The organism is Streptomyces sp. NPDC050549 (assembly GCF_040655035.1).
Classification (GTDB): Bacteria; Actinomycetota; Actinomycetes; order Streptomycetales; family Streptomycetaceae; genus Streptomyces.
This window is the reverse complement of the sequence record NZ_JBFAJD010000003.1, coordinates 170,875-286,217: the sequence shown is the minus strand read 5'-3', so window position 1 is coordinate 286,217 and position 115,343 is coordinate 170,875. Positions and strand designations below refer to the sequence as shown.

General features: G+C 70.2%; 101 protein-coding genes, 1 tRNA gene and 2 pseudogenes (2 of these 104 only partly in view). 54 read left to right on the top strand and 50 right to left on the bottom strand.

What is annotated here, in order from left to right:
• The 4 genes from AB0I51_RS07390 to AB0I51_RS07375 form a co-directional block, all read right to left on the bottom strand.
• On the bottom strand, positions 1-829 hold the 5' portion of the coding sequence (locus tag AB0I51_RS07390; protein WP_362972350.1) for an L-idonate 5-dehydrogenase. It extends 212 nt beyond the left edge of the window; the window shows 829 of its 1,041 coding nt (coding positions 1-829); it begins with the start codon at positions 827-829; its stop codon lies beyond the left edge, outside the window.
• 17 nt (positions 830-846) lie between these two features.
• Positions 847-1,605: an SDR family oxidoreductase gene (locus AB0I51_RS07385; protein WP_362972348.1), complete on the bottom strand. Its 759-nt coding sequence runs from the start codon at positions 1,603-1,605 to the stop codon at positions 847-849.
• 10 nt (positions 1,606-1,615) lie between these two features.
• Positions 1,616-3,013, bottom strand: a complete 1,398-nt coding sequence (locus tag AB0I51_RS07380) for a gluconate:H+ symporter (RefSeq protein ID WP_362972347.1) — start codon at positions 3,011-3,013, stop codon at positions 1,616-1,618.
• A gap of 73 nt (positions 3,014-3,086) precedes the next feature.
• Positions 3,087-3,605 carry a gluconokinase gene (locus AB0I51_RS07375; RefSeq protein ID WP_362972345.1) on the bottom strand — a complete coding sequence of 173 codons (519 nt, stop codon included), beginning with the start codon at positions 3,603-3,605 and terminating at the stop codon, positions 3,087-3,089.
• Between the two features lie 130 nt (positions 3,606-3,735).
• Here AB0I51_RS07375 and AB0I51_RS07370 point away from each other — a divergent pair, with 130 nt between their 5' ends.
• On the top strand, positions 3,736-4,437 hold the full coding sequence (locus tag AB0I51_RS07370) for a FadR/GntR family transcriptional regulator (RefSeq protein ID WP_362972343.1): 702 nt from the start codon (positions 3,736-3,738) through the stop codon (positions 4,435-4,437).
• Between the two features lie 5 nt (positions 4,438-4,442).
• On the opposite strand, the gene AB0I51_RS07365 is transcribed toward AB0I51_RS07370, so the two are convergent.
• The 4 genes from AB0I51_RS07365 to AB0I51_RS07350 form a co-directional block, all read right to left on the bottom strand.
• Positions 4,443-4,823: a YchJ family metal-binding protein gene (locus AB0I51_RS07365; protein ID WP_362972341.1), complete on the bottom strand. Its 381-nt coding sequence runs from the start codon at positions 4,821-4,823 to the stop codon at positions 4,443-4,445.
• A 19-nt stretch (positions 4,824-4,842) separates the two neighbouring features.
• Positions 4,843-5,571 carry a hypothetical protein gene (locus AB0I51_RS07360; RefSeq protein ID WP_362972339.1) on the bottom strand — a complete coding sequence of 243 codons (729 nt, stop codon included), beginning with the start codon at positions 5,569-5,571 and terminating at the stop codon, positions 4,843-4,845.
• A 64-nt stretch (positions 5,572-5,635) separates the two neighbouring features.
• Positions 5,636-6,979 (bottom strand): M1 family metallopeptidase, encoded by a 1,344-nt coding sequence (locus tag AB0I51_RS07355; RefSeq protein ID WP_362972337.1) that lies wholly within the window; start codon positions 6,977-6,979, stop codon positions 5,636-5,638.
• Between the two features lie 80 nt (positions 6,980-7,059).
• Complete coding sequence (locus tag AB0I51_RS07350; protein ID WP_362972335.1) at positions 7,060-10,926, bottom strand: Pls/PosA family non-ribosomal peptide synthetase; 3,867 nt, start codon at positions 10,924-10,926, stop codon at positions 7,060-7,062.
• A 494-nt stretch (positions 10,927-11,420) separates the two neighbouring features.
• Here AB0I51_RS07350 and AB0I51_RS07345 point away from each other — a divergent pair, with 494 nt between their 5' ends.
• The gene (locus AB0I51_RS07345) at positions 11,421-12,668 is read left to right on the top strand and encodes an MFS transporter (RefSeq protein ID WP_362972333.1); all 1,248 of its coding nucleotides are present in this window, start codon (positions 11,421-11,423) and stop codon (positions 12,666-12,668) included.
• On the top strand, positions 12,665-13,498 hold the full coding sequence (locus tag AB0I51_RS07340; RefSeq protein WP_362972331.1) for a methyltransferase domain-containing protein: 834 nt from the start codon (positions 12,665-12,667) through the stop codon (positions 13,496-13,498). The genes AB0I51_RS07345 and AB0I51_RS07340 overlap by 4 nt, the downstream gene beginning before the upstream one ends.
• 78 nt (positions 13,499-13,576) lie before the next feature.
• On the opposite strand, the gene AB0I51_RS07335 is transcribed toward AB0I51_RS07340, so the two are convergent.
• Positions 13,577-13,661: transfer RNA gene (locus AB0I51_RS07335), tRNA-Leu, on the bottom strand.
• A 200-nt stretch (positions 13,662-13,861) separates the two neighbouring features.
• Here AB0I51_RS07335 and AB0I51_RS07330 point away from each other — a divergent pair.
• The 3 genes from AB0I51_RS07330 (at position 13,862) to AB0I51_RS07320 (ending at position 16,736) form a co-directional block, all read left to right on the top strand.
• Positions 13,862-15,187 carry a M20/M25/M40 family metallo-hydrolase gene (locus AB0I51_RS07330; protein WP_362972329.1) on the top strand — a complete coding sequence of 442 codons (1,326 nt, stop codon included), beginning with the start codon at positions 13,862-13,864 and terminating at the stop codon, positions 15,185-15,187.
• 160 nt (positions 15,188-15,347) lie between these two features.
• Complete coding sequence (gene chpH / locus AB0I51_RS07325) at positions 15,348-15,581, top strand: chaplin ChpH (protein WP_019066065.1); 234 nt, start codon at positions 15,348-15,350, stop codon at positions 15,579-15,581.
• Positions 15,582-15,761: 180 nt separating this feature from the next.
• Positions 15,762-16,736 (top strand): chaplin, encoded by a 975-nt coding sequence (locus tag AB0I51_RS07320; RefSeq protein ID WP_362972327.1) that lies wholly within the window; start codon positions 15,762-15,764, stop codon positions 16,734-16,736.
• 89 nt (positions 16,737-16,825) lie between these two features.
• Here AB0I51_RS07320 and AB0I51_RS07315 read toward each other — a convergent pair whose 3' ends face one another.
• Entirely contained in the window at positions 16,826-17,014 is a 189-nt protein-coding gene (locus AB0I51_RS07315) for a DUF5703 family protein (protein ID WP_005485166.1), read from the bottom strand.
• A gap of 47 nt (positions 17,015-17,061) precedes the next feature.
• Here AB0I51_RS07315 and AB0I51_RS07310 point away from each other — a divergent pair, with 47 nt between their 5' ends.
• Complete coding sequence (locus AB0I51_RS07310) at positions 17,062-17,799, top strand: hypothetical protein (RefSeq protein ID WP_362972326.1); 738 nt, start codon at positions 17,062-17,064, stop codon at positions 17,797-17,799.
• A gap of 105 nt (positions 17,800-17,904) precedes the next feature.
• Here the strand turns inward: AB0I51_RS07310 and AB0I51_RS07305 are convergent, their stop codons facing one another.
• Positions 17,905-20,112, bottom strand: coding sequence for a helix-hairpin-helix domain-containing protein (locus AB0I51_RS07305; protein ID WP_362972529.1), 2,208 nt, complete (start codon positions 20,110-20,112; stop codon positions 17,905-17,907).
• Positions 20,113-20,165: 53 nt separating this feature from the next.
• Complete coding sequence (locus tag AB0I51_RS07300) at positions 20,166-21,149, bottom strand: aldo/keto reductase (RefSeq protein WP_362972324.1); 984 nt, start codon at positions 21,147-21,149, stop codon at positions 20,166-20,168.
• 186 nt (positions 21,150-21,335) lie between these two features.
• Between AB0I51_RS07300 and AB0I51_RS07295 the strand changes: the two genes are divergently transcribed.
• Positions 21,336-22,391 (top strand): LLM class F420-dependent oxidoreductase, encoded by a 1,056-nt coding sequence (locus tag AB0I51_RS07295; RefSeq protein WP_362972322.1) that lies wholly within the window; start codon positions 21,336-21,338, stop codon positions 22,389-22,391.
• Between the two features lie 236 nt (positions 22,392-22,627).
• Entirely contained in the window at positions 22,628-23,416 is a 789-nt protein-coding gene (locus AB0I51_RS07290; protein ID WP_362972320.1) for a ferritin-like domain-containing protein, read from the top strand.
• A gap of 3 nt (positions 23,417-23,419) precedes the next feature.
• Here the strand turns inward: AB0I51_RS07290 and corA are convergent, their stop codons facing one another.
• On the bottom strand, positions 23,420-24,418 hold the full coding sequence (corA, locus tag AB0I51_RS07285; RefSeq protein WP_362972318.1) for a magnesium/cobalt transporter CorA: 999 nt from the start codon (positions 24,416-24,418) through the stop codon (positions 23,420-23,422).
• 119 nt (positions 24,419-24,537) lie between these two features.
• Between corA and AB0I51_RS07280 the strand changes: the two genes are divergently transcribed.
• From AB0I51_RS07280 to mshC, 4 genes are all read left to right on the top strand, one after another.
• A complete protein-coding gene (locus AB0I51_RS07280) occupies positions 24,538-25,224 on the top strand; it encodes a histidine phosphatase family protein (RefSeq protein ID WP_362972316.1) in 687 nt (228 codons plus the stop codon).
• A 75-nt stretch (positions 25,225-25,299) separates the two neighbouring features.
• On the top strand, positions 25,300-25,890 hold the full coding sequence (locus AB0I51_RS07275) for a DUF3090 domain-containing protein (protein ID WP_019066074.1): 591 nt from the start codon (positions 25,300-25,302) through the stop codon (positions 25,888-25,890).
• Positions 25,854-26,672: an SCO1664 family protein gene (locus AB0I51_RS07270; protein ID WP_362972315.1), complete on the top strand. Its 819-nt coding sequence runs from the start codon at positions 25,854-25,856 to the stop codon at positions 26,670-26,672. The genes AB0I51_RS07275 and AB0I51_RS07270 overlap by 37 nt, the downstream gene beginning before the upstream one ends.
• Positions 26,673-26,789: 117 nt before the next feature.
• Complete coding sequence (mshC, locus tag AB0I51_RS07265) at positions 26,790-28,019, top strand: cysteine--1-D-myo-inosityl 2-amino-2-deoxy-alpha-D-glucopyranoside ligase (RefSeq protein WP_362972313.1); 1,230 nt, start codon at positions 26,790-26,792, stop codon at positions 28,017-28,019.
• 65 nt (positions 28,020-28,084) lie between these two features.
• On the opposite strand, the gene AB0I51_RS07260 is transcribed toward mshC, so the two are convergent.
• The 10 genes from AB0I51_RS07260 to AB0I51_RS07215 form a co-directional block, all read right to left on the bottom strand.
• Complete coding sequence (locus AB0I51_RS07260) at positions 28,085-28,657, bottom strand: hypothetical protein (RefSeq protein WP_362972311.1); 573 nt, start codon at positions 28,655-28,657, stop codon at positions 28,085-28,087.
• A gap of 34 nt (positions 28,658-28,691) precedes the next feature.
• Positions 28,692-30,413, bottom strand: coding sequence for a S8 family peptidase (locus AB0I51_RS07255; protein WP_362972309.1), 1,722 nt, complete (start codon positions 30,411-30,413; stop codon positions 28,692-28,694).
• A 180-nt stretch (positions 30,414-30,593) separates the two neighbouring features.
• The gene (locus AB0I51_RS07250) at positions 30,594-31,607 is read right to left on the bottom strand and encodes a PAC2 family protein (RefSeq protein ID WP_362972307.1); all 1,014 of its coding nucleotides are present in this window, start codon (positions 31,605-31,607) and stop codon (positions 30,594-30,596) included.
• Positions 31,608-31,815: 208 nt separating this feature from the next.
• Positions 31,816-32,487 carry a FadR/GntR family transcriptional regulator gene (locus AB0I51_RS07245; RefSeq protein ID WP_019066078.1) on the bottom strand — a complete coding sequence of 224 codons (672 nt, stop codon included), beginning with the start codon at positions 32,485-32,487 and terminating at the stop codon, positions 31,816-31,818.
• Between the two features lie 85 nt (positions 32,488-32,572).
• Complete coding sequence (locus AB0I51_RS07240) at positions 32,573-33,868, bottom strand: amidohydrolase (RefSeq protein ID WP_362972305.1); 1,296 nt, start codon at positions 33,866-33,868, stop codon at positions 32,573-32,575.
• The gene (locus tag AB0I51_RS07235) at positions 33,865-34,617 is read right to left on the bottom strand and encodes a nucleoside phosphorylase (protein WP_362972303.1); all 753 of its coding nucleotides are present in this window, start codon (positions 34,615-34,617) and stop codon (positions 33,865-33,867) included. Before AB0I51_RS07235 ends, AB0I51_RS07240 begins: the two co-directional genes overlap by 4 nt.
• The gene (locus AB0I51_RS07230; RefSeq protein WP_362972301.1) at positions 34,614-35,486 is read right to left on the bottom strand and encodes an ABC transporter permease; all 873 of its coding nucleotides are present in this window, start codon (positions 35,484-35,486) and stop codon (positions 34,614-34,616) included. Before AB0I51_RS07230 ends, AB0I51_RS07235 begins: the two co-directional genes overlap by 4 nt.
• A complete protein-coding gene (locus AB0I51_RS07225; RefSeq protein WP_362972299.1) occupies positions 35,486-36,538 on the bottom strand; it encodes an ABC transporter permease in 1,053 nt (350 codons plus the stop codon). Before AB0I51_RS07225 ends, AB0I51_RS07230 begins: the two co-directional genes overlap by 1 nt.
• A gap of 1 nt (position 36,539) precedes the next feature.
• Entirely contained in the window at positions 36,540-38,063 is a 1,524-nt protein-coding gene (locus AB0I51_RS07220; RefSeq protein WP_362972297.1) for an ABC transporter ATP-binding protein, read from the bottom strand.
• Positions 38,044-39,096, bottom strand: coding sequence for a BMP family ABC transporter substrate-binding protein (locus AB0I51_RS07215; protein WP_362972295.1), 1,053 nt, complete (start codon positions 39,094-39,096; stop codon positions 38,044-38,046). The genes AB0I51_RS07220 and AB0I51_RS07215 overlap by 20 nt, the downstream gene beginning before the upstream one ends.
• Positions 39,097-39,406: 310 nt before the next feature.
• Between AB0I51_RS07215 and mtnA the strand changes: the two genes are divergently transcribed.
• Positions 39,407-40,438, top strand: a complete 1,032-nt coding sequence (gene mtnA / locus AB0I51_RS07210; protein ID WP_362972293.1) for an S-methyl-5-thioribose-1-phosphate isomerase — start codon at positions 39,407-39,409, stop codon at positions 40,436-40,438.
• A gap of 54 nt (positions 40,439-40,492) precedes the next feature.
• Here the strand turns inward: mtnA and AB0I51_RS07205 are convergent, their stop codons facing one another.
• Positions 40,493-41,479, bottom strand: coding sequence for an alpha/beta hydrolase (locus AB0I51_RS07205; RefSeq protein ID WP_362972291.1), 987 nt, complete (start codon positions 41,477-41,479; stop codon positions 40,493-40,495).
• A 141-nt stretch (positions 41,480-41,620) separates the two neighbouring features.
• Between AB0I51_RS07205 and AB0I51_RS07200 the strand changes: the two genes are divergently transcribed.
• Positions 41,621-42,223, top strand: a complete 603-nt coding sequence (locus AB0I51_RS07200) for an XRE family transcriptional regulator (protein WP_362972289.1) — start codon at positions 41,621-41,623, stop codon at positions 42,221-42,223.
• Between the two features lie 81 nt (positions 42,224-42,304).
• Here the strand turns inward: AB0I51_RS07200 and mtnB are convergent, their stop codons facing one another.
• Genes mtnB through AB0I51_RS07185 form a run of 3 tightly spaced genes read right to left on the bottom strand, consistent with a single transcriptional unit; the run spans position 42,305 to position 44,231 of the window.
• Positions 42,305-42,913: a methylthioribulose 1-phosphate dehydratase gene (gene mtnB, locus AB0I51_RS07195; protein WP_362972287.1), complete on the bottom strand. Its 609-nt coding sequence runs from the start codon at positions 42,911-42,913 to the stop codon at positions 42,305-42,307.
• Complete coding sequence (gene mtnC / locus AB0I51_RS07190; RefSeq protein WP_362972285.1) at positions 42,910-43,635, bottom strand: acireductone synthase; 726 nt, start codon at positions 43,633-43,635, stop codon at positions 42,910-42,912. The genes mtnB and mtnC overlap by 4 nt, the downstream gene beginning before the upstream one ends.
• Positions 43,632-44,231 carry a cupin domain-containing protein gene (locus AB0I51_RS07185; RefSeq protein ID WP_093624766.1) on the bottom strand — a complete coding sequence of 200 codons (600 nt, stop codon included), beginning with the start codon at positions 44,229-44,231 and terminating at the stop codon, positions 43,632-43,634. The genes mtnC and AB0I51_RS07185 overlap by 4 nt, the downstream gene beginning before the upstream one ends.
• A 439-nt stretch (positions 44,232-44,670) precedes the next feature.
• On the opposite strand from AB0I51_RS07185, the gene AB0I51_RS07180 reads away from it, so the two are divergent.
• Genes AB0I51_RS07180 through mtnK form a run of 4 tightly spaced genes read left to right on the top strand, consistent with a single transcriptional unit; the run spans position 44,671 to position 49,539 of the window.
• On the top strand, positions 44,671-45,768 hold the full coding sequence (locus tag AB0I51_RS07180; RefSeq protein WP_362972283.1) for a substrate-binding domain-containing protein: 1,098 nt from the start codon (positions 44,671-44,673) through the stop codon (positions 45,766-45,768).
• Positions 45,755-47,284: a sugar ABC transporter ATP-binding protein gene (locus AB0I51_RS07175; protein ID WP_362972281.1), complete on the top strand. Its 1,530-nt coding sequence runs from the start codon at positions 45,755-45,757 to the stop codon at positions 47,282-47,284. Before AB0I51_RS07180 ends, AB0I51_RS07175 begins: the two co-directional genes overlap by 14 nt.
• 25 nt (positions 47,285-47,309) lie before the next feature.
• Positions 47,310-48,356 carry an ABC transporter permease gene (locus AB0I51_RS07170; RefSeq protein WP_362972279.1) on the top strand — a complete coding sequence of 349 codons (1,047 nt, stop codon included), beginning with the start codon at positions 47,310-47,312 and terminating at the stop codon, positions 48,354-48,356.
• A 22-nt stretch (positions 48,357-48,378) separates the two neighbouring features.
• On the top strand, positions 48,379-49,539 hold the full coding sequence (mtnK, locus tag AB0I51_RS07165; protein ID WP_362972277.1) for an S-methyl-5-thioribose kinase: 1,161 nt from the start codon (positions 48,379-48,381) through the stop codon (positions 49,537-49,539).
• Here mtnK and AB0I51_RS07160 read toward each other — a convergent pair.
• The 8 genes from AB0I51_RS07160 to AB0I51_RS07125 form a co-directional block, all read right to left on the bottom strand.
• Complete coding sequence (locus AB0I51_RS07160) at positions 49,510-50,076, bottom strand: hypothetical protein (RefSeq protein WP_362972275.1); 567 nt, start codon at positions 50,074-50,076, stop codon at positions 49,510-49,512. The genes mtnK and AB0I51_RS07160 overlap by 30 nt on opposite strands.
• On the bottom strand, positions 50,025-50,999 hold the full coding sequence (locus AB0I51_RS07155) for a hypothetical protein (RefSeq protein ID WP_362972273.1): 975 nt from the start codon (positions 50,997-50,999) through the stop codon (positions 50,025-50,027). The genes AB0I51_RS07160 and AB0I51_RS07155 overlap by 52 nt, the downstream gene beginning before the upstream one ends.
• Positions 50,996-51,982 carry a hypothetical protein gene (locus AB0I51_RS07150; RefSeq protein ID WP_362972271.1) on the bottom strand — a complete coding sequence of 329 codons (987 nt, stop codon included), beginning with the start codon at positions 51,980-51,982 and terminating at the stop codon, positions 50,996-50,998. The genes AB0I51_RS07155 and AB0I51_RS07150 overlap by 4 nt, the downstream gene beginning before the upstream one ends.
• Positions 51,973-52,527 (bottom strand): hypothetical protein, encoded by a 555-nt coding sequence (locus AB0I51_RS07145; protein WP_362972269.1) that lies wholly within the window; start codon positions 52,525-52,527, stop codon positions 51,973-51,975. Before AB0I51_RS07145 ends, AB0I51_RS07150 begins: the two co-directional genes overlap by 10 nt.
• A 268-nt stretch (positions 52,528-52,795) precedes the next feature.
• Positions 52,796-54,412: a glycerol-3-phosphate dehydrogenase/oxidase gene (locus AB0I51_RS07140; RefSeq protein WP_362972267.1), complete on the bottom strand. Its 1,617-nt coding sequence runs from the start codon at positions 54,410-54,412 to the stop codon at positions 52,796-52,798.
• 9 nt (positions 54,413-54,421) lie between these two features.
• Positions 54,422-55,960 (bottom strand): glycerol kinase GlpK, encoded by a 1,539-nt coding sequence (gene glpK, locus AB0I51_RS07135; protein WP_362972265.1) that lies wholly within the window; start codon positions 55,958-55,960, stop codon positions 54,422-54,424.
• A gap of 71 nt (positions 55,961-56,031) precedes the next feature.
• Entirely contained in the window at positions 56,032-56,811 is a 780-nt protein-coding gene (locus AB0I51_RS07130) for an MIP/aquaporin family protein (RefSeq protein ID WP_362972263.1), read from the bottom strand.
• A gap of 379 nt (positions 56,812-57,190) precedes the next feature.
• Entirely contained in the window at positions 57,191-57,964 is a 774-nt protein-coding gene (locus tag AB0I51_RS07125) for an IclR family transcriptional regulator (RefSeq protein WP_362972261.1), read from the bottom strand.
• Positions 57,965-58,270: 306 nt separating this feature from the next.
• Between AB0I51_RS07125 and metH the strand changes: the two genes are divergently transcribed.
• The 3 genes from metH (at position 58,271) to AB0I51_RS07110 (ending at position 64,596) form a co-directional block, all read left to right on the top strand.
• Complete coding sequence (gene metH / locus AB0I51_RS07120) at positions 58,271-61,786, top strand: methionine synthase (protein ID WP_362972259.1); 3,516 nt, start codon at positions 58,271-58,273, stop codon at positions 61,784-61,786.
• A gap of 98 nt (positions 61,787-61,884) precedes the next feature.
• Entirely contained in the window at positions 61,885-62,583 is a 699-nt protein-coding gene (locus AB0I51_RS07115) for an HAD family phosphatase (protein WP_362972257.1), read from the top strand.
• Positions 62,584-62,997: 414 nt separating this feature from the next.
• Positions 62,998-64,596 carry an ABC transporter substrate-binding protein gene (locus AB0I51_RS07110; protein WP_362972255.1) on the top strand — a complete coding sequence of 533 codons (1,599 nt, stop codon included), beginning with the start codon at positions 62,998-63,000 and terminating at the stop codon, positions 64,594-64,596.
• A 227-nt stretch (positions 64,597-64,823) separates the two neighbouring features.
• Here AB0I51_RS07110 and AB0I51_RS07105 read toward each other — a convergent pair whose 3' ends face one another.
• Together AB0I51_RS07105 and AB0I51_RS07100 are read right to left on the bottom strand one after the other, a co-directional pair.
• The gene (locus tag AB0I51_RS07105) at positions 64,824-65,495 is read right to left on the bottom strand and encodes a response regulator transcription factor (protein WP_019066105.1); all 672 of its coding nucleotides are present in this window, start codon (positions 65,493-65,495) and stop codon (positions 64,824-64,826) included.
• A gap of 313 nt (positions 65,496-65,808) precedes the next feature.
• On the bottom strand, positions 65,809-66,789 hold the full coding sequence (locus AB0I51_RS07100) for a PD-(D/E)XK nuclease family protein (RefSeq protein ID WP_362972253.1): 981 nt from the start codon (positions 66,787-66,789) through the stop codon (positions 65,809-65,811).
• Positions 66,790-66,964: 175 nt separating this feature from the next.
• Here AB0I51_RS07100 and AB0I51_RS07095 point away from each other — a divergent pair, with 175 nt between their 5' ends.
• The 3 genes from AB0I51_RS07095 (at position 66,965) to AB0I51_RS07085 (ending at position 70,759) form a co-directional block, all read left to right on the top strand.
• Positions 66,965-68,989: a site-2 protease family protein gene (locus tag AB0I51_RS07095; RefSeq protein ID WP_362972251.1), complete on the top strand. Its 2,025-nt coding sequence runs from the start codon at positions 66,965-66,967 to the stop codon at positions 68,987-68,989.
• Positions 68,990-69,039: 50 nt separating this feature from the next.
• Complete coding sequence (locus AB0I51_RS07090; protein WP_201049782.1) at positions 69,040-69,942, top strand: tRNA (adenine-N1)-methyltransferase; 903 nt, start codon at positions 69,040-69,042, stop codon at positions 69,940-69,942.
• 238 nt (positions 69,943-70,180) lie between these two features.
• Positions 70,181-70,759, top strand: coding sequence for a hypothetical protein (locus AB0I51_RS07085; RefSeq protein ID WP_362972249.1), 579 nt, complete (start codon positions 70,181-70,183; stop codon positions 70,757-70,759).
• A 19-nt stretch (positions 70,760-70,778) separates the two neighbouring features.
• On the opposite strand, the gene AB0I51_RS07080 is transcribed toward AB0I51_RS07085, so the two are convergent.
• Positions 70,779-71,084: a ferredoxin gene (locus AB0I51_RS07080; protein ID WP_043682010.1), complete on the bottom strand. Its 306-nt coding sequence runs from the start codon at positions 71,082-71,084 to the stop codon at positions 70,779-70,781.
• Positions 71,085-71,470: 386 nt separating this feature from the next.
• On the opposite strand from AB0I51_RS07080, the gene arc reads away from it, so the two are divergent.
• From arc to prcA, 6 genes and pseudogenes are all read left to right on the top strand, one after another.
• On the top strand, positions 71,471-73,237 hold the full coding sequence (arc, locus tag AB0I51_RS07075; RefSeq protein WP_362972247.1) for a proteasome ATPase: 1,767 nt from the start codon (positions 71,471-71,473) through the stop codon (positions 73,235-73,237).
• Between the two features lie 246 nt (positions 73,238-73,483).
• Positions 73,484-74,995, top strand: coding sequence for a depupylase/deamidase Dop (gene dop / locus AB0I51_RS07070; protein WP_078532319.1), 1,512 nt, complete (start codon positions 73,484-73,486; stop codon positions 74,993-74,995).
• A gap of 155 nt (positions 74,996-75,150) precedes the next feature.
• The gene (locus AB0I51_RS07065; RefSeq protein ID WP_019066113.1) at positions 75,151-75,369 is read left to right on the top strand and encodes a ubiquitin-like protein Pup; all 219 of its coding nucleotides are present in this window, start codon (positions 75,151-75,153) and stop codon (positions 75,367-75,369) included.
• A 172-nt stretch (positions 75,370-75,541) separates the two neighbouring features.
• A pseudogene (locus AB0I51_RS07060) lies at positions 75,542-75,733 on the top strand (endonuclease domain-containing protein); the annotation flags it as partial.
• Entirely contained in the window at positions 75,685-76,530 is an 846-nt protein-coding gene (gene prcB / locus AB0I51_RS07055) for a proteasome subunit beta (RefSeq protein WP_362972244.1), read from the top strand. The pseudogene AB0I51_RS07060 and the gene prcB, both read left to right, overlap by 49 nt.
• A 69-nt stretch (positions 76,531-76,599) precedes the next feature.
• Positions 76,600-77,352, top strand: coding sequence for a proteasome subunit alpha (gene prcA, locus AB0I51_RS07050; RefSeq protein ID WP_019066115.1), 753 nt, complete (start codon positions 76,600-76,602; stop codon positions 77,350-77,352).
• Between the two features lie 76 nt (positions 77,353-77,428).
• On the opposite strand, the gene AB0I51_RS07045 is transcribed toward prcA, so the two are convergent.
• Positions 77,429-78,445 (bottom strand): LacI family DNA-binding transcriptional regulator, encoded by a 1,017-nt coding sequence (locus tag AB0I51_RS07045; protein WP_362972242.1) that lies wholly within the window; start codon positions 78,443-78,445, stop codon positions 77,429-77,431.
• Between the two features lie 104 nt (positions 78,446-78,549).
• Between AB0I51_RS07045 and AB0I51_RS07040 the strand changes: the two genes are divergently transcribed.
• The 11 genes from AB0I51_RS07040 to AB0I51_RS06990 all read left to right on the top strand — a co-directional run bounded on the left by AB0I51_RS07040 (position 78,550) and on the right by AB0I51_RS06990 (position 89,973).
• Positions 78,550-79,803, top strand: a complete 1,254-nt coding sequence (locus tag AB0I51_RS07040) for an MFS transporter (protein WP_362972240.1) — start codon at positions 78,550-78,552, stop codon at positions 79,801-79,803.
• A 9-nt stretch (positions 79,804-79,812) separates the two neighbouring features.
• Positions 79,813-81,174, top strand: a complete 1,362-nt coding sequence (pafA, locus tag AB0I51_RS07035) for a Pup--protein ligase (RefSeq protein WP_362972238.1) — start codon at positions 79,813-79,815, stop codon at positions 81,172-81,174.
• 141 nt (positions 81,175-81,315) lie between these two features.
• Positions 81,316-82,329, top strand: coding sequence for an FKBP-type peptidyl-prolyl cis-trans isomerase (locus AB0I51_RS07030; protein ID WP_362972236.1), 1,014 nt, complete (start codon positions 81,316-81,318; stop codon positions 82,327-82,329).
• A 93-nt stretch (positions 82,330-82,422) separates the two neighbouring features.
• Positions 82,423-82,794 carry an FKBP-type peptidyl-prolyl cis-trans isomerase gene (locus tag AB0I51_RS07025; RefSeq protein ID WP_362972234.1) on the top strand — a complete coding sequence of 124 codons (372 nt, stop codon included), beginning with the start codon at positions 82,423-82,425 and terminating at the stop codon, positions 82,792-82,794.
• 130 nt (positions 82,795-82,924) lie between these two features.
• Positions 82,925-83,902, top strand: a complete 978-nt coding sequence (locus AB0I51_RS07020) for a WYL domain-containing protein (RefSeq protein WP_362972232.1) — start codon at positions 82,925-82,927, stop codon at positions 83,900-83,902.
• A gap of 19 nt (positions 83,903-83,921) precedes the next feature.
• Positions 83,922-84,947 (top strand): WYL domain-containing protein, encoded by a 1,026-nt coding sequence (locus tag AB0I51_RS07015; RefSeq protein ID WP_362972230.1) that lies wholly within the window; start codon positions 83,922-83,924, stop codon positions 84,945-84,947.
• Positions 84,948-84,994: 47 nt separating this feature from the next.
• On the top strand, positions 84,995-85,255 hold the full coding sequence (locus AB0I51_RS07010; protein WP_317884110.1) for a hypothetical protein: 261 nt from the start codon (positions 84,995-84,997) through the stop codon (positions 85,253-85,255).
• 19 nt (positions 85,256-85,274) lie between these two features.
• Complete coding sequence (locus AB0I51_RS07005) at positions 85,275-85,469, top strand: hypothetical protein (protein ID WP_362972228.1); 195 nt, start codon at positions 85,275-85,277, stop codon at positions 85,467-85,469.
• A gap of 260 nt (positions 85,470-85,729) precedes the next feature.
• Complete coding sequence (gene tatA, locus AB0I51_RS07000; protein WP_200715025.1) at positions 85,730-86,011, top strand: Sec-independent protein translocase subunit TatA; 282 nt, start codon at positions 85,730-85,732, stop codon at positions 86,009-86,011.
• Between the two features lie 48 nt (positions 86,012-86,059).
• On the top strand, positions 86,060-87,022 hold the full coding sequence (gene tatC / locus AB0I51_RS06995; RefSeq protein WP_362972225.1) for a twin-arginine translocase subunit TatC: 963 nt from the start codon (positions 86,060-86,062) through the stop codon (positions 87,020-87,022).
• Positions 87,023-87,108: 86 nt separating this feature from the next.
• Positions 87,109-89,973, top strand: a complete 2,865-nt coding sequence (locus AB0I51_RS06990) for a DEAD/DEAH box helicase (RefSeq protein WP_362972223.1) — start codon at positions 87,109-87,111, stop codon at positions 89,971-89,973.
• Between the two features lie 71 nt (positions 89,974-90,044).
• Here AB0I51_RS06990 and atzF read toward each other — a convergent pair whose 3' ends face one another.
• Genes atzF through AB0I51_RS06970 form a run of 4 tightly spaced genes read right to left on the bottom strand, consistent with a single transcriptional unit; the run spans position 90,045 to position 96,662 of the window.
• Positions 90,045-91,697, bottom strand: a complete 1,653-nt coding sequence (atzF, locus tag AB0I51_RS06985) for an allophanate hydrolase (RefSeq protein WP_362972221.1) — start codon at positions 91,695-91,697, stop codon at positions 90,045-90,047.
• 20 nt (positions 91,698-91,717) lie between these two features.
• Complete coding sequence (locus tag AB0I51_RS06980; protein WP_362972219.1) at positions 91,718-95,227, bottom strand: 5-oxoprolinase/urea amidolyase family protein; 3,510 nt, start codon at positions 95,225-95,227, stop codon at positions 91,718-91,720.
• Entirely contained in the window at positions 95,224-95,841 is a 618-nt protein-coding gene (locus AB0I51_RS06975; protein ID WP_362972217.1) for an urea amidolyase associated protein UAAP2, read from the bottom strand. Before AB0I51_RS06975 ends, AB0I51_RS06980 begins: the two co-directional genes overlap by 4 nt.
• Positions 95,838-96,662 (bottom strand): urea amidolyase associated protein UAAP1, encoded by an 825-nt coding sequence (locus AB0I51_RS06970; RefSeq protein ID WP_362972215.1) that lies wholly within the window; start codon positions 96,660-96,662, stop codon positions 95,838-95,840. Before AB0I51_RS06970 ends, AB0I51_RS06975 begins: the two co-directional genes overlap by 4 nt.
• A 174-nt stretch (positions 96,663-96,836) precedes the next feature.
• Here AB0I51_RS06970 and AB0I51_RS06965 point away from each other — a divergent pair, with 174 nt between their 5' ends.
• From AB0I51_RS06965 to AB0I51_RS06940, 6 genes are all read left to right on the top strand, one after another.
• Positions 96,837-97,472 carry a TetR/AcrR family transcriptional regulator gene (locus tag AB0I51_RS06965; protein ID WP_362972213.1) on the top strand — a complete coding sequence of 212 codons (636 nt, stop codon included), beginning with the start codon at positions 96,837-96,839 and terminating at the stop codon, positions 97,470-97,472.
• A 306-nt stretch (positions 97,473-97,778) separates the two neighbouring features.
• On the top strand, positions 97,779-99,368 hold the full coding sequence (locus AB0I51_RS06960) for an ATP-binding protein (RefSeq protein ID WP_362972211.1): 1,590 nt from the start codon (positions 97,779-97,781) through the stop codon (positions 99,366-99,368).
• On the top strand, positions 99,365-99,772 hold the full coding sequence (locus AB0I51_RS06955; RefSeq protein WP_019066134.1) for a roadblock/LC7 domain-containing protein: 408 nt from the start codon (positions 99,365-99,367) through the stop codon (positions 99,770-99,772). The genes AB0I51_RS06960 and AB0I51_RS06955 overlap by 4 nt, the downstream gene beginning before the upstream one ends.
• On the top strand, positions 99,769-100,167 hold the full coding sequence (locus AB0I51_RS06950) for a DUF742 domain-containing protein (RefSeq protein ID WP_362972209.1): 399 nt from the start codon (positions 99,769-99,771) through the stop codon (positions 100,165-100,167). Before AB0I51_RS06955 ends, AB0I51_RS06950 begins: the two co-directional genes overlap by 4 nt.
• Positions 100,148-100,771 carry an ATP/GTP-binding protein gene (locus tag AB0I51_RS06945; RefSeq protein WP_362972207.1) on the top strand — a complete coding sequence of 208 codons (624 nt, stop codon included), beginning with the start codon at positions 100,148-100,150 and terminating at the stop codon, positions 100,769-100,771. The genes AB0I51_RS06950 and AB0I51_RS06945 overlap by 20 nt, the downstream gene beginning before the upstream one ends.
• Positions 100,772-100,824: 53 nt before the next feature.
• Positions 100,825-102,303, top strand: coding sequence for a cytochrome P450 (locus AB0I51_RS06940; protein WP_362972205.1), 1,479 nt, complete (start codon positions 100,825-100,827; stop codon positions 102,301-102,303).
• A 17-nt stretch (positions 102,304-102,320) separates the two neighbouring features.
• On the opposite strand, the gene AB0I51_RS06935 is transcribed toward AB0I51_RS06940, so the two are convergent.
• Entirely contained in the window at positions 102,321-103,262 is a 942-nt protein-coding gene (locus AB0I51_RS06935; RefSeq protein ID WP_362972203.1) for an RluA family pseudouridine synthase, read from the bottom strand.
• 151 nt (positions 103,263-103,413) lie between these two features.
• Between AB0I51_RS06935 and AB0I51_RS06930 the strand changes: the two are divergent.
• A pseudogene (locus AB0I51_RS06930) lies at positions 103,414-104,161 on the top strand (transposase).
• On the opposite strand, the gene AB0I51_RS06925 reads toward AB0I51_RS06930, so the two are convergent.
• The 3 genes from AB0I51_RS06925 to AB0I51_RS06915 form a co-directional block, all read right to left on the bottom strand.
• Positions 104,143-104,595, bottom strand: a complete 453-nt coding sequence (locus AB0I51_RS06925) for a DUF5959 family protein (protein ID WP_362972201.1) — start codon at positions 104,593-104,595, stop codon at positions 104,143-104,145. The pseudogene AB0I51_RS06930 and the gene AB0I51_RS06925 sit on opposite strands and share 19 nt — an antisense overlap.
• Before the next feature lie 102 nt (positions 104,596-104,697).
• Positions 104,698-105,813: a terpene synthase gene (locus AB0I51_RS06920; RefSeq protein WP_362972199.1), complete on the bottom strand. Its 1,116-nt coding sequence runs from the start codon at positions 105,811-105,813 to the stop codon at positions 104,698-104,700.
• 365 nt (positions 105,814-106,178) lie between these two features.
• Entirely contained in the window at positions 106,179-107,711 is a 1,533-nt protein-coding gene (locus AB0I51_RS06915; RefSeq protein ID WP_362972197.1) for an amino acid permease, read from the bottom strand.
• Positions 107,712-107,945: 234 nt separating this feature from the next.
• Between AB0I51_RS06915 and AB0I51_RS06910 the strand changes: the two genes are divergently transcribed.
• The 3 genes from AB0I51_RS06910 to AB0I51_RS06900 all read left to right on the top strand — a co-directional run bounded on the left by AB0I51_RS06910 (position 107,946) and on the right by AB0I51_RS06900 (position 110,544).
• Positions 107,946-108,566: a PadR family transcriptional regulator gene (locus AB0I51_RS06910; protein ID WP_362972195.1), complete on the top strand. Its 621-nt coding sequence runs from the start codon at positions 107,946-107,948 to the stop codon at positions 108,564-108,566.
• A gap of 182 nt (positions 108,567-108,748) precedes the next feature.
• Positions 108,749-109,771: an ATP-binding cassette domain-containing protein gene (locus tag AB0I51_RS06905; RefSeq protein ID WP_362972194.1), complete on the top strand. Its 1,023-nt coding sequence runs from the start codon at positions 108,749-108,751 to the stop codon at positions 109,769-109,771.
• Positions 109,768-110,544: an ABC transporter permease gene (locus AB0I51_RS06900; protein ID WP_362972192.1), complete on the top strand. Its 777-nt coding sequence runs from the start codon at positions 109,768-109,770 to the stop codon at positions 110,542-110,544. The genes AB0I51_RS06905 and AB0I51_RS06900 overlap by 4 nt, the downstream gene beginning before the upstream one ends.
• A gap of 72 nt (positions 110,545-110,616) precedes the next feature.
• Here the strand turns inward: AB0I51_RS06900 and AB0I51_RS06895 are convergent, their stop codons facing one another.
• The 3 genes from AB0I51_RS06895 to AB0I51_RS06885 form a co-directional block, all read right to left on the bottom strand.
• The gene (locus tag AB0I51_RS06895) at positions 110,617-111,471 is read right to left on the bottom strand and encodes a siderophore-interacting protein (RefSeq protein ID WP_362972190.1); all 855 of its coding nucleotides are present in this window, start codon (positions 111,469-111,471) and stop codon (positions 110,617-110,619) included.
• 89 nt (positions 111,472-111,560) lie between these two features.
• On the bottom strand, positions 111,561-112,490 hold the full coding sequence (locus AB0I51_RS06890) for a 5'-3' exonuclease (protein ID WP_362972527.1): 930 nt from the start codon (positions 112,488-112,490) through the stop codon (positions 111,561-111,563).
• A 21-nt stretch (positions 112,491-112,511) separates the two neighbouring features.
• Positions 112,512-112,886 (bottom strand): hypothetical protein, encoded by a 375-nt coding sequence (locus tag AB0I51_RS06885; protein WP_362972188.1) that lies wholly within the window; start codon positions 112,884-112,886, stop codon positions 112,512-112,514.
• 113 nt (positions 112,887-112,999) lie between these two features.
• On the opposite strand from AB0I51_RS06885, the gene AB0I51_RS06880 reads away from it, so the two are divergent.
• Together AB0I51_RS06880 and AB0I51_RS06875 are read left to right on the top strand one after the other, a co-directional pair.
• On the top strand, positions 113,000-114,058 hold the full coding sequence (locus tag AB0I51_RS06880) for a glycine betaine/L-proline ABC transporter ATP-binding protein (protein ID WP_362972186.1): 1,059 nt from the start codon (positions 113,000-113,002) through the stop codon (positions 114,056-114,058).
• A protein-coding gene (locus AB0I51_RS06875; protein WP_362972184.1) for an ABC transporter permease/substrate binding protein crosses the window boundary here: on the top strand, positions 114,051-115,343 show its 5' portion. 531 nt of this gene lie beyond the right edge of the window; the window shows 1,293 of its 1,824 coding nt (coding positions 1-1,293); it begins with the start codon at positions 114,051-114,053; the stop codon falls past the right edge of the window. Before AB0I51_RS06880 ends, AB0I51_RS06875 begins: the two co-directional genes overlap by 8 nt.

The window sequence follows — 115,343 nt, the reverse complement described above, 5'->3', positions numbered from 1 at the left end:
CCACCAGGTTCCCCGCGAAGGGACTCTGCCCCGGGGGCAGCATCCCGAGCTGTACGACCACCCCGCCCCGTCGCACCAGCCGCAGACAGGTGTCGAGCCCGGCCGCCACCCCGGACGCCTCGATGGCCACGTCGACCTCCGACGGCCACCCGGAGTCGTCCGGATCATCGGCCCGTACGACGGTGTCGGCACCGGCCGCGGTGGCGTAACTCAGCGCCGCCGGGAGCAGATCGGTGACCGTGACGTGTGCTGCGCCGACCGCCTTCGCCGCCGCGACGACCAGGCAGCCGATCGGGCCCGCGCCGGTGACCAGCACCTGGCGTCCGGTCACGTCCCCGGCCCGGCGTACGGCGTGCAAGGCCACGGAGAGCGGTTCGGCGAGGGCGGCCCGGCGCAGTTCCAGGCCCTCGGGGACCGCCCTCAACTGGTCGGCGGGGACGGTGACTTGGGCGGCGAATCCGCCCTGCACGTGCGGGAAGCGGGCCGCGCTGCCCAGATATGCGGTGTCCCGGCAGACGTTCCGCCGACCGTCCGCGCACTCTGGGCAGACCCCGCACGGAGTGGCCGGGTGCACGGCAACCGCCGTACCGGGGGCGGGACCTGAGCCTCCGGTGCCGTAGGACAGGACCGTGCCGACCACCTCGTGGCCGAGCAGCATCGGTTCCTTGAGGCGGAAGTCGCCGACGCCGCCGTGGCGCCAGTAGTGGAGGTCGGAGCCGCAGACGCCGCCGTAGCGGACGGCGACCAGGGCCTGGCCCGGGCCGGGCTCGGGGACCGTCAACTCCTCGACCCGCAGGTCGCCCTGACCGTGAATCACACAACCCAGCATGTCTGGACTCCCGTTCTCTACAGCACGCTCGTCATGCCGCCGTCGACGTACAGCACCTGTCCGCTCACGAAGTCCGCGGCGGGCGACGCCAGGAACAGCACTCCGCCGACCAGGTCCCGTGTGCTGCCCCAGCGACCGGCCGGGGTCCGCTTCCGTACCCAGGCGCTGAACTCCTCGTCCTGGACGAGGGGTTGGGTCAGTTCCGTCTCGATGTAGCCGGGACCGAGGCCGTTGACCTGGACGCCGGAGGGGCCCCAGTCCGCGCACATGCCCTTGGTGAGCATCTTCAGGGCGCCCTTGGTGGCCGCGTAGGGCGCGATGCCGGGGCGGACCACCTCGCTCTGCAGCGAGCAGATGTTGATGATTTTTCCGTGGCCGCGTTCCGTCATCCGCCGGGCCGTCTCACGGCCGACCAGGAACGCGCTGGTGAGGTTGGTGTCGATGATGCGGTGCCAGTCGGAGTCCGTGAACTCCAGGAGCGGGGCCCGCAGTTGCATACCGGCGTTGTTCACCAGGATGTCCAGCGGACCGACCCGCTCCTCGACGTCCGCTATCCCGGCGGCCACTGACGGACCGTCGGTCACGTCGAAGGCGGCCGTGTGGACGTCGCCGGAGAGTTCGGCGGCGGCCTTGGTGAGCCGTTCGCCGTCCCGTCCGTTCAGGACGACCGTGCAGCCGGCCTCCAACAGGCCCTGCGCGAGGGCGAGTCCGATGCCCCGGCTGGAACCGGTGACCAGGGCCGTACGGCCACTGATGTCGAAGAGAGGATGACTCATTCCCGTACCCCTAGATGATCAGCGAGAGGAGGAGGACCAGTCCGCCGGCGACCACCGAGATGATCGTCTCCATGACGGACCAGGTCTTGAGGGTCTGGCCGACGCTCAGGCCGAAGTACTCCTTCACCAGCCAGAATCCGGCGTCGTTGACATGGCTGAAGAAGAGCGAGCCCGCGCCGATCGCGAGCACAAGCAGTGCGGTGTGGGTCGACGACATGTCGGCGGCCAGTGGGGCGACCAGCCCGGCCGCCGAGATGGTGGCCACCGTCGCCGAGCCGGTCGCCAGCCGGATCGCGACCGCGATCAGCCAGGCCAGCAGCAGCGCCGGTATCGACCAGTCCTTGGAGATGTCCAGGATCATCTGGCCGACGCCGGAGTCGATCAGCGTCTGCTTGAAGCCGCCGCCCGCGCCGACGATGAGCAGGATGCCCGCGATGGGCATCAGCCCCTTCTCGACGGTCGAGGACAGCCGCTCCTTGGTGAAGCCCGCCGGGCGCCCCAGCGTGAACATGCCCACGATGACGGCCGCGAGGAGCGCGATCAGCGGCGAGCCGATGACGTCGAACACGCGCTGCGTGGTGTGTTCGGGGTCGTCGACGATGATGTCGACCAGCGCCTTGGAGAGCATCAGGACGACCGGCAGCAGGATCGTGGCGAGGGTCGCGCCGAAGCCGGGACGGTTCTCCAGGTCCTCGGAGGGGCGGGCGGGAATCATCCGCTCGGGGGCCTGGACGTCGACCCAGCGGGCGGCGACCTTCGAGAACAGCGGGCCCGCGATGATCACGGTCGGGATGGCGACCAGCACGCCGAGCGCGAGGGTCAGCCCGAGGTTGGCCTTGACGGCGTCGACGGCGACCAGCGGACCGGGGTGCGGCGGAATGAGCCCGTGCATGACGGACAGTCCCGCGAGCGCCGGGATACCGATCCGCATGAGCGAGTAGTTGCCGCGCTTGGCGACCATCAGCACGACCGGGATCAGCAGCACGATGCCGACCTCGAAGAACAGCGGCAGCCCGATCACGGAGGCGATCAGGACCATCGCCCACGGCATCGAGCGGGGGCTCGCCTTCGCGAGGATCGTGTCGACGATCTGGTCGGCGCCGCCCGAGTCGGCGAGCAGCTTGCCGAGGATCGCGCCCAGCGCGATCAGCACACCCACACCGGCGACGGTCGAACCGAGCCCGGTGGTGAAGCTGGTGATCGCCTTGTCCAGCGGTGCCCCGGCGAACGCGCCCAGCGCGAGCGAGCCGATGGTCAGCGCCAGAAAGGCGTGCATCTTGAACTTGGTGATGAGCAGGACGATGACGGCGATGCCCGCCAGAACGGCGATGCCCAGCTGTGCGTGGCCGGCCGAGGTGATGGGCTCGACGGGGTCCGCTGCCAGCATCTCGACGCTGAGTCTGGTCACGGTGGATTCCTTGCGGATACGGGGGAGGGACAGGGGGAGGAACTGGTGGGGGAGGAACAGGGGGGTGCAGGTGTCAGACGGTCGGCTCGGGGACCTGCTCCAGCGCGGCCATGGCCCGCTCGGCGATCTGCTCAGGGCTGCCCGTGACGTCCACGGCGACCCCCGCCTCGTCGGCCTCCAGCGGCTGGAGCGTGGCGAACTGCGAGTCGAGCAGCGCGGTCGGCATGAAGTGCCCGTGCCGGTGCGCCATCCGGTCCTCGATGAGTGCGCGGTCGCCGGTGAGATGCACGAAGACGACCCCGGGGGCCGCGGCCCGCAGCCGGTCGCGGTAGGACCGCTTCAGCGCCGAGCTGCTGACGACCCCGCCGAGCCCCGCGCGGCCGTGCGCCCAGGAGCCGATGGCATCCAGCCAGGGCCACCGGTCCTCGTCCGTCAGCGGGTGCCCGGCCGACATCTTGGCGATGTTGGCCTGCGGGTGGAAGTCGTCGCCCTCGGCGTACGGCACACCGAGCCGGGCCGCGAGCAGGGGACCGATGGTGGTCTTCCCGGTGCCCGCTACGCCCATCACCACGACGACATGGGGGGTACGCATCGCTGCCTCACTGTCTCCGTCGACACCTGATGTCGATCCCACTGAAACCGATTAGGTACGACGAATTCAAGAGTCTGTGACATATAAGTCTGACTTTTTGGTTCGGTGACGCGCCCCGTACGCTGAGTGCATGACCACTCCGGGCCGCGGGCTGCACGGCCGCGTACTCGACTCCCTCGGCCCCGCCATCACCGCGGGCGAGTACCCGCCGGGCAGCGTCCTGCGTACGGACGAGCTCGCCAAGGACTTCGAGGTGTCCCGCTCCGTGATGCGCGAGGCGGTCCGCGTCCTCGAATCCATGCACCTGGTCGAGTCCCGCCGCCGAGTGGGCGTCACCGTCCGCCCCAGGGCCGAGTGGAATGTCTACGACCCACAGGTCATCCGCTGGCGCCTGGCCGGCGCCGACCGCCCGCAGCAACTGCGCTCGCTCACGGTGCTGCGCTCGGCGGTCGAACCGATCGCGGCGGGCCTGGCGGCCAAGTTCGCCACTGCGGAGCAGTGCGCGGAACTCACCGAGTGCGCGATCGGCATGGTGGCCAACTCACGCGGTCACAAACTGGAGGCCTACCTCGTCCACGACGTCGCCTTCCACCGGGTGATCCTCGCCGCCTCGGGCAACGAGATGTTCGCCCGCCTCGGCGACGTCGTCACCGAGGTCCTCGCCGGCCGCACCCACCACGAGGTCATGTTCGAGGACCCCGACCCGGCCGCAGTCACCCTCCATGTCCAGGTCGCGGAGGCGGTCCGCGAGGGCGACGCGGTCCGCGCGGAGACCCTCACCCGCGAGATCACGATCGGCGCACTCCAGGAACTGGACATCCTGGCCCCGTAGTTGACCTACTCCAGGAACTCCCCGTCGACGTACACCCACGCTCCGTCGACCCGCTCGAACCGGCTCCGCTCATGGATCGCACCACCCCGGTACGAGGCCCGGAACGTCACGGTCCCCGCGGAGTGGAACGCCGACCCGCCGCTCGTGTCGAGGACCTCCAGCCCGGTCCACCGCATCCCCGGGTCAAGATCGAGCGGTGCGACAGGACGCGTCCTCGGATGCCAACTGCGCAGCAGATACGGCGCGTCCAACCGCACGAAGGCGCTGTAGCGCGAGCGCATCAACGCCTCGGCGGTGGGGGCGGCGGCGGTGCCCGAGTGGTAGCGGCCGCAGCAGTTGTCGTAGGGGGCGGGGAGGCCGCAGGGGCAGGGGGTGGGTCGGGGCATGGGGACCATTGTGCCGGGGCTACGTTCGCGGGCGCTCGGGGGTGACACGGAGCGGCAGCCGGACGTAGTCGTCCTCGGACAGCCTCACCTCCTTGTCGCGGGTGAGTGCCGCGCAGGCCAGGAGAGGCAGCGGCTCGCCGTCAGGAGGAGCACTGTCCGCGTTTGCGGGTGCCGCACCGACGAACTGTACGAGGAGGGCGCCGGTGACCCGGGTCCCGATCTGTTTCACGAAGTTCGCCGGGAGCGTCCACTCGACTCCCTGGTACAGGTTCCCGCCGGGACTGCGGTGCACTCTCTTGACGTACCACTCCTCGTCCCGCATCTGGGGCGCGCTGCGCGCCCTCATGTGGGCTGCGGCGGACGTGATCGCGTTGAGTTCGGGAAAGCCGACCAGGTCGGCCGTGAGATTGCCGGCGGCCTCCAGAACAGGGCCGGCCGCCCGGATGTCTCTGGCCAGTGTGGCCCGCCACGCCCGCTCGTCCTCCACCGGCGGCAGGTGATACACGATGGCCTGGACGTCCTTCACCCGCCAATCGCCCATGGCCGGGAACAGCAGCGCGACCTTCACGTCGGGAGCGTCCCGCGTGTACCCGAGCGTCCAGACGTAGAGATACCCCGTGAAGGGGGCCGCCTTCTCCGGTCCCGTTGCGAAGATCCGCTCCAGCGGAATGGACTGCGGCTCGGTCTCTCCGTAGACCTCCAGCCACTCACCGGTCTCCGCGAGTCCTCGGCCCCATGCGGCTCCCATGACCTCACCCCCGTGAAGTCACTTGATACTCCGTCAGTTCCCCACCCGCAACGGAGCCGACAACTCAGACCGCGATCCCCGTCTCAGCCGAAGGCATCGGCGGCAGCCGCGTCCCGTACACCCACGCGTCGAAGAGCTGGTCCAACGGCTCCGAGCTGAACCGGGACGCATGCGAAGTGAACGTCGCTGTCGTCACCGTGCCGTTGCGGTGGACGCTCGCCCAACTCCGCAGCATGCGGAAGAACGCGATGTCGCCCAGGGCGCAGCGCACCGCGTGGACGGTGACGCCGCCGCGTTCGTAGAGGCGGTCGTCGAACATGGACTTGCGGCCGGGGTCGGCGAGGCGCAGGTCCTGGGGGAGTGTGGAGAGCAACCGGTGTGCGGCGACGGCGTGTTGGTGGGCGGTACGGCCGCCGGAGCGCTCGGACCACAGCCATTCCGCGTACTTGGCGAGGCCCTCGTTCAGCCAGATGTGCCGCCAGTCGGCGATGGAGACGCTGTTGCCGAACCACTGGTGCGCCAGCTCGTGCGCGACCAGGCGCTCCGAACCCCGGGCCCCGTCTACGTGGTTGGCGCCGAACAGCGACAACCCCTGTGCCTCGACGGGGACATCGAGCTCTTCCTCCGTCACCACTACCGCGTACTCGTCGAAGGGGTACGGGCCGAACAGCTCCTGGAACTGCTCCATCATCGCGGGCTGCCGCGCGAAGTCCCTTGAGAACGCCGGGAGCAGGTCCGACGGGATGTGCCCGTGCTGCGGCACTCCGCCCAGACCCGGGTCGCCCAGCAGCACGGTCTGGTACTTGCCGATCGACAGGCCGACGAGGTAGCTCGACGTCGGTGCCGACTGCTCGTACACCCAGGTCGTCGTAGAAGCCTTCGTCGTTCGCGTCAGGAGCCTGCCGCCCGCCACCACCGCGTACGCCGACGGCGTCGTGATCGAGATCTGGTACGACGCCTTGTCCGCGGGGCGGTCGTTGCACGGGTACCAGGACGGTGCCCCGATCGGCTGGCTCGCCACCAGCGCGCCGTCCGTCAGCTCCTCCCAGCCGAGGCCGCCCCAGGGGCTGGCGACCGGCTTGGGGTTGCCCGACCAGTGCACCTCGACGGTGAACGCGGCACCGGCCCGCAGCGGCTTCGCGGGCCGGATGCGCAGCCGGCCGCCGCGGTGCGTGTAGTGCGGCTGGCGGCCGTCCACCCGGATCCGGCCGATCTTGAAGTCGCCCAGGTTCAGCTGGAATTCGGGCAGCGGAGCACGGCCCGCTATGGCGTTGATACGCGCCGTGCCGGAGAGACGGTTCGGGCCGGGGCGGTAGTCCAGCGCCAGCTCATAGCGGTGCACCCGGTAGCGGGCATCGCCGTTTGCCGGGAAGTACGGGTCCGGACCTGCCGCCTGCTGAACGGTCACTGCTGCGTCTGCTCCCTGCGCTGTGCTCGTATCTCGTACCCGTGCACCGCCCTCCGAAGCCGACTCCGCGCGACCTGTGTTCAGGGGCGCCATGACTCGATCGGATTGCCCAGCCAGCGGGTGTCGTCCGGGACGGACTCCGCCGCCATCACGAGCGATGCGGGCCCCAGAGTGGTTCGGGCCCCGACCACGCTGCCGGGCAGGACGATTCCGCCAGGACCCAGCGTCGCGCCCTCACGGAGGACCACAGTATCCGTCCGCAAGATCCGGTCGTGGAAGAGGTGGGTCTGGAGCACACAGCCGCGGTTCACCGTCGAGGCGTCCTCCAGGGTCACCAGGTCGGTCTCCGGCAGCCAGTAGCTCTCCACCCAGACGCCCTTGCCGATGTGTGCGCCGAGCCCGCGCAGCCAGGCCGTCAGCACCGGAGTACCGGGCACGGAACCGGCCAGCCACGGCACCGCGACGACCTCGACGAAGGTGTCCGCCAACTCGTTGCGCCACACGTAACCGCTCCACAGCGGGTGCTCGGCCCCGTGGTGCCGCCCCACGAGCAGCCACTTCGCCACGATCGAGACCAGCCCGGCGAGCGCGCCCACGGCCAGCAGCACGAGGCCCGCCAGCAGCGGCGCCCACACCCCCAGCGCGCACAGCGCGGCCACCGTCAGCAGGGCGAGCGCCGCCGAGCAGAACACCGGCACGATCCGGCACAGCTCGACGAGCCCGCGCGCCCACAGCAGCCGGGCCGGCGGGTCGTACGTGCGGCTCTGGTCGCCGCCGCTGGTGCTGCGCGGCAGCTTCACCGGCGGCAGCCCCAGATACGACGTGCCCTTCTTCGCCTTCTTCGGCGTCGCCGACAGCACCCCGACGAGCCCGCCGTCCGGCACGCTCCGCCCGGGCGCGGTCATCCCGGAGTTCCCGAGGAACGCCCGCCGCCCGATCTCGGCCCGCCCGATGTGCACCCAGCCGCCACCTAGCTCGTACGGCGCGGTCAACGTGTCGTCGGCCAGGAAGGCGCCCTCACCGACGGTCGTCAGGCTGGGCAGCGCGAGCACGGTCGACACCTCGGCGCCCCGCCCGATCCGCATCCCGAGCAGCCGCAACCACACCGGCGTGACGAGCCCGGCGTAGAGCGGGAACAGGGTCTCGCGGGAGAGGTCCATCAGCTGCGTGACCGTCCAGGCCTGCCAGCCGATCCGGCTGTGCGTGGGGTGCGTGCCCTCGCGCAGCCCGAGGCTCAGCAGCCGTACACCGATCAGGATCAGCAGCGCGTACGTCAGCCCGAAGGCGAGCGTCGCCGGGACCAGGGCCAGGGACGCGCCCCGCAGGGCCTCGCCGAGACCGTCGCCCGGCGCCACGAACAGGCTGGTCACCAGCAGCGCGACGGCTCCGGCGACCACCGGGAGCATGGTGAGCGCGAAGCCCGTCACGCCGTACATCAAGCGCCAGTACGTGCCCCGCTGCGGGCGCTCCTTGGGCCAGTTGCGCTTGGCCTTGCCGAGCTTGACGGCGGGTGCGCCCGCCCAGCGCTGGCCGGTCGGGATGGTGCCGGTGACGGCCGAGCCCGGCGCCACCTCGGCCCGCTTGCCCACCCGGGCGCCGGGAAAGAGCATGCTGCGCGTGCCGACGACGGCGTGCGCGCCGACCTTGACCGGGCCGATCTCCAGCCGGTCGCCGTCCAGCCAGTAGCCGGACAGGTCCACCTCGGACTCGACCGCGGCACCGCGGCCCAGCTTGAGCATGCCGGTGACCGGCGGGAGCGAGTGCAGGTCGACGTCCGGGCCGACCTTGGCGCCCAGGGCGCGCGCGTACCGCTCCAGCCACGAGCCCGTCAGCGAGGTCGCCCCGCTGAACTCGGCCAGCCGCTCCGCCGCCCACAGCCGCAGGTGGACGCCGCCACCACGGTCGTAGCGTCCCGGCTTCACGCCACGGAGCAGCAGCCGCGCACCGCCCGTCGCGATCGCGAGCCGGCCGGGCGGGCTGAAGAGCAGCAGGGCGCCGGCGGCGACCAGCCACCACGAGGCGGTGGGCAGCCAGGCGTAGCCGTCGAGTACGTTGCCGAGGGCGGCCAGGGCTACTGTCCAGCGCAGGCCGGCCAGGGTGAACAGGGGGACCAGCGCGAGGAGTTGGATCACCTTGGCGCGGGTCGGCACCGGCGCGATCACGCGTGCCGTGCCGTCGCCCTGCGCCGAGCCCTCCAGGTGTCGGGCCAACTTGCGGAGCGTGGGCTGCTGATAGATGTCGAGCACGGCAGCGCTCGGGTAGCGGGTGCGCAGCCGCGTCGTCAGCTGGGCGGCGGCCAGGCTGCCGCCGCCGATCGCGAAGAAGTCGTCGGCCGCACTGCTCACGGGGATGCCGAGCACCTCGGCCCACTGCTCGGCGAGCCAGGCCTCCGTGCCGTAGAGCTGCTCCTTGGCGCCACCGGTCTCCAGGCCTTCGAGGGGCCACGGGAGCGCGTTGCGGTCGACCTTGCCGGAGGTGCGGGTCGGGAGGTCCTCGACCGGGGCGATCAACGGGACGAGGGCGGCGGGCAGTTCGGCCCGCAGCTTCTCGACGGCGGAGGGCTGGTCCCAGCCCTCCTGGGTGACGACATAGCCGACGAGAAGTTGGTTGCCGCTGCGGGCAGTTCGTACGGCGGCTGCCGCGCCCGCGACTCCGGGCAGTGCCTGGAGGGCCGCGTCGACCTCGCCCAACTCGATCCGGCGCCCGCCGAGTTTGATCTGCTCGTCGGCACGGCCGAGGAAGATCAGGCCCTCGGGCTCGGCCTTGACCAGGTCGCCGCTGCGGTAGGCCCGTTCCCAGCCGAGCGAGTCGAGGGGCGCGTACTTCTCCGCGTCCTTCTCGGGGTCGAGGTAACGGGCGAGACCGACCCCGCCGATCACCAACTGGCCGCTGCCGCCCATCGGTACGGGCACGCCCGCCTCGTCGACGACGGCCAACTCCCAGCCGTTCAGGGGCAGTCCGATGCGGATCGGCTCGTCGCCGGTCATCAGGGAGGCGCAGGCCACGACGGTCGCCTCGGTCGGCCCGTAGGTGTTCCAGACCTCACGGCCCTCGGTGACCAGGCGCTGCACCAGCTCGGGCGGGCAGGCCTCACCGCCGAAGATCAGGAGGCGTACGTCGTTCAGCGCCTCGGGCTCCCAGAGGGAGGCCAGGGTCGGCACGGTCGAGACGACGCTGATGTCCTGGTCCACCAGCCAGGGTCCGAGGTCGGCGCCGCTGCGGACCTGGGAGCGCGGCACGGGCACCAGGCAGGCGCCGTAGCGCCAGGCGAGCCACATCTCCTCGCAGGACGCGTCGAAGGCGACGGACAGGCCCGCCATGACCCTGTCACCCGGACCGATGGGGTCCTCGGTGAGGAACAGTGCCGCCTCGGCGTCCACGAAGGCCGCCGCGCTGCGGTGGGTGACGGCGACGCCCTTGGGCTTGCCGGTGGAGCCGGAGGTGAAGATGATCCAAGCGTCCTGCTCGGTGCCGGGCCGGGCGGCCGGGGCGTCACTGTGGCCGAGCACGGTCAACGCGTGCTCGGCGCCGATCACGGCCCGCACGTCGGCCTCGCCGAACACCAGCTCGGCCCGCTCGTCCGGGTCCTCGGCGTCGACGGGGACGTAGGCGGCGCCGGCCGCGAGGACGGCGAGGATCGCGATGTAGAGGTCGTTGGTCCCGGACGGGACGCGCACGCCGACCCGGTCACCGAGGCCGACACCGGCCGCGGCCAGGGTGCGGCGCAGGGTCTCGACCTCGACGGCCAGCGCACGGTAGGTGAGGCGGACGGTGCCGTCGTCCAGGGCGAGCTCGTCGGGATACGACCGCACCGACGCGTCGAAGATGTCGACGAGCGTGCGGGGCGAGGCGGCGGGTGCCGCGGAGAAACGTGCCGTATCGCCGAACTGGGTGCGGATCTCTTCGTCGAGCAGGCCGAGAGCACTGCTCTCGTGTATCGCTGCCATCGGTCCTCGCGTCTCAAGCCCGGTAACTTCCGGGGCGCCGGCGGGCCCGCAGGTATGCCTGGGGTTGTCCAGCTCCAGCTCCGTTCCGTAACAAGCCGGAAATTTTAGTACGACGCTAGGCTCCGGGGCCGCCGACGGCCACTCGGGGGAGCCGAACGGGGGCGCTCCGTGAGCATCCGGCAACGCTCTGACCTGGTGATCTTCTGATCCAGGGAGACATCCCCCACAAAACAGGCGAGGGCTTCCCGTCGCTTCGGAGGGATCAGGCCGAAGACCTCCGGCGGGGCGGCGTGCCGACGTATGTCGTCGACCGGACAGTCCCGCAATGAGATTCGGCCAACTCTCCTGTTAACCCTCTGCGTTCGCACATGAGCCGATGAAGTCGGGGCTTGTCACACGGGACGGCCATGAGGCTAAATGGCGAATGAATCGACTCCGGTCGCGGGTCGCCGCCTTGCACCGGGTGTCTCGCAACGGGGAAGGGGATTCGTCTGGTGGCAGCCGACCGGCCGGTGGGCTATCGGATGCTGTGGGCGGTGACGGAATACCGTGCGGTGTTCGTCGCGAGTGCGCTGTCCTGGACCGGGGACTATCTGTGCAAGGCCGCAGTCACCCTGCTGGTCTACGAGCGGACCAGTTCGGCGCTGGCCTCCGGCGCCGCTTTCGCCATCGGGTACCTGCCCTGGCTGATCGCGGGCCCAGTGCTCGCCGCGGTCGCGGAACGGTACCCCGCACGCACGATGATGATCTCCTGCGATCTGATCCGCGCGGTACTCATCGGACTGGTCGCGATTCCGGGCATGCCGATCCCGGCCCTCTTCGTGCTGCTGCTGGCCGGCGGGCTGGCGTCGCCGCCGTTCGAGGCTGCCCGCTCCGCCCAGCTCCCGCAGATCCTGACCGGCGACCGGTACCCGCTGGCCCTGGCCCTCAACAACTCCGTTCTGCACGCCGCGCAGGTCGCCGGGTACGCGCTCGGCGGAGTGATCGCCGGATACAGCCCACAGGTTGCGCTGGCGCTGAACGCCCTCACGTTCGTCGGTTCGGCGCTGCTTCTGCGCCTGTACGTCCGCAAACGCCCGGCGGCGCTGACGGCCGACCGGCGCACCGGCCTGTGGCGCGAGACGGGTCAGGGATACACGGTGGTGTTCGGCGACCCGCTGCTGCGCGCGATCGCGATCATCGCCTTCGGTGTGGTCACCTTCGTGATCGTCCCGGAGGGCCTGGCCGCGGCCTGGGCGTCCGAGCTCGGCGGCGGCGGCCGGACCCAGGGCCTGATCATGGCCGCCAACCCGCTCGGCGTCGCCATCGGCGGCCTGGTCCTGAACCGTCTGCTCTCGCCCCGGGTCCGGACCCTGCTGATACGCCCGCTGGCCGTCCTGGCACCGCTGGTTCTGGTTCCCGCGCTGCTCGACCCGCCACTGGTCGTGGTGGTGGTCGTGGTCACCGTTTCCGGGATAGCCATGGCGCTGCTGCTCCCCGCCGCCCAGACCCTGTTCAAGCAGGGACTCGCCAACGAATACCGGGCCCGGGCCTTCGGCGTGATGAACGGCGGCGTGCAGCTCGCCCAGGGAGCGGCGATCCTGATCACGGGCGCGCTCAGCGAGCGCCTGCCCACCGCGACCGTCATCGGTGCCTGGTGCGCCGCGGGGACGGTGCTGATGCTGCTGGCCGTGTTCCGGCCGCTCACCGACCCCGCCGGAGCGGTCGCCGTACCACCCGTACTGACGGAGGAGACCCGATGAACACCCCCGCCGTCACGGCCGGCCTCCGCGGTGAATCCGGCCAATCCCTGGACGCCCAGGACCCCGGAGACCGCCAGGGCCCCCGGACCGGTGACGCGATCGGTGACCTGCTGCTCGCCGCCCACCGGGCCGCCGCCGACCCGGATACGGCCCCGGTCCTGCAGATCATCGAACGCGACGACGGCTTCGTGAAATCGGCTTCCCTCACCTCCTGGCTCGCACCGGTCGACCAGTGGCCCGACGAGGACCGCCAAGCGCTGGACCTGGTCAAGGGCCACCGGGTCCTGGACGTCGGCGCCGGTGGCGGACGCGCCGCTCGCGTCCTCATGGAACGCGGCCATGACGTCACCGCGCTGGACGTCTCGGCCGGCGCGCTGGAGGTGTGCCGGCGGCAGGGCGTGCGGTCCCTCGTCCACGGCACGGTCGACGAACACGCCGGTTCCGGGGCGCGCTACGACAGCTTCCTGCTGCTGGGCGCCAACCTGGGCCTCCTGGAAAGCCGTGAGCGGGCGCCCCGGTTCCTGCGCGCCCTGGCCGCGATGGCAGCACCCGGGGCCGTCGTCATCGGCCAGGGCCACAACATGACCGACTCCGGGGACCCGCAACAGCTGTCCTACAACCGGCGGAACCTGCGCGCGGGCCGCATCGCCGGTCAGCGCACCCTGCGGATCCGCTACCGCGACGTGACCACCCCCTGGTTCGACTACCTGTGCCTGGCCCCCCGAGAACTCGCCGAGCTGGCCGCCGGAACCGGCTGGCAGCTCACCGACACCGCCCCGTCCGACAAGGCGACGGACTACATCGCCACCCTCACGCGGGCCCCCGACTGAACGTCGTACCGCGACAGTTCTTGGACGCGAGATGCTGAAACGCAGGAGACCCCACACAAAGTGTGGGGTCTCAGCCGGTGTCCGAGGGGGGACTTGAACCCCCACGCCCGATAAAGGGCACTAGCACCTCAAGCTAGCGCGTCTGCCATTCCGCCACCCGGACAAGGTGTCTGTCGCGCGTGGTTTCCCCCGCGACGACGAAGGAAACATTACCAGGCTTCCAGGGGTGGCCGATCACCCCCTGTTCCCGCCCGCCTCCCGCGTGAACGGCGTGTGACGGCCGCGGACCGCCCTTGGGGCGCGGGCCGGGGAGAGAGAGGATGAGGGACAGGACCACCAGCAGTGACAGTGGGAGGAAGCAGCGTGAGCGACACGGGCACGGCCAAGGGCGTCACCGGCGAGGACGAGGTCGTGGACCTCTGCCGCGAGCTGATCCGGTTCGACACCAGCAACTACGGCGACCACTCGGGCCCGGGTGAGCGCAAGGCGGCCGAGTACGTCGCCGAGCAGCTCGCCGAGGTGGGCCTGGAACCCCAGATCTTCGAGTCGCACCCGGGACGCGCCTCCACGGTCGCCCGGATCGAGGGCACGGATCCGTCCCGGCCCGCGCTCCTCATCCACGGCCACCTGGACGTCGTACCGGCGAACGCGGCGGACTGGACCCACCACCCCTTCTCCGGCGAGGTCGCCGACGGGTGCGTCTGGGGGCGCGGCGCAGTCGACATGAAGGACATGGACGCGATGACCCTGGCGGTCGTCCGCGACCGGCTGCGCAGCGGGCGCCGGCCCCCGCGCGACATCGTGGTCGCCTTCCTCGCGGACGAGGAGGCGGGCGGTACGTACGGGGCGCGGCATCTCGTCGACAACCACCCCGAGCTGTTCGAGGGCGTCACCGAGGGCATCAGCGAGGTCGGCGGGTTCTCGTTCACGGTGAGCGAGGAGCGGCGGCTCTATCTGATCCAGACGGCCGAGAAGGGCATGCACTGGCTGAAGCTGACCGTCGCCGGTACGGCAGGGCACGGCTCGATGATCCACCGGGACAACGCGATCACCGAGCTGTCCGAGGCCGTCGCCCGGGTCGGCCGGCACAAGTTCCCGGTGCGGGTCACCAAGACGACCCGGGCCTTCCTGGACGAACTCGGCGACGCGCTCGGCACCCCGCTCGATCCCGAGGACATGGAGTCGACCCTCAAGCGGCTCGGCGGCATCGCCAAGCTCATCGGCGCGACCCTCAGCAACACCGCCAACCCGACCCAGCTGAACGCCGGTTACAAGGTCAACGTCATCCCCGGCGAGGCCACCGCGAACATCGACGGGCGCTTCCTGCCCGGGTACGAGGAGGAGTTCCTCGCCGACCTCGACCGCATCCTCGGCCCGAAGGTGAAGCGCGAGGACGTCCACTCCGACAAGGCGCTGGAGACCTCCTTCGACGGCGCGCTGGTCGAGGCCATGCAGTCCTCGCTGCTCGCCGAGGACCCGACCGCGAAGGCCGTCCCGTACATGCTCTCCGGCGGAACGGACGCCAAGTCCTTCGACGACCTCGGCATCCGCGGCTTCGGCTTCGCCCCGCTCAAGCTGCCGCCCGAGCTGGACTTCGCGGGCATGTTCCACGGTGTGGACGAGCGGGTGCCGGTGGAGGGGCTGAAGTTCGGGGTGCGGGTGCTGGACCGGTTCATCGACGCGTCGTGAGACGCCGGGTGACACCGGTTGACGCCTGAATTCGACCGCGCGTGCGGGAGGCGACTGGGACGAGTGAATGTGCTCATAAGCTCGTAGCTCCATTACTCCCTCCTCGTTACAGGTGATGCGATCGGCAACACGAGATCGCTTTTGCCAACAAGGAGGAATAATGATCAAGAAGGTCGTCGCCGCTGCGGCTGCCACCGGTGGCCTGGTTCTCGCGGGTGCGGGCCTGGCCGTCGCCGACTCGGGCGCTCAGGGTGCCGCCGTGCACTCCCCGGGTGTCGTTTCCGGCAACGTCATCCAGGTTCCCGTGCACGTCCCGGTGAACGTGTGCGGCAACACGATCTCGGTGATCGGTCTGCTGAACCCCGCCTTCGGCAACACCTGCATCAACAAGTGACGTCGCCCCACTGAGGGGTGACCACGTCCTCGGCTCCGGAGCGCGCGCCATGCGCTCCGGAGCCGACGGTCTTTGCGCGAGAAATCGAGCGAGGAATCGATCGGTGAATCGAGCGGGAAATCGTTCGAGAAGTCGCGCGAGGAATTTCAGTCAGGAATGAAGGCAGGGGGGAATTCAGCAATGCGACAGGTCACTCGAAAGAGCTTGATGACCATGGCGGCCGCGACCGGGGTGATCGCCGCCGCGGGCGGTGTCGCCCACGCCGACTCGGGCGCGAGCGGCTCCGCCTCGGGCTCGCCCGGCGTACTGTCCGGCAACACCGTGCAGGCACCGGTGCATGTGCCGGTCAACGTCTGCGGCAACACAGTGAACGTGGTCGGGATCCTCAACCCGGCGGTCGGCAACAAGTGCGCCAACCAGGGCGGCGGCAGCGGGCACGGCCAGGGGGGTTCGGGGGGTTACGGCAATTCCGGAGGCTACGGCGACTCGGGCGGACACGGGGGCTCCGGCGGACACGGCGCGCACGGCGGCTCAGGGGGCTCGTACGCCGGGGGACACACCTCCGGCTCGCCCGGCGTCGGCTCGGGCAACCACGTCCAGGTACCGATCGACGTGCCGGTGAACGTGTGCGGCAACAGCGTCGACGTGATCGGCATCGGCAACGCCGCCACCGGCAACGACTGCGCCAACGGCGGCGGTTGGCACGACGGCGGCCACCATCACGGGACGCCTCCGGGCGGCGGCGGTCACCATGGTGGTGGGGGCGAGCACGGCGGCGGTGGCCATCACGGGGGTGGCGGTCACCACGGCGGCGGTCACCACGGCACGCCTCCGGGCGGTGGCCACGGGACGACCCCGCCGGGGACGCCGGGCCACCCGGGCACTCCGGGCCACCCCGGAACCCCCGCTCACCCGGGCACCCCCGCTCACCCCGGTTCGCCGGGCGGCATCTCGCCGGTCACCGGCGGTCACACGCCGACCGGCGCCGCGCAGGTCACCCAGCCCGGTACTGCGCAGTCCGCCGTCCGGTCCCAGGGCGGCCCCCAGCTCGCGCACACCGGCAGCGAGCTCCCGCTGGGCCTCGCGCTCCCGGTCGGAGCGGGCGCGCTGCTCGCGGGCGCGGTGCTCTACCGCAAGGCGAAGGCCATGGCGTAACGCCTGGGATCGAGCGCCCGGGAACATGTGATCTGCGCAACGGAGGGGCCCCGCACAGCCGGGGCCCGCTCCGTCCCGCCCGACTCAGCTCACCACGTGGCACGCACCTGGCGGATGATCCGCCGGCGCAGCCGCACCCTGCGGCTGCCGTCGCGCAGCAGGCTCAGTCGGTCCAATTCCCAGTGTCCGTACTCGGCGTGGTCCGTCAGCAGACGTGTGGCGTCCTTGCGGGAGACCCCGCGCGGTACGTACACGTCGACAAATTCGTATTCCGGCATCGCATCTATTGTGCGGGCAGAGCCCCGGTACGGATAGCGTCTGCACTATGTCTGATGCTGCGCAGCCCACCGCTGCCGAGGTACGCGCCGCCGCCGAGGCGGTCAAGACCGCGCTCGACCGCCACCTGGCCGCGGTCGAAGGCCGGTCGGGGGAGGACGACCCGGCCGTCTACGAGGCGTTCAACCAGCTCGCCGCGGCCGCCGAGGTCTACGACGAGCTGCTCTACGACCGTTATGACGAGGTCACGCCTTTCGAGATCCCCGGTACCGACGACTCCCTGCCGCCGTACACCGGCCCCGAGGAGCCGAACGCGGTGAGCGTGCTGATCCGTCGCGACTACGCCGTGGCGGAGCCGCAGCGGCTGCTCGCCCAGGCGCAGCGGGTCGAGGCGGCGGTCGGCGACGGCACCGGGACGGAGGCCTCCGGCACGATCCACGGCGCGCTCGGCATTCTCTTCGACGAGTTCGAGGCCGACGAGATTGCCTCCCGGCCCAAGGAGTTCGGCCTCGAAGAGGGGGACTCCACGCTCTGGGTGACCGCCTCCGACGAAGCGGCCGAACCCGGCGCCTGGCTGGAGGCCCCCTTCGAGGGTGTCGATCCGCAGCGGGTGGTGTGCCGCTTCGACGTCAGCGCGGTCTTCGACGACGAGATCAACGACGAGTTGGACGACATCGACGAGGTGGACGAGGCCGAGGAGGAGGAGATCGAGGACGAACTCGATCCCGACCTCGACGCGGATCTGGACGAGGACGAGGACCTGGAGGCGCTCGAAGCGGACCGCTGAGCCGCGCCTCGCCGACTGTGACGAACGACGACGGCGACGACGGCGGTCGCGGAGGAAGCCCCTCCGTGACCGCCGCCGTCGCCGTTCGTCGTTGTGCCGTCCGGTTCAGCCCCCCACCGGGACCTGCGGTCGCAGCAGCACCGGCAACCGGGTCGTGCGCGGCTTGGCCGGGACCTCGGCGACGGCCCGGGGCAGCGCCTGATCGGCACCGTGCACCACGGAGAGATGACGGTCCGCCCGGCTGAACGCCGTGTAGACCCAGGGGCGGCTGAGGGCCTGCGCCGCGTCCCCGGGCAGCACCACGACCACCGCGGGCCACCGCGCCCCGACCGCCTGATGCGCGGTCAGCGCCCACCCGTGCCGCACGGACTGCTCCACCCGCTCCTTCGGTACGACGACGGGCTCGCCCGCGCACGACAGGTGCAGCCCCTCGGCATCGGCCTTCACCACCTGGCCGACGACCGTACGGCCCGGGGTGGGGGAGTACGCGACCCGGTCACCGGGGTCGAAGCCGCCGAAACGGCCGGGGCCGGGGTTGAGCCGCTCCTTCAGCGCCACGTTGAGGGCACGGGTACCGGCCGCGCCGCCGTGGCCCGGTGTGATCACCGCGGTCTGCTCGGCGGGGACGCCGATCACGCGCGGCACCGAGTCGGCGACGAGCTGCACGGTCCGGTGCACGGCCTCGCCGGCGTCCCGCACCGGCACGATCACGACCTCCTTGCCGGGGGCCTCCACCTGGTTCAGCTCGCCGATGCCGATGCCGGAGACCAGCTCGCCCACGGGACCGAGGTCGGGGCGGCGCGAGACGACGTGGGGGCAGGCCCGCGCCGCGAGCAGATCGGCGAAGACCCGTCCGGGGCCCGCCGACCACAGCACCGCCGGGTCCCCGGCCAGCACCAGCCGGGCGCCGTCCGGCAGCGACTCGGTGAGCAGGGCGGCCGTCTCGACGTCCAGTTGAGGCGCGTCGAGTACGACGAGGAGATCCAGGTCCAGGGCGCCGTCCGTGTCCCGCCCGGGCCCTTCGGCACCGGCCAACAGCCCGGCGACAGTCGCCACTCGGGGTCCCTCGCCGGTCCCGTTGTCCGCCGCCTCCGCGGACCGCGTCAGCAGCGCGGTGAACCGGTCCCGGCCCACCGGGCTGTACGCGGCGGCCCAGGCGCGCAGGCCGAAGGCCGCCGCCGCGTGCAGCAGCGCGGCCGGCTCTTCGAGGGAGGCCTCCCCGCCGGTGTGCAGCACCAGGCCGTGTCCCGCCACCGCGCGGATCAGCTCGCCGGTGGACCCCTTGGCGGCACCGGCCCGCTCCCAGTCCGCCGCCGAACCGTCCTCCTTCGGGACCGAGTTGATCAGCTTGGCCAGTCCGTCCGCGAGGCTCTCCTCGGCGAGCGCATACCGCTCCAGGCCGATCAGCACCCGGACCGGACGCTCCGCGCCCTCTTCCGCTTCCGCCTCGTCGTCCGTGCGCTGCACCGGGACCGCGGGCTCGTCCAACGCGTCCTGGAACACCAGCACTTCGCCCTCCGCGATGGCGCTCTGCGTCGCCGCGTCCGGGTCGGGCACGCCCTGCTTGGCCAGCGCGGCCGTCAACGCCGAGGCCTCCAGGGCCGTATGCCCGGCCAGGGCCGCCTGCTCCAGGAGCCAGCCGATGACGGACCGGCCCCGCCGCTCGTCGTCCGGCGCGCACTCGGCGCCGAGCAGCGCCCGCGCGAACCCGTCGGCCTGCTCGGGCCGCACCCCCGGGACGCGCAGCAACTGCCACGGATCCTCGCGGAGTTGGTCGTCCGCGCCCTCGCCGAGCGCCGCCACGACCTGTGCCGCGAGCGTCTCGGGCGCGCCGCCCTCGACCAGCACCCGGCGTACGGAGGCGACGGTTTCGCCGGCCGGGGCGCCGGGCTCGGCCGCGACGGGCTGCGGCCGCCGCACGGCTTCGGGGGCGGCGGAGCGGCGCGGGGTGGGCTCCGGCCCGGTGAACGCGGTGGCCACGGGCTTCTCACCGCTCTCCACGGCCCGGACGGCCGCGAGCAGATCGGCGGCCGTGCCGCTCAGCTTGGTCCCGGCCGCGATGGGCCCGGCCTTCTCCGCCTTCCGCCGCTCGATACGCTCCCGCTCCAGCCGCTGCGCGAGCAACTCGGCGGCGGCCTCGGAGAGTTCGGGAGCGGCGGCGGCCTCGGTGGTGGCCTCACCGGCGGCTTCCGTGCTCTCGGCGCCGTCCGCGGTCGTGGCCTCGCCCGTGTTCTCCGAGGCCGCGGTTTCCCCGGTGTCCCCGGCGTCCTCCACCGCATCCGTGCCCGGTTCCTCGGCCGCGTCGTCCGGCAGGCCGGGCTCGACGGGCTCCGTGGTGTCCGGGGCCGTGGTCTCCGGGTCCGTGCTCACAGAGTGCTCCAGTCGTGATCGGGATAGCGGTGCAGAGGCGCTGACACATCGTCGAGCGCTCGGCAGATCTCGTCAGGAAGACTAAGCGCCTCCACTGACAATGCGGCCGTGAGCTGCTGCGCGTTGCGCGCGCCGACGATCGGGGCGGCCACCCCGGGCCGGTCGCGGACCCAGGCCAGCGCGACCTGGAGGGGTGTCACGGCGAGTCCGTCCGCGGCCGTCGTCACGGCGTCGACGATGCGGCTCGCCGTGTCGTCGAGGTAGGGCGCGACGAAGAGCCCCATGTGCTCCGAGGCGCCGCGCGAGTCGGCCGGTGTGCCGTGCCGGTACTTCCCGGTGAGCACTCCGCGTCCGAGCGGCGAGGAGGGCAGCAGCCCGATGCCCAGGTCGAGCGCGGCCGGCAGCACCTCGCGCTCCACGCCCCGCTGCAGCAGCGAGTACTCCAGCTGGGTGCTCGCCAGCCGCGTCCGCGAGCCCGGCGCCGCCAGCTGCCAGGTCGCCGCCTTGGCCAGCTGCCAGCCGCAGTAGTTGGAGACACCCGCATAGCGCGCCCGCCCGCTGCTGACCGCGAGGTCGAGGGCCTGGAGGGTCTCCTCCAGCGGCGTGAACGGGTCGAAGGCGTGGACGTGCCACAGGTCGACGTAGTCCGTGCCGAGGCGGGCCAGCGAGGCGTCCAGCGCGGCGAGCAGATGGCCGCGCGAGCCGTCGAAGCGGCGGTCGGGGTCGGGCACGCTCCCCGCCTTCGTCGAGATGACCAGGTCCCGGCGCGGCACGAGCCCCTCTATGAGCTGTCCGAGCAGATACTCGGCCTCCCCGTCGCCGTACACGTCCGCCGTGTCGACGAGGGTGCCGCCGGCCTCCCAGAACGCCTTCAAGAGGTCCGCGGCGTCATGCTCGTCGGTGTCGCGGCCCCACGTGAGGGTGCCGAGTCCGATCCGGGACACACGAAGGCCGGTACGGCCGAGATGCCTCTGCTCCATGAACGCCGAGATTACTGGCCTGAACCTGGCCTGTGGTTGCCTGTGGACAACCGATTCGCACGATGATCCACAGTGGGTCGCACGGCACGCTCCGTGACCACTCACCGGCACCCGTCCTGTCCGCCCGCACCACCTCGCGCTAGGGTCGGCACAACAGCGACGTTACTGATGGGTAAGGGGTCTGCCATGCAGCTCGGGATCAACCTCGGCTACTGGGGTGCCGGAATGGACGGCGACAATCTGGCCGTGGCCCAGGAGGCCGACAGGCTCGGCTACTCGGTGTGCTGGGCCGCCGAGGCCTACGGCTCCGACGCGGCCACGGTGCTCACCTGGGTCGCCGCGCAGACCGAGCGCATCGACGTCGGCTCGGCCATCTTCCAGATCCCGGCCCGTCAGCCCGCCATGACCGCCATGACCGCCGCGACTCTCGACTCCCTCTCCGGGGGCCGCTTCCGCCTCGGCCTCGGCGTCTCGGGCCCGCAGGTCTCCGAGGGCTGGTACGGAGTCAAGTTCGACAAGCCGCTGGCACGCACGCGTGAGTACGTCGAGATCGTACGGAAGGCGATGACGCGCGAGCGGCTGTCGTACGACGGCGAGCACTGGACGCTGCCGCTGCCGGGCGGCCCGGGCAAGCCCCTGAAGCTGACCGTGCACCCGGAGCGCGAGCACATCCCGCTGTACATCGCGGCGATCGGCCCGAAGAACCTGGAGCAGACCGGCGAGATCGCCGACGGTGCGCTGCTGATCTTCCCGTCCGCCGAGCACCTGGAGGACACCGCCGTCCGTCATCTGCGGGCCGGGCGTGAGAAGGCGGGCAAGACCCTCGAAGGCTTCGACATCGTGCCGACGGTCCCGCTCGCCCTCGGCGAGGACAAGGACGTCGAGAAGCTCGCCGACACCTTCCGCCCGTACACGGCGCTGTACGTCGGCGGCATGGGCAGCCGGCAGCAGAACTTCTACAACAAGCAGGCCCGGCGCATGGGCTTCGAGGAGGCGGCGACCGAGATCCAGGACAAGTACCTGGCCGGCGACAAGGACGGCGCCGCCGCCGCCATCCCGCACGACCTGATCGACAAGACGACGCTCCTGGGCTCCGTGGACCGCATCGCGGACCGGATGAAGGAGTACGCGGCGGCCGGTGTCACCACCCTGACGCTCGCCCCCGCGGGCTGGACGCTGGAGGAGCGGATCGCCGCGCTCCGCGCCGGAACCGAGGCACTGGAGCGCGCGGGACTCGCGTGACGCGACTGCGCCGTACGGAAGGTTTCTACGGCCGTGGTGGGGGCTCGGGGGGTCTTCCCCGCCACGGCCGTCACGGGGAACAACGCGCGGCAGCCCGTGCGGTTACGCCCCCGTCGGGACATCTGTCGTCCTCCTTTTGGCGGAGTTGTCCGACACAGCTGTTGCAGCACCTCTGCCGCCGCATTTGACTCGTTCTTTGCGGAATGCGGCGGAATCCTGCATGGAGGTGCCTTCAGATGCTTTCGGCCAAGAGTCTGTTCCAGGAGATCCTCGACGACGACGAGTCCTTCCGGCTGTTCTGCTCCATCGCGGCCAGCGGCGAGTCCCAGGGCGGCTGGGAGAACGGGCGCATCGCCGCGCTCGTCCCGGCGACCGAGCGCGACCTCGCCCCCAAGATCGGCCGGCACGGCGCCGACGAGGACAAGCACGGGCGCATTTTCAACGCCCTCATGAAGAAGCGCGGCCTCGAACCCGTCCCGGTGCCGGACGACACCGACTACACGATGCTCCTGGAGCGGCACGGCATCGGTCTCGCGCACGAGAAGCTCAAGGGCGAGACGCCGCTCACCGTCCAGGACATCGTCACCTACCTCGCGCACAGCCGCGTCACCGAACAGCGCGCCTCCGAGCAGATGGACCTGCTGCGCAGGCACTTCGCCGACCACCCCGACCTCGGCCGCGCGGTGCGGATGATCTCGAACGACGAGGACAACCATCTCGCCTACTGCCACGAGGAGCTGCTGCGCTTCGCGCGCGCGGGACACGGCCGCGTGATCCAGCGGACGCTGCGCGCGTGCGCGCTCGCCGAGATCCGGATCTACCGGGACGTCAGCCTCGCCGTGATGGCCCACATGGGACGCGTCCTCGGCTGGCCGCGGGCCAAGTCGGCGGCGCTCGCCGCGGGCATCCACGCCGTGTACGCCTACGAACGGTTCGGCGGATGGCGGCGGATGGTGTCCCTGAGGATGCCGGAACGACGTGACGCCCTCGGCGGACCGGCCACCGCGGCACCCGAATTCGCGTGAGGGCTACAGCCAGCCGCGCCGCTTGAACGTCCGGTACAACAGCACCTCCAGGGCGACCATCAGCAGGATCACCGCCGGGTACCCCCACAGCCAGTGCAGCTCCGGCATGTGGTCGAAGTTCATGCCGTAGACGCCCGCGATCATCGTGGGCACCGCGGCCATGGCCGCCCACCCGGAGATCTTCCGCATGTCGTCGTTCTGCCGGACACCGGTCTGCGCGAGATGCGCCGCCAGGACGTCCGAGACCAGCCGGTCCAGGCCCTCCACGGACTCGTTGACCTTCATCAGGTGGTCGTTCACGTCCCGGAAGAACGGTCGCGACTTGTCGTTCACGAACGGCACCCGGTCCCCGGCGAGGCCGACGCCCGCGAGCCGGGCCAGCGGCTGTGCGAGCGGTCCCGTGGCCCGGCGGAACTCCAGGATCTGCCGTTTGAAGGCGTAGATCCGCGACGCCGTGGTCCGCGAGCCGCCGCCGGTCGGCGAGAACACCGCCGCCTCCAGTTCCTCCAGGTCGGTCTGCAACTCGCCCGCCACGTCCACGTAGTGGTCCACCACGGCGTCGGCGATCGAGTACAGCACTGCCGTGGGACCGTGCCGCAGCACCTCCGGCTCCTCCTCAAGACGGTGCCGTACGGCCGCCAGAGGGGCCTCCTCGCCGTGCCGGACTGTCACCACGAAGGAGTCGCCCACGAAGACCATGACCTCGCCGGAGGTGACCACGTCGTCGTCCGCCTCGTAGCCCACCGGCTTGAGGACCACGAACAGCGAGTCGTCGTAGACCTCCAGCTTGGGCCGCTGATGCGCGTTCAGGGCGTCCTCGACGGCCAGCGGATGCAGTCCGAACTCCTGGGTGACCTTGTCGAACTCGTCCTCCGTCGGCTCGTAGAGACCGATCCAGACGAACGCGTCGCCCACCCGACGGCAGTGGTCCAGGCCGTCGGAGAAATCGCCGGGCCCCTCAGTCCGGCGTCCGTCGCGGTAGATGGCGTAGTCGACGATCACGGTGCGTATTCTCCCGCCGTCCGGCCGAAACCGCACGTCGACAGTTTCGCCTCCGGGTCGCCCGAGCCGGTGTCGAGGGGCCGACCTTCGGCGGGTGGCGTGCGCCTACCCTTGGCGGCATGCCTACGTTGATCCTTGTCCGGCACGGACGTTCGACCGCCAACACCGGGGGAGTGCTCGCCGGCTGGACGCCCGGTGTCGCCCTCGACGAGCGGGGCAACGCCCAGGCCGCCGCGCTCCCCGGGCGGCTTGCCGCGCTGCCGATCGCCGAGGTGGTCACCAGCCCGCTGCAACGCTGCCAGGAGACGCTCAAGCCCCTTCTGGACGCCCGCCCCGAGCTGCGCGCGCACACTGACGAGCGGATCGGGGAGTGCCACTACGGCGACTGGTCCGGCCGCAAGCTCGCCGAGCTCAAGGACGAGCCCCTGATGGAGGTCGTCCAGGCGCACCCCTCGGCCGCCGCGTTCCCCGGCGGCGAGTCGATGCGCTCGATGCAGACCCGCGCGGCCGAGGCCGTACGCGAGTGGAACGCGCGCGTGGAGCGCGATCACGGCGCCGACGCCGTGTACCTCATGTGCTCGCACGGCGACATCATCAAGTCTCTTGTCGCGGACGCACTCGGACTTCATCTCGACCTCTTCCAGCGGATCTCCGTAGAACCGTGTTCCATCACTGCGATCCGTTACACCCGTCTGAGGCCATTTCTCGTACGGCTCGGGGACACCGGGGATCTCGCCTCCCTGGCGCCGCGCGAGGAACCGCCGGGCGACGAGGCCACGGTCGGGGGCGGCGCGGGCGCACCGTGATCGTCGGCCGCAGTAGGGTGAAGCGGTCGCAGTAGCGCCGCACTTGTCAGCAGTCGATTCCAATGGAGACAGGACGTGTCCCGTCAGGTGTTCCTCTACGACCCGCCGGACCGCTTCGTAGCCGGTACGGTCGGTCTGCCCGGGCGCCGTACGTTCTTCCTCCAGGCCGCCGCCGGCCCTCGGGTGACCAGCGTGGCTCTGGAGAAGACGCAGGTCGCCGCGCTCGCCGAGCGCATGGACGAGCTATTGGACGAGGTCGTACGTCGCAGCGGCGGCAGCGCGGCCGTCCCCGCCGTCACCCCCACAGAGATCTCCGACACCCGCCCCCTGGAGACCCCCGTCGAGGAGGAGTTCCGCGTCGGGACCATGGCGCTCGCCTGGGACGGCGAGGAACAGCGCATGATCGTCGAGGCGCAGGCCCTCGTGGAGCTCGACGCGGAGTCCGAGGAGGACCTCGCCGAGGCCGAGGAGCGGCTGCTCCAGGACGAGGAGAACGGACCCCCGATGCTGCGGGTCCGGCTCACCGGAGCCCAGGCCCGCGCCTTCGCCAAGCGGGCCCTCGACGTCGTCAACGCCGGCCGTCCGCCCTGCCCGCTGTGCAGCCTCCCGCTCGACCCGGAAGGACACGTATGTCCGCGCCAGAACGGATACCGCCGCGGAGCGTGACCACGGCCGAGCTGCTCGCCAAGGGTGAGCTGAAGGTACGCGGACGCATCCGCGAGGCGTCGAACGCGGTGCTGTTCTGCTCCGTGACGTACGAGGGCCGTGAGGCGTCCTGCGTCTACAAACCCGTCGCCGGGGAGCGGCCCCTGTGGGACTTCCCGGACGGCAACCTGGCCCAGCGCGAGGTCGCCGCGTACGAGGTGTCCGAGGCGACCGGCTGGGATCTCGTCCCTACGACCGTGCTGCGCGACGGGCCGTACGGCGAGGGCATGTGCCAGCTGTGGATCGAGGCGGCGGCCGAGTCGGAGCTGCTGGCCTTGGTCGACGCCGAGGAGCCCGAAGCGGGCTGGAAGGCCATCGGGTTCGCCGAGGTCGGTGAAGGGAAAACCGCCCTCCTGGTGCACGCCGACGACGAGCGGCTGCGCCGGCTCGCCGTCCTCGACGCCGTGATCAACAACGCCGACCGCAAGGGCGGCCATCTGCTGCCCGCCGACGAGGGGCGTCTTTACGGCATCGACCACGGTGTCACCTTCAACGCCGAGAACAAGCTGCGCACCCTCCTGTGGGGCTGGGCGGGCGAGTCCCTCACTCCGGAGTCGATCGAGGTCCTCCAGGGGCTCAGAGAGGCGCTCAGTGACGGTGCCGGGCTCGCCGGGAAGCTCGCCGAGCTGATCACCGCCGTCGAACTCGACGCCACGCGCGCGCGGGTCGACGCGCTGCTCGCGGCCGGAAAGCATCCCGAGCCGAGCGGGGAGTGGCCGGCCATTCCGTGGCCGCCGGTCTGACAGCTCGGTGTCCGCAGGCCGGGAAGCACGGGGGCACGGAACGGGCAAGAGCGCCTTACCGGCCATCCGGCCTGGTCCGGTTCGTATGCGAAACATCCGTCCGGTTACGCTCATGACATGTATGCCTGGCCCGCTTCTGAGGTCCCCGCCCTGCCCGGCAAGGGCCGCGACCTCCGGATCCACGACACCGCGACCGGCGGTCTGGTCACCCCGGACACCGGTCCCGTCGCCCGTATCTATGTGTGCGGCATCACGCCGTACGACGCCACCCACATGGGGCACGCGGCGACCTACAACGCGTTCGACCTCGTGCAGCGCGTGTGGCTCGACACCAAGCGCCAGGTTCACTACGTCCAGAACGTGACCGACGTCGACGACCCGCTCCTGGAGCGCGCCGAGCGCGACGGCGTCGACTGGGTGGCGCTCGCCGAGAAGGAGACGGCGCTCTTCCGCGAGGACATGACCGCCCTGCGCATGCTGCCCCCGGAGCACTACATCGGCGCGGTCGAGTCGATACCCGGCATCGTCCCGCTCGTCGAGCGCCTCAGGGACGCCGGTGCCGCCTACGAACTCGAGGGCGACGTCTACTTCTCCGTCGGGTCCGACCCCAACTTCGGCAAGGTCTCGAACCTCGACGCCGCCGCGATGCGCCTGCTGTCCGCCGAGCGCGGCGGCGACCCGGACCGCCCGGGCAAGAAGAATCCGCTCGACCCGATGCTCTGGATGGCGGCCCGCGAGGGCGAACCGAGCTGGGACGGCGGCTCGTTGGGCGCCGGCCGCCCCGGCTGGCACATCGAGTGCGTGGCCATCGCCCTGGACCACCTCGGCATGGGTTTCGACGTACAGGGCGGCGGCTCCGACCTCGCCTTCCCGCACCACGAGATGGGCGCCTCGCACGCCCAGGTGCTGACCGGCGAGTTCCCCATGGCCAAGGCGTACGTCCACGCCGGCATGGTCGCCCTGGACGGCGAGAAGATGTCGAAGTCCAAGGGCAACCTGGTCTTCGTCTCGACGTTGCGCCGCGAGGGCGTCGACCCGGCCGCGATACGGCTGGCGCTGCTCGCCCACCACTACCGCTCCGACTGGGAGTGGACCGACGGGGTGCTCGCGGACGCGGTCGCCCGGCTCGGCCGCTGGCGTGCCGCCGTCTCCCGGCCCGACGGCCCGTCCGCCCTGAAGCTCGTCGAGGAGATGCGCGAAGCCCTCGCGAACGACCTCGACGCCCCCGCCGCGCTCGCCGCGGTCGACCGCTGGGCCGCAGTCCAGCGCGACCGGGGCGGCAGCGACGAGGGCGCCCCCGGCGTGGTCTCCCGCGCGGTGGACGCCCTGTTGGGCGTGGCCCTCTAGCAGACGGATGGGGGCGGTTCCTCCCGGCGAGGAGGAACCGCCCCTGTTTCACGCGCAGTTGTCCGTCAGAGCTTCTGCACCCGGACGCTGCGCAGGATCGCCGGCGTCTGGCTGTCCCAGATCCCGATCACCTGGTGGCCGAACGCGAAGGCCTGCTCGATCTCCTGATGGGCTTGCGGGGCCGGGTTGTTGAGCACCCGGAACCCGTCCTGGAAGCGCAGGAAGATCTGCTGCGGCTGACCCGGCAGCGGCTGCACGATGTCGATGTAGCCGTTGGCGACACCGGCCGCCAGCGATTGCGCCTGCGCCGACACCTGCTGGATCGCCGTCTCGGTCACCTGCTGGAGCTGCTGCTGCACCTGCTGGTCGCCCTGTTGCTGCGGCTGGCCGAGTTGCTGGAGCAGTTGCTGGAACGGCTGCTGCTGGCCGAGCTGTTGGAGCTGCGGCATCAGCCCGGCGCCCGGCCCCCCGGCGGACTGCTGCTGGCCGAACGGCTGTTGCTGCTGACCGAAGCCCTGCTGCTGCCCGAACGGCTGCTGCTGGTACGGCTGTTGGTACGGCGACGTACTCGCGAACTGCTGTCCCTGTTGCTGACCTTGCTGCTGTCCCGGTTGGCTCATCTGCGGGGTGGTGCTCATACGGGTGTCACCTTCCCTTGATGGTGGGGATGCGTCAGCCCGTGACGACCAGGCCGACGATCTCGTCGTCCGAGAACCACACTCGGACGTCGGGCCGTCCCGTCGCGAAGGCGGAGTGCACCGCCTGGCGTATCTCGGGGGACGGACGGTCGAGGTCGCGCCAGGAGCCGGCCACGAACAGCCGGAGCCTGGGCGGGAGTTCACGCGGGTAGGGCAGCAGCTCGTCCCAGTACCGCTCGGCGCGGCCGGAGCCGACCGCCTGCGGCAGCAACTGGTTGACGGCCGCCCTGATGTCGGGCCGGCTGCCGATCCGCTGCGAGGCGGGCCGGCCGGGTGCGTCCTGCTGTGGGGAACCCGTGGCGCGCAGCGTCTCGCGGGCCCGTTCCGGGGACATCGGCTGCTGTTCGGCCGCCCTGAGCATGCCCTGGAGCGCGGCCAGCGCACCGGCCACCACCGGTGCGGCGGCGGAGGTCCCGGAGAACGTGTCGGTGTACCAGGCGATCTCCTCGGGCCCGGCCTGCAGATCGCCGGGCCGGTCCCAGAATCCGCCGGCGGTCGTGACCTCGCGTCCCCAGCCCTGGGCGTCCACGCGGGCACCGTAGTTGGAGAACGCGAGCCGGGACCGGTCCGGCCCGTGGTCGCGGCCGTGGGTACCGGGCGGCGGGGCGCCCGCACCGACGAGGACGGCACCCGAAGACTCGTTCGAGGGGTTGAACGGGTTGCGCCACCCCTCCGGGAACGCGTCCGGGCGGCGCTCGTAGACCGCGTCGTCCAGCGACTCGGCGCCGTTGCCCGCCGCCTCGACCACCAGGACGCCCCGGGCGGTCGCGTACCGGACGGCCGCGAAGTCGTCCGGCCACCACTCCACGGGGATGTAGCCCTGCTGGTCGTCGCGCTCCGCGTAGTCGAACCGCGGTCCGGGGCGGTGCAGTTCGATCAGCAGGAGGTCGCCGGGGCCGAGGCGGTCGGCCGCCGCGTGGATCGCCGCCGCCGTGCCGATGCCCTGGAAGGCCGCCGTCGCGGTCACCGCCTCGGGCACGATGCCGGTCACGCCGTGCTCGCCCCGGTCGGCGCCGATCACACCGATCACGGCGGTGCCGTGGTTGCGCCAGGCGACATCGGTCAGCGGGGTGCCCACGACGACGCCGGCGAGCCTGGCGGCCAGGTCCTCGTGCCCCAACTGCCAAGCGCCTTCCACGTCGATCACGGTCACCCCCTGACCCGACCCACCGGGCCGCTGCCAGGCCCAGTGGGCGTCGATCCCCTCGGGCGCGGGCCGCAGATAGCCCTGGCGGCTGCTGAAGTCGGGCGTGACCGGCGCCCCTTCCTTCACCCGCGGCTCTTCGTCGGCCACCGTGGCGGGAACGGCGCCCGGCTTCACGTACGCCGTGTCGATGCCCGGCAGCGCCGCGATGCGCGAGCGCAGCTCCTCGGCCCGGCTCCCGCCGTCCTGCACCCGGTAGAAGAGCGCCAGGTCGGGTACGTTCTCCGCACTCCCGAGGGCCGACTGGTGGAGCCGTTCCTCGCCGCCGAACAGCGGTCGCAGGGCGAGTTGTTCGTCACCGAGGAACATGTTGAGCGCGGTGACGTCGGCGCCGGACGCCGAGTGGACGCCCTCGGCCCGGGCGCGCAGCCTGGCCTCGGGGCGTGCGACGACGATCAGTTCCTGCTCGGCTCCCCGATAGGTGAATCCCGCTCCGTCGGGCCCCGGCCCTGATGTTCCCGGGCCCGGCGACGGCTGTGCCTGGTCGGTCATCGGATCTCGCTCCCTTCGGTGCCTGGGTGCCACGGGGCCCAACCAAGCACCGAAGGCGGGCGTCGTAAACCCTCAGATACCGCCAACTCGGTTTGAAACAAGTTGAATTGGGTAACGCGTGCAATCCGGCCCAACACGGAGAAGGCGGTGCACATCACGTGCACCGCCTTCTGTCCCGCTTCACTCGTCGGAGGAATCCTCGTCGTCGGCCTCCGTGTCGGGCCCGGTCTCGGGCTCCGTCTCCGGCTTCGCGGGTCTCGTCGGCTTCGCACGGCCGCCGCCGGGGTTGTCCCGGAGATACGACGCGCTGTCGCTGCCGTCCGCCGTGGCATGCCCACCGGGCGGGCTGCCGCCGCCGTCCCGCCTGCGCAGATAGCGTTCGAACTCGCGGGCGATCGCCTCGCCCGACGCCTCCGGCAGCTCCGCGGTGTCGCGGGCCTCCTCCAGCGTCTGGACGTACTCGGCGACCTCGCTGTCCTCGGCGGCCAGCTGGTCCACGCCGACCTGCCAGGCGCGCGCGTCCTCGGGCAGCTCGCCCAGCGGGATGCGCACGTCGATCAGGTCCTCCAGGCGGTTCAGCAGCGCCAGGGTGGCCTTCGGGTTGGGCGGCTGCGACACGTAGTGCGGCACCGCCGCCCACAGCGACACGGCCGGTACGCCCGCGTGTGTGCACGCCTCCTGGAGGATGCCGACGATCCCGGTGGGACCCTCGTACTTGGTCTCCTCCAGGTCCATCCGCTGCGCCAGGTCCGAGTCGGACGTGGTCCCGCTGATCGGCACCGGACGTGTGTGCGGGGTGTCACCGAGCAGCGCGCCCAGGATCACCACCAGCTCCACGCCCAGCTCGTGCGCGAAGCCCAGCAGCTCGTTGCAGAACGAGCGCCAGCGCATCGACGGTTCGATACCTCGGACGAGTACGAGATCGCGCGGCTTCTCGCCGCCGACCCGGACCACCGAGAGACGGGTCGTGGGCCAGGTGATCTTCCGCACCCCGGCGTCCATCCACACCGTGGGCCGGTTCACCTGGAAGTCGTAGTAGTCCTCGGCGTCCAGGGCCGCGAACACCTCGCCCTTCCACTCCCTGTCGAGATGCGCGACCGCGGTGGAGGCGGCGTCGCCGGCGTCGTTCCAGCCCTCGAACGCGGCCACCATCACTGGGTCGATCAGCTCGGGAACCCCCTCCAGCTCGATCACCCAGCGCCTCCTTCCGATCTGCCCTCGCGTACGCCCCAACCTTACGGCGTCCGACGGGGGCGCCCGCAGCCCCCTTGCACGGGGGAGTGACCCCATGCCTGCCCCGTCCGAGCCGGTCGAACACACAAGATCGCCACCCGGTGCGCACGGGGACCGGCCGGTCACTCCTCCGATGGATCAACCGGCCCCCGCACGACGACCGGCTCGTTCACAGGGTCGAACGCAGCCACTGCTCCACGCTCGCGATGTGCACCGTCGCCCACGACCGCGCCGCCTCCGCGTCCCGGTCGCGCAGCGCGCCCAGGATCGCCCGGTGCTCGTGCAGAGTGCGGCTGACCGCGTCCTCCTGGGTCAGCCCGCGCCAGATCCTGGCCCGCGTGGTGGGTCCCGACAGACCGTCGAGGAGCGAGCAGAGCACCGAGTTGCCGGAACTCTGCACGATGCCCCGGTGGAACTCCAGGTCGCAGGCGACCAGTTCCTCCACCGAGGGGGCACCGCCCAGCGCGTCCAACTGGAGGGTGAGCGCGTCGAGTTGCTGCTCGCTGATCCGCAGGGCCGCCATCCCGGTGGCGGCGGGCTCCAGAATGCGCCGCACCGCCAGGAATTCGAGCACCGTGTCGTCGCGGTGGAAGTCCACGACGAAACTCAGCGCCTCCAGCAGGAGTTGGGGATCCAGACTCGTGACGTACGTGCCGTCGCCCTGCCGCACGTCCAGGATCCGGATCAGCGACAGCGCGCGCACGGCCTCCCGCAGGGAGTTGCGGGACAGGCCGAGTTCGGCGGCGAGTTCGCTCTCCTTGGGCAGCCGGTCCCCAGGACGCAGCGCGCCGGAGACGATCATTCCCTTGATCTTCTCGATCGCCTCATCGGTGACTGCCATGACCGGCCTCCCTGTTGCTCAGACATCCGATGTATCAGGCATATTATGGGGGTTCAGTGGGCTGAACGGGAGAGAAATCCACAGCTCAGGCAAGTGATTCGAGCTCCGCGACCACGGTTTCCTCGTCCAGTGTGCTCAGTGTCCGGTTCCGCATCAGCACCCGGCCGTCCACCACCGTGTCCCGCACGTCCGCCGAGTGCGCCGCATACGCGAGCGTCGACCAGGGGTCGTGCAGGGGCCGCAGATGCGGTGCGCCCAGGTCCAGGACGATCAGGTCGGCCCGCTTTCCGACCTCCAGGGACCCCAGGTGCTCCCCGAGCCCCAGCGCCCGCGCACCCTCGATCGTCGCCATCCGTACGGCCTGCTCGGCACCGACCGCCGTCGGGTCACCACTCGCCTTGTGCACCAGCGCCGCCTGCCGTACGGCGCCCAGCACGTCCAGCGTGTTGGAGCTTACGGCCCCGTCGGTGCCCAGCCCGACGGTGACACCAGCGCTGAGCAGCCGCGGCACCGGCGCGATCCCGCAGCCCAACTTCAGGTTGGACACCGGACAGTGGGCCACCGAGGTGCCCGTGCGGGCCAGCGCCGCGATCTCCGGGCCGGTCAGGTCCACGGCGTGCGCGAGCAGCAGATCGGGGCCGAGCAGCCCCAGCGAGTCGAGCAACTCCACAGGACGCTTGCCGTACTTGACCTCGACGGTGGCGACCTCGGTCGCGTTCTCCGCCGCGTGGATGTGCAGCAGCGCCCCGAACTCCCGTGCCAGGGCGGCGATTTCGACGAGCTGGTCGGGGGCGAGGGTGTACGTCGAGTGCGCGAACAGGATCGGTCGCCGACCGGGGCGTGCCGCACCCCGCGCCACCAAGTCCCTTCGCGCCCAGTCGAGTCGGTCCTCGTAGGGCATTCCGTCCGGCGGCTCCGGTACGTCCATGAAGGTCGGCCCGGAGTGCAGCCGCCAGCCCGCCTCACGGGCCGCCTGCTCGGCCGCCTCGTGGAACCAGTACATGTCGAGCGCCGAGGTCACCCCGGCCCGCACACTCTCGGCCACCGCGAGCCGCACGGCCGCCGCCACGTTCTTCGGAGCCAGCAGCTCGGCCTCCCACTTCAACACCCGCTCCAGGAAGCCCTGGAGAGTGACGTCGTCGGCGCGACCGCGCAGCAGCGTCATCGCGAGGTGGGTGTGCGTGTTGACGAGTCCGGGCAGCACGAGACAGCCCGACGAGTCGATGGACTCCGTTGCCGTGAACCGGGTCGTCAGCTCCTCGGCTGGCCCCGCGGCGACGATCTCGCCCTCGTGGACGGCAACCGCCCCGTCCCGTACGACAGTTCCGGCCTCGTCGACGGTCAGGACGTCACCGCCGTGCACCAACAGGTCGATGTTCACGCCTCGCTCCCTTCCGCCAGCAGCCGCAGTGCCTCCAGTGAGACCACAGCGCCGCGCTCGACACCGGCCGCGACGACCTCCCGGTGCGGGTCGTACCCACCGGTGGTCTCCGCGTCGACGAGTTCATCGGCGTTGGCGCCGTCGATCACGAGCACTCCACCCGCGACCAGCCCGCGCAGCGAGGCGGTCACCAGCAGCGCCGACAGTTCCATCTCGATCGCCGCGAGCCCGGCGCCGTCGTAGGAGAAGAGGGGGATGAGACCGGGCTGGAAGGCCGCCCGGGTCCATACGATCCCGCGGTGGTGCGGGGCGCCGGCCTCGCGAGCGGCGCGCTGGAGGGCGAGGACCGCCTCGGGGGCGGCGACCGCCGGGTACTCCGGTGGGAGCAACTGCGGTGTGACACCGTCGTCGCGTACGGCCGCCTCCGCGATGACGAGGTCGCCGTCGCCGATGCCGGGCTTCATCGCGCCCGCCGTGCCGAAGCGCAGGAACGTGCGGACCCCCGCGTCCGCCAGCTCCTGGAACAGCAGGATCGCGCCAGGACCACCCACCCCGTGCGAGGCGACGGTGACCGGCAGGCCCTTCCAACTCCCGCTGAACACACGGTATTCGCGGTGGTACGACACCTCCTCGGCGCCGTCGAGCAGCGCGGCTACGGCGGCGGCGCGCGCCGGGTCGCCGACGACGACCGCGTGCGCCGGAAGTCCGGTCCTTGGTATGCGGGTGATGGGCAGCAGGTCCTGCGTCATGTGGCGGCTCCGGAAGGGGAGTTGGCGGTACGGCGACGGCGGCGGGCCGTCGAGAGGAAGAGGGCGACGAGCGTCACGACGTACGGCGCGGCATCGGTGGCCTGTTGGGGCAGGCCGACGCCCTGGAGGCGGAAGCCGGCGGCCTCGGCGAGACCGAAGAGCAGCGCGGCGAGCAGCACGCCGACCGGTGCCGCGCGGCCGAGCATCACCGCGACGACGGCGATCCAGCCCCGGCCCGCCGTCATGTTCTCGGAGTACAACGTGACGTTTCCGAGCGCGAGTTGAGCCCCCGCGAGCCCGCAGAGGCCCCCGGAGATCAGCACGGCCGCGTACTTGTACTTCGCGGGGCTCACCCCGAGCGTGGCCGCCGCGTCCGGTGCCTCACCAACGCCGCGCAACCTGAGCCCCCACACATGCCGGGACAGCATCACCGCGGCCACCGCGACCGCGACGAACGCCAGATACGCGAGCGGGGTGAAGCCACCGACCAACGGCAGACCGGCGAGTGACGGATCGTCGAAAGTGCCCTGCACACCGAAGACCGTACGCAGGAGGAAGCTGGTCAGGCCAACTGCCAGAAGATTCATGGCGATTCCGAGAACGACCGCGTCCCCGCGCAGAGTTATCGCGCCCACGGCAAGGATGAGGGAGTACGCGGCTGCCGCGAGGGCGGCGGCGAGGACGCCGAGCCAGGCGCTGCCGGTGAACCAACTCGTGGCCACGGAAGTGAAGCAGCCCATCAGCATCATGCCTTCGAGGCCGATGTTGAAGACCCCCGCCCGCTCGCACAGGGCACCGCCCAGCGCGGCCAGCAGGATCGGGGTCAGCGCGCGCAGCGCCGACATCAGCAGATCGGAGTCGAAGAACATCACACGGCCCCGCTTTCCTGAGCACGCCTGCTGAACCACTTCGTCGGGAAGCGGAGCCGGGCCGCGAGGAACACGATCACGATGGCCTGGAGCACCTGCGTCAGCTCGCGTGGCACCTCCGTCGTCCGCTCCATCGCCAGGCCGCCGACTGCGAGGACGGCGAAGAAGAAGGAGGCGACGACCGTGCCGAGCGGGGCTGCGGCTGCCAGCAGGGCGGCCGTAAGTCCCGTCCAGGTGTAGCCGGGTGCGGTGAGCGAGCCGTCGACGAAGCGGTACGGGAAGCTCAACACCCCTATGGCGCCCACGAGTCCGGCCAGCGCACCGGAGACGGACATCAACTTGAAGGTCAGGCCCCGGCGTTCGACGCCCGCGTAGGCGGCGAAACGCGGGTTGAGGCCCGTCATGCGGATCTCGTAGCCGAAGGCCGTGCGCTTGTCGGTGAACCAGTACGCGGCTGCCGCCAGCACCACCAGGATGAGCCCGATGGTGACCGTCGAGTCGCCGAACGCGGGCAGTGCCACGCCGTCCGGCATCGCGCGGGTCTGGGGGAGGCTGGAGCCGGGTTCCTTGAGCGGGTAGCGCGCGAGGTAGGACGCGAGCGACATCGCCGGGTAGCTGAGCAACAGGCTGCTGACCAGGAGCGGAACGCCGAGCCGGTTCTCGCACAGGGCGGCGAGCGCGGCGTACACGGCACCCGCCGCCATGCCCGCGAACAGCGCCAGTACGACGGTGAGCGGTGCGGGCAGCGGCGAGTAGAGGCCGGTCACGGCCGCCGTGATGCCGCCGAGGACCATCTGTCCGTCCCCGCCGAGGTTGATCAGCCCGGCCCGCAACGGGATCGCCAGCGCGAGCGCCATACCGAGCACGCTGGTGCCGGTGCTCAGTGTGGAGCCGATGCCGTCGGCGCCGAGCGAGCCGGTGATGACCGCGCCGTAGGCGGTGACCGGGTCCGCGCCGGTGCCGACGAGGAACACCGCGCCGATGACCAGGCCCGCGAGCACGGAGAAGGCGACGGGGGAGCGCAGGGCTCCGGATATTCGGGTGGGAGTCATGTCAGTCGACGGCCTCCGCCGGTGCTGCGGCTCCGCCCGCCATGGCGAGCCCCAGTTCCCGTTCGTCCGCCTCGTCCTTCGTGTACGTCGCTGTGGCCCGGCCCTCGTACATGACCAGGACCCGGTCCGCGAGGCCCCGGATCTCGCTCAGTTCGGCGGAGACGAGGAGGACGGCGTGACCGGCGTCGCGGTGGGCGACGATCTGCTCGTGGATGTTCTGGATGGCGCCGATGTCGACCCCGCGCGTCGGCTGCTCGACGAGCAACAGCGGTGCCGCATGGGCGAGTTCGCGGCCGATCAGCAGTTTCTGCAGATTGCCGCCGGACAGTGCGGAAGCGGGTACCTCGGGGGTGGCCGCCTTGATGCCGAAGCGCTCGATGAGCCGCCCGGCGTGGGCGCGTACGGATGCGGGCGGCAGAAGTCCCTTCGCGGAGAGGGACGTTCGGTGGTGGCCCATCGCGAGGTTGTCCGCGACGGTGGCCGCCGGTGCCGTGCCGACCGCGTTCCGGTCCTCCGGGACGTAGGCGAGGCCCTGTGCCCGGCGTTCGGTGGCCGAGGCGTGGGTGATGTCCCGCCCCTTGAGGCGCACTTGACCGGAGGCGACCGGCCGTAGCCCGGCCAGTGCCTCGATCAGTTCGCTCTGGCCGTTGCCCGCGACGCCCGCGATCCCGACGATCTCCCCGGCGCGGACGGTGAGTCCCACATCGTGGACGGAGTCCGTGGTGAGGTTCTTCACGTCGAGGATCACGTCACCGGGTGTTCCGGGCGCGTGTACGCGGTCCAGCTCGACCGCGCGGCCGGTCATCGCGGCGGCGATCTCGCCGGCCGAGGTGTCCGCGGTGACCAGGCGGGCGACCACCCGGCCGTCCCGCAGCACGGTCACGTTGTCGCTGCCTTCGAGGACCTCGCGCAGCTTGTGGGTGACAAGGATCACCGTACGACCCTGCGCGGCCAGCGACTTGAGGACGGCGAACAGGGCGTCCGCCTCGGCGGGTGTGAGCACGGCGGTCGGTTCGTCGAGGATCAGCGTGCGGGCGCCCCGGTGCAGGAGCTTCAGGATCTCCACGCGCTGGCGCAGGCCGACCGGGAGTTCGCCGACCCGGGCGTCCGGGTCGACGGCGAGTCCGTGCTCCTCGGCCAGCTCACGCACCCGGCGGCGGGCGGCGGCCCGGTCCACCAGGCCGAAGCGGCGCGGCTCGGCGGCGTAGACGACGTTCTCGGCGACCGTCAGCGAGTCGAAGAGCTTGAAGCTCTGGTGGACCATGCCGAGCCCGGCGGCCATGGCGGCGCTCGGGTCGCCGAAGGTCGCCTCGCGGCCGTCGATCCGGATGGAGCCCGCGTCGGCGCGCTCCATGCCGTAGAGGATCGACATGAGGGTGGACTTGCCGGCGCCGTTCTCGCCCATGAGGGCGTGGATCTCGCCGCGTTGGACGGTCAGGTCGACGTTGTCGTTGGCGAGCGTGCCGGGGAAGCGCTTGGTGATTCCCCGGAGCTCGACGGCTGGGTCAACCGGCGGCCGGGTCATCGACCTTGAGCTCTCCGGAGACGATCTGGTCGCGCAGCGCCTTCACCTTGGCGAGGACGTCCTTGTGCTGGGCGATCACGCATTTCGACGAGTCGACGCCCGACTCAAGTCCGGTGAGGCTGATGCCGCCCTCCTTCAGGCCGTACGACACCGAGGTGCCCGCTCTGCCCGCGAGGACCTGCTCGACGCCCTTCTCGACGGCGACGTCCGTCTTCTTGATCACGTTGTCGACGACGGTGCCGGGGGAGGAGACGCACTGGTTGACGTCGACGCCGTACGCGAACGCGCCCTTGGCCTTCGCGGCCTCGAAGACGCCGTAGTTGCCGGCCGCCGCGGCCGCCATGATCTGGTCGGTGCCCTTGTAGAGCAGGGAGTTGGCCTGCTCCTTGGCGCGCGCCGAGTCGTCGAACGGGGACTGGCCGCCGACGAAGCGCGTCGACGCGGAGGTCTTGGCGGCGACCTTCTTGGCACCGGCCGCGAACGGGTCGCTGTAGCGCCGGAATTGGGGAGTGTCGAGCACGTCCACCGCACCGACCTTGCCGCTCTTGCTGAGCAACCCGGCCTCGGCGCCCGCGAGATAGACACCCTCGTGCTCACGGAACACCGCGCACGTCACGTTCTTGAAGGTCTTCGTCGTGCACGCGTCGATCATCAGGAACTGCTGCTTGGGGTGCGCCTTGGCCTGCTGCGCGACGATGTCGGCGAACTCGAAGCCGACCAGCACGATCACGTTCGGGCTCGCTTCCACGGCGGCCTGCACGTTCTGCTGCTGGGACGCGGTGTCCGTGGACTCGTAGACCTTCTCGGTCCCGTGGTGCGTCTTCGCGGCGGCCTTCACTCCGGTGACGGCCAGCTTCAGGAACTCGTTCTGTCCGACCGCGTCCGGGGTGACCAGCGTGAACGACTTCCCGCTGCTGCCGCTCGCGCTGTCCGAGGCGTCGGTCCTGGCGGCGGCGTTGCAGGCGGTGGCGGCGGTGACCATGAGCGTGGTGGCGGCGACGAGCTGCAGGGTGCGACGTGATCTGCGGAGCATGGGGACCTTCCGGGGTACGGCAAGGCGCGCTCCGCCGGGAGCGCGTGCGACCAGATGGTGAGACGGAACAAGACGAGGGGTGGACGCGAGAGGGACAGGTCAGCGTCGACGGCAGTCGCTCGCGCAGCGGCCGTGATCGAGGAAACGGCGCATCGTCAACAGCACGCGTCCTCCTTCGTCTCGGCCTTCGGGCTGCGGGTGCTGGACTTTAACATTCGTTTTGAGACACCTGCTCGACTGTCTCGAACTGTGGTTCTTCCTGGTCATGTACGGTGTCCGACACCCATCGGAACAGCAGGAGTGTCCCGTTATGCCCCAGGAATTGCGCGCGGTCGACTGGACCGGCAGCGGCCTCGCGCTCATCGATCAGACCCTGCTCCCGCTCCGCCACGAGACGATGGCTGTCCACGATGTGGACACGCTTGTCGACGCGATCCAGCGTCTCGTCGTGCGCGGGGCGCCCGCGATCGGAGCGGCCGGCGCGTACGGTGTCGCGCTCGCGATCATCGAGGGCGAGCGCAAGGGATGGACCGAGGCCGAGGTGCGCGCGGCCGTCGCCCGCGTCCGTGAGGCCCGGCCCACCGCGGTCAACCTCATGGCGGGCGTGGACCGGGTCATGACCCGCTTCTACGAAGGCCTCGACGCGGTCCTCGAAGAGGCTGCGGCCGTCCAGCGCGAAGACGTCGCGGGCAACCGCGCGATGGGTGCGTTCGGCGCGGACTGGCTGGTCCAGAAGGTGGGCGTGGAGCGGCCGTTGAGGCTTCTGACGCACTGCAACACGGGTGCGCTGGCCACCGCCGGATGGGGCACCGCGCTCGGCGTCATCCGTGAACTGCACGCGCGTGGGCTGGTGGAGGTCGTCTACGCCGACGAGACGCGTCCGTTGCTCCAGGGATCGCGCCTGACGGCTTGGGAGTTGGTCCAGGAAGGCATCCCGCACTACGTCCAGGCCGACGGCGCCGCGGCCGGCACCATCCTGCGCGGCGAGGTCGACGCGGCCATCGTCGGCGCGGACCGCATCGCGGCCAACGGCGACACGGCGAACAAGGTCGGCACGGTCGGCGTCGCCCTGGCCTGCGCGGACGCCGGTATCCCGTTCCTGGTGGCGGCCCCGACCACCACGGTCGACCTCGCCACCAGAACCGGCGACGAGATCCACATCGAACTCCGGGGCGAGGCCGAGGTGTTGGAATGGGGCGGTGTGCGGACGGCTCCCGCCGAGTCGCGTGGGCACAACCCCGCGTTCGATGTCACGCCGGGGCGTTTGGTTACGGGACTGGTCACGGAGCGGGGCGTGTTGGAAGTGTCGGCCGGTGAACTCCCCGGCGACCGGCTGGCGTAAGGGTGTGAGTGGCGGAGAGGGGCGCCGGCCCGGCGGTGTCGCGGGCCAGGTGGTTCAGTCCGTGAGCGCGTCGAGCCAGCCGGTCAGCAGACGGTTGACCTCCTGGGGGCGTTCCTGCTGGATCCAGTGGCCGCAGCCGTCCAGGAGGTGGGAGGCGGTCAGGCCGGGGAGTGTGGTGGGGAAGTCGGCGATCGCGTCGGACATCCAGGTGGTGGAGGCGTCCAGGGTGCCGCCGATGAACAGCGACGGTTGCCTGATCGGGGCTCCGCGGTGCGGGGCGAGGTCCTCCCAGTCGCGGTCCACGTTGCGGTAGCGGTTGAGGGCGCCGGTCAGGCCTGTGCGCTCGAACTCCCCGGCGTAGACGTCGAGTTCGTCCTCGGTAAGCCAGGCCGGGAGGGCGCCGGCGGGGAAGCGGTCGCACAGCAGGCCGCCGCGGGCCACGAAGTGCGGGTCGGGCTCGCCCCGGGCAGGCATGGTGTCGGCGGACAGGGCCGCGCAGAAGCCGGCGAGCCAGCCCCGGACATCGCGTTCGATCTCCGCCTCGGCGCGGCCGGGCTTCTGGAAGTAGGAGACGTAGAACTCCTGCTCGGGGCCGCCGATCGTGCCGAAGACGTCCGTGGGGCGGGGCCCGCCGGGCGGTGCGTAGGGGACGCTCAGCAGGCCGACCGCGCGGAAGACCTCGGGGTGGAGCAGGGCGGAGGCGGCGGCGATGCCGGAGCCCCAGTCGTGGCCGGCGACCACGGCGCTCTCCTCGCCGAGGGTGCGTACGACGGCGACGTTGTCCGCGACCAGGTCGAGCACCCGGTAGGCGTCGGTCGCCGCCGGCTTGGCGGAGCGGCCGTAGCCGCGCACGTCGATCGCCACCGCCCGGTAGCCGGCCGTGGCGAGGTCCGGGAGCTGTCGGCGCCAGGAGTACCAGGACTCGGGGAAGCCGTGCACGAGCAGGACCAGCGGGCCGGTGCCCTGTTCGACCAGATGAATGCGCCCGGCGGGGCCCTCGACGGTGCGGTGGCGGAGGGCGGCGGACGGCTCGGACTGCATGGGCATCTCCTCGGTGCGCTGGTGGTCGCGGGTACCCGTCGATCATGCGGCGCGGCGACCGCCCGAGGCGATGAGGGTTGCCAATCTGGCAAACTTGCAGGACAGGGCGGTGGAGTACGGCGTTCGGGAGGTGCGGGGGCGGTGGCAGGCGACGACGTGGCCGAGACGCTGGCGGCGATGGGCCCCCGGCTGCGGGCCGCACGCGAGCATCGCGGCGCCACGCTCACCGGCGTCAGCTGCGCGACCGGCATCTCGCCGAGCACGCTGTCGCGGATCGAGACCGGCCGGCGCAAGCCCACCCTGGAGGTGGTCCTGCAGTTGGCGAAGGAGTACGGCGTCTCCCTGGACGAGCTGGCCGGCACCGCGCCCGCACCTGCGGCCGAGCGCCGCGCTCCGGTGCCGCTGAGCTTCGGCGACGACAAGGCGGTCCTGCCGCTGACCCGCTACGTCGGCGGACTGCACGCGCACAAGCACGTCCTGCCCGCCGTCGAGGAACCGCCAGCGCGCCCGCGGCAGGTCTCGCACGACGGCTACGAGTGGCTGTGCGTCCTGTACGGGCGGCTGTGGCTCGCGCTCGGCGACCAGGATCTCGTCCTGACGGCCGGGGACGTGGCCGAGTTCGACACCCGCGCCCCGCACGGGGTCGCGAACGCCGGCTCCGGCGGGCCCGTCGAGTATCTGATCATGTTCGGGCCGCAGGGAGAGCGCCTGCGACCGCGCACCCCGCCCGCCCCCGGCCGCTAGGGCGAGGCCGGTGTCGCTGCTCTGTGGAACCAGCGATGGGGCCCCGAGACTCGGGGCCCCTTTCGCATGGACCGGCGTCGCTCAGCGCTGGGTGAGCTCCAACTCCAGCAACCACTCCACCACTTCGGTGTGATGCCGCGCCTGACGCGGATCGTCGCCCCACACATACAGCCCGTGTCCGGCCACCACGACCGCCGGCATCCGAGGATCCCGGGCCGCCTCCAGGCGGTCGCCCAGCACCTTCATGTCCTGGCTGTTGGCGATGACCGGCAGCGTCACCTCGACGTCGTGCGCGGGCTGGCCGACGCCCTTGAGCATCTCCACGTCCTTGAAGACGATCCCGCCCGGCTCGCGTCGTCCCATCGCGACGGACGCCACGGTGTGCACGTGGACCACCGCGCCGGCGCCGGTCAACGCGGCGACACGGGCGTGCAGTTCGGCCTCGGCGGAGGGCTTGCCGCCCTGGACGGCGGCGCCGTTCCCGTCCACCAACACCACGTCCGCGGGAGTCAGTTCGCCCTTGTCGTGCCCGCTCGCCGTCACGGCCAGCCGCAGCGGGTCCCGGGACAGCACCACGGACAGGTTCCCGGAGGTCCCGCGCATCCAGCCGAACGAGGCGAAACGGGCGGACTCGGCGGCGAGTTGCGCCCCCGCCTCCTCAAGGTCGAGTGCGGTGGGCTCGGTGGTCACGTGGTGCTCCTTGAACTGGTGATGCTGATCTCGTCGAACGCCCCCGCCTGTGCGTGGTCGCCGACGCCTTGCTCGAAGTACGGCTCTCCCGGCCGCCGTACACCCACGGCGTGCCAGCCCGCGGCCGCAGCCGCGTCCAGCTCGCCGGGCCGGTCGGAGAGGAAGAGCAGCCGGGACGGCTCGACGCCGGTCGCCGCCGCGATCCGGCGGTACGACTCCGGCTCCTGCTTGGGACCGGCGCTCTCCGTGTCGTAGAGACCGGAGACCAGCGGCAGCAGGTCGCCCTCCGGGCTCGATGTGAACCAGGCGCGCTGCGCGGCCACCGAGCCGGACGAGTACACGTAGAGCCGAAGTCCCGCCGTGTGCCAGGCGCGCAGGGCCGGTACGACGTCGTCGTAGAAGTGCGAGACGAGGTCGCCGCGGGCGAAGCCCTCGGACCAGATGATGCCCTGGAGGGTCTTCAGCGGGGTGGCCTTGCGGTCCTCGTCGAGCCAGGAGTTGAGGGTCTTCTCGATCTCTACGGCGTCGGCGTCCGGGGTGCCGGTCAGCTCGCGGACCTGTGCGATCGCCCGGGACACGGCCGGGTCCTCGGCCCGCTCGGTGAGCAGGGCGGCGAAGCGTGAGCGCGAGTACGGGTACAGCACGTCGACGACGAAGCCCGTGGCGCTCGTGGTGCCCTCGATGTCGAGCACCACGGCGTCCACGTCGTACCTCAAGGTCACGCGGCGGCCTTGTCCTGCTGGTAGCCCGCGTCGATCGTGTCGTAGTCGGGGAAGCGCGAGGCGATGGTCGAGCCGGTGAAGTTGCCGACCCAGCCGTCCTCCTCGTGGAAGAAGCGGATCGCGGTGAAGGCGGGCTTGGTGCCCATGTCGAACCAGTGGGTGGTGCCGCGCGGCACGCCCAGCAGGTCGCCCTTCTCGCAGTAGACGGCGTGCACCTCGCCGTTCACGTGCAGGTAGAAGATGCCGGAGCCGGAGACGAAGAAGCGGACCTCGTCATCGTCGTCGTGCGTGTGCTCCTGGAGGAACTTCGCCCGGGCGCCGGCCGCCTTGGCGGGGTACTCCGGGTCGTCGCTGGGGTGCAGACCGAGGACGTCGACGGTGGTGAAGCCCTCCTCGGCGTTCAGCTTGTCGATCTCCGGGCCGTACGCGGCGAAGACGGTGTCGCTGTCGGCGTCGGCCGGGACGTCCTCGCGGATCGGCCACTGCTCGTAGCGCACACCGAGGGGGGCGAGCGCGGCGGCGATCTCGACGGGGTCGGCGGTGCGGCGCACGAGGTTCTCGGGACCCGACTCGGGCCAGGTGGTGAGCAGGGTCATGGGAGCAACTCCGGAAAAGTGGGAGGGATGTCCGGATGCCGAGACGAACACCGGACCGGTGGGAGAGGCAAAGGGGGTGCAACGAGGCCCGTCGTCCCGGGTCGGGGCCGGTTATGTGATGGTAACCGCCGTCGGTGACCAGGCCTGATGTGACGTAGTCGTTGTCTCACCAGCTGAGAAACCGCTTCCATCCCTTTGACCAATGGCTGAAAACATTCTCATGATCTCCCTATGAAGACGCTGCTGCTCGTGCGGCGGCTGTACGTGGACTTGCTCCGGTCGACCACAGCCAGCTGTCGCTGACCACATCCGGAGCCCCGCGAGCCTTTCGTGCCGCGGTCCACCACCCGTTCGCGGTGGCTGATTCCTTTTCTCGTGCTCCGGGTCACGCACGCCCGTCCTTCACCCCTTCTGCACCACCTTGCACCTGGAGCCCCTCATGTCCCGCACCCGTGTCCCCCTCGCCGCGCTCTCGCTGGCCTCCGCCTCGGCCCTCCTCCTCGCGGGCTGCTCCCAGTCCACCGACGCGTCGAAGGACACCGCCGACACAGCCGCCTCGGCCTCGGCCGCCACGGGCAAGAAGCCGGCCCCCTTCAGCAGGGGCACGGTCAAGGTCGCCCTCGTACGGCAGAGCGGCGCCGGCGACTACTTCGAGCAGTGGGGCAACGGCGCCAAGGCACAGGCCAAGGCCCTCGGCATCGACCTGACCGTGTACGACGCCCAGGCCGACAACGCCAAGCAGGCCACCGACCTGTCCTCGGCCATCAACTCCGGCGCGCAGGCGATCATCGTCGACCACGGCTTCCCGTCCACGATCCAGCCCGAGATCGACCAGGCCGTGAAGAAGGGCATCAAGGTCGTCGTCTACGACGTCGACCAGACCAACAAGTCCGTGATCAGCACCGAGCAGGACGACGCCAGCATGGCGCAGGCCGTCCTCGACGTGATGGCCAAGACGGTCGGCAAGAACGCCAAGGTCGGCTACGTCAACGTGGCCGGCTACGCGGCCCTCGACAAGCGCAACACCGTCTGGGCGAAGGAGGTCGCCGCCCAGGGCTGGAAGCAGCAGTTCAAGGTCGGCAAGGTCACCGACTCCACGGCCACCGACAACGTTCCCCTGGTCTCCGCCGCGCTCACCCAGCACTCCGACGTGGCGGGCGTCTTCGCCCCCTACGACGAGCTCGCCAAGGGCACCGTCCTCGCCGTCCAGAACAAGAAGCTGCAGAGCAGGGTGAAGGTCTTCGGCGCGGACGTCTCCAACGCCGACATCCAGAACATGACCGCCGCAAACAGCCCGTGGGTCGCCACCGCCGGCACCGACCCGTCCGCGGTCGGCGCGGCCGTCGTCCGTACGGCGGCCCTGGAGCTGGCCGGTCAGCTGAACAAGACCTCGGTCGACTTCCCGGCCGTCGCCATCACCCAGGACTTCCTGCGCAAGAACAAGATCGAGAACATGGACCAGCTCCGCGCGGCCCTGCCCGCCCTGAACCTCTCCAAGGTGAGCACCGCCGACTGGATCCCCAATGTCGCCCACTGACACGGCAGTTGACGCCGCGGTCTCGCTCCGCGACGTCAGCATGGCCTTCGGCGGCAAGACGGTGCTCGCCTCCGTCTCGCTCGACATCGCACCGGGCAGCGTGGTCGCGCTGCTCGGTGCGAACGGAGCCGGCAAGTCCACGCTGATCAAGATCCTGTCGGGCGTCCACACGGGCCACGGCGGTGAGGTGCGGGTCGCAGGGGAACCCGCAGCTCTCCAGTCCCCGTCCGCCGCCCGGCAGTTGGGCATCCAGACGGTCCACCAGCGGATCGGCGAGGGCATCGTGCCCGGCCTCTCCGTCGCCGAGAACCTGGTCTTCGAGGAACTGGCCCAGCGCCGGGGCAACCCGTTCCTCAACGGCCGCCGCGTCCTGGCCCGCGCCCGCGAGATCCAGGCAGCGCTGGAACTCGACTGGAGCGACGCCGTGTTGCGCCGCGACGTCACCGAACTCGGCATCTCCGACCGCCAGTTGCTCATCCTGGCCCGCGCCCTCGCCACCCGCCCCCGGCTGCTCGTCCTCGACGAACCGACCTCCGCCCTCTCCGCCGCCGAGGCGGAACGGCTCTTCGCCCTGGTCGAGAAGATGCGCGACGACGGCATCGCGGTCCTCTACGTCTCCCACCGCCTCGGCGAGATCGACGCGCTCGCCGACCGGCTGGTCGTCCTGCGGGACGGCGGCCTGACCGACGACCAGGTCAAACCCTTCGACTGGGACAGCGCCCTGCGCGCGATGCTGGCCCAGGCCCACGAGGTGACGACGGCCCGCCCGCGGCACTCGGGCCGACACGGCGACACCGTCCTCGGCCTGCGCGGCGTCCACCTCTTCGAGGGACGGGCAGCCCTGGACCTTGACCTCCGCGCCGGTGAAGTCACCGGTGTCGTAGGCCTGTTGGGGGCGGGCAAGACGGAACTCGCCCGCGGCCTGTTCGGCGCCGAGCCCTTCACCACCGGCACGGTCACGCTCGACGGCAAGCCCTACGCACCTCGCCGCCCGGCCGACGCGATCCACGCCGGCGTCCACCTCGTCCCCGAGGACCGGCACGCCGACGCGCTCGTACCCGGCTGGTCGGTGGCGCAGAACATCTCGCTGCCGTTCCTCAAGTCCCTGTCCCGGGGCGGACTCGTGAACACGGCGAAGGAGGACGCCCTCGGCCGCGAGACCATCGACGTCCTCGGTGTCGTCGCCCGCGACGAGCACAGCACGGTGGAGGAGCTCTCCGGCGGCAACCAGCAGAAGGTCGTCGTGGGCCGCTGGCTCGCGCACACCCCTCGTGTCCTCATCCTGGACGAGCCGTTCCGAGGCGTGGACATCGGTGCCCGGCGCGACATCGGCCGCCGCGCCCGCGCGCTGGCCGCCGAGGGAGCCGCCGTCCTGGTCCTCTCCGCCGACGTGGACGAGGTCCTGGAGATCGCCGACCGGGTCGTGGTGCTGTCGGCCGGTGAAGTGCATCTCGACGCCTACGGCGAAGACGCGGAACGCGACCGCGTGATCCAGACCATCTCGGCGTCCGTGTGACCCCGGCCCACTCAGGAAGTACGCCATGACCACCACCCAGAGCCCCGAGGCCGCACCCAAGGCGACGGCCCCGCCCGCCGTCTCCACCGTCGTGCTCGTCCAGAATGCCGTCATCAAGTACGGCTTCATCTTCGTCACCGTCGCGCTCTTCCTGTACTTCGCGCTGAGCGAGGGCTCCTTCCGCGAGTCGGCGACCCTCCTCGACACCCTCCGGTACGTCTCGGTCGCCGCGATCCTCGGCCTCGGCGTCACTCTCACCATGGCCGTCGGCGGAATGGACATGTCGGTCGGCGCCGTCGCCGGCCTCGGTGTCACCGTCGCCGCGAAGACGATGGTGACGTACAACCAGGTCGGCACGGTCGCGATCCTCGCCGTGATCGCGGCGGGCGCGCTGGCCGGACTCCTCAACGCCCTGCTGATCGTCGTCATGAAGATCCCGGACATGCTGGCCACCCTCGGCACCATGTTCGTCATCCAGGGCACCAAACTCATCCTGGTCGACGGCCAGTCCATCTCCGCAGGCATGACCCAGTCCGACGGCACCACCGCCCCCGGCAAGTTCACCGACGGCTTCCTGCGCATCGACCGCGGCACGCTCCTCGGCATCCCCATCTCGGTGCTGATCTTCGGCGCGCTGACGGTGATCGCCTGGGTGTTCCTGGCCCGCACCCGCTGGGGCCGCGTGCTGTACGCCATCGGCGCCAACCCGGAGGCGTCCCGCCTGGCGGGCATCCGCGTCGGCGCCTACCGGGCCCTCGCCTACGTCCTCTCCGGTGTCCTCGCCTCCATCGGCGGCCTGATCCTGGCCTCGCGCATCGGCCAGGGAGACGTGAGCGCGGGCACTTCGCAGCTCCTGGAGGCGGTCGCCGTCGCCCTGGTCGGTACCTCGGTCCTCGGCCGTGGCCGCCCGAACGTCTGGGGCACGGCCCTGGGCGCCGTCCTCATCGGCATCATCACCACCGGTCTCACCATCAAGGGCCTGCCCTATTACACCCAGGACGTAGTCGAGGGCGCGGTCCTCATCCTCGCCCTCGTCTTCAGCTTCACCCTGTCCAAGCGCCGCACCGCATAAGGAAGTTCGAGGAGTTCGCACGATGGGCTACCGCATCCTGGAGACCGACGACGTCCCGGCGTACCTGCACGAGCGCGGCCACTGGGCGGACGTGAGCGACATCCACGTCCGTGAGGTGTCGGACGGCAACATGAACCGGGTGTTCCTCGCCTCGAACGCCGACGGCAGCCACCGCCTCGCCGTCAAGCAGGCGCTGCCCTGGGTGCGGGTCGCGGGGCCCTCCTGGCCGATGAGCCCGGAGCGCGCCGACGCCGAGGCGCGGGCCTACGAGCAGGTCGCGCGCGTGGCCCCCGACAAGATCCCGGCGATCCACGGCTACGACGCCGACAACTACGCCCTCGTCATGGAGGACATGTCCGACCTGGAGGTCCTGCGCACGGTCCTCAACGAGGGCGCGTCCTACGGCCCGGACACCTCGGCACGGATCGGCGAGTTCGTCGCCCAACTCGCCTTCGCGACCAGCGACTTCGGTATGGAGTCAGCTGACCGGAAGGCGCTGATCGCGGCCTCGGTGAGCCCCGAGCTGTGCAAGATCACGGAAGACGTGGTGCTCTCCGAGCCGTACATCGAGCACGAACACAACCACTGGCTCCCGGAGTTGACGGACCTGGCTGCCGACTTCCGCGCGGACGCCCGCCTGCGCACGGAGGTCGCCGACCTCCGGTACACCTTCATGACCAGCGCGCAGGCCCTCCTCCACGGCGACCTGCACACCGGCAGCGTCATGATCGGCGAGCGCGAAGGCGCCCCGGTGGTAAGGGTCTTCGACCCCGAGTTCTCCTTCGTCGGCCCGATCGGCTACGACCTCGGCCTGTACTGGGCCAACGTGCTCGTGGCGGAGGAACGGGCGCGTGCGCTGGGCACCTTGTCCGACCACGGCGACCAACTCCGGCTTTCCTGGGAGTCGTTCGAGACCGAGTTCCGGCGACTGTGGCCGACCCGCGTCGACACCTTCTTCGACGACGCCCACCTCGACCGCTTCCTCTCCCGCGTCTGGACCGACTCCGTCGGCTACGCCGGCACGGAGATCGTCCGCCGCATCATCGGCTTCGCCCACCTGACCGACCTGACGACGCTGCCGGATCCGGCGCCCGCGTCCCGGCGGGCGTTGCTGCTTGGGCGTGAACTGATCCTGCGGCGGGCGGAGTTGACGTCACCTGAGGCTGTCCGGGCGCTGGTCTGAGTCCGGGTGGGAGCCGAGGGATCCCCCTGCCTGCACCGAGCGGTTCTCCGACTCGCGCGGTCGCGAGGGTCCGTCCGCCGGGTGACCGGTGACCGCCGGGGCCGTATCGCGGCCCGCGAGATGCGACTGAAGCCGCTGGTGCCGGAACTCGAAACCCGCGCCGGACTGCCGTAGGACACCACGGCGGTGGGCGTCCTCCAGGAACGCCATCAGGCGCCACGGCATCCGGCTCGTCGCCGCGAGCCGGGCCCGGGCGACGGCGAAGCGGCCCCATGCGTTCAGCGCGAGGGCCGCCGAGCCCAGCGGCAGCCACAGTTGGGTGCCGATGTGGACCAGGCCGCCCCAGTCGCCCGGCAGCGTCACCACCGGTACGCAGACCGCGGCCACCAGCAGCGCGACCATGCCGCCGCGGGTGAAGGACGCCGTACGGTCCGTACGCAGGGACGAACCGGGGCCGGCCGCGCGCATGACGTCCGACGGGACGCTCAGCGTGCGGTGGACGCCGCACACACAGCCGCCCACGATCCCGACCGGCACTCCGCCCGCCATCGGCGGCGGGAGACAGTGCCGGAGAACGCCCGACGGAGGGCCGGTGGTGAGCCAGCCACGGGCCGCCTTTGGCAGCACGGACCGCAGGTTCGCCGCGTACACCGTGACAGGCGGAGCCGTGTCGTCCGTGAGGCCGAGGCGGGCCACCACCGCGCCGTCCCGGCACTCGAAGGCCGTGCGCCGCGCGGTGAAGGGGACGCAGCGGCGGTCGCCGAGCAGCGGGATCGCGCAGTCGGGGGGCCGGGTGCCCTGGGGTGGGCGATCGGCCGGGCTCCGTTGCCGGGCAGGAGCAGTGTGCGGCGCAGCCGGTGCCGGGTGGTCGCCGTCCGCAGGCCGGGGTGTTCCGTGAAACTCCAGCCGTCGATCGTCCGACCCGAAAGGTCGGCCGTGGAGCCGGACTTGAGCACGATCACCCCGGCCGCGGTCAGCCCCGCGACCGTGCAGGCGGTGACCCCGATCAGCAGCGCGGCGGCGGTGCCACGGACCGCGCCCGCCGCGAACCGCCGGGCGATGCGGCCCGCCCGGGTCGGCTGTGCGAGGTCCTGCCCGGCCCGGCGGCCACCGCTCATCAGCAGGGCCGCGCCCGCTCCCGCGCAGGTGATGCCGACCAGCCCGGTCCAGGGGTTGCCGGACCGGCCGGCCACCACCGCGCACGCCGGGCCGAGCCCGCTCAGCAGCAGGACGGCACCGCAGCCCCGGGCCGCCGCGCGCCCCGCGCTGCCGCTCCAGGGCAGCGAGAGCGGGACCGGGTGGCGCGACAGCCCGGCGATGCCCAAGAACAGGATGAACAGCAGTGAGAACAGACAGCCGCCGAGCAGATCGGGCACCCAGCCGTCCGTCACCGCGCCGAAGCGGAAGCCGAACCGCAGGTCGTCGGCGTAGGCGAAGCCCGCCCACAACAGCGCGCTCACCCGGCGGTGATCAGCGTCTGCCGGGCCGGCGTCCGCCGGTTCGGCGGGTCGTCCCGGGACGGCAGCAGGAACGCCTCCCCGAACGCGAACCCCACGGTCTGCCCGACGAGTGTGGCGAGCACGGACGCGAGATCCTCCACGGCCGCCGACTCGTTCGCCGCGCGCCACCCTGACCGGCAGCACCAGCAGTGACGGCAGGGCCGGCGCCAGCAGGCCCGGGGCCAGGACGGAACCGCCCGCGGCAGCATCGACTCCAGCTCCCACCACGCCGGCCGCCCGGTGCCGCGCCGCTCCAACACCCGTGCCGGCAGGGTGAGTCGGCGTACCGCGACCGAGGTCGCCCAGGGCCCGGAGTCCGCGAACGCGGCGGGCACGAACGCCCCGAGCAGATGCTCCTCGACGGCGCCCACGGTCGGGAAGCGGTCCGGGTCGAGCAGCTCGGGCGGATCGCGGGACGTGTCGCCGTAGACCGCACGGGCCGGCGCCACCATCAGGGGAGTGGTGAGCGCCCGCGCCGCCGGGCAGTCCGGCCGGGCCCTGGGTTCCCGCAGCACTGGTGTCCACACGGTTCCCGGCGCACCCTCCACAGGACGTAACGGCCGTGCCGTCCGCTCCAGATGGGCCCCGGCCTGCGCGAGGCCGAGCGGGCGCAGCTCGACCACCTCGGCGGCGGTCAGCACATCGCCCTCGGTCACCGCCTCCGCCCACGCCTCGACCCGGCTGGTGAGCAACAGCGGCAGGCTGTCGTCGAGTTCGGCGTTGATCCGTCGCACGGCCTCTCCGTAGACGGGCCCGGACAGTTCGTCGAAGCCGTCGAGGACCGGCAGCGCGAGCCCCGCGTCGAGCAGGCCCCGGGCCAAGGTGTGCCGTCCGTCGGCCACGGCTGCCAGCGGGCGGTACTCGGCGGCCAGCCGCTCCGCGAGCCAGTCCCGCAGCCCGGTCCGCCGCGGGTCCCAGCCCGCCAGCGGGAAGATCACCGGCACCGGACCACCAGACCGCCGCGCGGCCGGCCGGGCACGAACCGCGGCGCCAGCACACTCTTGCCCGACCCCGGACCACCCAGCACCACCAGCCGCCGCCCGGGCAGCGCGGCGAACGACCCGGTGACGTCCTCGATCCGCTGCCCACGGGGTGCGGGCAGCGGCCGTACCCGCCTGATGTTCTCCGGGTGATCGGCCAGCCACCGCTCCGCCGGAGCCCAGGCCATGTCCAGCGGGGCGGGATCCTGCAACCGCCGGAGCCGTGCCTCGGCGGACCACTGCTCCCGTACGGCCTCGGCGAGCGCGTCGGCAGCCCGCCTGCGGTCCTCGTCGGCCGAGCGCGGGGCGGTATCGGCGTCGCCGCGCAGCACATCGGCGAGGAGCGCCGCGATCGACAGGAACGCGCCGATCGCCGACACCATCACCCCCGCGGTGGCCGCGTCGCGCCACCACAGCCGCAGCACCCCGGCCAGCGCCGCGAGCGCGCCCCCGCACACGGTGAACCCGAGCCGCCGCCGGACCCGCGCACTGTGCCATCCACCCTGCATACGACCGCCGCTCCCCGGGCCGGACCCCCCATGTCCCGACCGCTCTGTCGGAACCCACCGTTCTCACGGCCGGTACCGGCCTGGAACCGCCGGTCGGCTACCCGTGTGAGGGAGCGCGCGGAATCGTCCGAGGGGCCTGCAGAAGTGCGAATCGCCGGTGGGGCATGGGCCGTTGGGACGTGTCATCAGCATGCGCGCGGTACGACGAAGGGGCGGTTCCCGATCGGGAACCGCCCCTGTCACGTCGTAGCGACGACCGCTTGAACGTCTACTTCTTGTCGAGCAGGTCCTGCACCTTCGCGCGGACCTCGTCCGTGGCCAGGCCGCGGATCGTCAGGGTGGTGCGGCGGCGCAGGACGTCGTCCTGGGTCTCGGCCCACTCGTGGTCGCGGGCGTAGACGACCTGGGCCCAGATCTCGGGAGCGTCGGGGTGGACGCGCCGGCCCAACTCCGGGTTCTCGTTGGCGAGTCGGGCGATGTCGAAGGCGAGCGAGCCGTAGTGCGTGGCCAGGTGCTTCGCCGTGTCGGCCGCCATGCGCGGGCCCGGCGCCGGGTTGTCGACCAGGAGGCGGTGGGCGACCGCGCGCGGGTTGGCGACACCCGGCAGCGGCAGCTTCTTCGGGAGGGAGGAGATCGGCTCGAAGTCCTCGCCGAGCGGGCGGCCGGGGAGGGACTCCAGCTTCTGCATGACCGTACGGCCGATGTGCCGGAAGGTGGTCCACTTGCCGCCCGCGACGGACAGCATGCCGCCCTTGCCCTCGGTCACCACCGTCTCGCGCTTGGCCTTCGCGGTGCTGCCGGGGCCGCCGGGCAGCACGCGCAGACCGGCGAAGGAGTACGTGATCAGGTCACGGGAGAGCTGCTGGTCGCGGACCGAGAACGCGGCCTCGTCCAGGATCTGGGATATGTCCTTCTCGGTGACCGCGACGTCCGCCGGGTCGCCCTCGTACTCCTCGTCGGTGGTGCCGAGGAGCAGCATGTCCTCCCAGGGGAGGGCGAAGGTGATGCGGTACTTGTCGATGGGGGTCGCGAGTGCGGCCTTCCACGGGGAGGTCCGCTTCAGGACCAGGTGCGCGCCCTTGGAGAGGCGGATGGAGGGGGCCGCGTTCGGGTCCTCCATCCTGCGCAGGTGGTCGACCCACGGGCCGGTCGCGTTGAGCACCAGGCGGGCGCTCACGCCGAACTCGTCGCCGGAGGTCGCGTCGCGCAGCTCCGCGCCGGTCACCCGGCCCTGGGTGAAGCGCAGCCCGGTGACCTGGGCGTGGTTGAGGACGACCGCGCCCGCCTCGACGGCCGCGCGGACCGTCATCAGCGCCATGCGCGCGTCGTTCATCTGGTCGTCGCCGTACACGGCCACGGCCTTGAGGTTCTCGGTGCGCAGCTCGGGCACGTCCTGCGCCGCCTTGGCGGGGGACAGGAGGTGGCCGACGCCGTCGCCGAAGGCGGAGAGCGCGGAGTAGGCGAAGACGCCCGCCCCGAGCTTCGCCGCGCCGTGCGGACCGCCCTTGTACACGGGGAGGTAGAACGTGAGCGGGTTCGCCAGGTGGGGGGCCACCTGGCGGGACACCGCACGGCGCTCGAAGTGGTTCTCCGCCACCAGCTTCACCGCGCCGGTCTGCAGGTAGCGCAGACCGCCGTGGAGAAGCTTGGAGGAGGCGGAAGAGGTGGCACCGGCGAAGTCGCCGGCGTCGACCAGGGCCACCCGCAGCCCGGACTGCGCGGCGTGCCAGGCGGTGGAGATGCCCAGGATGCCGCCGCCGATGACGAGGAGGTCGTACGTCGCCTTGGAGAGCTGCTCCCGGGTCTCGGCCCGGCTCGGGTTCGAGCCGGAGGCCGGGTGCGTACCGAGGGCAGGCACGGACTGCAGGGTGGACTGACTGGTCATGTGGGGTTCTTACTCCTCGTCGTCGAGCCAGCCCATGGTCCGCTCCACGGCCTTGAGCCAGCTCTTGTACTCACGGTCGCGCTTCTCCGCGGCCATGTTGGGGGTCCACTCGGCGGCCCGGCGCCAGTTGGCACGCAGGTCGTCGGTGCTGGTCCAGAAGCCGACGGCCAGACCGGCGGCATAGGCGGCGCCGAGGCAGGTGGTCTCGGCGACCATCGGGCGCACCACGGGGGCGTCCACGAAGTCCGAGAGCGTCTGCATCAGCAGGTTGTTGGAGGTCATGCCGCCGTCGACCTTGATCGCCGCGAGCTCGACGCCGGAGTCCTTCGTCATGGCGTCGGTGATCTCACGGGTCTGCCAGGCCGTGGCCTCCAGGACGGCGCGCGCGAGGTGCGCCTTGGTGACGTACCGGGTCAGACCGGCGATCACACCGCGGGCGTCGGAGCGCCAGTACGGGGCGAACAGACCGGAGAAGGCCGGCACGAAGTAGGCGCCGCCGTTGTCCTCGACCGTGAGCGCGAGCGTCTCGATCTCGGCGGCGGTGGAGATGAGGCCCATCTGGTCGCGCATCCACTGCACCAGCGAACCGGTGACGGCGATCGAGCCTTCGAGGGCGTAGACCGCCTTCTGGTCGCCGATGCGGTAACCGACCGTGGTGAGCAGGCCGTTGTACGAGTTGACCGGCTTCTCACCGGTGTTCATCAGCAGGAAGGTGCCGGTGCCGTACGTCGACTTGGCCTCGCCCTCGGCGAAACAGGTCTGGCCGAACAGGGCGGCCTGCTGGTCGCCGAGAGCGGAGGCGACCGGGATGCCGCCGAGCACGTCGCCGAGACGGCCGCCGGTGACCTCGCCGTAGACCTCGGCGGAGGAGCGGATCTCGGGGAGCATGTTCAGCGGGACGCCGATGGACTCGGCGATCTTCTCGTCCCACTGCATGGTGTGCAGGTTCATCAGCATGGTGCGGGAGGCGTTGGTGACGTCGGTGACGTGCTTGCCGCCGTTGACACCGCCCGTCAGGTTCCAGATGACCCAGCTGTCCATGGTGCCGAAGAGGATGTCGCCCGCCTCGGCGCGCTCGCGCAGGCCCTCGACGTTGTCGAGCAGCCAGCGGGCCTTGGGTCCTGCGAAGTACGACGCGAGCGGGAGGCCCGTCTCGCGGCGGAAGCGGTCCTGGCCGACGTTGCGGCCCAGCTCCTTGCAGAGCGCGTCGGTGCGGGTGTCCTGCCAGACGATGGCGTTGTGGACGGGCTCACCGGTGTTCTTGTCCCACAGCAGCGTGGTCTCACGCTGGTTGGTGATGCCGATGGCCTTGATGTCGTCGCGGGTGATGCCGGCCTTCTCGATGGCGGAGGCGACGACCTCCTGGACGTTGGTCCAGATCTCGGTGGCGTTGTGCTCGACCCAGCCCGGCTTCGGGAAGATCTGCTCGTGCTCCTTCTGGTCGACGGAGACGATACGGCCGTCCCGGTCGAAGACGATGCAGCGGCTGGAGGTCGTGCCCTGGTCGATGGCCGCGATGAACGGTCCGGCGGTGTGGGCGTCGGTCACTGTGTGCTCCTGAGGGGTTCCGTGGTCATGAGGACTGGTCTACTGCTGCTTCAGTGCTCGGAATGCTGCTTCTAAGCAAAAGCGACGTTGTAGAGGCCTGCAGCGATGGCGCCGCCGATCAGCGGACCGACCACCGGGATCCAGGCGTAGCTCCAGTCGGAACCGCCCTTGTTGGGCAGGGGCAGGAGCGCGTGCACGATGCGCGGGCCCAGGTCACGGGCCGGGTTGATCGCGTAACCGGTCGGGCCGCCGAGCGACAGACCGATGGAGACGACCACGAAGGCGGTGATCAGGGCGCCCAGGGTGCCGAGACCGTTGCCCTTGTCGTTGAGACCCTGCGTCAGGATGGCGATGATCAGGACGACGGTGCCGATGATCTCCGTGGCGAGGTTCTGCACCACGTTCCGGACCTCGGGACCGGTGGAGAAGATGCCCAGGACCGGGCCCGCACCCTTCTCCTCGGCCTCGACGGCCTTGGCCGTCGGCTCGCCGACGATCTCCTCGTCGGTCAGGTGCGCCTGGAACTGGCCGTAGTAGGCCACCCAGACCAGTGTCGCGCCGATCATGGCGCCGAGCAGCTGCCCGGCCCAGTAGATCGGGACGTTGTCCCAGCCACCGTCCTTGATCGCGAGTGCGAGCGTCACGGCCGGGTTGAGGTGGGCACCGGAGAGCGGTGCCGAGATGTACACGGCCGTCATGACGGCGAAACCCCACCCGAAGGCGATGGCGAGCCAGCCGGCGTTACGTGCCTTGGAGGCCTTCAGCGTGACGGCGGCGCAGACGCCACCGCCCAGCAGGATGAGTACGGCGGTACCTATGGTCTCGCCGATGAAGATGTCGGAGCTGGACACCCGCGACTCCTTTGTCCTTCGTCCAGGGAAGCCGAACCCCGGGTCCCGCCGGGGGTTCGTGCGCCCTCGGGGGTGAGAGCGATGCCGGCCTTTGGCGTTGCCACACTCTAGCGCGTATTGCCGGTAGGTGTTCGACAATGCCGACCGATGGACGGGAGTCTTGCCCCGGCGTTACAGGCGCGTCAAGAGTGCTGTTATCGAAAACACGATCGTTATTGATTGCTGTGGGCTATCGATCTCGCGGTCGATGCGGACGGCAGTCGGGTGGACACCGTGTGTGGCGATTTGGCGTTTTGGCCGACTTTGTCATCCACGGTACGACTGATACCGGAACGTCCGCATGACGTTCCGGTGAGTTCCCGCTGTGAATCCGGTGAGGTCAGAACCGCCCGGCGCCCAGGTCCCGCGACACCGCGCGGGCGCAGTCCCGTACCGCGGCGATCAGCTCGGGCCGCAGCGCGCCGTCCTCGTCGGGCCGGCACAGCCGCTCCACGGCGCCCGTGATGCCGACCGCGCCGACCGGCATGCGCCGCCGGTCGTGGATGGGCGCGGCGATGGACGCGACGCCCTCCCAGGTCTCCTCGACGTCGGCCGCGTACCCACGCGCGCGCGTGACGTCCAGGACCTGCTCGAAGTCGGCCAGCTCGGACACCGTGCGCTCGGTGAAGGGCTTGCGGTCGGCCTCCAGGACCTCGCTGTGCGCGACCGGGTCGTAGGCCGACAGCACCTTGCCCAGGGCCGTCGAGTGCAGCGGCTGCATGGCGCCGATCTCCAGGACCTGCCGGCTGTCGTCGGGCCGGAAGACGTGGTGCACGATCAGGACGCCCTGCTGGTGCAGGACGCCCAGGTGCACGCTCTCGCCGCTGGAACGGGCCAGGTCGTCCGTCCACACCAGGGCACGCGCGCGTAGCTCGTGCACGTCGAGATAGGTGGTGCCCAGGCGCAGCAGTTCCGCGCCCAGCTGGTAGCGCCCGGAGGCGTCGTCCTGCTCGACGAAGCCCTCCTGCTGGAGGGTGCGCAGGATGCCGTGGGCGGTGCCCTTGGCCAGACCGAGCGACGAGGCGATGTCCGAGAGGCCGAGCCGTCGCTCGCCGCCCGCGAGCAGGCGCAGCATCGCGGCCGCCCGTTCGAGCGACTGGATGTTCCGTGCCATCGCCGTACTGCCTCCGTCCCGTTCGACCGCCGATGTGCGGCGCTGCCGCCACCGTTCGGCAATGTCGAACACTACCGGTCCATGCCGACCTCCCGCCAATGGTTGGTCGACACCTGTTACGCCACTGGTCGAGAGAACCTAGACGGGGTTGATCCGCCCGTCACCCCGGTCCGCCCCATGGACCGTCGAGCATTCTCCTGCCCGACCCCGTTACCCTGGCGGCGTGCAAGCTCCCCGGGGAGTTCCGTGAGAGGTTCCCAGGGAAGCCGCAAAGCCGACAGCCGTCGCACTCCAGGGAGCCCCTTCATGGCCTCGTCGCCACTGACCCCTTCTGCCGACAGCCGGACCCGTGTGTCCGAGCTCCGAGAGGCACTCGCCACCCGCGTGGTGGTCGCCGACGGAGCAATGGGCACCATGCTCCAGGCGCAGGAGCCCACTCTCGACGACTTCGAGAACCTCGAAGGCTGCAACGAGATCCTCAACATCACCCGCCCGGACATCGTCCGCTCGGTCCACGAGGCGTACTTCGGCGCGGGCGTCGACTGCGTCGAGACGAACACCTTCGGCGCCAACCACTCCGCGATGGCCGAGTACGACATCGCCGACCGCGTCTACGAACTCTCCGAGGCAGGCGCCCGCATCGCCCGTGAGACCGCCGACGACTTCGCAGCCCGCGACGGCCGCCGCCGCTGGGTTCTCGGCTCCATCGGCCCCGGCACCAAGCTGCCCACCCTCGGCCACATCGGCTACGCCACCCTCCGCGACGGCTTCCAGGCCAACGCCGAGGGCCTGCTCGCCGGTGGCGCCGACGCCCTGATCGTGGAGACCACCCAGGACCTCCTCCAGACCAAGTCGTCGATCCTGGGCGCCCGCCGCGCCATGGAGGCGACCGGAGTCGACGTACCCCTGCTGGTCTCCATGGCCTTCGAGACCACCGGCACCATGCTGCTGGGCTCCGAGATCGGCGCCGCGCTCACCGCGCTGGAACCGCTCGGCATCGACATGATCGGCCTGAACTGCTCGACGGGCCCGGCCGAGATGAGCGAGCACCTGCGCTATCTCGCCCGCCACTCCCGCACCCCGCTGCTGTGCATGCCGAACGCGGGCCTGCCCATCCTCACCAAGGACGGCGCCCACTTCCCGCTCGACCCCGAGGGCCTGGCGGACGCGCAGGAGCACTTCGTGCGCGACTACGGCCTGAACCTGGTCGGAGGCTGCTGCGGCACCACCCCCGAGCACCTGCGCCGGCTCGTCGAGCGGGTCCGTGAGACCACCCCCACCGAGCGCCACCCGCAGCCCGAGCCCGGGGCGGCCTCCCTCTACCAGACGGTCTCGTTCCGCCAGGACACCGCCTACATGGCGATCGGCGAGCGCACCAACGCCAACGGCTCGAAGAAGTTCCGCGAGGCCATGCTGGAGGCCCGCTGGGACGACTGTGTGGAGATGGCCCGCGACCAGATCCGCGAGGGCGCCCACATGCTGGACCTCTGCGTGGACTACGTCGGCCGCGACGGCGTCGCCGACATGGAGGAACTGGCCGGCCGCTTCGCCACCGCCTCCACGCTCCCGATCGTCCTCGACTCCACCGAAGTCGCCGTCATCCGGGCCGGGTTGGAGAAGCTCGGTGGCCGCGCGGTCATCAACTCCGTCAACTACGAGGACGGCGACGGCCCCGAGTCCCGCTTCGCGAAGGTCACCAAGCTGGCGCAGGAACACGGCGCCGCGCTCATCGCGCTGACCATCGACGAGGAGGGCCAGGCCCGCACCCCGGAGCACAAGGTCGCCATCGCCGAGCGGCTCATCGAGGACCTCACGACGAACTGGGGCATCCACGAGTCGGACATCCTCATCGACACCCTGACCTTCACCATCTGCACCGGCCAGGAGGAGTCCCGCGGCGACGGCATCGCCACCATCGAGGCGATCCGCCGGCTCAAGAGCCGTCACCCGGACGTCCAGACCACGCTCGGCCTCTCCAACATCTCCTTCGGCCTCAACCCGGCCGCCCGCGTGCTGCTCAACTCCGTCTTCCTCGACGAGTGCGTCAAGGCGGGCCTCGACTCGGCGATCGTGCACGCCTCGAAGATCCTCCCGATCGCCCGCTTCACCGAGGAGGAGGTGCAGACGGCCCTCGACCTGATCCACGACCGTCGCGCCGAGGGCTACGACCCGCTCCAGAAGCTGATGGCCCTCTTCGAGGGCGCCACCACCAAGTCCCGTACGGCGGGCCGCGCCGAGGAGCTGGCCGCCCTCCCGCTGGACGAGAGGCTCAAGCGCCGGATCATCGACGGCGAGAAGAACGGCCTGGAGGCCGACCTCGCCGAGGCGTTGCAGACCCGCCCCGCCCTGGACATCGTCAACGAGACGCTCCTGGACGGTATGAAGGTCGTCGGCGAGCTGTTCGGCTCCGGCCAGATGCAGCTGCCGTTCGTGCTCCAGTCCGCCGAGGTCATGAAGACCGCGGTCGCCTATCTCGAACCGCACATGGAGAAGTCGGACGCCGAGGGCAAGGGCACCATCGTGCTCGCCACCGTGCGCGGCGACGTTCACGACATCGGCAAGAACCTCGTCGACATCATCCTGTCCAACAACGGCTACAACGTCGTCAACCTCGGCATCAAGCAGCCGGTCTCCGCGATCCTGGAAGCCGCCGAGGAACACCGCGCCGACGTCATCGGCATGTCGGGCCTCCTGGTCAAGTCCACGGTGATCATGAAAGAGAACCTCCAGGAGCTCAACCAGCGCAAGATGGCCGCCGACTACCCGGTCATCCTCGGCGGCGCTGCCCTGACCAGGGCCTACGTCGAGCAGGACCTGCACGAGATCTACGAGGGCGAGGTCCGCTACGCCCGCGACGCGTTCGAGGGCCTGCGCCTGATGGACGCCCTGATCGGCGTCAAGCGGGGCGTGCCCGGCGCGAAGCTGCCCGAGCTCAAGCAGCGCAGGGTGCGGGCGAGCGCCCCCGTGGAGGTCGAGGAGCGCCCCGAGGAGGGTCATGTCCGCTCCGACGTCGCCGTCGACAACCCGATCCCCACCCCGCCGTTCCGCGGCACCCGGGTCATCAAGGGCATCCAGCTCAAGGAGTATGCCTCCTGGCTGGACGAGGGCGCCCTCTTCAAGGGCCAGTGGGGCCTCAAGCAGGCCCGTACGGGCGAGGGACCGTCGTACGAGGAGCTGGTGGAGACCGAGGGCCGCCCCCGGCTGCGCGGCCTCCTGGACCGGCTCCAGACCGACAACCTCCTCGAAGCGGCCGTCGTCTACGGCTACTTCCCCTGTGTGTCCAAGGACGACGACCTGATCATCCTGGACGACGAGGGCAACGAACGGACCCGTTTCACCTTCCCGCGCCAGCGCCGCGGCCGCCGCCTCTGCCTGGCCGACTTCTTCCGGCCCGAGGAGTCCGGCGAGACCGACGTCGTCGGCTTCCAGATCGTCACCGTCGGCAACCGCATCGGCGAGGAGACCGCCAAGCTCTTCGAGTCCAACTCCTACCGCGACTACCTCGAACTGCACGGCCTGTCCGTCCAGCTGGCCGAGGCGCTCGCCGAGTACTGGCACGCGCGCGTGCGTTCCGAGCTGGGCTTCGCCGGCGAGGACCCCGCCGACGTCGAGGACATGTTCGCCCTCAAGTACCGGGGCGCCCGCTTCTCCCTCGGCTACGGCGCCTGCCCCGACCTGGAGGACCGCGCGAAGATCGCCGACCTGCTGGAGCCCGAGCGCATCGGCGTCCACCTGTCGGAGGAGTTCCAGCTCCACCCGGAGCAGTCCACGGACGCGATCGTCATCCACCACCCCGAGGCGAAGTACTTCAACGCACGTTGATCGGATAAGTCGTACACTGGTCGGTCCACCGCAGGCCGGTCGCCCTTGTTGGTATCAGGGGTGGCCGGCCTGATCGTCCCTCAAGGAGGTGCGCCAGGATGACCAGCACGGTCCCCGCGCTCGGAACCCGTACGGCCGAAGGCTCCGCGCTTCAGGCTGTTCTCCTCGACATGGACGGCACCCTGGTGGACACCGAGGGTTTCTGGTGGGACGTCGAGGTCGAGGTCTTCGCCGCCCTCGGACACGCCCTCGACGACTCCTGGCGCCATGTCGTGGTCGGCGGCCCCATGACCCGCAGCGCCGGCTTCCTGATCGAGGCCACGGGCGCCGACATCACCCTCGCCGAACTGTCCGTGCTGCTCAACGCGGGCTTCGAGGACCGCATCGGGCGGGCCCTGCCGCTGATGCCGGGCGCCGCCAGACTGCTCGCCGAGCTCTCCGAGTACGAGATCCCCACCGCCCTGGTCTCCGCCTCGCACCGGCGCATCATCGACCGCGTCCTGACCGCGCTCGGCCCCCAGCACTTCGCGCTGACGGTCGCCGGCGACGAGGTGGCTCGCACCAAGCCGTACCCCGACCCGTATCTGTTCGCCGCCGCCCGCCTGGGCGTCGACCCGGCCCGCTGCGCGGTCGTGGAGGACACCGCGACCGGGGTCGCGGCGGCGGAGGCGGCGGGCTGTCTGGTGGTGGCCGTGCCGTCCGTGCAGCCCATCGCCCCGGCCGCCCGGCGTACCGTCGTGACCTCGCTGGAAGCCGTCGACCTGGCATTTCTGCGGGGACTGATGATCGGTCGATGACGGAAATGCGTCAGCCGTTCACCGAGCGTGCAAAGTCCAATGGGAAAGGAATTCCCACTCGGTCGACCGGTCGAATTCCGGTGCTCTCCAACCGAGTTGACGGTGTGAGGTTCCCCACGTGCACGGGAGTCGACATAGCCGCCGTCCTGTGCTGTTCACCCCATTTCTGCGGCCGATCACGCACCGTTGTGTCCCGATTGGTGAAACGCTGCACTAATCCTTCCCTCGGCAGGTTTCCGGTCTGTCCACGGCCGGTTCCGCAGCGTGATGAGAACTCAACTACGGTGGCCGCGAACCCGTGTGCGGGTCCGGACTAATCTCAACGCGAGAACATCGCCCTTGCCCCCGTGATCGGCGTCACCACCCTATGCATGCCGGGTACACGGAATCGAACAGCTCTGGAGAAACTCGAGCATGAACCGCAAGACTTTGGTGCTGCCGGCCGTCGTCGGCCTGCTCGCGCCGGTGCTCGCCGCCTGTGGCGGTTCCGGCAGCGGTAGTTCCGGCGACGGAGCGATAGTCGTCGGCACCACGGACCGGTTCGAGGCGACGAAGGACGCTCCGGCGCCGCTCGACCCCGCCTACGCCTACGACGTCGGCACCTGGAACATCCTGCGCCAGACCGTGCAGACCCTGATGATCCAGCCCAAGGGCGAGGGCGACCCGGTCCCCGAGGCCGCCGAGAAGTGCGGCTTCACCGACACCGGCAGCGAGCGCTACGCCTGCACCCTGCGCGAGGGTCTGAAGTTCGCCAACGGCGACAAGATCACCGCGGCCGATGTGAAGTACTCCATCGACCGCGCGATGCGCATCAAGGCCGACAGTGGTGTGTTCGCCCTGCTGTCGACCGTCGACACCGTCGAGACCCAGGGCGACCGCGAGGTCATCTTCCACCTGAAGTCGGCCGACGCCACCTTCCCGTACAAGCTGTCCACCCCGGTCGCGGGCATCGTGAACCCCGACGACTACCAGAAGGACAAGCTGCGCGACGGCTTCGGCGTGGACGGCTCCGGCCCGTACACGCTCTCGGTCGCCCAGAAGGACGACGCGATCACCACGGCCACGTTCACCAAGAACCCCAATTACAAGGGGACTCTGCAGGTGAACAACAGCAAGGTCGAGATGCGCTCCTTCTCGGACGCCACCTCCATGGGCACCGCGCTGAGCAAGGGCGACATCGACGTGATGACGCGCACCATGTCGCCGGAACAGATCCAGAAGCTCGGCGACGACTCGAACGGCGACATCGACCTCGTCGAGATGCCCGGTCTCGAAATCCGCTACCTGGCCTTCAACACCGACGCCGCCACCGTGAAGACGAAGGCCGTGCGCGAGGCGATGGCCCAGCTCATCGACCGCGGCGAACTCGTCTCCAAGGTCTACGGCACCGAGGCCGAGCCGCTCTACTCGATGGTCCCCGCGACCATCACCGGCCACTCGAACTCGTTCTTCAACAAGTACGGCAACCCGAGCGCCACCAAGGCCAAGTCCCTGCTGACCAAGGCCAACATCACCACCCCGGTGAAGCTCACGCTGCACTACACGACAGACCACTACGGCTCGGCCACCAAGGACGAGTTCGAGCAGTTGCGGACGCAGCTCAACAACAGCGGCCTGTTCGACGTCACCATCAAGGGCGAGCCCTGGTCGACGTTCGTCCCGGCCGAGCGGAAGGGCTCGTACGACGTCTGGGGCATGGGCTGGTTCCCCGACTTCCCCGACGCCGACAACTACCTCGCGCCGTTCCTCGACACGGACAACTTCCTCAAGCTGCCGTACAGCAACCCCGAGATCATCAAGACGCTGATCCCGGAGTCCCGTCGCGAGGCGGACCGGCTCGCCGCCGCCAAGAGCCTCACCACCATCCAGGACATCGTCGCCTCGGACGTCCCGCTGATCCCGCTCTGGCAGGGCAAGCAGTACGTCGCCGCCCGCGACGACATCACGGGCACCGCGTACGTGCTCAACTCCTCCTCGACCCTCCAGCTGTGGGAGCTCGGCCGCGGCGTGTGACCGGTTGACAACAGCAGGACACATGCAGTGAGCAAGCTCGACCAGTGGCCAGTCCTGCCCCATCGCGGCGGGACTGGCCACCGGCCTGTCGACGGGATGCGGCACCGTGTCCTCGAAGAGTCGACAGTGTCCCGCTTCCGGGAACTCGGCACGAGCTGAATTCGCCCCGCAGACACGGAGAGGGCGCCCCTGTCAGGAAGGGGCGCCCTCTCCACACGTAACTGCCCCTACTGAGCGCCGGGGCGCACCAGCCCGCTCTCGTACGCGTACACCGCCGCCTGTACCCGGTCGCGCAGGCCCAACTTGGTGAGGACGTGCCCCACATGCGTCTTGACGGTGGTCTCGCTGACGAACAGATCGGCGGCGATCTCCGCGTTCGACAGCCCGCGCGCCACCAGCTTCAGCACCTCGACCTCACGCTCGGTCAGCGTGTGCAGGGCGTCCGGCACCGGCTCGTCGCCGGACGGCAGATGACCGGCGTACTTGTCGAGCAGCCGCCGCGTGATGCTCGGCGCGAGCATGGCCTCGCCGGCCGCCACCACCCGGATCGCCTGCACCAGTTCGTTCGCCGGCGCGTCCTTCAGCAGGAAGCCACTGGCACCGGCCCGCAATGCCTCCACCACGTACTCGTCGAGATCGAAGGTGGTCAGCACCAGCACCTTCGCCGGGCCGTCCCGCCCGGGACCGGTGATCTGCCGGGTCGCCTCCACCCCGTCCATCCGCGGCATACGGATGTCCATCAGCACGACATCGGGCTGCAGAGCCCGCACCTGGTCGAGCGCCTGCAGACCGTCACCGGCCTCGCCGACGACCGCGAGATCCTGCTCGGCCTCCAGAATCATCCGGAACCCGGTGCGCAGCAGCGGTTGGTCGTCGACAAGTAGGACGCGGATGGCCACGTGAGTCTCCTTCGCTAGCCCGGGCCCATTCTGCCCTGCGCGCCAGGTGACTACCCGACCGGGCTGACCGCCTCGACGACCTGACCGCCTCGACTGGTCCGGCGGCCTGACGTGCCTGCCGGGCCCGATCGACCTGACCCGCCCTACGGGCATGACCTGCTCGACGGGCCGGCCCGGCCCGGCCCGTCCGACCGGCAGAAGCCGGGCCGCTGGCCGCCGGTGGCGTCGGCGTCGCCGGGCCGTCGGCTGAAATGGCGTCGGCCGCAGTGCCACCGGGCCGCGGTGCCGCCCGGCTGAACACCGTCGGCTGCCCCTAGCCCCCGGCGGAGTCACCGTCCGCCGCCGTGCCTTCGGCCGAACCGCCGTCGGCCACCCGCACCACCGGCAGCGGATACGGCGGGGGAGTGCCGCCGAACTCCGGACACACCGCCCGGTGGTCGCACCAGCCGCACAGCTTGGTCGGCCGCGGCAGCCACTCGCCCGTCTCCGTGGCCAGCCGGATCGCCTCCCAGAGCGCCAGCAGCTTGCGCTCCACCCGCTCCAGATCCGCGAGGACGGGGTCGTACGTCAGCACGTCCCCGCTGCCCAGGTACACCAGCTGGAGCCGCCGCGGAACGACCTGCTTCAGCCGCCAGACCACCAGTGCGTAGAACTTCATCTGGAACAGCGCGCCCTCGGCGTACTCAGGCCGAGGCGCCTTGCCCGTCTTGTAGTCGACGATCCGCACATCACCCGTGGGCGCCACGTCGACCCGGTCGATGATCCCGCGCAGCTTCAGCCCCGAGTCCAGCTCGGCCTCGACGAACATCTCGCGCTCGGCGGGCTCCAGCCGCGTCGGATCCTCAAGGGAGAACCAGCGCTCCACCAGCCGCTCCGCCTCCCCGAGCCAGTGTGCCAACCGCTCGCCCTCCGGATCGTCGGCGAACAGCTCCACGACCTCCGGCCGGGTCTCCCGCAACCGGTCCCACTGTCCTGGAATCAGCGACTTCGCGCGCGGCGCCGTACGCTCGGCGGCCGGCGCGTCGAAGAGCCGCTCAAGGACCGAGTGCACCAGAGTCCCGCGAGTCGCCGCCTCGCTGGGCTTCTCCGGCAGCCGGTCGATCACCCGGAACCTGTACAGCAACGGGCACTGCATGAAGTCGCTGGCACGCGAGGGGGACAGCGAGGCGGGCGCTATGGCCACACGCTCGACCACGCCCACCGTCCCCGTCTCCACTGTCGCTTCCGCTCCCGGCTCAGCCGCCGTGCCCTCGTCGCCGACTGTCCCCGCGACGCCCTTCGCACTCGTCTCCATGCCCACAGACCTTACGGCCCGCCACTGACAGTGACCCGGCCCCGGCCGACGCGCCCGCGACAGCCGGGGAAACACGGGGGGTGCCGGGGCGGAACGCGCCGCGACCGCCGCATACCATCGACCCGAGACCCCTCCGCCCGGCTGGCGCGGAGGACGCTTCGAACGAGGGGACACCGTGGACGAGAGCGGCGGCAGCGCACAGCCGCGGTCCGGCAACGACGAGCCGACCGAACACGCCACGGGCGCCACGACCCCGGCCGCCGATCCCGGCACCCCCGAACCGAAACACGACGACACCCCCCGCAACGGCGCCGAGAGGCCCACCCGGCACGTCGAGGACCCCGACACGTCGTCCAAGAACCGCACAAAGCCGGCCACGCCACCCGAGCCGGACACCCTCGACCACTCGGAGACGCCGAGTCCGTCCGGGACGACACCGACGGACCGCGACGACCCGGAACCGCCGTCCGTGCCCACCGCGAGCGACGGCCCGCCGCCGACCGGCACCGCGCCGCAGGACGGCCTCTCGGCGCCGGGATCGGGCACGCCGACTGTCGGCCCCACCTCCTCACTGTCCACCGACTCCGCCCCGCACGACGGCTCGTCGGCCCCGTCATCGGGCGCGCAGTCCGGCGGCTCCACTCCGCCCGACGGCACGCCGGCGGGGGTCTCCGGCACGCCGTCCACCAGTCCCGCCCCGCAGGACGGCCTGTCGGCCCCGGGATCGGGCACCCCGTCCCCGGGCTCCTCCGCCCCGCACGAGGCCGTACCGGCGTCTGAAACGGGCACGGAGTCCGCCACCAACGCCGACCCGGCGGCGCCGGCATCCGGCACACCGTCCACCGGCCCCACCCCACACGCCGAGACGGACACCGTGACCGGCACCCCCGACAAGGCCACCACCCCCTACGGCACCGCTCACGTCCACCAGCCCTCCAGCGACCGGGCCCCCGACCGCTCCCACGCCCACCACACGGAGCCGGACGCTCCCACGCCCTCCGACGCCCGCCCGGCCATGCCCAAGGGACGTCCCCCGCAGCGCCCCAAGGAGCCCGGTGGGGGCCTGCTGATGGGGCGGCCCTTCGGGGTGCCCGTCTACGTGGCACCCAGCTGGTTCCTCGTCGCGGCCCTCATCACCTGGGTGTTCGGCGGCCAGCTGGACCGCGTGCTGCCCGAACTCGGCGCCGCCCGCTACCTCGTGGCCCTCTTCTTCGCGGTCGCCTTCTACGGCTCCGTCCTGGTGCACGAGCTCGCCCACACCGTCGCCGCCCTCCGCTTCAAACTCCCCGTCCGCCGCATCCAGTTGCAGTTCTTCGGCGGCGTCTCCGAGATCGAGAAGGAGGCCGAGACCCCCGGCAGGGAATTCGTGCTGGCCTTCGTCGGCCCCCTGCTCTCGCTGATCCTCTCGGGCATCTTCTACCTGGCCATGCAGACCGTGGAGCCCGGCACCGTCCCCGGCGTCCTGCTGGCCGGCCTGATGGTCTCCAACCTCATCGTGGCCGCCTTCAACCTCCTGCCCGGCCTGCCCCTCGACGGCGGCCGGATGCTCCGCGCCGTCGTCTGGAAGATCACCGGCAGGCCCATGAGCGGCACGATCGCCGCCGCCTGGGTCGGCCGCGCCCTCGCCGTTTCCGTCCTGATCGGCCTCCCGCTGCTCACCCAGACCGGCGCCCTCGGCACCAACACCGAGGACATCAGCGGCATGGACACCGTCACGGACGCCCTCCTGGCCGCGATCCTCGCCGCGATCATCTGGACCGGCGCCGGCAACAGCCTCCGTATGGCCCGCCTGCGCGAACACCTCCCCGACCTCCGCGCCCGCAACCTCACCCGCCGCGCGGTACCCGTCGAGACCAACACCCCCCTCTCCGAGGCCCTGCGCCGCGCCAACGCGGCCGGCGCCCGTGCCCTGGTCGTCGTCGACGCCGACGGCCAGCCCCTCTCCCTCGTCCGAGAGGCCGCCATCGTCGGCGTCCCCGAGCACCGCCGCCCCTGGGTCTCCGTCAGCGGCCTCGCGCAGGACCTCACCGAGGGCATGCGCGTCTCCGCGGAACTGGCCGGCGAGGACCTCCTCGACACCCTCCGCGCGACCCCGGCCACCGAATACCTCGTGGTCGAGGAGACCGGCGAGATCTACGGCGTCCTGTCCGCGGCCGACGTGGAGCGTGCCTTCGTGAAGGCCATGGCCCGCCCGAACTGAGGCACGCGCGCGTGGTCGGCGGCCCCCGCAATCGCCGGTAGGCTGGTCACATGTCCGAACCGACCGGTGCCGCCCGCAGGCGCGGGCCCTTCAAGGTCGGGGACCAGGTTCAGCTGACCGACCCCAAGGGCCGCCACTACACGTTCACGCTCGAAGCGGGGAAGAACTTCCACACCCACAAGGGTTCCTTCCCGCACGACGAGCTGATCGGCGCACCCGAGGGCAGCGTTGTCCGCACCACCGGAAACGTCGCCTACCTCGCGCTGCGCCCCCTGCTCCCCGACTACGTCCTGTCCATGCCCCGCGGCGCCGCCGTGGTCTACCCCAAGGACGCGGGGCAGATCCTGTCCTTCGCGGACATCTTCCCCGGCGCACGCGTCGTGGAAGCGGGCGTCGGCTCCGGCTCGCTCAGCAGCTTCCTGCTGCGCGCCGTCGGCGACCAGGGCATGCTGCACTCCTACGAGCGCCGCGAGGACTTCGCCGAGATCGCCCAGCAGAACGTGGAGCGCTACTTCGGCGGCCCGCACCCCGCCTGGCAGCTCACCGTCGGCGACCTCCAGGACAACCTGTCCGACACGGACGTCGACCGAGTCATCCTCGACATGCTCGCCCCCTGGGAGTGCCTGGAGGCCGTCTCCAAGGCGCTCGTGCCCGGCGGCATCCTGTGCTGCTACGTCGCGACCACCACCCAGCTCGCGCGGACCGTCGAGTCCATCCGCGAGATCGGCTCCTTCAACGAGCCGACCGCCTGGGAGACGATGCTGCGCAACTGGCACGTCGAGGGCCTGGCCGTCCGCCCCGACCACCGCATGATCGGGCACACCGGCTTCCTCCTCACCGCCCGCCGCCTCGCGGACGGCGTCGAGCCCCCCATGCGCCGCCGCCGCCCCTCCAAGGGCGCCTACGGCGACGATTACACCGGCCCGAACGCAGACGGCGGAGGCGGCCGCTAGCTTCCTCGCAGCGCCCTTGGCGGCCCTGTGCCGCACTCAACGTACGAATGCCGTGGCCGAGTTCCCGGAAGACCTCCGGAACTCGGCCACGGCGTCTTTCTTCTGACGTACCGCCACGGTCGAACCCTCCCGGGCGATCACGCGAACGAACTGTCGACCCCGCCGTTCCCCCGCGTTGTGACGTGTGGCACCATGCAGGCCACCCCCACCGGCACAGCCCTCACAGGAGACACTCCTAGTGCAGCACTCCGCCGTCCCGGAACTGGAACTGGCACACACGAACACCCGGCCCATCCACTGGGTCGCCACCGCCACGGCCCTCGCCGCCGTCGTGGCGCTCTCCTCGGTCCTGCAGCCCGATTCGGCCCGCGCCGCCCAGGCCTCCGGCCCGCAGGCGAAGCCCGCCACCGCCGCTGCCCCCGCGACCACAGGGGTCGACTTCCCCATCCAGTGCGGTCCCCAGAAGGCCGTTGTCCAGAAGCGGGCCTCCGGCGACCTCGACGGCGACGGCAGGCCGGAGACGGTCGCCGTGGTCCACTGCGACGCCGGCATGGGCACCCCGCCCGACGGCGTCTACGTCCTGACCCAGGCCGCGCACGCCGGCAAACCGCGCGTGGTGGCCACCCTGATCGCGCCGAAGGCCCGGGAGACGGTCACCGAGTTCGCCGTACGTGACGGCGCCGTACTCGCGACAATGCTCGGCTACTCGACCCAGGACGTGCCCAGTTGCTGCCCGGACGTCAAGGAGAGCGCGAAGTGGCAGTGGAAGAACGGCGCGTTCGTCCGCTCCACGCCGGGCAACACCCAGAGCGTCTGACGCGCCGGCCCAAGGGTCCTCAGGCCGCGTCGGGGCCGTACACCTCGACCCGGTCCGCGACCCGGCGCACATGAATGCAGTCGCCGGGACACTCCTTGGCGGAGTCCACCACGTCGACCAGCAGCGGCAGCGGCACGGGCGTGGTGGCGCCCTTGTCCTGCAGCAGCTCGTCGTCCGGGCTCTTCACATAGGCCAGACCGTCGATGTCCAGCTCGAAGACCTCGGGGGCGTACTGGGCGCAGATGCCGTCGCCGGTACAGAGGTCCTGGTCGATCCAGACCTCCAGTGCCTCGCCGTCGGCCGCGGCCTCGTCCTGCACGGTGATGTCTCCTGCTTCCGCCGGGTGTTGAACACTTCGACCCTACCTCCGCGCACCCCGGCGACACTTCCTGGAGATCCCTGGTTTCACGCCTCGACATGACGGGCACCGTCCGCCCGGACACTCTCCGTCAGGGGACGCCCCGGCGGGATTTCGCCGGGCCCCGAACCCGCCGTCACGGCAACTCACGTCCCCCATGAAGGATTTTGACCGACCCACCCTTGGAACAGTCGGCTTCTGAATCACGTTGAGTGGGTATTCAGACGGCGTGAGGGAGAGCGCAGGGTGACCGACGACACACCTTGACAGTCTTTGTGATCTAGGGGTTTCAATCGACACCCACCCAGGTAGGGTCTGGAAGCGTCCAGCTCCCCTTGGAGGAGGTGAGGACCGTGGCAGCCCACGACGACGACATGAACCGCGGCATCCGCCCGGGACGAGGGTCCGACGACCCGTCCGGGCAGATTGCCTACCTTGAGCAGGAGATCGCCGTCCTGCGACGTAAGCTCGCCGACTCTCCGCGACACACGAGGATTCTCGAAGAGCGGATCGTCGAGCTGCAGACCAATCTGGCCGGGGTGTCCGCCCAGAACGAGCGACTCGCCAACACGCTCCGTGAGGCCCGCGACCAGATCGTGGCCCTCAAGGAAGAGGTCGACCGGCTCGCACAGCCACCGGCCGGCTTCGGAGTCTTCCTCGTGGCCAACGAGGACGGCACCGCGGACATCTTCACCGGCGGTCGCAAACTCCGGGTGAACGTCAGCCCAAGCGTGGAACTCGAAGAGCTCCGCCGCGGCCAGGAAGTAATGCTCAACGAAGCGCTCAACGTGGTCGAGGCCATGGAGTACGAGCGCGTCGGCGACATCGTCACCCTCAAGGAGATCCTTGAGGACGGCGAACGCGCCCTCGTGGTGGGGCACACCGACGAGGAGCGGGTGGTGCGGCTCGCCGAGCCGCTGCTGGACATCACCATCCGCCCCGGCGACGCCCTGCTGCTGGAACCCCGTTCCGGCTACGTCTACGAAATCGTCCCGAAGAGCGAGGTCGAGGAGCTCGTCCTCGAAGAGGTCCCCGACATCGGCTACGAGCAGATCGGCGGTCTGGGCGGCCAGATCGAGATGATCCGCGACGCGGTCGAACTGCCGTACCTCTACCCCGACCTCTTCAAGGAGCACGAACTGCGGCCGCCCAAGGGCGTCCTGCTGTACGGGCCTCCCGGATGCGGAAAGACGCTCATCGCCAAGGCCGTCGCCAACTCGCTGGCCAAAAAGGTCGCCGAGGTCACCGGACAGGCCACCGGCAAGAGCTTCTTCCTCAACATCAAGGGCCCCGAGCTCCTGAACAAGTACGTCGGCGAGACCGAGCGGCAGATCCGCCTCGTCTTCCAGCGTGCCCGTGAGAAGGCCAGCGAGGGCACTCCCGTCATCGTCTTCTTCGACGAGATGGAGTCCCTCTTCCGCACTCGCGGATCCGGTGTCAGCTCGGACGTGGAGAACACCATCGTCCCCCAGCTGCTCGCCGAGATCGACGGTGTGGAAGGCCTCCAGAACGTGGTCGTCATCGGCGCCTCGAACCGCGAGGACATGATCGACCCCGCCATCCTGCGCCCCGGCCGCCTGGACGTGAAGATCAAGATCGAACGTCCTGACGCCGAGGCCGCCAAGGACATCTTCGGCAAGTACCTCACCGAGCGCCTACCGCTCCACCCCGACGACGTCGGAGAGCACAGCGGCGACAAGACCACCACCGTCCAGAGCATGATCCAGACGGCCGTGGAACACATGTACACGGAATCCGAGGAGAACCGCTTCCTGGAGGTCACCTACGCCAACGGTGACAAGGAAGTCCTCTACTTCAAGGACTTCAACTCCGGCGCCATGATCGAGAACATCGTGGGCCGGGCCAAGAAGATGGCCATCAAGGACTTCCTCGACCACAAGCAGAAGGGCATCCGCGTCTCCCACCTCCTCCAGGCGTGCGTGGACGAGTTCAAGGAGAACGAGGACCTGCCCAACACCACCAACCCGGACGACTGGGCCCGGATCTCCGGAAAGAAGGGCGAACGGATCGTCTACATCCGTACGCTCATCACCGGCAAGCAGGGTGCCGACACCGGACGCTCCATCGACACGGTGGCGAACACCGGTCAGTACCTGTAAAAGGCAGGGTGGCTGCGGGTGCCCTAGGCGGGGTACCCGCAGCCAACTGTTTTTCAGGCCATGACCGCGACAAGGGGCGCGCAAGGCAATGACGCAAATGATCTCCCCACCAGCGCAAAGCCGTTCTAGGCTCTTCGGTACCGCCGAGTCGCGCAGTGCGGGGACGGGCACCGCACACGCACCGGAGCGCCAGCGGTACTTGAGCGGCGCCCCCGACCGAGGGCGCCGCCGGGCAAGGAGGGCCGCATGACCGTACGGCGAGTAATGGGCATCGAGACGGAGTACGGGATCTCCGTCCCTGGCCACCCCAACGCCAATGCCATGCTCACCTCGTCCCAGATCGTCAACGCCTACGCGGCGGCGATGCACCGGGCCCGGCGGGCCCGCTGGGACTTCGAGGAGGAGAATCCGCTGCGGGACGCGCGAGGCTTCGACCTCGCCCGGGAGGCCGCCGACTCCACCCAGCTCACCGACGAGGACATCGGCCTCGCCAATGTCATCCTCACCAACGGCGCGCGTCTCTACGTCGACCACGCACACCCGGAGTACAGCTCCCCCGAAGTCACCAACCCCATGGACGCCGTTCTGTGGGACAAGGCCGGCGAGCGCATCATGGCGGAGGCCGCCGAGCGCGCGGCCCAACTCCCGGGCGCCCAGCCGATCCACCTCTACAAGAACAACACCGACAACAAGGGCGCCTCGTACGGCACGCACGAGAACTATCTGATGAAGCGGGAGACCCCGTTCTCGGACATCGTGCGCCACCTGACGCCCTTCTTCGTCTCCCGACAGGTCGTCACCGGAGCCGGCCGTGTGGGTATCGGTCAGGACGGGCACGAGCACGGCTTCCAGCTCAGCCAGCGCGCCGACTACTTCGAGGTCGAGGTCGGCCTGGAGACGACCCTCAAGCGCCCGATCATCAACACCCGCGACGAACCGCACGCGGACGCCGAGAAGTACCGCCGCCTGCACGTGATCATCGGCGACGCGAACCTCTCCGAGATCTCGACGTATCTGAAGCTCGGTACCACGGCCCTGGTCCTCTCCATGATCGAGGACGGCTTCATCGCGGTGGACCTGGCCGTGGACCAGCCGGTCCGCACCCTCCACCAGGTCTCCCACGACCCCACCCTCAAGCGCCTGGTCACCCTCCGCAGCGGCCGGACACTCACCGCGGTCCAGTTGCAGATGGAGTACTTCGAGCTGTCCCGCAAGTACGTCGAGGAGCGCTACGGCTCCGACGCGGACGACCAGACCAAGGACGTCCTCGCCCGCTGGGAGGACACGCTCAACCGCCTGGAGAACGACCCGATGAGCCTGGCCGGCGAACTGGACTGGGTCGCCAAGCGGGAGCTCATGGAGGGCTACCGGCGCCGGGACGGCCTCGACTGGGACGCGGCCCGGCTGCAGCTGGTCGACCTCCAGTACGCGGACGTACGGGCCGACAAGGGCCTCTACAACCGTCTGGTGGCCCGCGGCCGCATCAAGCGGCTCCTGGACGAGGACACGGTCGAGCGGGCGCGTACGACGCCGCCGGAGGACACGCGCGCGTACTTCCGCGGGCGCTGCCTGGAGCAGTACGCCGACGATGTCGCGGCGGCCTCCTGGGACTCCGTGATCTTCGACCTCCCGGGCCGGGACTCGCTCCAGCGCGTCCCAACCCTGGAACCGCTTCGCGGAACGCGTAATCACGTCAAGGAGCTCCTGGACCGCTGTCGTACGGCGGAAGACCTGGTCAGGGTTCTGTCGGGCGGCTGACAGGAGCCTCGGATCCGGGGCTCCGGACAGGGTGGAATGTCCGGTGGCCGGGAATCATCGAGGTGGCCGCCGTACGTTGTAGGAACTGCGGGGCCGATGTCAGTCCCTGCAAGTAGGGTCTGATCAAGAACGTCGAACCGAGCGGGGTGAGGGTTATGGCGACCAAGGACACCGGCGGCGGACAGCAGAAGGCGACGCGCTCCACGGAGGAGGTCGAAGAGCAGGCCGAGGAAGCGCAGGCGACCGACGATCTCAAGGAGCGCCACGAGAAGCTGAGCGACGATGTCGACTCGGTTCTGGACGAGATCGATGACGTCCTCGAAGAGAACGCAGAGGACTTCGTGCGCTCCTTCGTTCAGAAGGGTGGCCAGTAGTCGCTCTGTCCTTCGGTTCGAAGGTGAACGGGGTGGCGTGGTGGCGACCGAGTCGAAACTGAGGTGCTGCGTGCGGTGCGGCGAGGCCAAGCCGCACGCAGTCTTCGCTTTCGAGCGCGCGAATCGTGTGCGATTCAGGGAGCGCCGACCGGGTTCGAAGCAGTATGGGAATGCCTCTGCCGTTCATGTGGATCACTGCCATCAGACGGGTAGGGTCCGTTGCGTACTGTGCTTCAACTGCAATTCGGCCATCGGCAAGTTGGGAGATGATCCCGACGCTGTTCGTCGGGCTGCCGCCTACTTGGAAGGATCCTCGTGGAAGCCAACACTCGTAGCACCGGGCGTCTACCATCTGCCTTCCTGACGCCCGGGTCGTCGTCCTTCATGGACTTCCTCTCCGACCACCAGCCGGACATGCTCCCGGGCAACCGGCAACTGCCGCCCACCCAGGGCGTCGTCGAGGCCCCGCACGGCACGACCATCGTCGCCGTCACGTTCCCCGGCGGCGTGGTGCTCGCCGGTGACCGACGGGCCACCATGGGCAATGTCATCGCGCAGCGGGACATCGAGAAGGTCTTCCCGGCGGACGAGTACTCGGCCGTCGGCATCGCCGGCACCGCCGGCCTCGCGGTCGAGATGGTCAGGCTCTTCCAGCTGGAGCTGGAGCACTTCGAGAAGGTCGAAGGCGCCCAACTCTCCCTGGAGGGCAAGGCGAACCGGCTGTCCACCATGATCCGTTCCAACCTCGGCATGGCCATGCAGGGCCTGGCCGTGGTCCCGCTCTTCGCCGGCTTCGACGTGGACCGTGGCGTCGGCCGCATCTTCTCCTACGACGTGACGGGCGGCCGTTCCCAGGAGAACGGCTACGCGGCCACCGGCTCCGGCTCGGTCTTCGCCCGCAGCGCCATGAAGAAGCTCTTCCACGACGGACTGACCGAGTCCGAGGCCACGACCCTCGTGGTGCAGGCCCTCTACGACGCCGCTGACGACGACTCGGCGACCGGTGGTCCCGATGTGGCCCGCCGGATCTACCCGATCGTCACCGTGATCACCGAGGACGGCTTCCGTCGGCTCACCGACGACGAGTCCTCCGAGATCGCCGCCTCGATCCTGGAGCGGCGACTGCAGCAGCCCGACGGCCCGCGCGCCGCGCTGCTCTGACCGCGGGCCCGTTCTCATCAAGGTGATCCAGTGACTTCGACGGAACTTTAAAGAGAGGGACGGATACCGGTGTCGACGCCGTTCTATGTCTCACCCCAGCAGGCCATGGCCGACCGGGCGGAGTACGCCCGCAAGGGCATCGCCCGTGGCCGCAGCCTGGTCGTGCTGCAGTTCGCCGACGGCATCGTCTTCGTCGGCGAGAACCCGTCCCGTGCGCTGCACAAGTTCAGCGAGATCTATGACCGGATCGGGTTCGCGGCCGCCGGAAAATACAACGAGTACGAGAACCTGCGGATCGGCGGCGTGCGCTACGCCGACATGCGCGGTTATACCTACGACCGTGCGGACGTGACCGCCCGCGGTCTCGCCAATGTCTACGCCCAGACGCTCGGCACGATCTTCTCCAGTGCGGCCGAGAAGCCGTACGAGGTGGAGCTGGTCGTCGCGGAGGTCGGGGACACCTCCGACGGTGACCAGATCTACCGGTTGCCGCACGACGGTTCGATCGTGGACGAGCACGGCTCGGTCGCGGTCGGCGGCAACGCGGAGACGATCAGCAGCTATCTGGACCAGCGGCACCGCGACGGCATGACCCTCGCGGAGGCGCTCAAGCTGGCAGTGCAGTCCCTGTCCCGTGACACGAACGGCAGCGAGCGGGAGATCCCCGCCGAGCGCCTGGAGGTCGCGGTGCTGGACCGCACCCGCCCGCAGGCCCGAAAGTTCAAGCGGATCGTCGGCGGCGAGCTGTCCCGGCTGCTCGGCGAGAGCGCGGACGCCTCGTCGGAGTCCGACGACGACGGCGAGGACGACGCCGAGAAGTGATTCGGCGTTCGTCCCTCGCACAACCCTTCGTGCGCCCCGGCCGTCTTCGGCCGGGGCGCACGGGCGTAGCGGGGCCTCAGGGGCCGCCAGGCGGCGCCGTGGAACCACGTACGACCAGTTCCACCGGGATGTCCCCCTCCTCCGGCACGCGGCCGTCCAGGACCGCCAGGAGGGCGCGCATGCCGTGTTCCCCGAAGAGTTCGGCGTCGAGGCGGACCGTGGTCAGCTCCGGGTCGAGGGCGGTGGCCAGGGCGAGGTCGTCCAGGCCGGTGACCGACACGTCCTCCGGGATGCGCAGACCGAGGCGGCGGGCGGCCTTGTAGGCGCCGGCGGCGAGTTTGTCGTCGTCGCAGACCAGGGCGGTGGGCCGGGGACCCGGTGCCGAGAGGGCGGCCTCGGCGGCGGTCAGGGCGCCCTCGATCGAGATGGGGGCGCGGGCCGTACGGATCGTGGTGCCCTCGAACTTGCCGACCCTTGTCGCCAGTTCACGCGCGCGTACCTCGAAGGTCCAGGACGGGATGTCCGCGGCGAGGTGGAGGAAGCGGCGGTGGCCCAGGGCCAGCAGATGCTCGGCGACCTGGCGGACGCCGTCGGCGATGTCGAGGTTGACGGTCGCGGCGCCGAGGCTGCCCTCCGGGTCGCTGTCGAGCATCACCAGGGGCAGCTGGTCGCCGCGGATGGCGGTGAGGGCGTCGGCGGCCATGGAGGAGGCGATGACGCCGTCCAGGGCGGCCTGCGCGGAGGCGAAGGGGTCGCGGGCGGGGCCGATGCCCTCGGGGGAGGGATAGAGGACCACGCCGAAGCCGTGTTCGCCGGCGACCCGGGCGGCGCCGGTGTAGACGCCGGCGAAGAACTCCGTGGTCAGCGCCGGGACGACCAGGAGGACGGTGCGGGTGCGGCCCAGGCGGAGGTTGCGGGCGGCGAGGTTGGGACGGTAGCCCAGGTCGCGCGCGGCCTCGCGGACGCGTTCGGCGGTGGTCTCCGAGACCCGGCCCCGCCACTTGTCGCCGAGCACCAGCGAGACGGCGGCCTGTGACACCCCCGCGGCCTGGGCGACGTCGCGGCTGGTGGGGCGGGTGCTGCCTCGTGCCACCGTGGGGCTGCTCCTTCGGCTGGGCTCCGTCTGGACTCGTGACAGGCCACATGGTACGTATGACCGTGGAAGTTATACGTAAAACGTGAGGGTGGGGCAGGGCCGTGGGATATCTGGAGATCCTCAGGGCGAGACACGCCACTCGCCTGCTCATAGGCACGCTGGTCGGCCGGCTGCCGAACGCCACCGCCGCGATCGCGATCGTGCTGTTCGTCCGCGCCGAGGGCGGCACCTACAGCCTCGCCGGAGCACTGGCGGCCGTCTACGGCGTCGCCAACGCGGTCGGGCAGCCCCTCCTCGGCCGGCTGGTGGACGTCCACGGACAGCCGCGGGTGCAGCTCCCCGCCGCGATCCTGTCGGCCCTCGCGATGACCGTCTTCGCCTGCCGGGGCACCGATCCTCTCCCGTCCGCCTACGTCGCGGTGGCCGCCGCCGGCCTCTTCGCGCCACCCCTGGAAGGCGGTCTGCGAGCCCTGTGGCCGAACGTGCTGCGCCGGGAGGAGCAGGTGCACACGGCGTACGCGATGGACGCCGTGGCGCAGGAAGTCATGTTCACCGTGGGGCCGTTGCTCGTGACGGTGTTCGTGTCGCTGTGGTCCGCCCCGGTGGCGCTGCTCGTGCTGAACGTCATCGGGGTGCTGGGCGCCCTCTCCGTGGTCGTGTCGCCGCCCTCGCGCGCGTGGCGGTCGGCTCCGCGTGCCGCGCACTGGCTGGGCGCCCTGCGCTCGCCGGGGCTGCTGGCGCTGCTGGGCGCCTTCCTGTTCGTCGGGATGGCGCTCGGGTCCATCACGGTCGCCTCCGTGCCGTACGCGGACGGGCACGGCGGTGACGTGGTCTACGGATGGCTCATGGCGGCGATCGGCCTCGGCGCGCTGCTGGGCGGGACGGTCTACGGGGCGCGGCAGTGGAGCGGGGTGCCCGAGCGCCGACTGAGGGTCCTGGTGGGGCTCCTGGCGGTGTGTTACCTGCCGCTGATGCTCATGCCGGGCGCGGTCGCCATGGTGCTGCTGACCGTGCTCGCCGGGGTGTTCCTCGCGCCCGCCCTCGCCTGTGCGTTCATCATCGTGGACCGGCATGCCCCGAAGGGGACGGTCACCGAGGCTTTCTCCTGGCTTGTGACGACGTTCACCGTGGGAGCGTCGGTCGGAACGGGCGTCGCGGGGCCGGTCGTAGAGGCCGGTGGGGCCCTGTGGGGGTTCGCCGTGCCGGGGGTCGCCGGGGCGGTGTCGTTGCTGGTCCTGCTGGCCACCGGGCGGGTCCTCGCAGCTCCCGCCGGGGGAGCGGTCGTTGCGGCTTCATCGGAAAATGATCCAAACCGTGCGGTCGAACCCCGTTTCAGCACAGGGGATCGGGCGTAATGTTCACTCATGGACCGCCGCATTTTCGGGCTGGAGAACGAGTACGGCGTCACGTGTACGTTCAGGGGACAGCGACGTCTGTCTCCCGACGAGGTGGCTCGGTACCTCTTCCGCCGTGTCGTGTCATGGGGCCGCAGCAGCAATGTCTTTCTGCGAAACGGCGCCCGGCTCTATCTCGACGTGGGCTCACATCCGGAATACGCGACCCCCGAATGTGACAACTTGACCGAACTGGTCACCCACGACAAAGCCGGCGAGCGCATTCTCGAAGGACTCCTGGTGGACGCCGAACGACGCCTGCACGAGGAAGGAATCGCGGGCGACGTCTACCTCTTCAAGAACAACACCGACTCGGCGGGCAACTCGTACGGCTGCCACGAGAACTATCTGGTGGCACGGCACGGCGAGTTCTCCCGGCTCGCGGACATCCTCATCCCGTTCCTGGTCACGCGTCAGCTGCTGTGCGGCGCGGGCAAGGTACTGCAGACCCCGCGCGGCGCCGTGTACTGCGTCAGCCAGCGCGCCGAACACATCTGGGAGGGCGTCTCCTCGGCGACGACGCGCTCCCGGCCCATCATCAACACCCGCGACGAACCGCACGCGGACGCCGAGCGCTACCGCCGTCTCCACGTCATCGTGGGCGACTCGAACATGTCCGAGACGACCATGCTGCTCAAGGTCGGCGCCACCGACCTGGTGCTGCGCATGATCGAGGCGGGCACGGTGATGCGTGACCTGACCCTGGAGAACCCGATCCGGGCGATCCGCGAGGTGAGCCACGACATCACGGGCCGGCGCAAGGTGCGTCTGGCCAGCGGCCGGGAGGCCTCCGCGCTGGAGGTGCAGCGCGAGTACTACGAGAAGGCCGTGGACTTCTGCGAGCGCCGGGGCATCCGCACCGGCACCGTCGAGCAGGTCCTCGAACTCTGGGGCCGGGTGCTCGACTCGATCGAGGCCGAGGACCTCGACCGGATCGGCACCGAGATCGACTGGGTCATGAAGTACCAGCTGATCGAGCGGTACCGCGCCAAGCACAACATGACCATGTCCCACCCGCGGGTCGCGCAGATCGACCTCGCGTACCACGACATCCACCGTCGCCGAGGGCTCTACTACCTCCTGGAGAGGAAGGGCCAAGCCGCCCGGATCTGCAACGACTTGAAGATCTTCGAGGGCAAGTCGGTTCCGCCGCAGACCACTCGGGCACGGCTCCGCGGCGACTTCATCCGCAGGGCCCAGGAACAGCGGCGGGACTTCACCGTCGACTGGGTCCATCTCAAGCTCAACGACCAGGCGCAGCGCACCGTGTTGTGCAAGGACCCGTTCCGTTCCGTGGACGACCGGGTGGAGAAACTGATCGCCGGAATGTAGACGAAAACATCCGGATACCGACGTCCGGATACATATTCGGTACGCCACACGGGCCCCGTACGTTTCACGTACGGGGCCCGTGCCACGCCGTAGAGTTGCGCGCACGCCATCAACAAGATCGACCGATACGAGGCCTTCACCGTGCGCCGACGCTCCCTTCTCATCGCTGTTCCCGCAGGACTCGTGACGATCGCGGGGTGCGGAGACAGCGATTCCTCCTCAAGCAAGGCCAGCGCGTCGCCTTCCCCGTCGCCGTCCGCCTCGGCCTCGACCGTGCCGCCGCCGAAGGTCGTCGACGGTCCGGTGCCGGCGATCACCGCGGGCACGAAGTTCGACGAGAAGCCGACCGTCGCCAAGGGCACCGGCGAACCGTCGAAGAACCTCGCCGTCAAGACGGTCATCGCGGGCAGCGGCAAGGCCGTCGCGGAGGGCGACTTCGTCCAGGTCAACTACCTGGGCCAGATCTGGTCGACGGCCAAGGTCTTCGACAACTCCTACGACCGCAAGACCCCGTTGGTCATCCAGCTCGCCCAGGGCAGCATCATCGACGGCTGGCGCTACGGCCTCGCGGGCCGCAAGGTCGGCAGCCGCGTCGAGATGGCCATCCCGCCGACCTGGGGATACGGCACGACGGGCAACAGCCAGGCGGGCATCAAGGGCACCGACACACTCGTCTTCGTGATCGACGTGCAGGACGCCTTCAACATCAAGAGCTCCGCCAAGGGCAAGGCCGTCGCCCAGTCCGACTCCGCGCTGCCCAAGGTGGGTACGAACACCGACGGCAAGGCCCCCTCGGTCACCGTCCCGAAGGTGGACCCGCCGAAGAAGCTGGTGTCGAACTACGTCCTGGAGGGCGACGGAGCCGTCGTCAAGGCGTCCCAGACGATCCTGTGCCAGTTCGAGGGCGTGGTCTGGAGCACCGGCAAGCAGTTCGAATCGACGTACTCCCAGGGCCGGTTGAGCCAGTTCGCGATCTCGCAGATGGAGTCGGTCGTCAAGGGCCTGGCCCAGGGGGTCACCGGCAAGAAGGTCGGCAGCCGCGTCCTGATCGTCGCGCCCCCGGCCCTGGCCTACGGCGACACCCCGCCGACTGGCGGCACCATCAAGAAGGGCGAGACCCTGGTCTTCTCGGTCGACATCCTGGCGGCGATGTAGTCCCGCGCGTGAAGAGCCTGGCCGACGCACGAGCGCGGCCGGGATGCGAGACTGTCCGAGTTGTCTTGTCGTACACAAGCAGGAGCTAGAGACGTGAGCATCGAGAAGCCCGAGATCGACTTCCCGGAGGGCGCACCCCCGGCGGACCTGGAGATCAAGGACCTGTGGGAGGGTGACGGCGAGGTCGCGCAGGCGGGCCAGAACGTCACCGTCCACTACGTGGGCGTGGCCTTCAGCACCGGCGAGGAGTTCGACGCCAGCTGGAACCGCGGCACCCCGTTCAAGTTCCCGCTCGGTGGCGGCCGTGTCATCAAGGGCTGGGACCGGGGCGTGCAGGGCATGAAGGTCGGCGGCCGTCGCCAGCTGACCATCCCGGCGCACCTCGCCTACGGCAACCAGAGCCCGACCCCGGCGATCAAGCCGGGCGAGACCCTGATTTTCGTGGTCGACCTCGTCGCCGTCTGATCACCGGATCCGACCGGACCCGATCACCTGGGGCCCATGCCTGCTCGGGCATGGGCCCTCGGCTTTTGCCGGGCCGTCGTGGGGCGGTACGGTCATCGTTCGTAAGTACAGAGGAAGGCGAAGGGCGTCGATGGCCATTGCCAAGGCCGAGCGGCTGATGAACCTCGCGCTGTGTCTGCTCGGGACCCGGCGGCCGCTCAGCAAGCGTGAGCTGCGGGATTCCATCGAGGCGTACGTCGAGGCCGTCAGGCCGGGAAATGGTGCAGCGGGCAGCGACGACTCCTTCAACCGGATGTTCGAGCGCGACAAGGACGATCTGCGCGAACTCGGGCTGGTCATCGAGACGGTGGAGAATCTGGACGGCGAGGTCGGCTATCTCGCCCGCCGCGACAGCAACCGCCTCCCGCCCATCACCCTCGACGCCGAGGAGGCCGCCGCCCTCGGTCTCGCCGCGAAGGTGTGGCAGCAGGCCCGGCTCGCCGGCGCGGCCAGCGGCGCCCTGCAGAAACTGCGCGCCGCCGGAATGCCCGAGGATCTCGACCCCTACGAGCCGCACGGCGCCCTGGAGCCGCGGATTCCGGTGCACGAGGCGTCGTTCGAGCCGCTGATGCTGGCCTGCCGCGACCGCCGGCCGGTCGTGTTCGAGTACCGCAAGGCGACCGCCGCCCGCCCCGAGACCCGCAGCGTCGAGCCGTGGGCCCTCGAGTGCTGGCGCGGCCACTGGTACCTCGCCGGCTGGGACCGGGACCGGGGTGCCGAACGCGTCTTCCGCCTCTCCCGGATCACCGGGAAGGTGCGCTCGCGCAACGGGCGGTTCACCGCGGACATCCCCGATGTGGTGACCGTGCGCGAGACCGTCGCGAGCTGGGCGGGGGAGACCGCCGACCGCTCCGCCCTGATCCGGCTGCGCACCGGCTCCGGGTACCCCCTGCGCGCGAAAGCCACGGCGGTTCGGGAACTCGGGGACGGCTGGGACGAGTTGGAGATTCCGTACGGCCACGGACTGGACGCCTGGCTGGTCGAGTTCGGGCCGGACGTGGTCGTCCTGGAGCCCGCCGAGCTGCGGGCCGACGTGGTGGACCGGCTGCGTGCCGTGGCCAAGGGCTGAGGGGGAGCGGAAGAGAACTGTGGCAGGCAAACCGGTCAGGCCCGTCAACGCCATCGACCAGACCAGGCGGATGCTCTCCCTGGTGACCTATCTGAAGGAGCGCCCCGGAGCCCGCGTCGAGGACGTGGCGCGTGCCTTCGGGATCACCGAGGACGAGCTGGTCTCCGACCTCGACGTACTGCCCATGTGCGGGACCAGCTTCCGGGGCGGCGATCTGCTCGACATCGACACCGACGGCGACCGCATCTGGTGGCACAACCCGGACGACGTCGCCGAACCGCTCCGGCTCGCCGCCGACGAGGCGACGGCCCTCCTGGTGGCCGCCCGCGCGGTGTCGACGCTGCCGGGTCTGCGCGAGAGCGACCGGCAGGCACTGCTGCGGGCCAACGCCAAGCTGGAGGCGGCGGCCGGTGAGGCGGCCGGGGCCAGCGCCCGTCTTTCGGTGACCTTCGAGTCCGAGGGCGGTGTCTTCGCGGACGTCGACCGCGCGATCTCGGAGCGCCGCCGCCTGTGGATCCGCTACTACTCGCCCGCCCGCGACGAGCTGTCCGAGCGCGAGATCGACCCCATCCGCCTGGTCAGCGTCGGGCACACCTACGTGGAGGCCTGGTGCCGCCGCTCCGAGGCGCGCCGCACCTTCCGTCTCGACCGGGTCGCCGAGATCAAGATCCTCGACGAACCGTCCGCACCGCCCGAGATCGAGCTGCGGGACCTGTCGGAGGCGCTGGTGCAGCCCGCCGCCGAGGACCCAGAGGTCGTCGTCGAGGTCGGCCCGGGCGGACGCTGGGTCGCCGAGTACTACCCGCACGACAGTGCCGATGAGCTTCCCGACGGCGGGCTGCGTATTACCTTGCGCACCCCCGACCCGACGTCCCTGAGACGCCTGGCCCTGCGGCTCGGGCGCGACGGCCGGATCGTCTCCCCGAGCGATCTCGCCGACAGCGCCCGCCGCGCGGCCCGCGAGGCGCTGGCGGCGTACGACGGACCGCAGAGCGTGGTTGACGGTGTGCACGGTGTTGACGACAGGCAGGAGCAGGGGCTGTGAGTGAGTCGACGATGTCGGGTGTCCCGGGCGTCTCCGGTGTTCCGGAGATGACGGTGGCCGCCGCGTTCGCCGGGATGAAGAACGTGATGCCCGTGGTGTTCAGAGCGGGCTGCCCGGACTGCCGGGGCAACTTCGAACTGGCGGCGAGCGCCCTGCGCCTCGCCATCGGCGCCACCAGCCGCACCACCTTCTACTCCTTCACCTGCCCCGACTGCGGCGCCGCGGTCCGCAAGCCCGCAGGCGAGCGGATCGTCGAGCTGCTCACCGGCGGCGGGGTCAGGACCCTGCGCCTGACGTCCGTCGGGTAGCAGGGTCTAGGCTCGCCCCATGTTCTGGGCGATGGTCGCGGTAGCTGTGGGTTTTCTGGGTCTCGCCGTGCTCGGCGTGCTCGCCGTCCGGGTGTTTCTGGAGGCGCGGCGGCTCGGACTGCAGGTCACGGACGCCGCGCAGCGCATCAACAGAGCGGCCGAGGACCTTGAACGGGCGGCCGTCTCCACGGCCCGTTCCGTCGACGCACTGTGAGTCACGTATGCGTGGGGTGTGAGTTGCGCGCCTGATGCGCTTCGCGTCACTTTGCCCTGTCACGTAGTCGCCCGGGGCGGGTACGCTGCTGATCGCGGTCCGGATAACGAGGCCCGGAGCGCGGACCGGGAGTACGCACGGGGATTGCCTGACGTTTACCCCTGAGCGTTACGATCGCTGGCAGCACGAACGTCGGACATGTGTCCGACCGATCGGACAGCACCCCCACCCCAGCCGCCTCGGTGAGAAGGTAAAGACTTATGTTCGGAAGGCTCGGAGCTCCCGAGATCATTCTCATCCTCGTCGTCATCGTGCTGCTCTTCGGCGCGAAGAAGCTTCCGGACATGGCCCGCTCCCTCGGCAAGTCCGCCCGCATCCTCAAGAGCGAGGCCAAGGCGATGAAGGAGGAGGGCAACAGCACGCCCGCCCCCGCCGGCCCGCCGAACACCGACGAGCCCGTGCAGCGCACCATCCAGGCGGCCCCCGGCGACGTGACCAGCTCGCGCCCCGTCACCGAGCCGTCGGACACGACCAAGCGCTGACGCAGGGCCGGGACGCCCCCGGTCCGCCGCACGAGATGAGGACGTGGGTTGCCCAAGTCTGCCCGCAAGAAGGAGAAGGACCCCGAGGGGCGGATGCCCCTCGCGGACCATCTGCGTGAGCTGCGCAACCGGCTCGCGAAGGCGATGCTCGCCATCATCGTGGTGACCTGCGTGGCCGCCTTCTTCTACAACGACATCGTCAACATCATCACCAAGCCGGTGCTGGACTCGGTCGGTTGCGCCTCGACCTTCGAGGAACTGCGGAAGGCCGGCGACAAGTCCCACCAATGCGCGCAGATCACCATCAACGGTCTGCTGACGCCGTTCACACTGGCGTTGAAGGTGTCCCTGATGGCCGGCGTCGTCCTGGCGTCCCCGGTCTGGCTGTACCAGCTCTGGGGCTTCGTCGCCCCGGGCCTGCACAAGAACGAGAAGAAGTACGCGCTCGGCTTCGTCGGCACCGGCGTTCCGCTCTTCCTCGCGGGCGCCTACTTCGCCTACCGGGTGCTGCCCACCACCGCGAAGGTCCTGCTCGGCTTCACGCCGAAGGATGTCAACAACCTGCTGCCGCTCGACGACCTGCTCGACCTGGTCACGCGCATGGTGCTGGTCTTCGGCCTCTCCTTCGAGCTGCCGCTGCTGCTGATCATGCTGAACCTCACCGGTGCGCTGACGGGCAAGCGGATGCTCGGCTGGTGGCGCGCCATGATCCTCGGCATCACGGTCTTCGCAGCCGTCGCCACCCCCAGCACCGACCCCCTGACCATGCTGGCGCTGGCCGGGCCGATCTGGGTGCTGTACTTCGGCGCGGTCCTCTTCTCGCTGCTCAACGACCGGCGCAAGCGTCGCCGGGACGCGGCGGGACCGGCCGACGACGAGGCCTCCGACCTGGACCTCACCCCCGAGGACATCGGCGACGTCGAAGCCGTCTCGGCCGGCCGGGCAGCCCTGCCCGAGCAGGCGAGCGGCACAGGTTCGGACCGGGTCAACGGGTATGACGACGTGACCTGATCGCCTTCCCGACCTCCGCCGAGACCGGCCGTTCCCGCAGCGCGGGCGGCCGGTCTCGGCGTGTGGAGGACCTATGGGAACGGATAATGATCGTCCTGTTGTCAGTGGCGCCCGGTACGCTCGAAAGCACGATGACAGAGGACCTCTCCCCGGCCGAGCGGTACGCGGCAGCCCGCCTGCGGGCAGCCGAGCAGGCCACCGCGCTCGCGGACTTCCGCGAGATGTACGACTTCGGTCTCGACCCCTTCCAGATCGAGGCCTGTAAGGCGCTCGAAGCGGGGAAGGGCGTCCTGGTCGCGGCGCCCACCGGCTCCGGCAAGACGATCGTCGGCGAGTTCGCCGTCCACCTCGCCCTCCAGCAGGGCAAGAAGTGCTTCTACACGACCCCCATCAAGGCACTGTCCAACCAGAAGTACGCCGACCTGTGCCGCCGTTACGGCGCGGACAAGGTCGGCCTGCTCACCGGCGACAACAGTGTCAACTCCGAGGCACCGGTTGTCGTGATGACCACCGAGGTCCTGCGGAACATGCTGTACGCCGGTTCGCAGACCCTCCTCGGCCTCGGCTATGTGGTCATGGACGAGGTGCACTACCTCTCCGACCGCTTCCGCGGTGCCGTCTGGGAAGAGGTGATCATCCACCTCCCCGAGTCGGTGACCCTGGTCTCGCTCTCGGCCACCGTGTCGAACGCGGAGGAGTTCGGCGACTGGCTCGACACCGTCCGCGGCGACACCGAGGTGATCGTCTCCGAGCACCGGCCGGTACCGCTGTTCCAGCACGTACTCGCCGGGCGGCGGATGTACGACCTCTTCGAGGAGGGCGAGGGCAACAAGAAGGCCGTCAATCCCGACCTCGCCCGCCTGGCCCGCATGGAGGCCCAGCGCCCCTCCTACCAGGACCGCAGACGCGGCCGTGCCATGCGCGAGGCCGACCGGGAGCGCGAGCGCAGATCGCGTTCGCGGGTGTGGACACCGGGCCGGCCCGAGGTCATCGAGCGGCTGGACAACGAAGGCCTGCTGCCCGCCATCACGTTCATCTTCAGCCGCGCCGCCTGCGAGGCCGCCGTACAGCAGTGTCTGTACGCCGGGCTGCGGCTCAACGACGACGAGGCGCGGGCGAAGGTGCGCGCCCTCGTAGAGGAGCGCACGGCGTCCATCCCGTCCGAGGACCTGCATGTCCTCGGGTACTACGAGTGGTTGGAAGGCCTGGAGCGCGGTATCGCGGCCCACCACGCGGGCATGCTGCCGACGTTCAAGGAGGTCGTCGAGGAGCTGTTCCTGCGCGGCCTCGTGAAGGCCGTGTTCGCCACCGAGACCCTGGCGCTCGGCATCAACATGCCCGCGCGCTCGGTGGTGTTGGAGAAGCTCGTCAAGTGGAACGGCGAGCAGCACGCGGACATCACCCCGGGCGAGTACACGCAGTTGACCGGTCGTGCCGGTCGGCGCGGCATCGATGTCGAGGGCCACGCCGTCGTGCTGTGGCAGCGCGGGATCAGTCCCGAGCACCTTGCGGGACTGGCCGGTACGCGTACGTATCCGCTGCGCTCCAGCTTCAAGCCCTCGTACAACATGGCGGTCAACCTCGTCGAGCAGTTCGGGCGGCACCGCTCGCGCGAACTCCTCGAGACCTCCTTCGCGCAGTTCCAGGCTGACAAGTCGGTCGTCGGGATCTCCCGGCAGGTGCAGCGCAACGAGGAGGGGCTGGAAGGCTACAAGGAGTCCATGACCTGCCACTTGGGCGACTTCGACGACTACATGCGGCTGCGTCGCGAGCTCAAGGACCGCGAGACCGAGCTCGCCCGGCAGGGTGTGGCACAACGGCGCGCCGAGGCCGCCGTGGCCCTGGAGAAGCTCAAGCCGGGAGACGTCATCCACGTCCCGACCGGCAAGTACGCGGGCCTGGCACTGGTGTTGGACCCGGGCCTGCCCGCCGGACGGTCCAACGGCCACCGCGGTTTCGAGCAGCACGACGGCCCGCGTCCGCTCGTCCTGACCGTCGAACGGCAGGTCAAGCGGCTCGCGTCGATGGACTTCCCGGTGCCCGTCGAGGCCCTGGACCGGATGCGGATCCCGAAGTCCTTCAACCCCCGTTCCCCGCAGTCCCGTCGGGACCTGGCCTCCGCGCTGCGCAGCAAGGCCGGGCACATCCCGCCGGAGCGCGCCCGCAAGCAGCGCTCGCAGGCCGCCGACGACCGCGAGATCGCCCAGTTGCGTACGGCGATCCGCGCACACCCCTGTCACGGCTGCAACGACCGTGAGGACCATGCCCGTTGGGCCGAGCGGTACCATCGGCTGCAGCGGGACACCACGCAGTTGGAGCGACGCATCGAGGGGCGGACCAACACCATCGCCCGGACCTTCGACCGGATCGTCGCGCTCCTCACCGAGCTGGACTATCTGCGCGGCGACGAGGTCACCGAGCACGGCAAGCGGCTGGCCCGGCTGTACGGCGAACTCGACCTGCTCGCCAGTGAATGTCTGCGCGAGGGGGTCTGGGAGGGGCTCGCGCCCGCCGAACTCGCCGCGTGCGTCTCGGCGTTGGTGTTCGAGGCGCGGGTCAGTGACGACGCCACGACGCCGAAGGTGCCGTCCGGGGCGGCCAAGGCCGCGCTGGGGGCGATGGTGCGGATCTGGGGGCGCCTTGACGCCCTTGAGGAGGATTTCCGGATCACGCAGACCGAAGGGGTCGGGCAGCGCGAGCCTGATCTCGGCTTCGCCTGGGCCGCGTACATGTGGGCCAGTGGGAAGGGGCTGGACGAGGTGCTGCGGGAGGTGGAGATGCCGGCCGGGGACTTTGTTCGGTGGTGCAAGCAGGTGATCGATGTGCTGGGGCAGATTTCGGCGGCGGCGCCGGTTTCCGGTGGGGAGGCGACTTCGACCGTGGCGAAGAATGCGCGTAAGGCGGTTGATCTGTTGCTGCGGGGGGTTGTGGCCTACTCGTCGGTGGGGTGACGGGTTTGTTGGCGGGTGCGGGTGCGCGTGCCGTGGGGGCTGGTCGCGCAGTTCCCCGCGCCCCTGAAGGACTACCGGTTCACGTAAGTTTGCCAGGAACCGTAGTTCGTGATGTCGTCTGCGTCGGACAGCGCACTCGGCTCGCACAGGAAGCCCGGCACCCTCGTGGCGTCCGCCAACTCCACGCTTCCCAGCGTCATCGGGCGGGGGAGTCCTGCCAGCAGCTTGCCCAGACCCTCTGCTGGTAGGCGCCACACCTCCGTCTCTATCTCCGCTCCGCCCTCACCCACGTGCACCAGGCCAGGCTTGGGTGGGGTCGTCGCCAGGGCGTGCAGGCGGTACACCGGAGCCGTTGTCGTCCTGCGGTCCAAACGGGCGCCCAGGGACAGGAGTTGGGGGTTCAGGGGCTGGCCCGTCAAGTGGGCTCCTACGACGGCCAGTTGGACCGTCGGCTCCAAGGCGCGTGCGATCTGTGCCAGGCGGTCGTCCGTGAAGGCCGGGCCGATCAGCATGACGCCGAAGGGCAGTTCGTTCACCTTGCCCGAAGGGACTGCCACCGCCGCCAGGTCGAAGAGGTTCGTGGAGTTGGTGAAGCGGCCCAGGCGGGCGTTGGCCCCCAGGGGATCGGACGCGACCTCGGCCAGGGTGGGGTGGCCGGGTGTGGTCGGGAGCAACAGGGCGTCCGCGTCGGCCAGTTCCGACAGGGCTCGGGCGCGGAGGGCCGCCAGGCGTTCCTGGTCGGCATAGAGCTGGTGGGCCGGGATGTCCCGGGCCCGGGTGATGATGCCGGTGACGGTGGGGTCCAGGCCCTCGATGCCGTCTGCGATTGCCTTGTCGATAAAGCTCCCCACCGCTGTATAGCGCTCGGCCACGAACGCGCCCTGGTAGAGCATCGCCGCCGCTTCCGTGAAGGGGGTGAGATCGAGGGTGCGGATCTCGGCGCCCGTAGCCCTGAGCTGCTCCACCGCTGCCTCGTAGGCCTCTGCCCAGCCCTCGTCCAGTTCGCCGAGCTGTTCGCGTGCCGCTACCGCGATGCGCCATGGGCCCGGTGCGCGCTGGGGGAAGGGCGGGAGGTCGCGGTCCGGCGGGGAGGCCATGAAGGACAGGGCCTGTTCCGCCTCCGGGAGGGTGCGGGCGAAGACCGTCACGCAGTCGATCGAGGCGCAGGCCGGCACGACTCCCGTCGTCGGGACCAGGCCCCGGGTGGGCTTGAGGCCGACGATGCCGTTGAAAGCGGCGGGAACCCGGCCCGAGCCCGCCGTGTCGGTGCCGAGCGCGAAGTCGACGATGCCCAGGGCCACGGCGACCGCCGAACCGGCGCTGGAGCCGCCGCTGATCCGCGCCGGGTCGTGGGCGTTGCGGACCGCGCCGTACGGGGAGCGGGTGCCCACCAGGCCGGTGGCGAACTGGTCGAGGTTCGTGGTGCCGAGCACGATCGCGCCGGCCGCGCGGAGGCGGGCCACCACCGGGGCGTCCGTCTCCGGCTCGTAGGCGTACGCCGGGCAGCCCGCCGTCGTGGGCACGCCCTGTACGTCTATGTTGCCCTTGGCCGCGAACAGGCGTCCCGCGAGGGGGAGTTGCTCACCCGCTGCCACTCGCTCGTCGATCGCCCGTGCCTCTTGCTCGACCTCCGGCTGTGGGCGCAGGTCGATCCAGATCTCGGGGCGGTCTGTGGCCTCGATGCGGGCGTAGGCGGCGCGGACTCGGGACACGGTGGTCGACATCTCCTGGTGCTCCTTGCTGTTCAGCTTGCGGGGGCGAGGACGAGGAGCGCCGTGCCCGCTTCGACCTGGTCGCCGGGCCTGGCCAGGATCTCGGCCACGACGCCGGCCATCGGGGCGTGGACCCTGGATTCCATCTTCATCGCCTCCAGGGCCAGGAGGGGTTGGCCGGCGGTCACCTCGTCCCCGGGTTCTACGTTCAACTGCCAGACGGAGGCGGCGAATTCGGCCTCGACCAGACGTCCGCCGACCGGGACCGTCACCTCGGCCTGCGGTGGTGCCGGGGCGGCTGCCGCCTCGGCCCGGGTGAACTCGCCCGCCGCCTCCCACGCATCGCGTTCCGCGCCGAACGCCGTCTGCTGCCGGGCCCTGAACTCCGCGATGGATTTGGCGTGTTCGGCCAGAAATGCCTCGTACTCGGCAAGCGAGAACGTGCCCTCGTCGATCCGCGGGACGAAGCGGCCGGAGATGATGTCGGCCCGGAGTTCGAGCAGTTCGTCCGCCTCCACCGGGTACCACTTGATCCGGTCGAAGAAGCGCAGCAGCCAGGGCGAGCCCGGTTCGAACGCGCCGCGCTGCTGCCAGCCCGACCACACCTGGGTCGTACGGCCCACGAACTGGTAGCCGCCGGGGCCCTCCATGCCGTAGACGCAGAGGTACGCGCCGCCGATGCCGACCGAGTTCTCCGCCGTCCAGGTGCGGGCCGGGTTGTACTTGGTGGTGACCAGGCGGTGGCGCGGGTCCAGAGGCGTGGCCACCGGGGCGCCCAAGTAGACGTCTCCCAGGCCCAGTACGAGGTATTCGGCGTCGAAGACCGTGCCGTAGACGTCCTCGACCGAGTCCAGGCCGTTGACGCGGCGGATGAACTCGATGTTCCAGGGGCACCAGGGGGCGTCGTCGCGGACGCCCGCCATGTAGCGGGCGATGGCCTCGCGGGTCGCCGGGTCGTCCCAGGAGAGGGGGAGGTGGACCGTGCGGGAGGGAACGATCAACTGGTCGGTCGGCGGCAGGGCCTCCGCTATTTCCCTTACGGCGGTGAGGAGTTCGGACTGTGGCAGGCGGGCCGGGTCCGTCTGGATCTGGAGGGAGCGGATGCCGGGGGTGAGGTCGGTGACTCCGTCCAAGGCTGCCTCCGACACCGCCTCCATCAGGGCGTGGACGCGCATGCGCTGCGCCAGGTCCAGCTGCATGGGGCCGAATTCGACCAGGAGGTTGTCGTCGCCGCTGCGGCGGAAGGTGACGTCTCCGTCCCTGGCGAGTATTCCGCCGTCCACGATGGATGGGCGGGACGAACCGTCCACGTTCACCGGGAGGAAGCGGACCGTGTCGCCGGGCCTGAACTGGCCCAGTTTCCAACGCTCTTGGCTGATCACCGTCGCGGGACAGACGAAGCCGCCGAGGGACGGGCCGTCGGGGCCGAGGAGTACCGGCATGTCGCCCGTGTAGTCGACCGCGCCGACCGAGTACGGGGTGTCGTGGATGTTGGACGGGTGCAGGCCCGCCTCGCCGCCGTCGGTGCGGGCCCAGCGCGGCTTCGGGCCGACCAGACGGACGCCTGTGCGGGCCGAGTTGAAGTGGACCTTCCAGTCGGCCGCGTAGAAGTCGTGGATGTCGTCCTCGGTGAAGAACTCCGGTGCCGCGTGCGGCCCTTCGGCCGCGGCCACGTTCCATACGGTGCCGAAGTCCGGGCGGTCGGCGGGTGGTACCGGTGTGCCCTCGGTGAGCGTGCCGCCGTGCAGGACGTCACCGGTGCGCAGCGCCCGGCCGCCGTGGCCGCCGAAGCGGCCCGGGGTGAAGGTGCTCGCACTGCCGAGGAAGGCGGGTACGTCCAGGCCGCCCGCGAACAACACGTAGGTCCGCAGGCCGTGTTCGGCCGGTGCGCCGATCTCCAGGACCGCGTCGGCAGCGACCGTCACAGGCTCCCACTGCGGGACCGGAACGCCGTCGACCGTCACCGGTGCCGGGGCGCCCGTCACACACACCGTGGTGCCGTGCGTGAACCTCAACGTCGGTCCCTGGAGCGTGCATTCGAGGCCGGGCGTGCCTTCGTCGTTGCCGAGCGCGCGGTTGCCGAGGCGGAAGGAGAGGTCGTCCATCGGGCCGCACGGGGGGACGCCGACCTGCCAGTAGCCGGTGCGGCCGGGCCAGTCCTGGACCGTGGTGAGGGTGCCGCCGGCGACGATCTCGATGCGGGGCGTGGGGTCGGTGACGGTGGCGAGGGTCGCCGTGGAGTGGGCGGCCGTACGGAAGTCCGGCTCGGCGAGCGCCGCCCGGACCAGGCCCAGGTTCGTCTCGATGCCGTCCACGCGGGTGCGGGCCAGCGCCTCGTCGAGCCGCTGGAGCGCGTGGGCGCGGTCGGAGCCGTACGCGATGACCTTCGCGAGCATCGGGTCGTACGACGTCGTCACCTCGGTGCCGGTCTCCACCCAGCCGTCCACGCGCACGCCGTGCGGGAACTCGACGCGGGTCAACAGGCCCGCGCTGGGCCGGTGTTCGCGGGAGGGGTCCTCGGCGTAGACGCGGGCCTCGACGGCGTGACCGCGCGGGCTGCCCGGGGCGCGGACGACGTCCCGCTCGCCGCGCGCCAGGCGCAGCATCCAGGCGACCAGGTCGACGCCGTAGATCTCCTCGGTGACCGGATGTTCCACCTGGAGGCGGGTGTTGACCTCCAGGAAGTAGGCCTCCTCGCGTCGGGCGTCGTAGACGAACTCGACGGTTCCGGCGGAGCGGTAGCCGACCGAGGCGCACAAGTCGCGGGCGCTCGCAGTGAGTTGGGCGCGTACGTGGTCGGGCAGGCCCGGAGCCGGCGCCTCCTCGACCACCTTCTGGTTGCGGCGCTGGAGGGAGCAGTCGCGGTCGCCGAAGGTGACGACGCCGCCCTCGCCGTCGCCGAAGACCTGTACCTCGACGTGGCGGGCGTGTTCGACGAGGCGTTCCAGGAAGACGCCGGCGGAGGAGAAGGAGGCGGCGGCGACGCGCTGCACGCGCTCCCAGGCCTCGGTCAGTTCGTCGGCGGAGTGGCAGGCCGACATGCCGATGCCGCCGCCTCCGCCGGTCGCCTTGAGCATGACGGGGTAGCCGATGCGTGCGGCTTGGGCGAGTGCCTCGGCCAGGTCCGCCAACAGGCCTGTGCCCGGAGCGAGTTGGACGCCCGCCGCCTCGGCCGCCGCCCGTGCCGTGTGCTTGGCGCCGAACAGCTCCAGTTGCGCGGGTGTCGGGCCCACGAACACGATTCCGGCGTCCTCGCAGCGCCGGGCGAAGGCCGCGTCCTCCGAGAGGAAGCCGTAGCCGGGGTGGATCGCGCCCGCGCCGGTGTCCTTGGCCGCCTTCAGGACCAGATCGGCGTCGAGGTACGACTCCTTCGCGGGCGCCGGGCCGAGCCGTACCGCCTCGTCGGCGAGCCGTACGTGGGGTGCGGCTCGGTCGGCGTCGGAGTACACGGCGACTGTGCGCAGGCCGAGTTCGCGGGCGGTGCGGATGATGCGGACGGCGATCTCGCCCCGGTTGGCGATCAGCAGCGTGTCGAAGCTCATGCGGGGTCCCCTTGGGAGGCGGCCCCAACGATCGTCATCTCCACGGCCGTCGGCTCGAAGCCGTTGCAAGGGTTGTTGATCTGGGGGCAGTTGGAGACCAGGACCAGGACGTCGCGTTCGGCGCGCAGGGTCAGTTTCAGGCCCGGTGCGGAGAGGCCGTCGACGATGCCGAGGGTGCCGTCCTTCTCGACCGGCACGTTCATGTACCAGTTGATGTTGGAGACCAAGTCCCGTTTCCCCAGGCCGTACTTGGCGCCCTCGGCGAGGAAGTTGTCCACGCACGCGTGCTGGGACCAGGTGTGGTGGCCGTAGCGCAGGGTGTTGGACTCCTTGGAGCAGGCGCCGCCGACCGTGTCGTGCCGGCCGACCTCGTCGGCGGTGACGGTCATCAGCGGGGTGTGCTCGTTGGACATCAGCACGCTGCCGGTGGTCAGGAAGATGCCGCCCTGGGCGTGGATGGTGTCGGGGGAGCTGTATCGGATTGACGTGTCGTGGGCGTCGTAGACGAGGAAGTCGACGGCCTGGTTGCCGTGCAGGTCGGTGATGGTGAGGGTCTCGCCGGTGCGGACGACGGCGGACCAGGCGGCGCGGGCGGGTACGGTCGCGGTCTTCATATGAGCCCCCTCGCGGCAAGGAATTCGGTGGTGTTGAGGAAGGCGCGGCGGCCCTCGGGCGTGGCCTCCCACAGCGGGTCGCCCGGTCCGGTGGCCTCGGCGCGCCAGGCGAGTACCTCCAGCGGGGTGCTGACGTAGTCGTCGCGCGGGTCCGCCGGGTGGGGCACGTTCGCGATCAGTACGGTCACGTCCTGCTCGGCGCGCAGGGTCACGCTGCCGCCGGGGCCGGTAGAGCCGGTGAAGTCCAGGGAGCCGTCGTCGCGGACCTCGACACCCTGGAAGAAGGAGAGCGAGGGCGGGAGATCGCGGGGTTCGAGGCCGTTCTTGGCGGCGGCGAGCTTGAACAGTTCGCGGCCGGCGGGGGAGTCGGACTGCGGGGTGCCGTCGCCGTAGCGCCCGGTGTTGCGGACGAGCGTGGAGGTGCCGCACAGAGCGTCGTGGCGGCCGGAGGTGTCGGCGACGAGGGACGCGAGGACACGGCCCTGGTCGGAGAGGAGGAGCTGGCCCTCGCCGAGATAGGCGTTCCACTGGACCTTGACCGTGTCCGCGACGTTCAGGCGCTCCCAGGGGCGGTCGGCCGCGTGGAGGAGCAGGTGGGCGCAGGCGTCGCCGCGCAGGTCGGTCAGACGGAGTTCGGTGCCGCGGGCCAGGACGCGGTGCGTGTAGTTGCCGCCCGCGACGGTCTCGGCCCACACCAGGTGGCCCGCCTCGCAGGGCGGTGCCGGCCAGTCGGCGGCGGGGACGACGGGCATGGCCTCGGCGTGTGTGCCCTCCTGGGCGCGGGCATGGGCGCGGGCTCCGTAAGTGGTCGCTGTCGCCATCGCGGGGACCTCCGGCTGCGGGGACGTCTCGGTCGTACGACATTTCTGTCGCTCGACAGAAATTAGGAGGCGGCCGGGTCGCCGGGGTTGCCCGGGTGTTGCCGGTCGGTTACCGAGCCCTCACCAAGATCACTGGGCGTTTGCGGGGCGGTGCCGTGTGCGAGGATCGAACGCATGGGGACAACGGGTGCACAGGGGGGCCGCCGGGTAGGCAGGCCGCGGGCCGATCAGCGGCCGGACAGCGGACTGTCCCCGCGTGCCGAACTGCTCGCCGCCGCGGCCGAGTTGTTCACCACCCGCGGCTACGCGGCCACCACCACCCGGGCCGTAGCCGAACTCGCGGGCATGCGGCAGGCGTCCATGTACCACTACGTCTCCGGCAAGGAGGAACTCCTCGCGGACCTCCTGGAGTCCACGGTCACACCCTCGCTGACCTGCGCCCGGGAACTCCTCGCGGACGACACCACCCCGGCCGAGGACCGGCTGTGGGAGCTGTGCCGCACCGACGTCGAGCTGCTGTGCGGCGGCTCGCACAACCTCGGTGGGCTCTATCTGCTGCCCGAGGTACGCGCCGAACGCTTCGCCGGCTTCCATGCCGTACGCGCCGAACTCAAGGACGCCTACCGGCAGTTGCTGGCCGCGACCACCGCGGGCGGGGCGCTCGCCAAGAGTGAGCTGGAACTCCGCACGGATCTGCTGTTCGGGCTCATCGAGGGCGTCATCCTCGTGCACCGCTCCGACCCCGAGCGGCCGGTGTCCGCCTTCGCGGAGGCGACGGCCGACGCGGCGCTGCGTATCGCGGGGATCTGAGCCGGAAACCCGGCCGGAACCAGGGCCGGAATCGGGGCTTCACTCCTTGCGGTGAGTGATTTCCGCACGCCCGTTCGCCGTCACTTGCCGTATTCGAGCAGTGGCGCTACGTGTAAATGGGCTGAGCGTACTCCTCTCCCGTGTCCCTTTTCAGGGGCTTGCTGAATATGACACGGCGATGATCCGGTCGGACTAAGCTCGCCCGCAGCGCACCGAGTTGGGCTGTATTCGTGCGCTTGTTCCCAAACATGCAAAAGATACAGAAGCTCCCCCAGACCCCCAGCCGACCTGTCTCAGAGGGCATACATGGTGAGTGTTCAATCGCCTCCCGGTGACCGTGAACTTCCCTACGCGCGCGTGCTGTTGCTGCCCGCCATAGTGATGGCCGCAGCGACCGGGGCCGCCGTCGCCTTGGTGGCGGGGTCGGCCCGGCTCGCTGTCGGCTGTTGCGGGGCCGTCGCCACGCTCCTGGTGATCGCCACGGCGGCCGAAGCGGTACGCCGTGGACGCAGCCTCCGGGACCAACGCGCCCGGCACGACCGTCACACCGCGTATCTGGAACGGCGGATCGCCGACCAGGACCAGGAGATGGTCCGCCTCGGTACGGAAATCCTGCCCGCCACGCTGCGTCGGCTCAGCAGCGGAGAATCCCCCGGAGAGGTGATTCGCCAAGTCGTCGACACCGATCCGGACTGGAGGCAACTTCCCGATCCGCAGCGCGACTTGCTGAGGACTGTGCTCGGCATCGTGGAGCGCGAGGAGAACATGCGTGACTCCGCGCAGCGCTCCTTCGTCAGCATTGCCCGGCGCGTCCAGGCCATCGTCCACCAACAGGCCAAGGAACTCCGGGAGATGGAGGAGGACCACGGCCGCAACCCCGAGGTCTTCGACGACCTCCTGCGCATCGACCACGGCACCGCGCTGATCGGCCGCCTGGCCGACTCCATCTCCGTGCTCGGAGGCGGTCGCCCCGGACGCCAGTGGCCCGAGCCCGTACCGCTGTACAGCGTGCTGCGTGGCGCGATGTCCCGCATCCTGGAGTACCGGCGCATCGAGCTGCACTCCATTGCCAAGGTCAACATCCGCGGCATCTCCGTCGAACCGGTCATCCACGCGGCCGCCGAAATCCTGGACAATGCCACCCGCTACTCGCCGCCGCAGACCAAGGTGCACGTCACGGCAGTAGAAGTGCAGACCGGTGTCGCCATCGAGATCGAGGACGGCGGAGTCAGCCTCAGCGAGGAGTCCCGGGCCCGTGCCGAGGACATGCTGGAGCGGGCCAAGGCCGGCACCGACCTCCAGGACCTCGGTGAGAGCCCTCGCCTGGGCCTCGCAGTCGTCGGCCGGCTCTGCGCCGCGTACAACATGCAGATCTCGCTGCGTGCCTCGGCCTACGGCGGGGTCCGTGCCGTGCTCGTCGTGCCGAGCGAGATGCTCACTGCAGGCACTGCCCCCGGACTCGCCCACGGCATCGGCGCCACCGCCCTGCCCAAGGTGGAACTCGGAGCTGTGGAAGGCCCCAAGCGCACCATCAAGCGGCGTCGGCCCACGAACCCGCGCATCCCGGGCTCGGTGTCCATGGAGGATGAGGTCCCCGAGGTCACCGAGTGGACGACGGGTGGCCTGCCGCAGCGCCGCAGCCGGGTGAAGATCCCGCTCGCTCAGCGCTATGCGGAGGCCGCGGCGGCCGAGCGCGCCGAGGCCGCCGCACGGGAGGCCAGGTCCGGTTGGGGGGCGCCCGAGCCGGCACCCGAGCCGGAAGAGAAAGAGCCCGAACCGGGTCTGTGGGTCGAGGCGTTCATGGAAGGCCTCAAGGGCGACCCGGACCCCACCGCATTCACACAGAAGACCGAGCCGGCCCGTGTCGAGGCCGACGACGAGGGGGATCTCAAGTGATCCAGCAGCGAGCCAACTTCGACTGGATGCTCAAGGACCTCGCCGACGGCGTGCCTGGCATCCAGCAGATCGTGGTGCTCTCCGCCGACGGACTGCGCATCGCCCGCTACGGCGGTGACCCCGACGCAGCCGACCGTGTCGCCGCGGCCTGCGCCGGACTGCAGAGCCTGGCGGGTGCCGTCGCCTCCGAGATCCCGGGCAGCGACGGCCGCATGAAGATGGTCATCATCGAGATCAACGGCGGCTACTTCTACCTGATGGCCGCGGGTGCCAACGCCTACCTGGCGGTCCTGTCCGACGTGGTCGCCGAGCCCGGCCTGATGAGCAACCGCATGCGCGACCTCGTTGTCAGAATCGGTGCCCACCTCACCAGCCCGCCGAGGCGCAACGGGCAGACCGTATGACTCCTCCGCAACGTCGGCGGCGACATCCCAAGGAAGAACCGCAGCCCGCCGGGAAACAGGGCGACGGAAAGATCCCGGAACGACTCTACGTGCTCACCGGCGCCACCGAGGACGGCGACCGCGCCGAACTCGACCTGGTCACACTGATCGTGGCTTGCACCGACGCACCACAGTCCTCCACTCCGGAACAGGCGGCGCTGCTCCGGCTCTGTATCGCCCCCCTGTCCGTGGCCGAACTGTCGGCCTATCTCAATCTGCCGTACAGCGTGGTGACCGTCCTCCTCACCGAGCTGCTGGCGGCCGAACTGGTGCAGGCGCGTGCCCCGATCGTCCGCCAAACGCTCCCCGACCGTTCCCTCCTCGAAGCGGTGATGCATGGACTTCAAAAGCTCTGACACCATCACGGGTCCACGAACGGAGGACCATCTCCCGTCCACGGCCCAGGCCGCGGCGAAGATCGTGATCGTCGGCGGCTTCGGGGTCGGCAAGACGACCATGGTCGGCTCGGTCAGTGAGATCAGGCCGCTGACCACGGAGGAGACCATGACGCAGGCCGGCGTCGGAGTCGACGACAACTACGGCTCGGACACCAAGACGGCCACCACCGTTGCCATGGACTTCGGCCGCATCAGCATCACCGAGCAACTTGTGCTGTACCTCTTCGGCACCCCCGGCCAGGAACGCTTCTGGTTTCTGTGGAACGGCCTGTTCGAAGGGGCACTCGGCGCGGTGGTGCTGATCGACACCCGGCGTCTGGAAGTGAGCTTCGACGTCATAGGACGGCTTGAGGAGCGCGGTGTGCCCTTCGTGATCGCCGTCAACTCCTTCCCGGACGCGCCCCGTTATCCGATCGAGGACCTGCGCTCGGCACTCGACCTGGCGCCGGAGATTCCCATCGTGGAGTGCGATGCCCGCCGCCGGGCCTCCAGCCGCGACACGCTCATGGCGCTGATGCGCTTCCTGTACTCCCTGGAGATGGCGAAGACGTCACCCGTCTGACAGTCCGTCAACTCTGCTGGCACCGAATCAACTTCACTTTCGGAGCGATCACCGTGACGCCTGAATCCCACTTCCCGACCGGTACGGACGACCCCACGCTCGGGCCGCCCCCCGGTTGCCCCGCACACGGCAAGGGCCCCGGCGGGCTGCGCCGGCTCTACGGCCCCGAGGCCGAGGACCTGGGAGCTGTGTACGAGCAACTCCGCGCCGAGCACGGCCCGGTGGCCCCAGCGCTGCTCCACGAGGACGTGCCGATCTGGATCGTTCTCGGGCACGGGGAGAACCTGCACATGGTGAGCACCCCCACGCAGTACTGCAAGGACAGCCGGTTGTGGACGCCCATGCTCGACGGCACGGTCAAGCCCGACCACCCGCTGATGCCGCACTTCGCCTGGCAGCCCATGTGCGCCCACGCCGAAGGAGACGAGCACCTGCGGCTGCGCGGCGCGGTCACCGGCGCCATGTCGACCATCGACCACCGGGGCATCCGCCGCCACATCAACCGTGCGACCCAGCACCTCGTCAACCAGTTCATCACGAAGGGCAGGGCCGATCTGGTGGCCCAGTTCTCCGAACATCTGCCGATGGCGGTGATGTGCGAGATCCTCGGTATGCCCGAGGAGTACGGCGACCGGTTGGTGCAGGCCGCCCGCGACATGCTCAAGGGCACCGAGACCGCGATCATCAGCAACCAGTACGTCATGGACGCCCTGATGCGGCTCACCGCCCGACGTCGGGCCGAACCCAGGGACGACTTCACCAGCCACCTCATCAAACACCCGGCGGGGCTGACGGACGATGAGATCGGCCAGCATCTGCGGCTCATTCTGATCGTCGCCTACGAGAGCACCGCCAACCTCCTCGCCAACGTGCTGCGTGTGGTGCTCACCGACCCGGGCTTCCGTGCCCAGCTGAACGGCGGCCAGATGACCGTGCCCGAGGCGGTCGAGCAGTCGCTGTGGGACGAGCCGCCGTTCAGCACGGTTTTCGCCTACATCGCCAAACAGGACACCGAATTGGGCGGCCAGCGCATCCGCAAGGGCGACGGACTTCTTCTCGGCATGGCACCGGGCAACGTCGACCCACGGGTTCGACCCGACCTCAAGGCCAATATGCAGGGCAACCGCTCCCATCTCGCGTTCAGCGGCGGACCCCACGGGTGTCCGGGCCAGGACATCGGCCGTGCCATCGCCGATGTCGGCGTCGACGCACTGCTGGCCCGCGTTCCGGACATCCAACTCGCCTGCGAGGAGGATGAGTTGCGCTGGCGGTCGTCCGTCGCGAACCGGCATCTGGTGGAACTGCCGGTGAAGTTCGAGCCGAAGCGCCCAATGGAGGTCATGGAGGGACCCGCCGTCAGGGCGGTACCGTCGCCACGACCGAAGAACTGGCCGGTGGGCGGGGAGCAGCCACAGCCCAGGAGGCAGGAAACCACCGTCCCGGCCGCCGAGCCCACGCGCCCGCCGGTGCCCGAACCGACCCGCCGGCCGGGCCTGTTCCAGCGATTCCTGCGCTGGTGGCGCGGCGAGTGAATCGACCGGGCACGGAACTACCCTGCCCACTCCTCGTAGGAGGACCAGGACCCCAGTGTCCGCCGACTGACGAAGCGGTGCTCGTACCCCGTGATCGGATCGGTGAACTCCAGGACTCGCGCCAGCAGTTGGAGCGGGCGCGAGAAGTCACCGGCCGGCACGGGGCCGGTCGTCACCGGATAGAGGGGGTCGCCGAGGATCGGCACTCCCAACGCGCTCATGTGCACCCTCAGTTGGTGCGTCTGTCCGGTATACGGCACCAGCCGGTACCGCCCGCGTCCGTCGCGGTGCTCCAGCAACTCGACCCGGCTGACAGCGTTGGGGTCGCCCTCGACCTCGAAGGCCGCGAGGATCCCGCGCTCCTTGACGATCCGGCTGCGCACGGTGCGGGGCAGGGCCAGCGCGGGATCGTACGGTGCCACCGCCTCGTACTCCTTCGCCACCTGCCGGTCCCGGAACAGCGACTGGTACGCGCCGCGCTCTTCGGGGCGGACAGTGAACAGCACCAGCCCGGCCGTCAACCGGTCCAGCCGGTGGGCGGCGCCCAGCGTCGGAATACCCAGCCGCATCCGTAGCCGCGCCAGGGCCGTCTCGGTGACATGGCTGCCGCGTGGAGTGGTGGCCATGAAGTGCGGCTTGTCGGCCACCACCAAGTGCTCGTCCCGGTAAAGGACTTCGATCTCGAACGGCACCTGTTCCTCGTCGGGCGGTTCCCGGTGGAACCACACGTACATCCCTGGCACGTACGCCATGTCCCGCGGCACCGGACGCCCGGTGACATCAACGATCCGGCCTTCGTCGAGCATGGCGTCGATCACCCCGTCTCCGGCCGAGAGCCGCGACACGAGATGATCCCGTACGGTCGTCCACGCGTCCCCGGCCGGCAACCGGACCCGCACCGGATCCACCCCGTGGCGCTGCGGCAGGGGAGATGGCGGGAGCGGGGCGCGGCGTCTCATCGCGATCAAGCATAGGTGGGGCGCGGTGCGCCGGCCTCGCTCATCCTCGCCCGCTCTTCGGTGGCTTCCTCCGGGGTGGTGCAAGAACTCCCAGCAAAATGATCTTCATCGGGTCGGATCATTCCGGGACTGATGATTCCCGGGGTGTGAGGTGGCTCGGCCGAAGCCATGGGACGTCGATGACGGGCAGTGGGCGGTGGTGGAGCCGCTGCTGCCCAGGGTCGAGCGGCGGACCCGTCATCCCGGACGCAAGCGGACCGGCTGGTGTTCCAGGGCATTCTGTTCGTCTTGCATACCGGGATCGCCTGGGAACATCTGCCGAAGGGACTCGGCTTCGGCTCGGGTATGACTTGTCGGCGCCGCTTGGCCGAGTGGACCGAGGCCGGCGTTTGGCCTCGTCTGTACGAAGTCCTCCTCGGCAAGCTGCGTGGTGCGAACGCCCTGGACTTCTCCCGGGCAGGACTGGCAGCAAGCATCACCTGATCACAGACGCCACCGGCATCCCGCTTGCTGCCACACTGACCGGCGGCAACCGCATCGACGTCACCCGGCTCATCCCGTTACTGCAAGCAGTTCCGCGTATGCGTGGCAAGCGCGGCCGGCCCATGCGCCGCCCGGTCGCAGTGCTCGGCGACCGCGGCTACGACCACGACAATCGCCACCGTCTCGTCTGGCCCCCCGGAGCGAAGCCGCTGATCGTCCGGCGCGGTACCGAGCACGGCTCCGGGCTCGGTACTCGGCGCTGGGTGGTGGGGCGTACCTTCGCCCACCTGCACTGGTTCCGTCGCCTGCGGATCCGCTGGGAGATCCGCGACGACATCCACCAGGCTTTCCTCGCTCTGGCCTGTGCACTCTTCTGCCGGCGCCGACTGATGGCAGTTCAGCGCCGCCACTCGTAGGCGCCGGGCGACGTTCGGAGGACTTCGCTCGGCCACTCCCGCCGCACCATCTGGAGCAGCTTCCGCTGGTCGTCGATCCATCCGTCCTCAAGAGCCAGGGGGAGGAACACAGAGATGCTGGAGCGAGCCACGTCCTCCACGTGCACGGCGGGGGTCTTGTGTTCTTCGTTGAGTGACTGGAGCCGGATCGCAGGACTACGGTCGTCGCCCATCCAGCAGACATCACGGCCCGTGACAAGCGCGTCCAGGGCGTGCGACCAGCCGTCCAGGTCGTGGGGAAACAGGGACATGTCCAGTCGTCCGTTCACGAAGCCGCTTTCGATGACTACCTCAGCGTCGAGCAGGTCGTGCAGCGGGAGCACTCCCGGCATACGGCGGCCCAGCACCCGTACCCGGAAGCTGTTGTCGCCATCCGAGAGATGGATCAGCTCCACCGCACACCCCCTACTCCTCACCCGTCAACAGTCACAGCCCATGCTGTCGGTCGAGCTCTTCCAGCACCATCGAGTTGTCCGGCCGTCGTTCTGTTGGGAGTTCTAGGCGGCCGCTGTAGCGGGGGTGTGGCGGTCTCCGCAGTGTGGACAGACACCGACGGCGGCCAAGTCGTGAACATCGGACTCGATTCGGTCATGGACGGGACCGTGGGGCTCTGTCTTCGGGGTAGGGCGCCCCGCGCGATGGTTGTGTCGCCCGGTGAGGGTGTGCCATTCGAGATTCCCCCGCATCCAGTGCCGTAGTCCGGCGAGATAGCGGGCGAGTTCGGGCGAGGCACGGCGGGCGATTTCGGGTTCCATACGCAGATACGCACGCATGAGGCGGTCGTGGAGTTCGCCCGTCGCGCGCATGCTTCGTTCGAGGGTCCAGCCGTGGCGTGCGGAGAGCACGGTGGGCAGGCTGTGGCTGCCGATGTCGGCGCTTTCTTTGGCGACCGAATACAGGTCGTTCACCAGCATGATCATCAACGAGGCGGCGAGCGACAGAGACCGAACACCAGGCTCTTCCCAGTCACGGACGGGCAGTTCGTAGCCGCCGACCACATCGATCAGCACCAGGCAGGCCATGGCCCCGTTGTACTTGCGATGAGCCAGGTACTCCGCGGGATCGGGAACATGCCCGGCGATGCGCCAGGCGTTTTCCGCCGCCATCGCCAAGAACGTGGCGGTCGTCTCGTGGCGCAGACGGCCCACATGGGCCGCCGTACCCAAGCGTGTGATGTGTACTGCGGTCTCACGGAGCGCACGCGCCACTGGGTCACTGCCGACAAAGCCCTCGATCGAGGGGCAGTCGGGCAGCCGGGAGCCGTTCTCCAGCGCGGTCAGCGACGCGGCGAGCCGTGAGGCGCTCATGGCGAGACGGACGCCTTCGACCCCCTCGTCGCAATAGTGATCGTCCGCGGCGAACAGGGCGGTTATGTTGCGCGCCGCGAGCATCAGGTGGTCGTGGTCGACCGCGTCGGGGTGTGTCAACGCCGCGAACGTGCCGAACCGGTATCCGTTCAGCTCACTCCGCTGCCCCGGGAAGAGATCAAGGCTCAGTGCCCAAGCGGTAATTTCCGCGTCAGCCCTGCCGGCCACCCTCTCGTCGTAAGTGACCGGAAAAGGGCACAACACACTTGGAACTGACAACTCCCGTGTGAACGTGTCGCTATTCATGTAATTTATGATGCGATATGTTGGACTCTTTGTGGAACGGCTACTTCTGGCCACAAAACAGCGGTTCCCGCGGCTATCTCCTCGCGGCAGCATCAACTGTCCCTGCAGCAACGGATTTCGTGCTTGATTCGGGCAGTGGGCAGACCATCGGCGAGGGCGCGATTTGGACGGTGCGGCGGGCCCGGTGGGGGACGGTCATCTCGTTCGACAGGTCATCGTGCGCCGCGGGGAGACGCAGTAGGGATTGCATGGCTGAAACTGGACGAGCGGTTCCGGTCGAGAGGACCGAACAGCACCATGTCGGCCGGGCCGGGTTGGTGCTGATCGTCCACGATGTCTTCCCGCCCCGCTTCTGACTCGGCGGATCAAGTCCCTTCGGTGGTGCGAACCCGTTGTGCGCGCGTCAGCCTGTACAGGACCCCGACTCCCACCGTGCCCCCCAAGAACAACACCGTGAACCACTGGAAGTACCAGTGCCCGCCCGCCGGGTCGTACACCGCGGCCCGCGGCCACGCCAGGTTGACGGTCATGACGAGGCCGTAGAGAAGTGCCAGGGCGTTGACCGGCACCCCCCACCGGCCGAGGGAGAACAGCCGGGCGCCCGTCTCGTCCGTGCCCTCTGTCGTGAACTCGCCGCGCAGGCGGCGCAGCAGGAGGGGGCCGGTGACCATCGCGTAGGCCAGGTACAGCATCACGATGCAGGTGGTGCCGATGGCGAGGAAGGCGTCCGGGGAGGCGAAGTTGAGGAGGAGCAGAGCCGCGGCGAGGACGCCGACGACCAGGGCGGGTGCGCTGGGCATTCCCGTGCGGGGGTTGACCTTGGACAGGCGGGCGGAGAACGGGAGTTCACCGTCGCGGGCCATGGAGAAGAGCATGCGGCAGGCCGCCGTCTGGATGGCGAGGGTCGCCACGGCGATCGCCACCACCACGTCGGCCAGCAGGGCCTTGCCTACGCCGTCGCCGAGGCGGCTCGTCAGGACGTAGCTGAGGCCGTCGACGCCCAGGTGGCCGTCGGTCAGGCTGGGTGCGGCGAGCAGGCCGCCGAGGATGACGAGGCCGCCGAGCAGGCCGGCCGCGCCGAGTGCGGTGAGGATCGTACGGGGCGCGGTGCGGCGGGGGTTGTGGGTCTCCTCGCTCATCTCGCCCGCGCTGTCGAAGCCGATCATCACGTACGCCGCCGTGAACGAGCCGACCAGCAGCGCGCCGAGCAGGCCGCTCTCCAGGCTGCCGCCGGTGTGGAAGGTGATGCTCGGGGTGCGCTTCGAGTGGGTCAGCAGGAGGACGACGATCAGGATCGCGCCGATGATCTCCGCCGTCACTCCGACCCGGTTGATCACCGACATCACGCGGTTGTCGAGGATGTTGACCAGCGTCGTCAGGATCAGCAGGATCACGCCCAGGACGGCCGCGTTGGCCGCGCCGTCCGGTGAGGTGGGCGCGGGGTCGCCGCCCACCAGCTGGAAGCCGGACCAGATCGCCGGCAGCACCATCTGGAGCGCGAGCGCCGCCGCCGCCACGACCACGATCTGGCCGATCACCATGATCCAGCCGGCGAACCAGCCGAAGGTCGCGTTGGAGAGGCGCGAGGACCACTGGTAGATGGCGCCCGAGATCGGGTAGCGCGCGGCCAGTTCCGCGAAGCACGCGGCGACCAGCAACTGGCCTGCCAGTACCACCGGCCAGGCCCAGAAGAAGACCGGGCCGCCGAACGCGTACCCGAAGGCGAAGAACTGGAAGACGGTCGTCAGTACGGAGATGAAGGAGAACCCGGCCGCGAACGACGCGTACCGGCCGAGGCTGCGATGCAGTTCCTGGCGGTAGCCGAACTCGGCGAGGGAGCCGTCGTCGGGGGAGTGGGGCGGATCGGGGCGTACGTCGGAGGGGGCGGTTGTGGCCACGGCGGCACCTGCCTTCGGCGCGAATTCCTGTCGGGTGACAGAAATTAGGGACGGCCTGTTTCGGGCGCGTCACGTGGCCGTGTCCATGGCGGGCCCAAGTCCTCACGCCCTTGCCCTCGGCGCAAAAACGCGATACATCGTGTATTGACGATCCGCCACGACTCGCGATATGTTCGATCACGAATATTCGGATGCGAGGTATGCCCGAGAGAGGGGCAGGAGGTGGTGGTCCCCGTGGCCGCGAAGCGTCGCAAGCTCAGCAATCCGCTGGCACTCGCCGTGCTGGTGACCCTCTGTCAGGGCCCCATGCATCCGTACGAGATCGCCCAGACCCTGCGCCGCCAGGGCAAGGACACCAGCACGAAGATCAACTACGGCTCGCTCTACACGGTCGTGCAGAACCTGGAGAAGCACGGCTTCGTCGAGGTCGCCGACACGGAGCGCCAGGGCAACCGCCCCGAGCGCACGGTCTACGGCCTGACCGCCGCCGGGCGCGAGGAGATGACCGAGTGGCTGTCGGAGCTGGTGGCCCGCCCGGTCAAGGAGTTCCCCATCTTCGAGACGGCCCTCTCGCTGCTGGGCGCCCTGCACCCGGACGAGGCGGTGACGCTGCTGGAGGAGCGGGTGAAGAACCTGGAGGTGCAGGCGGCCGGCGAGCGCGGAGCGCTGGAGAAGCTATACGAGTCGGTGCCTCGCCTCTTCCTCGTCGAGGTCGAGTACCAGCTGCACATGACCGAGGCGCAGACCGAGTGGGTCCGCGGCCTGCTGGAAGAGCTCAGGAAGGGCTCGATGCCCGGCGTCGACGGCTGGCGCCACTTCCACGAAACGGGGGAACAGCCACCGGAGTTCACCTAACGAAGACTGACCCCGACCGGACTGTTGCAGCAGCCCTGCCGGGGTCACGAACCCCGAGACGGACCCGCCGTGCGGCAAGCCAGGCGATCGAGGTGCGGCACACCCAGGATAGCCCGGCGCTCTGCACGCGGATCAGTCGTGACCTTTCACAACTCACATCCGCTCATTCATGGAGAGCTGTCATGGGCAGTACCCGTGCGCCCGCAGTAGCGGCACACCAACTGATCAAGACCTATCCTGCCGACGTCACCGCACTCAACGGCATGGACGTCACCGTCGAGCCCGGCACCGTCTTCGGCCTCCTCGGGCCGAACGGCGCCGGCAAGTCCACCACCGTCAAGATCCTCACCACCCTGGCCCGCCCCGACTCCGGCACGGCCACCGTCGCCGGACACGATGTGCTGCGCCACCCGGACCGGGTACGCCGCGTGATCGGCGTGGTCGCCCAGAACTCGGGCGCCGACCCGACGGCGACCGGCCGCGAGAACCTCCAACTCCAGGGCAGGCTCTACGGCTTGAAGGGCGCCGCCCTCAGGCGGCGGGTGGACGAGCTCCTCGACCGCTTCACCCTCGCCGACGCCGCCGGGCGCCCGGTGAAGGGCTACTCCGGCGGAATGCGCCGCCGCCTCGATGTGGCGCTCGGCCTGGTGCACCGGCCCGAGGTGCTCTTCCTCGACGAACCCACCACCGGCCTCGACCCCGAGGCCCGCACCGCGATGTGGGACGAGATCGGCCGGCTCGCGGGGGAGGAAGGGCTGACCATCCTGCTCACCACGCACTACCTCGAAGAGGCCGACCGGCTCGCCGAGCGCATCGCGATCGTCGACCGCGGCCGGGTCGTCGTCGAGGGCACCCCCGACTCCCTCAAGGGTGAACTCCGGGGCGACGCCGTCCACTTGGAGCTCCGCGAAGCGGTCGGCGACGCCGGTCGTACGCTGCTCAGGAGCGCCCTCGTCGGACTGCCCGGCGTGCACGAGGTGCTCGTCGACGGACGCCGGGTCAGTGCCCGCGCCGACGACGGAGCAGCCGCGATGCCCGTCCTGCTGGCGGCGTTCGAGCGCGTCGGCGTCGGAGTCGCCGCCGCGACCGTCGCCCGCCCCTCGCTCGACGACGTCTATCTCCGCTACGCCGGCCGCCGATACTCCGAGGCCGACGCGGACAGCGCCGAGCAGCTCGCCGACTCCCTCGCCGGAGGTGTGCGATGAGCACCGCCGTCTCCCAGACCTGGTACATGACGCAGCGTCAACTCAGGGTGTTCGCACGGCAGCCCGCCTACGCCGTCATCACCCTCATCCAGCCGGTGATCTGGCTGTTCCTCTTCGGCAACCTCTTCAAGAAGGTCGTCGAACTCGGTGGCTTCGGCACCACCTCGTATCTGGACTACCTCGTCCCCGGTGTGGTCGTGATGAGCGCGCTCAGCTCCAACATGTGGGCGGGCATGGGCACATTGGAGGAGATCCAGCGCGGCACCCTCAACCGCTTCCTGACCACCCCGGTCAGCCGGGCCGCGCTGATGAACGGCAATGTCGTCAACAACGGCCTGGTGACCGCGTTCCAGTCGGTGGTCATCGTGCTGCTCGGACTGCTCGGCGGCGCCGACTACCCGGGCGGCGTCGGCGGCATCGCGATCCTGATAGTCGCCTCCGTGCTGCTCGGCACGGTATTCGGGGCGCTCTCCAACGCGCTCGGGATGCTGGTGCAGGAGCGGGAGTCGATCATCGGCATCAACACCTTTCTGCTGCTGCCGCTGACATTCCTGTCCAGCGCCTTCATGGCGCCCTCCCGGATGCCCTCGTGGATGCGGCACATCGCCGACTTCAACCCGCTCAACTGGGCGATGGTGGCGGGCCGTTCGGCGATGTCCGAGCATCCCGACTGGGGTGACGTACTCAGCCGGGGCGGCGCGCTGCTGGGACTCGCGGTGGTGGCGGTGTGGCTGTCGATCCGCACATTCAGGTCGTATCAGCGGTCGGTGTGAGCGACCGGCGCACGACGAAGGGGGGCGGTGCCGCCTCGCAGCGCCGCCCCCCTTCGGAACCTCATGTCGGTGCTATGCGGCGGCCGTAGCCCCCGTGACACCCTCCTGCTCGGCCTCGATCTTCGCGTTCCACTCCCGCTTGGAGGCCTGCCAGCCGTCCTCGTTGTGGCCGAGCCGCCAGTAGCCGGAGATCGACAGGTCCTCGCGCGGAATCGCCGACTCGACCCGCAGCAGGGCCCGCAGGTCCTTCACGAAGGCCGCCTCGCCGTGCACGAACGCGTGCACGCGGCCCTCGGGGAACTCCAGGGCGCGTACGGCCTCGACGAGCGCCTCGCCGACGGGACGGTCCCCGCGGTGCAGCCAGACGACCTCGATGTCCGAGTCGATCTTCTGCTCCTCCTCGGGCCCGGAGATCTCCACGAAGGCGTGGGCCGTGGCACCCTCGGGCAGCGACTCCAGCGCCCGGGCGATCGCGGGCAGCGCGCTCTCGTCCCCGGCGAGCAGATGCCAGTCGGCGTCGGTGTCGGGGGCGTAGGCGCCACCGGGGCCCATGAAGTGGACGGTCTCGCCAGGCTGGACCCGGGTCGCCCACGGGCCGGCGAGGCCCTCGTCGCCGTGGATCACGAAGTCCAGGGTGAGTTCGAGTTGTTCGGGGTCCCAGGCGCGCACGGTGTAGGTCCGGGTCACCGGCCACTGCTCGCGCGGGAACTCGGCGCGGATGCGCTCCACGTCGAAGGGCTCGGGGTAGGTGGCGCCCCCGGCCGGGAAGAGCAGCTTCACGTAGTGGTCGGTGCAGGTGTCCGCCGAGAACTCGGCCAGACCCTCGCCCCCGAGCACCACGCGCTGCATGTGGGGGGTCAGCCGTTCGGTGCGGACTACCTGCGCGGAGTGGGGCTTACGCGGCTTCCGTGCCGGACGTTCTGCCATGACGGCCTCCCGAATTCCCATGCTTAGGCTTACCTAAGCTAGCACTACATTCTCTGTGAAAGGCAAGAAAGCGAGGGCAAGAACATTGCTTACGCGCCCAGCGTGGTCAGCAGTCGCTGCAATGATCCGCCCAGCCCCCAGCGTTCCGCCAGTGCGCCCACCAGCTCAGGATCGCGAGGGGCCCGGGGCAGTGTCGGGTCGACGTCGGGCAGCGGTACGTCGTCCGCGACCCGTACGACCTTGGGCGCGACCGCGACATAGGGCCGCGACTCGTCGAGGCGCTTGCGCTGCGAAGGGGTCAGCCTGGACTTCGGGTCGTCGATCGCCGCCATGATCCCGGCCACGTCACCGAACTCGGCGAGGAGCTTGGCCGCCGTCTTCTCGCCGATCCCGGGCACGCCCGGCAGACCGTCGCTGGGGTCGCCGCGCAGCAGCGCCAGATCCGCGTAACCGCGGCCGTCGACGCCGTACTTCTCGCGCAGCAGCACCTCGTCGGTGAGCTGGAGCATTCCGACGCCCTTGATCGGATACAGGACGCGGATGCCGCGGGCGTCGTCGACGAGCTGGTACAGGTCGCGGTCGCCGGTGACGATGTCGACCGGGCCCTTGGCGTGCGCGGTGAACGTGCCGATCACGTCGTCGGCCTCGTACGGCTCGACGCCCACGCGCGCGATGCCGACCGCGTCGAGGACGGCCTCGATGATCGGGACCTGCGGGGAGAGCGTGTCCGGCACCTCCTCCGCGTCCGGGCCGCTCTCGCGCACCTCGGCGACGCGGTGCGCCTTGTAGGTGGGGATCAGGTCGACCCGCCACTGGGGGCGCCAGTCCGCGTCCATGCACGCGACCAGCTGGTCGGGCCGGTGGTCCTTGACCAGCCGGTCGATGAATTCGAGCAGCCCGCGCACGGCGTTCACCGGCGTCCCGTCCGGCGCCTTCACGGACTCCGGGACGCCGAAGTAGGCGCGGAAGTAGAGCGAGGCGGTGTCGAGGAGCATCAGTCGTCCGGTCACGTCACGCATCATGCCGCACCGCGCGGACGGTCAGGTGTCGGCGCGGGACGAAAGCGAGAGCAGCCAGGTCCATCGCGGTCGCTCCGTGACCAGCGTGACGGCGGCCAGCACGGACACGAGCAGGGCGGCCCACAGCGGCATGATCCACCAGGCGGCCACCAGGGCACCGGCGATCTCCAGCAGCACCAGCAGGATCGTCACCCACCCCGGCACCGGCACCACCGCCCGCTGCTTGTCACCCGGAGTGGCGAACACGGCCGGCAGACCGATCAGCACCACGAGCGACAGCACGGCCAGCACCCAGGAACGACCGGCCAGCGCCCACGGCATGCCCACCCAGGCGACGAGTTCCGTACTGAAACGAAAGACCGACGGCAGCCGGTCGTCCGGTCGTTCCACGGTCACCCCCAGAGACTCGGCCCCGATCCTACGACGCGAGTGACCTGAGCCACCTTGGCGTTTGCCGGAGGCGGGCCCGGGCAGGCGCCGCCCATTCCGCCCCCTATCGAGAGGTACGCGTGTCAGCCAGGCTAGAAGCCGAACATCTGCACAAGGTGTTCGGCAGACGACCCGACCAGGCAGTCGAACGGCTCCGAGCAGGAGCCGAGCGGGAGGAACTGCGCGCCGACGGCACCACCCCGGCCGTGATCGACGCCTCCTTCTCCGTCGCACCGGGCCAGATCTTCGTCGTCATGGGCCTGTCCGGCTCCGGCAAGTCCACGCTCCTGCGCATGCTCAACGGACTCCTTGAGCCCACCGCGGGCCGCGTCCTCTTCGACGGCCAGGACCTCACCGCGCTCACCGGCCGCGAACTGCGCCAGGTCCGCGCCCGCAAGATCAGCATGGTCTTCCAGCACTTCGCCCTCTTCCCGCACCGCAGCGTCCGAGAGAACGCCGCCTACGGCCTCGAAGTGCAGGGCGTGCCCCGCGCCGAGCGCGAATCCCGCGCCGGCGAGGCCCTCGCACTGTGCGGCCTGGCCGGCTGGGAGGACTCCTGGCCCGACGAGCTGTCCGGCGGAATGCAGCAACGCGTGGGCCTGGCCCGGGCGTTGGCCACCGACGCCGACCTGCTCCTCATGGACGAGTCCTTCAGCGCGCTCGACCCGCTGATCCGCCGGGACATGCAGGACCAGCTCCTGGAACTGCAGAAGTCCCTCAAGAAGACGATCGTGTTCATCACCCACGACCTCAACGAGGCCATGCGCCTCGGCGACCGCATCGCCGTCATGCGCGACGGCCGCATCGTCCAGACCGGCACCGCCGAGGACATCCTGCTGCGCCCCGCGAACGACTACGTCGCCTCCTTCATCCAGGACGTCGACCGCTCCCGCGTGCTGACCGCGAGCTCCGTCATGGACACCGGCGTCGACGGCCACGAGGCCGACTGCGACTGCGAGACCGCCGGGCCGGACACCCCCTTCACCGACCTGTGCGCCCTCAGTGCCCGCCTCACCCACCCGGTCGCGGTGGTCGACGCGGCCGACGCCGTCGTAGGAGTCGTAGCGCAGGAACGTCTGGTCGCGTTTCTCGGCGGGGAGTCCGCCACCGGTCCGGAGCAGGTGACCGCCCGTGCCTAGGCTTCCGCTCGGTGACTGGGTCGACTCCGGTGTCGACTGGCTGGTCGCCCACATGTCCTGGCTCTTCGACGCGATCAAGACGGTCGTCGAGGGCATGTACGACGGTGTCAACGCGGTCCTCACCGCGCCCGAACCCCTGCTTCTCGCGGGCATCCTGGCGGTGCTCGCCTGGTGGCTGCGCGGACTGGTCGCGGGTGTCCTGGCCTTCGCCGGGTTCCTGCTGATCGATTCGCTCGACCTGTGGGACCGGTCCATGTCGACGCTGGCCCTGGTGCTGGTGGCGACCGTCATCGCCCTGGTGATCTCGATCCCGCTGGGCATCTGGGCGGCCCGCTCCAAGACGGTCAGCGCGGTCGTACGGCCCGCCCTCGACCTGCTCCAGACGATGCCGTCGATGGTGCTGCTGATCCCGGCGATCCTCTTCTTCGGGCTCGGCACCTCCGCAGGCGTCATCGCCACCCTGATCTTCGCGCTCGCCCCCGGCGTCCGCATGACCGAGCTGGGCATACGGCAGGTCGACGCCGAACTGGTCGAGGCGGCCGAGGCGTTCGGCACCTCACCGCGCGACACGCTCCTGCGGGTCCAACTGCCCTTGGCACTCCCGACGATCATGGCGGGCGTCAACCAGGTCATCATGCTCGGCCTGTCGATGGTCGTCATCGCCGGCATGGTCGGCACCGGTGGCCTCGGCGGCGCGGTCAACGAGGCCATCGGCCAGCTCGACATCGGCTTCGGCTTCGAGGCGGGCGTCGGCATCGTCGTCCTCGCGATCTACCTGGACCGGATGACGGGCGCGCTGGGCACCCAGATCTCCCCGCTCGGCCGTCGCGCCGCCGCCAAGGCCCGCGCAGTGGAGAGCGTCAAGCCCTGGAACTACCGCCCCCGCCCGGCCTTCGCCGTGATCGGCGTGGTCGTGCTCGCCCTGGTGGCGGGCGGCCTGGGTGTCTTCGGCTCCCCCTCCGGCACGAAGACGACCTCCGCCACGGACGTCGGCAGGGGCAAGGAGATCACCATCGGCTACATCCCGTGGGACGAGGGCATCGCCTCCACCTTCCTCTGGAAGGAGATCCTGGAGGAGCGCGGCTACAAGGTGACGACCGCCCAGTACGCGGCCGGCCCCCTCTACACCGGCGTCGCCACCGGCCAGGTCGACTTCCAGACCGACGCCTGGCTGCCCACCACGCATGCCGAGTACTCGAAGAAGTACGGCAAGCAGCTCGACGACCTCGGCAGCTGGTACGGCTCCACGTCCCTGGAGCTGACCGTCCCGTCGTATGTGAAGGAC

Coding starts and splice junctions, on each gene's coding strand:
- AB0I51_RS07225 (WP_362972299.1), bottom strand. CDS start 36,538: ATGACTCCCACCCGAATATCCGGAGCCCTGCGCTCCCCCGTCGCCTTC.
- AB0I51_RS07215 (WP_362972295.1), bottom strand. CDS start 39,096: ATGCTCCGCAGATCACGTCGCACCCTGCAGCTCGTCGCCGCCACCACG.
- AB0I51_RS07235 (WP_362972303.1), bottom strand. CDS start 34,617: ATGACGCAGGACCTGCTGCCCATCACCCGCATACCAAGGACCGGACTT.
- AB0I51_RS07255 (WP_362972309.1), bottom strand. CDS start 30,413: ATGACCGACCAGGCACAGCCGTCGCCGGGCCCGGGAACATCAGGGCCG.
- AB0I51_RS07005 (WP_362972228.1), top strand. CDS start 85,275: ATGTTCTGGGCGATGGTCGCGGTAGCTGTGGGTTTTCTGGGTCTCGCC.
- AB0I51_RS06980 (WP_362972219.1), bottom strand. CDS start 95,227: ATGAGCTTCGACACGCTGCTGATCGCCAACCGGGGCGAGATCGCCGTC.
- AB0I51_RS07315 (WP_005485166.1), bottom strand. CDS start 17,014: ATGCCGGAATACGAATTTGTCGACGTGTACGTACCGCGCGGGGTCTCC.
- AB0I51_RS07010 (WP_317884110.1), top strand. CDS start 84,995: ATGACGGTGGCCGCCGCGTTCGCCGGGATGAAGAACGTGATGCCCGTG.
- AB0I51_RS07090 (WP_201049782.1), top strand. CDS start 69,040: ATGTCCGAACCGACCGGTGCCGCCCGCAGGCGCGGGCCCTTCAAGGTC.
- dop (WP_078532319.1), top strand. CDS start 73,484: ATGACCGTACGGCGAGTAATGGGCATCGAGACGGAGTACGGGATCTCC.
- AB0I51_RS06935 (WP_362972203.1), bottom strand. CDS start 103,262: ATGAGACGCCGCGCCCCGCTCCCGCCATCTCCCCTGCCGCAGCGCCAC.
- AB0I51_RS06920 (WP_362972199.1), bottom strand. CDS start 105,813: ATGAATAGCGACACGTTCACACGGGAGTTGTCAGTTCCAAGTGTGTTG.
- AB0I51_RS07370 (WP_362972343.1), top strand. CDS start 3,736: ATGACCACTCCGGGCCGCGGGCTGCACGGCCGCGTACTCGACTCCCTC.
- AB0I51_RS07360 (WP_362972339.1), bottom strand. CDS start 5,571: ATGGGAGCCGCATGGGGCCGAGGACTCGCGGAGACCGGTGAGTGGCTG.
- mtnA (WP_362972293.1), top strand. CDS start 39,407: ATGCCCCAGGAATTGCGCGCGGTCGACTGGACCGGCAGCGGCCTCGCG.
- AB0I51_RS07310 (WP_362972326.1), top strand. CDS start 17,062: ATGTCTGATGCTGCGCAGCCCACCGCTGCCGAGGTACGCGCCGCCGCC.
- AB0I51_RS06965 (WP_362972213.1), top strand. CDS start 96,837: ATGGGGACAACGGGTGCACAGGGGGGCCGCCGGGTAGGCAGGCCGCGG.
- AB0I51_RS06890 (WP_362972527.1), bottom strand. CDS start 112,490: ATGCGTGACGTGACCGGACGACTGATGCTCCTCGACACCGCCTCGCTC.
- AB0I51_RS07220 (WP_362972297.1), bottom strand. CDS start 38,063: ATGACCCGGCCGCCGGTTGACCCAGCCGTCGAGCTCCGGGGAATCACC.
- AB0I51_RS07115 (WP_362972257.1), top strand. CDS start 61,885: ATGACCAGCACGGTCCCCGCGCTCGGAACCCGTACGGCCGAAGGCTCC.
- AB0I51_RS07175 (WP_362972281.1), top strand. CDS start 45,755: ATGTCGCCCACTGACACGGCAGTTGACGCCGCGGTCTCGCTCCGCGAC.
- AB0I51_RS07205 (WP_362972291.1), bottom strand. CDS start 41,479: ATGCAGTCCGAGCCGTCCGCCGCCCTCCGCCACCGCACCGTCGAGGGC.
- AB0I51_RS07125 (WP_362972261.1), bottom strand. CDS start 57,964: ATGGCACGGAACATCCAGTCGCTCGAACGGGCGGCCGCGATGCTGCGC.
- chpH (WP_019066065.1), top strand. CDS start 15,348: ATGATCAAGAAGGTCGTCGCCGCTGCGGCTGCCACCGGTGGCCTGGTT.
- AB0I51_RS07280 (WP_362972316.1), top strand. CDS start 24,538: ATGCCTACGTTGATCCTTGTCCGGCACGGACGTTCGACCGCCAACACC.
- AB0I51_RS06900 (WP_362972192.1), top strand. CDS start 109,768: ATGAGCACCGCCGTCTCCCAGACCTGGTACATGACGCAGCGTCAACTC.
- AB0I51_RS06990 (WP_362972223.1), top strand. CDS start 87,109: ATGATCGTCCTGTTGTCAGTGGCGCCCGGTACGCTCGAAAGCACGATG.
- AB0I51_RS07145 (WP_362972269.1), bottom strand. CDS start 52,527: ATGCAGGGTGGATGGCACAGTGCGCGGGTCCGGCGGCGGCTCGGGTTC.
- AB0I51_RS06975 (WP_362972217.1), bottom strand. CDS start 95,841: ATGAAGACCGCGACCGTACCCGCCCGCGCCGCCTGGTCCGCCGTCGTC.
- AB0I51_RS07340 (WP_362972331.1), top strand. CDS start 12,665: ATGAACACCCCCGCCGTCACGGCCGGCCTCCGCGGTGAATCCGGCCAA.
- AB0I51_RS06895 (WP_362972190.1), bottom strand. CDS start 111,471: ATGGCAGAACGTCCGGCACGGAAGCCGCGTAAGCCCCACTCCGCGCAG.
- AB0I51_RS07290 (WP_362972320.1), top strand. CDS start 22,628: ATGCTTTCGGCCAAGAGTCTGTTCCAGGAGATCCTCGACGACGACGAG.
- AB0I51_RS06945 (WP_362972207.1), top strand. CDS start 100,148: ATGGACTTCAAAAGCTCTGACACCATCACGGGTCCACGAACGGAGGAC.
- mtnK (WP_362972277.1), top strand. CDS start 48,379: ATGGGCTACCGCATCCTGGAGACCGACGACGTCCCGGCGTACCTGCAC.
- AB0I51_RS07140 (WP_362972267.1), bottom strand. CDS start 54,412: ATGACCAGTCAGTCCACCCTGCAGTCCGTGCCTGCCCTCGGTACGCAC.
- atzF (WP_362972221.1), bottom strand. CDS start 91,697: ATGTCGACCACCGTGTCCCGAGTCCGCGCCGCCTACGCCCGCATCGAG.
- pafA (WP_362972238.1), top strand. CDS start 79,813: ATGGACCGCCGCATTTTCGGGCTGGAGAACGAGTACGGCGTCACGTGT.
- AB0I51_RS07020 (WP_362972232.1), top strand. CDS start 82,925: ATGGCCATTGCCAAGGCCGAGCGGCTGATGAACCTCGCGCTGTGTCTG.
- AB0I51_RS06970 (WP_362972215.1), bottom strand. CDS start 96,662: ATGGCGACAGCGACCACTTACGGAGCCCGCGCCCATGCCCGCGCCCAG.
- tatA (WP_200715025.1), top strand. CDS start 85,730: ATGTTCGGAAGGCTCGGAGCTCCCGAGATCATTCTCATCCTCGTCGTC.
- AB0I51_RS07270 (WP_362972315.1), top strand. CDS start 25,854: ATGTCCGCGCCAGAACGGATACCGCCGCGGAGCGTGACCACGGCCGAG.
- AB0I51_RS07295 (WP_362972322.1), top strand. CDS start 21,336: ATGCAGCTCGGGATCAACCTCGGCTACTGGGGTGCCGGAATGGACGGC.
- AB0I51_RS07180 (WP_362972283.1), top strand. CDS start 44,671: ATGTCCCGCACCCGTGTCCCCCTCGCCGCGCTCTCGCTGGCCTCCGCC.
- AB0I51_RS07110 (WP_362972255.1), top strand. CDS start 62,998: ATGAACCGCAAGACTTTGGTGCTGCCGGCCGTCGTCGGCCTGCTCGCG.
- AB0I51_RS07385 (WP_362972348.1), bottom strand. CDS start 1,605: ATGAGTCATCCTCTCTTCGACATCAGTGGCCGTACGGCCCTGGTCACC.
- mshC (WP_362972313.1), top strand. CDS start 26,790: ATGTATGCCTGGCCCGCTTCTGAGGTCCCCGCCCTGCCCGGCAAGGGC.
- AB0I51_RS07100 (WP_362972253.1), bottom strand. CDS start 66,789: ATGGAGACGAGTGCGAAGGGCGTCGCGGGGACAGTCGGCGACGAGGGC.
- AB0I51_RS07245 (WP_019066078.1), bottom strand. CDS start 32,487: ATGGCAGTCACCGATGAGGCGATCGAGAAGATCAAGGGAATGATCGTC.
- AB0I51_RS07375 (WP_362972345.1), bottom strand. CDS start 3,605: ATGCGTACCCCCCATGTCGTCGTGGTGATGGGCGTAGCGGGCACCGGG.
- AB0I51_RS07185 (WP_093624766.1), bottom strand. CDS start 44,231: ATGACCCTGCTCACCACCTGGCCCGAGTCGGGTCCCGAGAACCTCGTG.
- metH (WP_362972259.1), top strand. CDS start 58,271: ATGGCCTCGTCGCCACTGACCCCTTCTGCCGACAGCCGGACCCGTGTG.
- AB0I51_RS07260 (WP_362972311.1), bottom strand. CDS start 28,657: ATGAGCACCACCCCGCAGATGAGCCAACCGGGACAGCAGCAAGGTCAG.
- AB0I51_RS07230 (WP_362972301.1), bottom strand. CDS start 35,486: ATGTTCTTCGACTCCGATCTGCTGATGTCGGCGCTGCGCGCGCTGACC.
- AB0I51_RS07170 (WP_362972279.1), top strand. CDS start 47,310: ATGACCACCACCCAGAGCCCCGAGGCCGCACCCAAGGCGACGGCCCCG.
- AB0I51_RS07065 (WP_019066113.1), top strand. CDS start 75,151: ATGGCGACCAAGGACACCGGCGGCGGACAGCAGAAGGCGACGCGCTCC.
- AB0I51_RS06950 (WP_362972209.1), top strand. CDS start 99,769: ATGACTCCTCCGCAACGTCGGCGGCGACATCCCAAGGAAGAACCGCAG.
- AB0I51_RS06905 (WP_362972194.1), top strand. CDS start 108,749: ATGGGCAGTACCCGTGCGCCCGCAGTAGCGGCACACCAACTGATCAAG.
- AB0I51_RS06960 (WP_362972211.1), top strand. CDS start 97,779: ATGGTGAGTGTTCAATCGCCTCCCGGTGACCGTGAACTTCCCTACGCG.
- AB0I51_RS07365 (WP_362972341.1), bottom strand. CDS start 4,823: ATGCCCCGACCCACCCCCTGCCCCTGCGGCCTCCCCGCCCCCTACGAC.
- AB0I51_RS07300 (WP_362972324.1), bottom strand. CDS start 21,149: ATGGAGCAGAGGCATCTCGGCCGTACCGGCCTTCGTGTGTCCCGGATC.
- AB0I51_RS07350 (WP_362972335.1), bottom strand. CDS start 10,926: ATGGCAGCGATACACGAGAGCAGTGCTCTCGGCCTGCTCGACGAAGAG.
- AB0I51_RS07320 (WP_362972327.1), top strand. CDS start 15,762: ATGCGACAGGTCACTCGAAAGAGCTTGATGACCATGGCGGCCGCGACC.